Here is a 113,619-nt window from a genome sequence, read left to right on the forward strand (position 1 = left end):
CCGCCGGAGTGGTCTGGTCGCTGATCTTCGCCCCCGCCGCCCGCACCGGAGGACCGGTCGACGTCGAAGCCGCAGGCGGCACGGTCGTCATCACCCCGGGCGAGTCCCTGCCACCCCTGCTCGACTCACCGCCGCCTCCCCCGTCTTCCCCGAAGACCACCGCGGCGCCCACCCCGGCACATAAGCCCACGTCGGCCCGAAAGTCCACGCCCGAGCAGAAGCCCACACCCGGGCAGGCGTCCACGCCCGGGCAGAGCCCTCCGCCGCGGGCCGCCTCGGCGTCACCGGCCCCGCCGTTCGTGAGCGTCGCCGGCACCGTGGACGTGGGGTACGCCAGGCACGGCACGGCGTCGATCACCTCCACTTCGGGGACCGTCCGCTGGAGCGCGGCCGGGTCCGCCTACGTCACCGCCTCACCGTCCGGCGGCACCCTCCGCGACGGCGAGCGCGGCCGGTTCCGCCTCACCCTCGGCGGCCTGACGCCGGGCACGAGGTCGGACTGCGACCGGCCGCTGAGCACCTACCTCACCATCACCTGGTGGGGGCGGAACAAGGGCGCCGAGGGCTCCGGCAGCGCCACGGTGACCATCGCCTACAAAAAGCCCTGCCCCAAGGGTTCGTAGCCTGTCGTCGAGCGGGCGTTGAACGCTCCCGGTCAGACCATGCACGGCCGGCGACGGTGCCGGCCGAGCCGGCGCGGCGCCGGTCGCAGGCCGAGGCGGAGCCCGGCCGAAGTGGCGTCCAACATAATAGGGATAACCGGGAATTGCGAGGCGTTGACATCGATCGCATATCGCGGCGAAACTTCCTGGGGGGCAGGTGGTGACCCCGGTTGTTTCGAGGTTGTTCCGAGTAGCGTCAATCGATGTGTTGTCCCCTCACCGATGATGGGTAATGCGTAGAGCCTCGTGGCAGTAACCGCTCGTAGCAAAGTACCTGGACGTTGACGGTCCCTTTCGCCTGCCGGGTGTTCTCGCCTGTCCGGGGGCGGAGTTCCGCCGTTCATGCGTCGCCGTCTCGACTCGTTTCCGAAGGCAGGAGGGTGTCGCGGTCGTGGCTGCCGTGGTGCGTCCATAGCCAAATGTCGAGTCGGTCTCGTCTTTTCTCGATGAATCGGAGATTTGATGCGCGTAGCCCTGCTCACCACGACTCAGCATGGTCACCTGAACCCCTATATTCCGGTGGTCAATGCGCTCCAGGCCGCCGGCAGTGAGGTCGCGCTGCTGCTGTTGTCCGCGGACGGTGGTGCGCTCGACGAGCGGCGTCGCCAGGCCTTGGGCAAGGCACAGGTCCACGCGATCGGGCAGGTTCAGATGGCGCCGTGGAGCGGCGACCCGGCGAAGATCGGCCCGATGCTCGAGTCGTCGCCGGTGGCAGAGCAGACGGCCGACACCCTCGGTGCGACGGCGCCGGACTTCGTGCTCGTCGATTCGCTGCCGGTCACGGCGTCGGCGATGGTCGGCGCACAGGCGTCCGGCGTGCCGTACGGGATGATCTGGGCCAACCTGGGCGGAGTATGCCCGGCCAAGCATCGACAAGGCCGCTGGGCGTACGACGAGCAGGTCGGCGACTATCTGACCAGGCACGGGGTGGCGTGGTCGACCCTGACTCATTCGGCGCGTTCGCCGATCCTCAATCTGATGCCGACGATCCCCGCTCTCGTCGGGGAGGACGGGGTCACCGACGACGGTGTGCAGTTGGTCGGGTTGCCCGGTGCGGCGGGGACCCGCGGCGACGAGGTCGCCTTCTCGGGCCTGGATCAGATCGACCCCGGCCGCCCGGTGGTGTACGTCTCCTTCGGCACGATCTTCTACCGGCGGCCGGACCTTCTGCGCACGGTGATCATCGGGGCGGCGGCGACCGGCGCCCAGGTGATCGCCTCGGTAGGAGATCTCGCCGAGGAGCTCGCGCTGCCCGACGAGGTGCTCACCGCCCCGTATCTGCCGCAACGTGAGGTGCTCGAGCGCGCCGATGTGTTCATCACCCATGGCGGATACAACTCCGTGGCCGAGTCGATCAGGGCGGCCACACCGATGCTGGTGATTCCGCTGGCCGTCGATCAGCCCATCCAGGCGTACTTCGTGGCCAGCGCGGGCTTCGGGACGGCGTTGGAGCCGGCCGGCGTCACCGAGCAGACGGTCGCCGACGCCATCGCCGATCTGCTCGATCCAGCCCAGGGCTACCGGGCCCGGCTGCGCGCCGCGCAGCCGGAGTGCGGCGATTCCGCCGCGCGCACGACCGAGCTGGTCCTCAGCACGGTCGAGACGTTACAGCGAAAGGGGCAGCAGTGACGATCGAACTGCAGCGGCCGGTGGGCGACCCGATCGTGATCGATGATCTGGAGCGCCTCTCGTTCCAGGTTGATCGCCGCGCCTACACCGACGAGGACCTGGCCGCACAGGAGATGACCAGGATCTTCGATCGCTGCTGGTTGTACGTCGGACACGAATCGGAGGTGCCCGGGCCGGGCTCCTACGTGGCGCGCGACGTCGGCGGGCGCCCGGTGGTCATGGCGCGCGGGTCCGACGGGGTGGTCCGGGTGTTCGCCAACAGTTGCACGCACCGCGGGGCTCTGATCTGCTCGCAGCCGGCCGGGCAGACCCGATCGTTCCGGTGCCCGTACCACGACTGGACCTTCTCCAACCAGGGCGACCTGGTCGGGGTCCCGATCCCGGACGGGTACGGGCCGGGCTTCCGCAAGGCGGACTTCGGCCTGGCTCGGCACCGTAGTGACACCTACCGCGGTTTCGTGTTCCTCACCTTCGATCCGGAGCAGCCGCGCACCTTGACCGAGTACCTGGCGGGTGCGACGGAGTACCTCGATCTGATCGACGACCAGTCCGAGGTCGGGATGGAGGTGATCCAAGGCGCGCAACTCCACGGGGCTCGGGCCAACTGGAAGCTCATGATGGAGAACAGCGTCGACATCTACCACTTCCGGGCCCTGCACAAGCGCTACGTCGGCTACATGGAGTCGCTGGGGTCGGTGCCACCGCGACGGCGAGGCGGCTTCGGCCGCGCCCTCGGACTGGGACATGGTGCCAACGAGCTGCCACCGGCGGCGGCCCGCCCGCTCGCCTACTGGACGCCGATGTTCGGCGAGGAGGTCCGGCCGCGGATCGAGGCGACGGCCGCACGGTTCGTCGACCGGTTCGGCGCCGAACGCGCCGAACGGATCACCGGCACCAATCGCGCGGTGCTGATCTTCCCCAACCTGATGATCATCGACGCGATCGCGATCACGATTCGCAAGATCGACCCGGTCGGCGCCGGCCAGATGGCCATCACCTCGGTCGCCCTGGCCCCCAAGGACGAGGACCCGGACATCCGGGAACTGCGCAAGAGTCACTACCTGACCTTCCTCGGCCCCGCCGGCTTCGCCACTCCCGACGACATCGAGATCGTCGAGTCGTGCCAGCGGGGTTACCTCAACCGCACGGTCCGCTACTCGGACCTGTCACGCGGCATGAACAAGGAGGTCCCGGAGACGACCGACGAGCTTCCCGCCCGCGAGTTCTGGCGGCAGTGGGACCGGCTGATGCACGGCGACGACGGTCACCTCGAGGTCGCCCACCGGCCCGAGATGCGAGGGGCGCGATCACGATGACCACCGAGCTGACGGTCGACGAAACGGCCCAGGTGCGGCTGTGGCACCAGGTGAGCCGGTTCCTTTTCCGTGAGGCGCGGCTGCTCGACGAGTGGCGCCTGCGCGAGTGGTACGACGAGATGCTGACCGGCGACATCCGCTACTCGGTGCCGGCCACCGATGTCCGCGGCGAGAGGGCCGACGCGCTCGGGCTCATCGACGACGATGCCGCCCGGCTACGCCAGCGGATCGAACAACTCCTCAACGGCGAGGTGTGGTGCGAGAACCCTCGGTCGCGCACGAACCGCATGATCGGCAACGTGGAGATCCTGACCGACCGGGGCACGCACCTGGACGTGGCGGCGAATGTCGTCGTGTACCGGTTCGGGCACGGGCGCTCTGACACCTACGTCGGAAAATGCCGGTTCGAGCTCGTGATCGAGGGCGAGTCGTTCCGGATCAGGAGACGGGTCGTGGTGCTCGACCACGAGACGTTGTACGAGCACGGAAAGCTCAGCATCATCCTGTGAGCGGACGGTGACCGCGGCGGGCCCCGGCGGCGCCCCACCCGTTGCCACCGCCCGGCCGAGTCTCCCGCGCGAGGTCTACGTCCTCAGTGTCGTCGGTGGCTGCGTCATGCTGGGCCTGGGGCTGGTGGTCCCGGTGCTCCCGGTGTACGCGGCGACGTTCGGGGCCGGGCCCGCCCAGATCGGAGCGATCGTCGCTCTGTTCGCGTTCCTGCGGCTGGCCACCAGCCCGTTGTGCGGCCGGCTCGGAGTTCGTTTCGGCGAGCGGCGGGTGCTGGTCGCCGGCCTGCTGCTCAGCGCGCTTTCCTCGGCCCTGATGGCGTTCGCCGGGTCCTACGGACAACTACTGGTGTTCCGCGGTCTCGGCGGCGTCGGCTCGGTGCTGTTCTCGGTGTCCGCGCTGGCGACCCTGCTCGCGGTCGCGCCGCACGACCAGCGGGGCAGGGCCGGCGCCGTGTTCGAAACGGGCTTCGTGCTCGGCGGGATCTGCGGGCCGGCACTGGGCGGGCTCCTTGCCTCCGTCACCCTGTCCGCGCCGTTCATGGTCTACGCCGTGCTGTTGCTGGCCGCCGCGGCGCTGACCCTGACGGTGCTGCGCACCGGTGGAACCGCCGGCGCCGAGCACGGCCGTGAGGTGGTCGGGCTACCGGCGCTGCTGCGGGATCGGCGCTACGTGGTGGCCTGCCTCGCGGCGCTGGCGCAGGGATGGGTCCTGTTCGGCCTGCGCGGCGCACTCATCCCCGCGGTGGTCGTGGCGTGGGGGCATGACGTGACGTGGGTCGGGTGGGCGTTCACGATATCCACCGTCGTCCAGACGCTGCTGATCGTGCCGGCCGGCCGGGTCGTCGACCGCGCCGGCCGCCGGCCCGCCATGATCGCCGGCACGGGTGTGGCCGCGGCGGCGATCACGGCCCTGGTGTTCGTGGACGACTACGCCTGGCTGGTCGTCCTGCTCAGTGTGTACGCGGCGGGAACGGCGCTGCTCAACGCCGCACCGGCCGCGCTGATCGGCGACGTCGTCGCCGGCCGGGGCGGCAGTGGCGTCGCCGTCTTCTCGATGTGCATCGATGCCGGCGCCGTGGTCGGACCGGTCCTGGTCGGCCTCATCGCCGAGCGGGTGAGTGTTCCGGCCGCCTTCGGCAGCGGCGCCGCGTTGCTGGCCGTCGCCTTCGTGGCGTCGTGGACGTTGACAACTGTCGGCCAAAACCAAGGAGTTGATCGATGAACCAGCCCTCTGCCCGGCATGAGCAGGGTGAGGCCATGTTCAAGCAGGTCTTCGGCCGCGAGCCGCGTCCGGGTTCCTACCCGGAGTTCCTGCGGATCACCGTCGACCACCTGTTCGGTGAGATCTGGACCCGCCCGCACCTGAGCGTCCACGAGCGCGAACTGGTCGCGCTGACCGCGGTGGCGCTGGCTCGCACCGATTGGGAGCTGCGCGGCCACATCGGTGCCGCCCTGCACCTGGGGATGTCGCGGGAGAAGATCATCGAAGTCATCATCCAGCTCGCCTACTACGGTGGCTGGCCGGTCGCCAACAACGGGCTGCGCGTCGCCCAGGAGGTCTTCGCCGAGTTAGACGGCGACAGCGGGAAGGACGCCGACCATGACCACTGAACCTGCTGCGACCACTGAACCCTCTGCCCTCGACCCGGCCGAGAAGGTCGACCTGTGGCGCCAGCGGTTCTTCGAGGCCCAGGCCGCCGCGGAGGAGTTCGTCCTGGGAGAGCACGGCGAGGAAGGGCTGGCCGCGTGGATCCAGGCCAACTCCCGCATCACCGCCAAGCTCCTGCAGGCGCAACGGCCCGCCGGAGTCTCCGCCACCGATCACTTCATGACCCGGCTGCAGCGTCAGCTGATGCTGTACGACTCGGCGGTGACCAGTGAGCCCCGGCCCTCGGGCACCGTCCTGCGCAACGCCGACTGCGGGATCCTGCGGTACCGCAAACGGGCCGCCCGCGCCGGCGTCGTCCTGACGTTCTCCTCACCGTGCTCCTACTGCCAGGAACTCAACACCGCCATCGCCGCCCGCTACGTGGAACCGGAGGTCACGGTGTCGTGCGAGCAGGCGGGCGACGGGTGCACCTGGCGCGCGGAGCCCGCTCAGGCGGAAGGAGAGGACGCGGCCGGGTCACCGCAGCGCGGACGCGCCGGCGATTGAAGCACCGGCAGCGCCGTGCGGCCGTCGGCCGGCGACCGGCTGCCCTCGAGCGTCATGCCGAGTTGCCGGCCCACGGCCACACACATGTCGAGCGCCGCGGTGCGGGTCAGATCCTGATGACCGCTCTGGGTGAAGCACGCCGACGCGATGTTCTTGTTGCGCAGGCGCAGGAACCACGGGAACAACGATCCCAGTGCGGGCTCGGTCAGCATCGTGCGCGAATGCACGATGGTGCCCACCAGCAGGTTGCCGAACGGGCGGTGCGTGGCGTTCATGAAGCTCTTCAGGCGCTCCTGGAAGATCTTCAGCACGGAGGGCACGTTCCCGGCGTACACCGGCATGGCCAGCAGCATCCCCTGCGCGCCCTCGGCCAGATCGACGACGTGCTCGAAGTCGTCGTCGAGGGTGCATCGGCCCACCTCGGGATCAAGGCAGGTGTCCTCGCCTTCGCACATCGCGATGCGGTGGTCGATCAACCGGATGTGCTGGATCTGGGCGTCACCGACCTCCCGGACGACGCCGCTGATCGCCGCCTCGAGCAGGGCGTCGGTCAGCGACGGCAGACGCTTCTGCGTACAGGACAACGCGACGATCTTCACGTAAGGGCCTCCTCTGTCCGCCCAAGACGGGCACCTGACGAAGCCCCCGTGGCTGCGCACTGAGGCAGCCTCAAAATACCCACCTCGGGTGTGCCTGCGGAAGGGGGCCGGCGAAGGCCGGACCCCTTCCCAGGTCATGCCAGGCTGTCGAGCCAGGCCCGGTGCAGGTCGGCGTAACGGCCGGCTTCGCCGATGAGACGCTGCGGGGGGCCGTCCTCGACGACGCGGCCGGCCTCCATGACCAGCACCCGTTCGGCGATCTCCACCGTGGACAGGCGGTGGGCGATGATGAGGGCGGTGCGCCCGGCCAGGACGGTGCGCAGGGCGCGCTGGACCAGGCGCTCGCTGGGGACGTCCAGACTGGAGGTCGCCTCGTCCAGGATCAGCACGGCCGGGTCGGCCAGGAAGACCCTGGCGAAGGCCACCAGCTGCCGCTGACCGGCCGACATGCGGCCGCCGCGCTTGCCGACCTGGGTCTGGTACCCCTCCGGGAGCGCCGCGATGAACTCGTGCGCGCCGATCGCGCGGGCCGCCTGCTCGATGTCGGCCAGGGTGGCGTCCGGACGGCCGAACCTGATGTTGTCCGCCACCGTGCCGGTGAACAGGAAGTTCTCCTGCGTCACCATCACCACGGCCCGCCGCAGCGTGGCCTCCTCCAGGTCGCGCAGGTCGACCCCGTCGAGCAGGACGCGGCCGGCCGTCGGGTCGTAGAAGCGGGCGATCAGCTTGGCCACGGTGGTCTTGCCCGCGCCGGTCGCGCCGACCACCGCGACGATCTGCCCAGGAGGGATCGACAGGTCCAGCCGGGGCAGGACCGGCACGCCGTCGATGTAGGAGAACTCGGCGGCCTCGAACCGCACCTCGCCGAGCGGACGCTCCAGCGCGACCGGACGCCCGGGCTCGGCCACGGCGGGCCGCTCCTCCAGCACGCCGGACAGGTTGGACAGCGCCGCGCCGGCCGACTGCAGGGTGTTGTAGAACTGGGAGATCTCCTGCATCGGCTCGTAGAACTGCCGCAGGTACAGCAGGAACGCGGCCAGCACGCCGACGGTGACCGCGTGGTGCAGCGCGAGCCAGCCGCCGTACAGCAGGACCACCGCGACGGTGATGTTGCCGATCAGCTTGATGCCCGGCATGAACACCGCGACCAGGTGCATGCTGCCGGCGTTGGCGTCCCGGTAGCCGGTGTTGAGCTCCTGGAAGATCTCCTGGTTGCGCGGCTCCCTGCGGAACGCCTGGACCGCCCTGATGCCGGTCATCGACTCCACGAAGTGCACGATGACCAGCGCCACCGCCTCGCGGGTCCGGCGGTAGACGATGCTGGACTCGCGCCGGAACCACCGGGTGAACAGCAGAAGGACCGGCAGGGGCACCAGGGCGACCGCGCCGAGCGGCAGGTCGAGCACCAGCAGCAGACCCGCGGTGCCGAACAGGGTGAGCACGGCGGTGACGATGCTGTCGAAGCCCGACTGGAGCATCTCGGCGATCGCGTCGATGTCGGAGGTGAGCCGGGCGATGACCCGCCCGGAGGTGTAGCGCTCGTGGAAGGCCAGCGACAGCCGCTGGAAGTGGTCGAAGACGCGGCGGCGCAGCTCCAGCAGGATGTCCTGGCCGATCCGCCCGGAGATCTGCAGGAACGCCTGGCGGGTGAACGCCTGGGTCAGCGTCGCGGCCAGGATCGCCGCGACCGAGGCGACCAGCGTCCCGGCGCCCTGGTGCCGCAGCATCGGCGGGATGCCGGCGTCGATGCCCACCTTCACCAGGTACGGGATCGCCAGGCCGGCCGCGCTGGAGAGCACGATGACCGCGATCAGCGTGGCGATGGCCCTGCGGTGGGGGCGCAGCAGGTCGCCGAGCAGCCGCCGCGACCGCGCCCGCAGCAGCACCGACACCTTGTCGGGCAGGTCCTCCTTCTTCTCCGCGGCGACGCCGCGCCAGCGCCCGGGTTCGACCGGCGCGCCCGCCGGCGCGCCCGCGTTCACGGGGGTCATCGCAGCGCCTCCCGCTGGTCGAGGTCGGCGTCCTGCGCGAGCAGTTCCCGGTACTCCGGGACCGTCGACAGCAGTTCCTGGTGCCGGCCGACATGGGTGATGGTGCCCTCGCGCAGCAGAGCGACCTTGTCGGCGAGCAGCACGGTGGAGGCGCGATGCGCCACCACCAGGCCCGTCGCCTCCGCCAGCACCGCGCGCAGCGCCTGCTCGACCAGAGCCTCGGTCTCGACGTCGAGGGCCGACAGAGTGTCGTCCAGCACCAGGATCCTCGGCCGGCTGAGCACCGCGCGGGCCAGGGCGAGCCGTTGGCGCTGGCCGCCCGACAGGGACATGCCCTGCTCGCCGATGCGGGTGTCGAGCCCCCAGGGAAGGTCGTAGGCGAAGGTGGCCTGGGCGATCTCGAGCGCCTCGCGCAGTTCGTCGTCACTCGCCTCGCCCCGGCCGAGGGTGAGGTTCTCCCGCACGCTCATCGAGAACAGCGTCGGCTCCTCGAAGGCGGTGGCGACCACCGACCGCAGCGCCGGCAGTTCCAGGTCGCGGATGTCGCGGCCGTCGATGGTGACCCGGCCCGCGGTGACGTCGGCCAGCCTCGGCACCAGGGCGGTCAGCGTCGTCTTGCCCGAGCCGGTCGCCCCCACGATCGCGACCGTCTCGCCCGGGCGCACCTCCAGCCAGACGTCGCGCAGCACCGGCCGGTCGTCCCCGGCGAAGCGGAAGCCGACGCCCTCGAACCGCAGGTGCCCGCGCGGCCGCTCGATCACCTCCACGCCGCCGACGATCTCCGGCTCGGTGTCCAGGACCTCCATGACGCGGTCGGCGGAGGTCATCGCCTCCTGGGCCATGGCCAGGATGTAGCCCAGCGACGCGATCGGCCACACCAGCTGGAGCATCAGCGTGGTGAAGGCCACCAGCGTGCCGAGCGTGAGCGACCCGGCGCCGACGGCCAGCGCGCCCAGCAGGAGCACCATGGCCAGGGTGACGTTGGGGATCACCTCAAGGAAGGTGAAGAAACGCGACGCCAGGCGGACCTTGTCCATCGAGACCCGGTGAACCTTCCGCGCGGCGGCGTCGAACTCGGAGAACACATGCGGCCTGCGGCCGAACGCCTTGATCGTCCGGATCCCGAGCGCGGCCTCCTCCACGTAGGTGGCGATGTCGCCCTGCATGTCCTGCACGTCGCGGGAGATGCGGCGGTACTTCTTCTCGAACCGCAACGACACCGCGAAGATGGGCACCGCGGCGGCGACGATGAGCAGGCCGAGCGGCCAGTACATCCGCATGAGCAGCACGGTCACCGTGGCCAGTTGCAGGATGTTCATGACCAGGAACAGCAGGCCGAATCCGGAGAACCGCCTGATCGTCGACAGGTCGGTCGTCGCGCGCGACAGAAGCTGGCCCGACTGCCATTCGCCGTGGAAGCTCATCGGCAGCAGTTGCAGGTGCCGGTAGAGGTCGTCGCGGATGGCCGTCTCCAGGCCGAGCACGGCCTTGGTCTGCATCCACCGGCGTACGAAGGTCAAAAACGCCTCGGTGACGCCGAGGGCGAGGGCGAGCAGTCCGAGCGGGAGCAGGGCGTCGCCGTGGCCGTGGCCGACCGGGCCGTCGATGATGTCCTTGCCGACCAGAGGGATCGCGGTGCTGGTGGCGATGCCGGCGATGGTGGCGAGCCAGATGGTGACCAGTCGGGGGACGTAGGGGCGCAGGTAGGGCATGAGCCGCCGCAGTGAGCGGGATCTTGTTCCGCGGCGCTTGTCCGGGGAGTCGGGGGCAGGGCCTGGGTCTGTACCGTCGGAGGGCATGAGGAAGCGGCATTCCTTAGGGGTAGGCGCGATGGACAGGGCGGACGGGCGCTCGAGGGGTGTCGCGGCGGCTTCGGGGGCGCGCGTGGGCAGCCACGGCCGCGGGCGTCACCTTCACCCTCCAAGCCTTCTACTCCCCCGAGCAACCGATTTTCGACACGCGCGCGATTCCCGGCATCCCGGGCGGGTGGTCCGGTGTTGGCATACCCACTCGGCGGACCCGCCCCACTCCGGCGCATCGGCGCCGCCCTCGGGCCCGGCGCCGATGCCGGCGGCGCTCAGGCCGCCCGTTGACGCGGGCCGGTCAGGGATTGGCGGCCAGGAACAGGTAGGCGGCGCACAGGGCGAGGTGGACGGCGGCCTGCAGGAGGGTGGCGCGGCCGGGCATGACGGTGAGGATGCCGACGCCGGCGGTGAGGGTGAGCAGCACGATCTGGGTCGCGCCGAGCCCGAGCAGCAGCGGGCCGCCGAGCCAGATCGAGGCCACGGCGATGGCGGGGATGGTCAGGCCGATGCTGGCCATGGCGGAGCCGAGGGCGAGGTTGAGGCTGATCTGGACGCGGTCGCGGCGGGCGTTGCGGGCGGCGGCGAGGGTTTCGGGGAGCAGCACCAGCAGCGCGATGACGACGCCGACGACGGAGTGGGGCAGCCCGGCGGCGGCGACGGTGTGCTCGATGGTCCCCGACTCGACCTTGGCCAGGCCGACGACGGCGACGAGCGCGGCCATGAGCAGGGCGAGGCTGATCAGGGGGGCGCCGGCCGCCGAGACCGGGCCACCGGAGCCCTTGGGGCCTTCGGGGCCTTTGGAGCCCTGGGAGCCGGCGCCGGGGACGATGGGGGCGGCCGGCGGTTCCCCGGAGGGCCGTTCCCCGGGGGGGCGTTCTCCGGTGGGCGGTTCCCCCGTGGGACGGGCGCCCTCGGGCGCGCGGGCAGGGACCGGCGGGGCGGCGGCGGGAGCGGCCGGTGCGGGCGGGGCAGGGCGAGCGGCGGGCGGCGCCGGCGGGGCGGATGGAGCAGGTGCAGCAGATGGGGCGACGGCCGTGGTGGCGGTGAGGAAGGACTCGCGGTGGCGGACGTTCTGCACGAAAACGAACAACGAGTACAGAATCAGGGACGCCACGGCGGCGAAGGCCAGCTGCGGCGTGGAGAACTCCGGGCCGGGGGCGCTGGTGGTGAAGGCGGGCAGCACCAGGCAGAGGGTCGCCAGAGTGATGACGGTCGCCAGGGCCGCGCCGGTGCCCTCGGGGTTGAACCGCGCGGTGCGCGAGCGCAGGGTCACGATCAGCAGTGACAGCCCGACGATGCCGTTGCAGGTGATCATCACGGCGGCGAAGACGGTGTCGCGGGCCAGGGCGGCGGTGGCGGGGCCGCCGGAGATCATCAGGGTGATGATGAGTCCGACCTCGATGATGGTGACGGCGACCGCGAGGACCAGCGACCCGAAAGGCTCTCCGACACGGTGGGCGACCGCCTCGGCGTGATGGACCGCGGCCAGCACCGAGGCGGCCAGCAGCGCCACGACGACGACCTCCACGACGGCGGGCAGGTCGCGCCCCCACACCGCGCCGAGTGCGAGGACCGCCACGATCGGCACGATCGCGGCGGCCAGATCCAGCGGCGAGCGGGCGGTCGTGGCCGCGACCGGCGGAGTGTTCACCACGAGCCCCCGTCGATTGAGATGGCCGGTGCACTCCCCCGCCGGCGACCGTACCGCCTGCCATTCTAGGCGGCGTGGTCACCGGCGGCCCCCGCGCGCGTGCCCGTGGGCTGCGGCATCACACCGCCACGCCCGGTCCGCCGCGGCCATGACCAGCTCAGCGATGTCCTTTATGTGACGTCCATCTCGCCGCGCCGGCCTCCGTCGCCGCCGCGCGGCCGAGCGTGCGGTCGAAGACGGTCAGCAGGAGGTAGAGCACGCCGGCGGCGAGCAGCGCCTCGCGCGGCGCCGGATCGCCTGGCCGGTCGTCATGGGCCTGCGCCGGCCGGATGCCCGGTGGTGTAGTGCCGCAGCCGGGGGGCGGCCCAGGCGATCGCCGCCACGGTCGCGGTGGTGAGCAGGCCGCCGGCGCAGACCACCGTGCGGGGGCCGTACGCCGCGGCAGCCGCCCCGTGCACCAGGTTGGCGATCTGCGGCCCGCCGATGAGCACGACGGTGAGTGCTCCCTGGATTCGGCCGCGCATGGCGTCGTCGGTGTGCGCCTGGGTGATGGCGTTGCGGAAGGCGCTCAGCACGCAGTTGGCCGCGCCGCCGAGGACGAGCGCCGCCAGAGCCGCCCACAGATGCGGCGCCAGCCCGAGGACCACGACGGTCAGGCCCCACACGGCGGCGGCCGCCGCCATGAGGGCGCCCTGGCGGCGGGCGTAGGTGAAGGTGCCCGACAGCAGGCCGGCCGCGCAGACCCCGGCCGGGTAGGCGGCGTACAGCAGGCCCAGTTCCACGCCGCCTCCGGCAGGACCGCCGTAGGTGTGCCGGGCCAGTTCGGGGAACAGCGCCACCGGCATGCCGAAGACCATCGCCGCCAGATCCACCGCCAGCACCGCCACCAGCAACCGGCCCGCCGCCAGGTGGCCGAAGCCCGCCCACACCTGCCCGGCCACCGACCGGTTCCGGCGCCGCCCCGCGCCGTCGAGGGGAGGCGGCAGGGGCGGCAGCGCGGCGACGGCCCACACCACGGCCGTCAGGGCGACGGCGTCGAACAGGTACAACGGGCCGATCCCGACGAGCGGGATCAGCGCGCCGGCCAGCACCGGGCCGCAGATGGCCCCCGCATAGCGCACCAGCGTGCCGAGACTGTTCGCCGCCGGCAGCAACTCGGCCGGGACCAGGCGGGGCACCACGGCGCCCATCGTGGTCATGATCGCCCCGTAGGTCAGCCCCTGGCACGCCACCAGCACCAGCAGGACCGGGATCGAGGTCGCGCCCAGCGCCGCCTGGATCCACAGACCCGCGTACGTCAGCGCCAGCCCGCAATCGGCGGCCAGCAGCAGCCGGCGCCGGTCCATGACGTCGGCCAGGCAGCCGCCCCACAGCGCCGCCACGACCAGGGCGACGAACGAGACCCCGGCGGCCAGGCCCACGGCCGCCGACGAACCGGTCACCGTGAACAGCTGCGCGGGCACGGCGACCACGCTGAACGAGCCGCCGGCCGCGCAGACCACCGAGGCGGTCCACAGCCGCCGGTAGGACGCGATGGCCAGCGGGCGCCGGTCGACCGCGCGGAGGCCGAGCGACCGGACCGCCGCGGCGGTCACCGTCCGCTCCCGCCGTCACGGCCGGCCGCGACGGGGGTCTCCAGCCTGACCACGTCGGCGACCACGCAGGCGATGTTGTCGGGGGCGCCGGCCGCGTACGCCTCGGCGATCAGGGTGTCGAGCACCTGCTCGGGGCCGCCGGGGCCGTTCAGCGCCTCGCGCAGCGACGCGGGGGGCACGACGGTGGACAGCCCGTCCGAGCACAGCAGGTACCGGTCCGCGGCCAGGGCCTCGTGCAGCGACAGGTCCGGCTCGGCGGCGCCGGCGCCGGTGAGCGCCCGCACCAGCAGCGAGCGCTGCGGGTGTGAGACGGCCTCCTCGGCGGTGAGCCTGCCCTCCTCGACCAGCGAGCGCACGTAGGTGTGGTCCTGGGTGATCTGGAACAGCTCCCCGCCGCGCACCAGGTAGGCCCGGGTGTCGCCGATGTGCACCAGCGCCAGCCGGGACCCCGACCACAGCAACGCGGTCAGCGTGGTGACCGCCTGGCCCGAGGGCGTGGAGGCGGCGATGTCCTTGAGAGCGCGTTCGGCGTCCTCGATGGCGTCGGCGAGCGCGCCGAGCAGACCCTCCGCCGGCACGGCCAGGGTCTCCAGCGGCTTGAGCGCCTCGACGGCCGCCGCGCTCGCGCGGTCACCGCCCGGGCCGCGGACGCCGTCGGCCACCGCCAGCAGCCGGGCGCCGGCGTAGGCGGTGTCCTCGTTGCTCGTGCGCACCAGGCCCGACTCCGACCGGGCGGCGTAACGGATGCCCAGCATGGTCGCGGCGTCCTCCACGGCGCTACCCCTTCCCGACAGGTAGTCGACGAGGAAGGTGGCAAGGCGCCCACGGGCGGCGGTCTCGGCCCGCACCTGGTCCCAGTAGCGGGCGACCTCCTCGGCCGCCGCGGGCGCGGGCAGGTCGCACACCCGGCGGATGCGGGCCAGCGGCATGCCCACCCGGCGCAGCCAGGCGATCAGCCGGGCCCGCTCGAGCTGCGCCGGATCGTAGAACCGGTATCCCGACTCGCCGTCGACCGCGGCCGGCCGCAGCAGGCCGAGCTCGTCGTACAGGCGCAGCGCTTTCGGTGACAGCCGGGCGGCCCGGGCGAACGCCCCGATCGTCAGCAGCTCCCCCACCAGTCCTCCTCGTCCCGGCCACCGCGGCCGGTGCCGACGATGCTGTGGCTTCACCCAGGGGAAAGGTCAACACCGCGCCACCGTTCCGGCCGGCGCTCGCGCGGTCAGATGGGGCGGGCGCGCAGGTGGGCGCGTTCGCCCTGCGGGCCGAACAGGGCGAGCAGCTCGACGGCTTGGTCGTCGGCCGGGCCCATCCAGTGCGGGACATGGGTGTCGAACTCGGCCACCTCGCCCGGCTTGAGCACCAGATCGCGCTCGCCCAGCAGCAGCCGCAGGCGGCCGTCCAGGACGTAGAGCCACTCATACCCCTCGTGCGTCTGCGTGACGGGCTCGGCGGCGTCGCACCGTGGCGGAATGACCAGTTTGTGCGCCTGCACCCCGCCGACCCGGCGGGTCAGCGGCACGATCGTCATGCCGTGGCGGCGCACCGGGCGCAGATGCACCCGCGGGTCGCCGGTCTGCGGCGCGCCGACCAGCTCGTCGAGGGGAACCCCGTACGCGCGGGCGAGCGGGAGCAGCAGCTCCAGGTTCGGCCGCCGGGTGCCGCTCTCCAGCCGCGACAGGGTGCTCTCGGAGATGCCGGTGGTGCGTGACAGCTCCGCCAGCGTGAGGCCGCGCCCTTTGCGCAGCTCGCGCAGCTTCGGGCCGATCGCCGCCAGGACGTCCTTCAGCTCTCCCATGGCCCCACCTTGCCGAAACGGCACGACGAATTGCAACCGGCGCGGAGGCGAGGCCACCATCGAGCCCACGTCCGGCCCCCCGCTCGGGTCCCCATCTCGGCGTCCCGCGCCCCACCATCGAGAAAGGCGGCCTCATGCACCACGACACGCCCGGCGCCGGCCGCACCGGCGAGGCCGGAGACTTCTGGGAGAACCTCTACAGCGGCCGCGAGCAGGTGTGGAAGGGCGATCCCAACCCCCTGCTGGCCGAGACGGCGCGGAGCCTGGCGCCCGGCGCCGCGCTGGACCTGGGGTGCGGCGAGGGCGGGGATGCCGTCTGGCTGGCCGCCCACGGATGGCGGGTGACCGCCGTCGACATCTCGCCGACCGCTCTGCGCCGCACCACCGCCCACGCGGCCACCACCGGCGTCGCCGACCGCGTCACCACCGAGCGGCACGACTTGGCCCGCACCTTCCCCACCGGCGCGTTCGACCTCGTCAACGCCCAGTATCTGCAGACGCCGTTCGAGTTCCCCCGCCCATGGGTCCTCCGCCAGGCCGCGAACGCGCTGAGGCCCGGCGGGCTCCTGCTCATCGTCGACCACGGCTCGGCACGCCCCTGGGCCTGGGACCCCGATGTTGACGCCCACTTCCCGGCCCCCGGGGACATCGCCGGGGAGATCGGTCTGGACCCCGCCCGCTGGCGGCCCGAACGCCTCGACCGTCCCCAGCGCCAGGCCACCGGCCCGGACGTCCAGACGGCCACCGTTACCGACACCGTCATCACCATCCGCCGCCTGACCCCCTGACCCCCTGACCCCCTGACCCTGACCCCTCCCCCTGCCCCCGGACAGCCCTCCCTGACCTGCCTACTTCGCTGACCTCCCTGTTCCCCTGACCTCCTGATCTCGTGTGCCCCCGGATGGCTTGCCCCCTTCGTGCCTTCACCGGCTCGACGCTTCGACCCCTTGCCCGCCTGGCCTCCGGACTCCCTCGCCCCGCCCTTGTGATCCTCTGATTTCCCGGCCGCCCCACGGCCAGGCGGCCCCCGGGACCCGGTGGCGATCTTGCGAGGGTGACCGCCGGTCGCCCGCCCCCGTCGGAGGACGACCGGCGCACGCCTCGACCGCCGCCCGTCCCCCCCGGACGGACATGCGGCCGGCGCTCCTGCCACCGAACTCTCGCTGTGCCGGCTTTCGCACGGACCGGCGGCGAAGATCCCCTGGTGCGACCACCGCAGGGCGAGGAAGAGGCCCCCGCCCGTCAGGCGCCGCCCGTCCCCCGTGGATGACGTGCCTGCCGATCAAGGGTGCTCTTCCCGGCGTTCCTTCCTATGGGCGCGGGAGCGGAGCCCGTCCCGCCATAGGCGCAGGAGCAGAGCCCGTCCCGCCGGTCGCGCGCCCTGGGCGCCGTCAGCCGCCTTCCTGTACCTGGAAGATCTCGTCGGCGACCAGCCCGTGCGCCGCGCGGTGCACCGCGGCCGCCGCCTCGGCCGAGGGCGCCTCGACCAGGCAGAAGATCCTGCCCTGCCCCTCGTCGACCCAGTACCGCAGGTAGCTGACGTCGTGGCCCGCCTGCTGCTGCAGGTCGGCCTTGTGCGCCTGGGCGACGTCGGCCATCGCGACGCCCCCGGCGATGGTGTGCACATCCATGTAGAGCGGCATTCCGGCTCCTGTCTCGTGGTGAGTCCCGCCAACCGTAGGGACGGGGGCCGCGGGGCCGGATGGGGAGCGGTTCCCTATGTTGCGCCGCGTGCTCCCCAGATTTCCGCCGTGCCGCCACGCGCCCCCGCCGTGCCGCCACGCGGCCCCGGTGTCCGGGCCGATCCGCCGTGCCCGGCCGGCTCCTCCGCGGCGCCGCCGGCCGGTCCGGCCACCGTCCGGCCGGCCGGCCCCTGCCTGGTCCCACCGGCCGTCGCCGGGACCTTGACGTCGGCAAGGCCGAGACGGACGGCCTGGTCGGCGGCGGCGCCGCGGCTCGGGGCGCCGAGCTTGGCGAGGATCGCCGAGACGTGGTGGCCCGCGGTCTTGACCGAGATGAACAGCTTCGCGGCGATCTCGGCGTTGGTGTGCTGCGCGCAGACCAGGGCGAGCACCTCACGCTCGCGCCGGGTCAGCCCGGAGGGATGCTCCCGGGTGGCCGCCCGCGGCCCGGCCGGCAGCGACCGGACGCCGAGCCCGCGCAACTCCTGACGGACGATGCGGGCCGCGGGGAAGGCGCCCAGGCCGGTGAACACCGCCAGGGCCTCACGCAGCTCCGGCTCGCCGCCGGCGCCGGACAGGGCGAGCGCGGCGTCGTAGCGGCAGTCCAGCTCGGTCCAGGCCCGCGCCGCCGCGACGGGCTCCCCGCCGAGCTCCAGCCGGTACGGCTCGGGCACCTCCCCCTGCGGCGGACGCGGGGACCCGGTCCGCACCAGCCAGACGGCGACCGCGCCGCGGTCCCAGGGGTCGCAACCGGCCGAGACGTCGTGGGCCAGTTCGGCCTCGCGGCGCGCCTCCCCCGTCCTGCCCTCCAGCCAGCACGCCTCGGCGCGGCTCAGCCGGACGGGCACGATCTGCTGCGGCTCGCCGGTGCGGTCGGCCAGCACGGCCGCCTCCTCCAGGTGCTCCCACACCCCCGGCTCACCCCGGCGGGCCAGCACCGAGCCGATCCTGCGCACCGTGCACAGCCGGTTGGACGGGGACGCGCCCACCATGGCCAGGATGCCCGTGCTGATCGACAGCGACTCCTCCCAGCGCCCGTCGCGTTCCATGACGGTGGACCGCTCGCTGCGCAGGCACGTCCCGTAGGAGGCGAGGTCGTGCTCGTCGCAGTAGGCGATGCCCTCGGCCAGGTAGCGCTCGGCCTCGGCGAACCGCCGCCGGCCGTTGTGCAGGGCGGCCAGGTTGGCGTACGCCCTGCCCACCTGGTCCTGGTGCCGCCCGGCCAGCGCGATCTCCAGCGCGCGGCGCATCAGCCCCTCCCAGTCGCCGCCCCGGGCCCAGGCGCACGCGGCGCGGGTGTTCAGCGCGTCGCTGAGCACGTCGGTGGCGCCGAGCCGCTCGGCCAGCTCCTGGGCCCGCAGCGCCGCCCCCTCCGCAGCGTCCAGTTCGTAGCGCAGCATCCGCTGGTTGGCGTAGGTGGCGTACGCCCAGGCCAGCTCGACGCCCGGCCCGAGCGGCTCCAGGAGCGACACGGCGGTCTCGGCGGGGGCCCGTTCCCCGTGGCACATGTTCCACATGATGCGCGACAGCCGCCGCAGCGCGTCGCCCTCCCGTAGCCGGTCCCCCGCCTTGCGCCACTCCACCAGGGCGCGCTCGCACGCCTCGGCGGCCTCGTGCCACTGGTCGAGCAGCGCCGCCTCATCGGCCAGCCCCTCGCACAGCTCGGCGAGGGTCGTGGCGTCCGTACCGGCCGTGTCGGCCGCGAAGCGCAGTGCCCGCCGGAACTGCGCCGCGGCCTCGCGGTGGGAGGACAGCCACGCCGCGCGGCGGGCGGCGGCGGGCGCGTGACGCAGGACCGCGGCCGCCTCACCGGCCGCCTCGGCGTGGAAGGCCATCCGGGCGTCGTCGTCGCAGCCGAGGGATTCGAGCGCGGTGAGGACCCGGCCGTGGACGGTGCGGGCGCGGTGGGCGGGCACCGCCTCCTGCACCGCCAGCCGGGCGATCTCGTGACGGAACCGCAGCCACTCGCCGTCCCCGACGACCAGCCCGCACGCCAGCAGCTCGTCCACGGCCGGGCCCGGGAACGGGGTCACCGCCTCCAGCAGCCGTGACTCGACCCTGGTGCCGGTCAGCGCCGCGACGTCGAGCACCTGACGGGCCGGGCCGCTCAGCCGCGCCGCGCGCGCCAGCACCGCGTCCCGCGCCGAACCCGGGATCTGTGATGACCCGGGCGCGTGCATGCCGGCCCGCACGACCTCGGTCACGTAGAAGGGGTTGCCGCCGGTCAGCCGGTGCAGCGCGCAGGCGTCGGCGCCGCTGCCCGCGGCCAGCTCCCGTACCGCCTCCGCCGACAGCGGCGCCAGGCCGATGCGCCGGGTCGACCGCTGCGAGGCCAGACCGCCCAGCGTGACGCGCAGCGGATCGGACGGCGCCATGGCGTCGTCCCGGTAGGTCGCGATGAGCAGCAGCCCGGTGCCGCGCAGCCGCCGGCCGAGGAAGCTCAGCAGGTCCAAGGTGGCCTCGTCGGCCCAGTGGACGTCCTCCACGACGACGGCGTCCAGCGCGTGCGGGTCACCGACTTCGCGCAGCAGCCCCCGGAACAGCTCCTCGCGGCCGGCTCCGGCGCGGCACAGCTCCTGCAGGGGGCCGCCCAGCCGGTCGGCCAGGTCGAACAGCGGCCCGAGCGGGCGCGGGGTGAACAGCCCGTCGCACGACCACCGTGCCGACGGCAGGTCCCGCTGGAAGCGCTCGACCAGCGCCGACTTGCCCACCCCCGCCTCGCCGGCGACCAGGACCAGCCGCCCCTCACCCCGCGCGGCCTCGGCCGCGTACTCGGCCAGCGACGCAAGCGACGACTCCCGCTCCAGCAAGCGCATCCCCGTAGTATCCGCCACCGCCGCGCGGCCGGTACGGGATCGCCCCGGCCTCCGGCGGCACGAGCGGCCGCCGCTGGGCGCGAGGAGCGGGGAACGGGGTCTACCCGCCGGCGGTGAACCCGCCGGCGATGATCTCCAGCAGGGCGGCGTGCGTCGGCTGGTCGGCCGCCACGACCAGACCGCCCGCGCCGGTGTGCGCGGGCTCGCCGCGCAGACCGGTCACCACGCAGCCGGCGGCCCGGCACAGCGCGATGCCGGCCGCGAAGTGCACGCTGTCGCGCAGGTGGCCGTCGGTGAGGTACGCGGCCCGCCGGCCGGCGGCCACCCAGGTCACCGCCAGGGTGGTGGAGACCACGCGGGGCCGGAACCGCGCGGCGAAGCCGGGGTCGGCGAGCACGCGGACGGCGCGGAAGCCCGGCTGGTTCGGGAACGGCGGATCGAGGTTGAGGTCCACCAGCCGCGACTCCGCCGAGGGCGCCAGCGCCTGGTCCACGCCGTCGCGGCGGACGTAGGCGTGCTCGCCGCCGGTCCAGAACACCTCCCCGGAGAACGGGTCGGCGCAGGCGGCCACCGTGACCTCCGGCCCTTCGCGCAGGGCGACGTTCACCGCGACCAGCATGCCGCCCGTGGCGTAGTTCAGCGTGCCGCACAGGGGGTCGACCAGCCACACCCGCTCCGCGCCGGCGGAGCCCGTGCGCCCGCTCTCCTCGCCCACCACCGCGTCGTGCGGACGGGCGGCGCGGATGACCTCCACGATGGCCTTCTCCGCCTCGATGTCGGCGGCCGTGGCGAAGTCGTCCCCGGACTTGCGTACGCGCGTCATCGACGCGCCGTACATCGCGCGCACGACGTCGGCTCCCGCCTGCGCCGCCGTCCGGGCCAGTTCCTCATCGGTGATCGCCATGCGCGCAGCATAGAGGCCGCGGCGCGGGTGGCCGCCTCAGCCGTCCTGGACAGGGGCGGCGCGGCGGGCGGCGACGGCCAGGCGGGTCTCCTCCTGGACCAGGTCGGCGTTGATCGCCGCGGCCGCGCGCATCCCGGCCGCCGCCGCGGTGACGACCTGGCCCATCAGGTCGGTGACGTTGCCGGCCACCCACACTCCGGGCACACCGGTGGCGCCCATGGGATCGGCGTCGAGGCGGGTGCCCACGACGTGACCGCCCAAGGACTGCTCGACCGGCTCCAGGCCCAGGCCCGCGAGCGCTCCGGTGCGGGCCGACAGGTGCGACATCACCACCAGGGCGGTGCAGGGCACCACCCGGCCGTCGGCCAGCCTCACCCCGGTCAGCCGGTCGCCGCCGACCTCCAGCCCGGTCGCCTCGCCCTCGACCACGGCGATGTCGCGGGCGGCCAGCCGCTCACGGTCGCCCGCCGAGGGCTCGGGCGCGGTGTGCAGCAGCAGGGTCACCCGCGGGCTCCACTGCCGCCACAGCAGGGCCTGCTCGGCGGCCAGGGCGCTGGTCGCCAGCACGGCGATCGGCTGGTCGCGGACCTCCCACCCGTGGCAGTACGGGCAGTGCAGCACGTCGCGGCCCCACCGCTCGGCCAGTCCCGCCACCTTGGGCGGCTCGTCGGCCAGGCCGGTCGCCACCAGCAGCCGCCGCGCCCGGACCGGCGAACCGCCGGCCGGCACCACGCGGAAACGGCCGTCCTTGGTCCGTTCGACCGCGATCACCTCGCCGGAAAGGACGCTGCCGCCGTACCGGGCGACCTCCGCGCGGCCCTCTGCCAGCAGCCGCGCGGGCGGCGTCCCCTCGCGCCCCAGGTAGTTGTGCACCGCCGCGGCGGGGGCGTTGCGCGGACCGCCCGCGTCCACCACCAGCACCGAGCGGCGCGCCCGGGCCAGGGTCAGCGCCCCGCTCAGCCCGGCCGCCCCGCCGCCTACCACCACCACGTCGAAGTCCCGCTCCCGCTCGTCGGGAGCGGTCCGCGCCGTCTGTTCGTGCCTGTCGGTCATGTCCGGCACCTCCGTTCGCCGCAGATGCTCCGCCACCGTTCGCCGATCGGGCAAACCCTCTTGCCGATCTGGCAAGGTAAAAGTCCGCCAAAGCATGCGAGGGCCCGGCGCCGCCCGCGGCGCCGCTTCACGGGCCCGCACGGCGGGTCCGGCGCGGGCGGGCTCCGCGGCGACCGCCGCCCGCCCTTCGGATGTCACCTGCGCACCCGGGCGACGGCGTAATTTGAGATATGGACCGTGACCGGCCACTAGGGGCCTTCCTCCGGGCCCGCAGAGAGTTCACGACTCCTGAGCAGGCGGGAATCGCGCCCGGCCCGAACCGCCGCAGGACGCCGGGGCTGCGGCGTGAGGAGGTGGCGATGCTGGCCGGCGTCAGCATCGACTACTACATCCGGCTGGAGCAGGGCCGCGAGCGCCGTCCCTCGGAGCAGGTGCTGGACGCTCTGGCGCAGGTCCTGCGACTGGACGCCGAGGCCACCGAGCACCTGCACGAGCTGGCCCGCCCGCGCGTGCACCGGCGCGAGGTCCCCGGCCGCGCCGACACGGTCGACCCCAACGTGATACGCCTGATGAACGGCTGGGACCGCGTCGCCGCCTACGTGGTCAACCCCCGCCTGGACGTGCTGGCCAGGAACGCGGTGGCCAGTGCCCTGTACGAGGGCCTCGACCACAACGACAACCTGCTGCGGCTGGCCCTGCTCAATCCCCGGGCGCGGGAGTTCTATCTGGACTGGGAGATGGACACCCGCTACAAGGTGGCCCACCTGCGCGCCGCGTCCGGCGCCGACCAGGACGACCCGTACCTCAACGAGCTGGTGGAGGAGCTGTCACGGGCCAGCCGGGAGTTCCGCCGGCTGTGGGACCGCCACGACGTGCGCAGCCGCATCCGCGCTCCCGTGCGCTTCCATCACGCGGTGGTCGGCGAGGTGATCACCACCATGGAGGTGCTGAGCGTCGACAGCGCTCCGGGGCAGAAGCTCGTCGCCTTCCAGGCCGATCCGGGCAGTCCTTCCGAGTGCAAGCTGGCAGAGCTCGGCCGCATGGGACGGGAGGCGGCCGGCCGCCGCGGCGAGGGCCCGTCCGGACGCGAGCGGGGCGGGGCGTCCCGGCCCGCCGTCTCACCCGAGGCCGGCGACGCGGCGGGCCGGGTGCGGTGCCACCCGGACGCGCCCTCCGGCAAGCAGGGACGGTGACCCTCGCTGCGCGGCGCGGGGATCGCCGGGCGGCGCGGGCGGTGGCGGGTCAGCCGAAGGCCGCCGGCGCCCCGCGTTGACGAAGGCGTACTCCGGAATACAGCGCGCCTGCCGGGCCATCGTGCCGGGGATGCGTCGGAGGCACGCGGGAGGCGTTGTGCGGTGATCATGCGCCACCGGTCAGGTAGGTGCGGCCCGGCCTGGCGGAAGATCGGGTGTCCGGCGGGGGGCTTTCCATTCGGGTGCTCGTCATGCCCCGGACCCGCCAGGCGTAGCGTTGCCCAGGTGAGCCCGCCCGCCTGCGGCCTCGGACCGCGCGGCCGCGGGCCCTGGCCGTGACCGGCGAAGGGAGCATTCGATGACCGCCAAGACCTCCCACGTGACGGATGTGGCACGCGAGGCGCACCGGCTGATCGTGGACGTCGGGATGCCCTTCGAGGAGTTCAGGCTGAGATACGAGCGGGCGGTGCCCCCCTTCGACGCGCCGGTGTACGAGCGGCTCGTGGCGGAGGGGGCCGGCTGGCCCGCCGTGCGGGCCGCCGCCGACCGGAACGCGCCACACGGCTTCGTGATCTTCTGGAGCCTCGACAACGGGGCGCTCCTGCGGGGTTCGGGCGAGTGGTGGCGCAGCGTGCAGTACCTCATGGGCAACGCGGCCATCGCCGAGAGGATGTTCCGCCATGATCCGGCGGTGATGCTCTACGCGCCGCTGCGCACCACGATCTACGAGTACCCCGCCGGGGTGACCCGCTTCGCGATCGAGCAGCCGAGCGCGCAGTTCGCTCAGTTCGGGCATCCGGAGATCACCGCGGTCGGCGCCGAACTGGACGAAAAGCTCGCGCGTCTGCTCCGCCACCTCCGCGTCCCGGTGCCCGACCGTCTCCTGCACGACGCCCGCCCCTGACACCCAAGGCGCCCCTGCCCCTGCCGGTCGCCTGCTCCCGGCCGAGTGGCGGCGGGAGGGATAAGGCAGAAAGCGGGAAGCGGAGGCACAAATCTTCCGCTTACTCGTGAGTAATGTCAATTATCGACATTTGTCAGAAAGCTCCTTACTGTGCACCCGTTGGCACCCCCCACCGAGGAGCACGCATGAGACCCCCCGGACGCCGATCAGTCCCCGCCGCCAACCGCCTGCTGGCCGCCGCCCTGCTGGCCCTGGGTTCCCTGCTGGCGCTCACCGCCGCCCCGGCGAGCGCCGCCCCGCCGGGCGCCCCGGCCGAGCCCGCCCTGGCCGCCGCGTTCGCCCGCGCCGCCGCCGCCCACGACGTCCCCCGCGACCTGCTGGTCGCCCTGGCCTACGCCGAGACCCACCTGGACGGGCACGCGGGCAAGCCCAGCGCCAGCGGCGGCTACGGCGTGATGCACCTGGTCAGCAACCCCACCACCCACACCCTGGAGCGGGCCGCCGAGCTCACCGGCCGTCCGGCGGCCGCACTGCGCTCCGACACCGCCGCCAACATCGACGGCGCCGCCGCGCTGCTGCGCTCCTACGCCGAGGAGGCCGGCCTGGACGAGACGGCCCGCAAGGACGCCGGCCGCTGGTACCCCACCGTGGCCAGGTACGGCAACGCCACCACCCCTGAGGTGGCCCGGCTGTACGCCGACACGGTGTACGAACTGCTCGGCCGGGGACTCCGCGCGGCCGGGGTGAGCATCGCCCCGCGCGAGGTCACCGCCGACCGCGGCGCTTACGCCCGCACCCTGGACCTCAACGCCCAGGCCGCCGCCGCGCCCGACTACCCGAGCGGCACCTGGGTGGCGGCCAGTTCCAGCAACTACACCGCCTCCAGCCGCCCGTCGGCCTACGCCATCGACCGGGTGGTCATCCACATCACCCAGGGCTCCTACGCCGGCACGATCTCCTGGTTCCAGAACCCAAGCGCCCAGGTGTCGGCGCACTACGTCGTGCGCTCCTCCGACGGCGCGGTCACCCAGATGGTGCGCGAGAAGGACATCGCCTGGCACGCCGGCAACTGGAGCTACAACACCCGCTCGATCGGCATCGAGCACGAGGGCTACGTCACCGACGCCTCCTGGTACACCGACGCGATGTACCGGGGCTCGGCGGCGCTGACCCGCTCCATCTGCGACAAGTACGGCATCCCGAAGGACCGGGCGCACATCATCGGCCACTCGGAGGTGCCCGGAGCCACCCACACCGACCCCGGCCCGTACTGGGACTGGAACAAGTACATGGGATACGTCACCGGAGGCGCCACCACCTGGTCGGCCACCGTGGACAACGCCACCGCCGGCGCGTTCACCGCCAGCGCCAACTGGGGCGTGTCGACCTACTCCTCCCAGCGTTACGGCGCCGACTACCGCTACGCCGGCCCGCTGTCGGCCAGTGACCCGGCCTGGTACCAGGCGAGCATCCCCAGCGCCGGGACCTACCGGGTGGAGGTCTGGTATCCCGCGGACCCCGGTTACAACAGTTCCGCGCCATACATCGTCGCCGCCTCCGGCGGCAACCAGACGGTGTACGTCGACCAGCGCTCCGGCGGCGGCGGGTGGCGCTCGATCGGCACCTTCTCCCTCAACGCGGGCACCTACAACGTGGTCGCGGTGAGCCGCTGGACCGGCGGCACCGGCTACGTCGTCGCCGACGCGGTGCGCATCAGCCGCTGACCACCCGCGGTCCTGGACCGCCGCCGACGGCCGCGGCCTGTCGCGACTCCCCGGCAACGACCGCGACCGGCGACGACCCGCGACCGGCGACCGGCGACAACCGCGACTGCCCGGCACGTGCCTGCCCCTGCCCGCCCGGGCCCCGCCCGCTCCGCCGGTCCGGAGCGGGCGGCGGGTCATCACAGCTCGGCGCGGTAGGCCTCCAGCCGGTCGGCCAGTTCCTCCGGCCGGCTGAGGGCGATGCCGTGGCCGCCGTCGATCTCGTCGGGGACGATGCCGAGGCGCTCGCCGACGACCCGGCGCATGAACTCCGCCGGGAAGAAGCGGTCGTCGCGGCACAGCAGGAAACGGGTCGGCACCGCCGGCCACGCGCGCAGCGGCCAGGGTTCCAGGAACGGCGTGGCCGACTGCGCGCGGCGCCGGGCGAGCGCCCGCGCCGCCAGCTCGGGCGGCACGTCGTGCAGGAACAGGGCGATGTCGTCATCGGGCGCCCTGCCGTCGCGTTCGTCCTGTTCGCGCCTGGCCTGCTCCCAGCCGGTGGCGGCCCACCACCGCCCCGGCGTCTCCCCCGGCGCGGGGATCATCGCCGTCACCAGCACCAGCAGGTCGACCGGCACCCGCTCGCACACCAGGGCCGCGGTGAACCCGCCCAGGGACTGCGCGACCACTACCAGGCCGGTGCGTGCGCCGATGGCGTCGACCACCGTGTCGGCGTACTGGTCCAGTCCGGCCGAATCGTCGTCGCAGGGCAGGTCGGGGGCGATCACGTCGTGGCCGCGCGCACGCAGCTCCGCCGTCACCAGATGCCAGTACCAGGAGCCGGACCCGGCACCCGGGATCAGCACATACGTCGTCATACCGCCCCGTCCCTGTGACCGCCGTCCCTGTGACCGCCGTCCCTGTGACCGCCGTCCCTGTGACCGGTCGCGGCCCTCACCGCCGGCCCCGGCGCTCGGAGTCCCGCGTGCCGGTGCCAGCCGGCAGCCGGGTCTGGAAGTCCAGCACCCCGGCCCAGTTCTCGATCGTCATCCGTGCCCTCTCATCGTTGGCCGCGCGTGCCGCGACCGTCCGGTGTTGAGACGGCACGGCGCCCGCGAAGGAATCGCCCCCGGGTGACGGCGTGCAGGCCGCGGGGTGAGATGCACAGAACAGAGGGCTGCGGGTTCGGGAGCGGGATGCAGAGAGCAGAGGCGGGGGTCAGGGCAGCGTAGGTGGGAGATGGAAGGCAGGGAACAGGCGCGCCTCGAAGACGGTGATCTCGGCGATCATCCCGTCCTCGACCCGCAGCACGTTGAGCGCCTGAGCGCGGTACTCCCCGGCTCCCACCGGCCGGGCGTACACCGCCACCGCGGGCTGCCGGTTCGCCCGGGCCGGCAGGCCGCGCCACCGCGCCCCACGCAGCGGCGAGCCGAGCCCGAAGGCGTCGGCGGCGAAGCGGGCCACCGCCGCGCGGCCGTGGAACCAGAACGGCAGTGGAGGCATCGTCATCCGCACGTCCTCACTGAGCAGCCGCGCGAACGCTGCGCTGTCGCCGCGTTCGTGGGCGTCCATGAAGCGCCGCAGCAGCGCCCGCTCCTGCGCGGTCGCCGGCGCCGACGGCGCCCACTGCTCTCGCCGCCGGGGAAGGTGGGCCCGCACGACCGGCCGCGCCCGCTGCAGGGCGCTCTTCACCGAGGCGACGCTCGTCTCCAGCGCCGCGGCGGTCTCACCGGCCGGCCAGCCGAGCACGTCCCGCAGGATCAGCACCGCGCGCTGGCGGGGCGGCAGGTGCTGGATGGCGACCAGGAAGGCCAGCTCCACGCTCTCCCTGCCGAACGCGGCGGCCTCCGGGCCCGTCTCCCCGGAGGCCACCGGCTCCAGCAGCCGGTCCGGATAAGGCTGCAGCCAGCGGATCCCGGCCGGTGGCGTCCGGGGCGTCTCGCCGTCCTCCCCGTCCTCCCCGGTCTGCCCGGTCTGCCCGGCGGCTCGCGGGAGGGGACGGCGCGGGTGCCGCTCCAGGAAGTCCAGGCAGGCGTTGGTGGCGATGCGGTAGAGCCAGGCGCGGACGCTGGAGCGGCCCTGGAAGCCCTCGCGGGAGCGCCAGGCCCGCAGGAACGTCTCCTGCACCAGGTCTTCGGACTCCTCCAACGAGCCGAGCATGCGGTAGCAGTGCGCCTGCAGCTCGCGCCGGTGCCGCTCGGTCAGAGCGCCGAACGCCGCCTCGTCGCCCCCCTGGACCGCGTCGACGGCCGCCGCCCGCTCCGCCCGGCGCGCCGCCTCCGGCCCCTCCCCTTCGCCCCGCGGCCCGGCAGGGCCCGTGCGCGCGCCGGCGCCCGTCCCGGCCGGGGGATTCCCGCCGGCCGGCGGGACGGCGTCGGCGAGGTAGCGGTGCAGGGAGGTCTTGGGGATGCCCGTCTCGGCCGCGATCCGGGCCAGGGAGTCGCCCTGGGCCTTCAGCCGCCGGGCCTGCTCGATCTTGCCGGCCGGGTGGGCGACGGGCCGGCCGACGCGCCGCCCGGCCGATCCGGCGGCGGCGCGGGCGTGGGCGGCGCGCTCGGCGGCGAAGGTGCGGTCCATGTCGGCCAGCAGTGCGAGCAGCAGGCGGACGGTGCGGCCCTCGCCCTCGCCGGCGGTGTCGACGGGCAGCGGGCCGGCCAGCGTCCGCACCCCGATGCCGCGCTCGGACAGCTCCCCCACCAGGGTCAGCACCTCGCGCAGGTTGCGGCCGATGCGGTCCAGGGTGTGCACGACGATCGTGTCACCGGAGCGCGCCCCGGCCAGCAACCGCTCCAGACCGTCACGCGCCCCGGCGCCGCCGGTCCGCCCGCCGGTCCCGCCGTCGGTGTGGACGCGTTCGGCCGGGATGCCCGCGGCGCGCAGCGCCTGAAGCTGCCGCTCCAGGGATCGCCTGGTCGCGGACGCGCGCGCGTAGCCGTACTCGACCCGGCCCCCGGAGTGCGCGGCACCGCTTCCCATGAGGCGAGCGTACCGAAATCCATCCCCGCACGCCGTTCTGGAACAGGCATGCCGGAACGGACGTTCGACGGGAACGCCGACCGCTCGGCGGCCCCCGGCCGGCAGCGCCGGAGCGCCGCAGGTACGCTCGCCATCTCGTCACCTCTGCGTGGAATGGCCGCTGGTCGGGCGAGATCAGGTGGCGGGCTCGCCGAACCAGCGGGAGAGGTGATCGTCCAGGTCCCGCTGATCATCGCCGACCCAGGCGACATGGCCGTCGGGGCGTAGCAGGACGCACGGAGCATCCAGTGCCGCGGTCGGGTCGGCGAGGTGGTCGACCCGGTCCGACCAGCCGCCGACGCTCAGGCGCTCGGTGCGGTCCAGCAGCAGCCCGCGGCCGCGGTGCAGCAGATCGTAGAGGTGGCCCTGTTTCACCTCGATGTCGCGCAGGCGGCGGCCGAGCAGGTCGGGGCCCTCGCCGAAGTCGTAGCGGACGCCGATCGCGGTGATCTTCTCGATCAGGTGGCGGTTCACCTCGTCGAAGTCCATCAGCTCGGTGAGCAGCCTGCGCACGGCCTGCGCGCCCGGTTCGGTGGAATGCAGTTCCATCTGGGCGCGGGTGTTGTCCAGCACGTCCTCGGCGACCGGATGGCGTTCGGCGTGGTAGGTGTCCAGCAGTGTTTCCGGCGCCCAGCCGCGGATCTGTGCGGCCAGTTTCCAGCCGAGGTTGACCGCGTCCTGAACGCCCAGGTTGAGGCCTTGCCCGCCGGTGGGGGGATGGATGTGCGCCGCGTCACCGGCCAGCAGCACCCGCCCGACCCGATAACGTTCGGCCAGCCGGGTGGCATCCCCGAAGCGGGACAACCAGCGCGGAGAGTGCACGCCGAAATCGGTTCCGGCGATGGCGCGCAGCTGTCGCCTGAAATCCTCGAGAGTGGGCGGTTCCGTGCGATCGGCGACGCCCGCGGCGGGGACGACGACGCTGTAGAACCCTTCGCCGAAGGGCCTGAGCCAGAACCGCTGATGGGTCCGGCTGATCTCGGCCACCTTGGCGGTGATCTCCTCTGGCGGCACGCCCACTCGCATCTCGCCCATCAGCGTCTCGGTGCGCGAGGGCTCGCCGGGGAAGCCGACGCCGAGCCGCTTGCGCACCGTACTGCGCGCGCCGTCACAGCCGACGAGGTAGCGCGCACGCAGCTGTTCCCCGCCGGCCAGCTCGACGGTCACGCCCTGGTCGTCCTGCGCGAAATCGGCCACCGCACAGCCGCGCCGGACCTGCGCGCCCAGCTCGATCGCGTGTTCTTCGAGCAGGTGGTTGATGACCGGCTGCGGGATGCCCAGCAGGTAGGCGTGCGCGGAATCCAGGCCCTTGGGCGCGGGCTTGTTGATGGCGGCGAAGAATCCCGCGGCGGGACGCTGTCTGCTGTGCGGGCGAATGCGCTCCAGCAGTCCGCGCATCGCCATCAGCTCGATGCTGCGGATATGCAGACCGACGATGCGGACGAACGAGACCGGTTCGGTGTCCTTCTCCAGAACCAGGACCCGCACGTCGTGCAGCCGCAGTTCGGCGGCCAGCATCGCGCCGGTCGGCCCGCAGCCGGCGATGATCACGTCGAACATCAGGGGCGCGCGATCGGCGCCGGAGGCCGGTGACCAGGAAACCGCGGGGACCTCGCCCGTGGGCGAGCCGCGCTCGGCGCTGTGGTTCGACGGCGGTTCGGCGGTGGACTGAGAAGAGCTCATGGTGTTGCCTTTCGGGAGTGCCTTGTCGGCGAGGCGCTCCCGGCGACACCTACCTCGATCGCCCGGCCGTGACGGGAAGGGGGAGCACCCACATTGATACGGCGTTCATGGGGCTCACCTCCTTGGGCGGTGTCACGGTCGAGTGCAAGCTACAAGCCCGGGCGTCATCGCGTCCAATCGTTTTCCCGGCCCGGTGGTCACGGCGCCGAAAGGGGGGCCGCGCGGTCGCGTGGCAGAATCCGGGGTGGCGGCCCGGCCGGTACCGGCAACGGTCGACGGTTCGACTCTGACCGCCCCGGAGGCGGCCGGATCTTCGATGCCCGCCGCCGCCCGGCGTGGGCGAAGGCAAGACGGCTGCGGCTGCGGCTGCGGCTGCGGCTGCGAAGAAGTGGGCCGTCCGCGGCGGACGTCAATGAAGGAAAGGGGAGTGCCCGCACCTTTCCACTCTCAACGTATAGCGCACCGGGGGGCTTGCGGCAAGACCCCGGGCATGCCGCACAATGGCGGGCCGAAGCCGGAACCTGCGGAAACGGGGAGTCGCGTAGTGGGGGTGTCGTTGTCGACGCATGGGTTCGCCGGGGGGACGTCGAGCCGCCGGTGGCATTCGCGGCGCGGTCGCGGGAGTTGGGCGCGCGGGTGCGGGTGTGCGCGCCGCCGTGGAAGGACATGAGCCGGCGGCCGCCACGGGGCTCGGCGCCAGGCTGAGCGCCGTCCGCCATGGCCGCCCCTTGAGGTCACATCGGCCCGTACGCCGCGCCGCGCAATGGTCGCCCGGCGACCTTCAGATCGGAGCTTCACCGTGAACCCTTTGACCACCAGCGCGTTCGACCTTCCCGGCCACCTCGCGGCCAAGGCCGACCCGGCGCTGATCGCCCGCGACGAGCGGCACTTCGCGGACATCGCCCGCACCCTTGAGCAGTCGATCGCCGAGCTGTCCGAACGCCTCGACACCGAGCGCAGGTCCCCCGGCGGCCTCGGCCGGCAGGCGCTGGACCGCGACCTGGAGATTCACCGGCTGACCGCGCGCCTGCGCGCGCTGCGCCGCTTCGGCCTGGACCTGTGCCTTGGGCACATCGTCGGCGCCGACGACCCCGAGCCGGTGTACATCGGACGGCTCGGGCTCACCGACCGCGAGGGCCGCCGGCTGCTGCTGGACTGGCGCTCCCCCGCGGCCGAGCCGTTCTTCGGAGCGACCCACGCCAACCCCATGGGTCTGGCCAGCCGCCGACGATACCGCTGGACCCGCGGCCGCATCAGCGACTACTGGGACGAGGTGTTCACCTCCGAGGGGTTCGACGGGCACGCCGCGCTCGACGACCAGTCCGCCTTCATCGCCAGCCTGGGCGCCGACCGGTCGGCGCGCATGCGCGACGTGCTGGGCACCATCCAGGCCGACCAGGACGCCATCATCCGCGCCGGGTCCAGCGGCGCCCTGGTCGTCGACGGCGGCCCGGGAACCGGCAAGACCGTCGTCGCGCTGCACCGTTCGGCCTACCTGCTCTACTCCGACCCCCGCCTGGGTCACCGCCGGGGCGGGGTGCTGTTCGTCGGCCCGCACCAGCCCTACCTGGCCTACGTCGCCGACGTCCTGCCCAGCCTCGGCGAGGAGGGCGTGCAGACCTGCACCCTGCGCGACCTGGTCGCCGAGGGGGCCGCGGCGGCGGCCGAGACCGATCCGCAGGTGGCCCTGATGAAGTCGTCGGCGCGGCTGCTGCAGGCGATCGAGCCGGCCGTCAGGTTCTACGAGAACCCGCCCGCCACGGGGATGACGGTCACCACCCCATGGTCGGACATCTGGCTGAGCGCCGAGGATTGGGCCGAGGCGTTCGAGGCGCCCGACCCCGGCACCCCGCACAACCAGGCGCGCGACCAGATCTGGGAGCACCTGCTCACCATCCTGATCGACAAACACCAGGAGGAGGCCCCGGCCGATCTGCTCCGCAGATCCCTCACCCGCGACAGGGAGCTGCTGACGGCCTTCAACCGCGCCTGGCCGCTGATCGAAGCGGCCGACCTGGTCGGAGACCTGTGGACGGTGCCCGCCTACCTGCGCAAATGCGCTCCCTGGCTCAGCATCGAGGAGGTGCGGCGGCTCCAGCGCGACGACGCCCAGGCATGGACGGTGTCCGACCTTCCGCTCCTGGACGCGGCGCGGCAGCGGCTCGGCGACCCGGAGGCCTCACGGCGCAGGCGCCGGCATGAGGCCGCGGTCGCCGCCGAACGCGCGCGCATGGCGCAGGTCGTCGACAATCTGCTCGAAGCCGACGACGACGGCGAAGGCGCGGTGACGATGCTCCGCGGCCAGGACCTCCAAGACAGCCTGGTCGACCCGACGGCCCCGCCCGGCACCGACCCCGACCTGCTCGCCGGCCCGTTCGCGCACATCGTGGTGGACGAGGCGCAGGAACTCACCGACGCGGAGTGGCAGATGTTGCTGCTGCGCTGCCCTTCACGCAGCTTCACCATCGTCGGAGACCGCGCGCAGGCCAGGCACGGGTTCACCGAGTCCTGGCAGGAGCGGCTGCGGCGCATCGGCCTGGACCGGATCACCCTGGCCTCGCTGAGCGTGAACTACCGCACGCCGGAGGAGGTCATGGCGCAGGCCGAGCCGGTGATCCGGGCGGTGCTCCCGGACGCCAACGTGCCGGTCTCCATCCGCGGCAGTGGTGTCCCCGTCGTGCACGGGTCCGCCCGCGACCTGGAGTCCATCCTCGGTGCCTGGCTCGCCGCGCACGCCGAAGGCATCGCCTGCGTGATCGGCGATCCCACTTTCCAGGCCACGGGCCGCGTCCGCTCGCTGACCCCGGAACTGGCCAAGGGGCTGGAGTTCGACCTGGTCGTCCTCATCGATCCAGAGAACTTCGGCGATGGCGTCCAAGGGGCGGTCGACCGCTATGTCGCGATGACCCGCGCGACCCGGCAACTGGTCATCCTCACCCACCCCTGACGCCGGCCACACCTCGACCGCCGGTGCGGGACGCCGTCAGCGGGCGGACGGTCCGCGGCGCGGCGGTCGGCGCCCGCGGCGGGCCGCCTCGGCGGTGCCACCGGGCACCGCGGGCCTGCCGGGGCTGCCGGTCCTGGCGGCGCCTTCGGGGGCGGCGGTGGCCGGCCAGTGCGCGGGGCGGGCGAGCGGGGACGGCAGCCGGGTGGCGCCGTCACCCCTGGCGGCGTTGAGCTGGGGCCGGGTGAGGAACAGGCAGCCGGTCAGGTCGGCGCCGCCGAGATCGGCACCCCGCAGATCGGCGCCGATCAGGTCGGCCAGCCGCAGATCGGCCCCGCGCAGATCGGCGCCGATGAGGTAGGCCCCGCGCAGGTCGGCCGCCCGCAGGTCGGCCCCGCGCAAAGACGCGCCGATCAGGTCGGCCCCCCGGCGGTCCTTGCCGCGGCGGCCGGCGCTCGCGCGCACCAGTTCGCTCGCGCGGGCCAGCAGCGGGCGGATCTTCTGGCGCCGCTCCTCCACGTCCAGCTCCGCCAGGGTCTCGGCGGGCCGGGCCGTGAGCCTTTCGAGGTCGGCAAGGGCCAGGCGGACCTCGTCGTGCACGGGGACGGCCCGGGGATGTCCCAGCGCCTGGGTGAGGTACCACATCAGCTCGTGGAGCCGCTGCATGACCGGGAAGACCGCGAACATCCGCTCGGCGTCGCCCGGGTCGGCCCGCCAGTCACGTCCGGCGAAGGTGAGCTGGGAGACCTTCTGCCCGGCGCCGAAGCAGTCATAGGCGACGCAGCCCGGGTAGCCGCTGTCGGCGAGCCGGTCGTGGATGCCGCACCCGAAGTCCGGCCGCAGGTTGGCGCACGGCCGGCCCGCCTGCTTGCCGGCCGCGAAGTCCGCCGACGCCGAGAAGGGCAGCGCGACGCAGCACAGTCCGAAACAGCTGCCGCAGTCGCCCTGGAGCAGGGCGAGCGGGCCGCCGTCCAGCACTGGGCGGGGGGTGTGTTGCCGTCTGTCGGACACCGTGCGTGTTCTCCTCGTGCGCCGCCGTCGCCGCCTTCCGGTACGGCGCTCCCAGGGTACGTCGAACCCGTCCCCGCACCGTCGAGCGCGGTCCCCGCGCGGCCAATCCCGCGCGGCCGGTCAGTGCAGGGGCCGATGTGGTCAGTGGCCGGTGTGGTCAGTGGCCGGGGGTCAGGGCGGTCAGGTCCAGGCCGCTCAGGCGGTCGGGGTCGGCCAGGATGTCGATGGCGGCGATCCGCCCGCCGGAGACGGTGAAGCTCAGCACCGACGCCGGGCGTCCCTGGACGACGCTGACGACCCCGGCCGTGCCGTTGACCACGGCGGGCAGGATGGTGGCCGTGCCGCCCGACAGCCGGTGGAAGGTGAGCGCCTGCCCGGCGACCGCCTCGGCGCCGCGGACGACGCGCAGTCCGCCGGAGGCCGCGCCGGCGTCGGCGCGCAGCACCACGTCGGGGTCAAGGGTGGACAGCAGCGTGGCGAAGTCGCCCTCGTGCGCGGCCGCCAGGAATGCCTCCACCAGCTTGCGCCGGCGCACCGGGTCGTGGTCGGGGACGGGGGTGGCCCCCTGAACCCGGCGGCGGGCGCGGCTGGCAAGCTGCCGGGTGGCCGCCGGCGAGCGGCCCACGATCTCGGCGATCTCCTCGAACGGCACGGCGAACATGTCGTGCAACACGAACGCCAGCCGCTCGGCCGGTCCGAGCGATTCGAGCACCACCAGCAGGGCCAGCCCGACCGCGTCGGCCACCATGACCTGCTGCTCGGGGTCCATGCCATCGGCCGCCGGGGCGACCACCGGGTCGGGCAGGCGCTCCTCCAGCGGATCCTCACGCCGCGAGGTGCGCGAGCGCAGCATGTCCAGGCACACCCGGCCGACGACCGTGGTCAGCCAGCCGCCCAGGTTCTCCACCTCGTCGCCGCCCGAGCGGGCCAGCCGCAGCCAGGCCTCCTGCACCGCGTCGTCGGCCTCGCTCAGGGAGCCCAGCATCCGGTAGGCCACCGCCTTCAGGTGGGCGCGGTGCCCCTCGAACCTGCTCGCCAGCCACTGGTCCTGCTCCATCGGTCACATCCTCTGGTCACGTCCGTCATGGCTATGACGAACCGGACCGCCCGGGTGTGACGCACCAGCGCGAACCGGTGACCGGCCCGCGCGCGGTCCCGGCGAGGGGCGGCGGCCACGGTGAAGCGGCCGCCGCGAACGCCCGCACGGGCCCGGACCGGGGACGTCGGATGCCGGTCGATCGCTCCCGGTCGATCGCTCCCGGTCGATCGCTCCCGGTCGATCGCTCCTGGTCGATGGCTCTCGGTCGAGCGGATGGCGGTCAGTCGGTGCCGGACTCCATCGCGGCGTGGTCGAGCAGTTCCTCGTCGCTGGGCACCTCGCCGCGCGAGGCGATCGCCTCGGCGCCGCCCTCGGACATCGAGCCGATCAGCTCGGTCGGGGCCGCCTGCGTGGCGCCGATCAACGTCGGGTGCTGGCTGCCGACCATGCCCAACTGGGCGTACTGCTCGAGCTTGGCGCGCGAGTCGGCGATGTCGAGGTTGCGCATGGTCAGCTGCCCGATGCGGTCGACCGGCCCGAACGCGGAGTCCTCGACCCGCTCCATGGACAGCTTGTCGGGGTGGTAGCTGAACGCCGGCCCGGAGGTGTGCAGAATGGAGTAGTCCTCGCCGCGCCGCAGCCGCAGGGTGACCTGGCCGGTGACGGCCATTCCCACCCAGCGCTGCAGCGACTCGCGCAGCATCAGCGACTGCGGGTCCAGCCAGCGGCCCTCGTACAGCAGCCGCCCCAGCCGCCGGCCTTCGGTGTGGTAGCTGGCGAGGGTGTCCTCGTTGTGGATCGCGTTGACCAGCCGCTCGTAGGCCGCGTGCAGCAGCGCCATGCCCGGCGCCTCGTAGATGCCCCGGCTCTTGGCCTCGATCACCCGGTTCTCGATCTGGTCGGACATGCCCAGGCCGTGCCGGCCGCCGATGGCGTTGGCCTCCAGCACCAGGTCGACGGCGGAGGCGAACTCCTTGCCGTTGATCGTCACCGGCCGGCCCTGCTCGAAACCGATGGTGACGTCCTCGGCGGCGATGTCGACGGCGGGGTCCCAGAACCGCACGCCCATGATCGGGTCGACGATCTCGATGCCGGCGTCCAGGTGCTCCAGGGCCTTGGCCTCGTGGGTGGCGCCCCAGATGTTGGCGTCGGTGGAGTAGGCCTTCTCCGTGCTGTCCCGATAGGGCAGGCCACGGGCCAGCAGCCACTCCGACATCTCTTTGCGGCCGCCGAGCTCGCTGACGAAGTCGGCGTCCAGCCACGGCTTGTAGATGCGCAGTGAGGGGTTGGTGAGCAGGCCGTAGCGGTAGAACCGCTCGATGTCGTTGCCCTTGAACGTGGAGCCGTCGCCCCAGATCTGCACGTCGTCCTCGAGCATCGCGCGCACCAGCAGGGTGCCGGTGACGGCGCGCCCCAGCGGGGTGGTGTTGAAGTAAGTGCGGCCACCGGTGCGGACGTGGAAGGCCCCGCAGGACAGGGCGGCGAGCCCTTCCTCCACCAGGGCCGCCCGGCAGTCGACCAGGCGGGCGATCTCGGCGCCGAACGCCGTGGCGCGCCCGGGCACCGAGGCGATGTCGGGCTCGTCGTACTGGCCGATGTCAGCGGTGTAGGTGCAGGGAACCGCACCCTTCTCGCGCATCCACGCGACCGCTACGGAGGTGTCGAGGCCGCCGGAGAAGGCGATCCCGACACGTTCGCCGACAGGAAGGGAGGTGAGAACCTTGGACACGAGCAGAAGTATATACACACCAATGCATGAACATGCAAAGCCTTCGGCCCTCGGTTGGGTGTCGGGGCGGTCGAACTCCCGGCCGATGAGCTTCAGGCAGAGGAATGCACGCCTAGTTCGTCAGGGCAACTTGACGTCAGGGTGACTTGACGCGAGACTCGTGGGCATGTCGACTCCTGACGACCTTGAACGCCATTTCACGCTGCTGACCGCGGTCGCCCGCTATGAGGCGTTGAGGACGCGCGATGCCCTCGCGGCCGCGGATGACGACGACGGTGTGACCGACGCGGTGCCGCTGACAGGTGAGGAGGCCCTGGAGATGCTCGCGCTGAGCGAGGTGATCGCACGCAAGGCCGTCTACGGCCGCCAACTGTCGGTCCGCTCCGCACGCCGGGCCAGGGCATCGTGGGCACAGATCGGCGCCGCGCTGGGCACCAGCAAGCAGGCGGCCTGGGAGACCCATAACCGGTGGATCGATGAGCAGGCCAAGCGAGAAGACAGCCCGGGTCATTGGGGCTGGGACGACGACGACGTCGCGGCCGCACGAGCCCTGGCGGGTGAGCCGCACGAGAGGGACCAGGCATGACCGTTCACCGCCCGGCGTCCTCGGGATACCAGCGCAGCTCGACGGTGTCGCCGTCGGGGTCCCGCACGTAGATCGCCTGCGCGTCTCCGCGCGCGCCGAACCGGCCCCTCCAGCACGGTGAGAACCCCGGATTCGATCACCTGCCGCCAGTCCACCGGATCCACGACAAGGCAGATGTGGTCCACTGACCAGCGCCAGAGGCACGTCTTGGCCTTCATTCCCTGTTTCGCCCTTCACCGAGACGTCGCCGAGCCCACGGCTATGGCGAGGGCGTCCCGCTCACCGGCGGCGTCGAAGGGCGCACGTGCTCGGGGCCGGCTCTTTCCGCCCGGCACCGGCGACGGTGACCTCGACAGGGCCCTGCGGCACCGTGGCGGCCGCCGTGCACACGATCTGCTCCACGGCCAGGTGGGACAGTTCGCCGGCCGGAGTGGACAAGGTCACCACCAGGCGGCCGGCCGGTTCGGCGGTCACCGAGAACGGGCCGGCCTGCGGCGGGACGTCGCTGGTCAGTCCGTGCGCCTGTTCCCGCGCGGTCGGCCCGGCCGCCAGCAGCGCGAGGGTGTCGGCCTGGGACAGCGGGCCGCCGGGCCGCGTCACCGCGCTGACCCGGCCGTTCCTCACCAGGTAGAGGGTGACCGCCGTGATCGGTTCGACGGCTCCGCTCGGCGGGTCGCCGGCGGGGATGACGTCGCTGGGTTGCACGCCGCACCCGGCCACGGCGACCAGCGACACCAGGCCCGCGGCGAGCACGCGGCGCGTGGGCCCGGCCCTCACTCGGGGCCCCGGTGGGAGTCGGGCACCCGGTCGGAGTCGGGCGCCGGGTCGGGCGCCCGGCGTGGCAGACGCACCGTGAACACCGCGCCGCCGTCGGCGGCGTTGACCACGGTGAGGTCGCCCCGGTGCAGGCGCGCGTTCTCCCGCGCGATGGCAAGGCCCAGACCGCTGCCCTCAGACCTGGCCCTGGCCGCGCTGGCCTTGTAGAACCGGTCGAACACGTGCGGCAGCACCGCCTGGTCCAGCCCAGGCCCGTGGTCACGGACCTCCACGGCGATCCAGTGCGCATCGGCGGACAGCCGCAGAGACACCGGCGGCTCGCCGTGCCGCAGGGCGTTGCCGACCAGGTTGGCCAGGATGACGTCCACTCGGCGAGGGTCCAGCCGCGCCGTCACCCCGGACGGGAGCTCAGAGTGCACCGACTCCGACCAGCCCCGTACCCGCAGGGTGGCACGCACCAGCTCGGCCACGTCGACCTGGTTCAGCGCCAGGGCCGCCACACCGGAGTCGAACCTGCTGATCTCGATGAGGTCGTTGACCAGAGCGGTGAGGTTGAGCGTCTCCCGGCCGACCAGCCGGGCGGCCCTGCCCGCGGGCTCGGGCAGCCCGGCCGCCTCCTCCTCCAGAACGTCGGCGACCGCGGTGAGCGCGGCCAGCGGGGTGCGCAACTCATGCGACACATCGGCCACGAACCGGCGGGCGTCGGCCTCCATCTCGCGCAACTGCGTGACGTGCCGTTCCAACTCCGCGGCGGTGTCGTTGAACGTGCGCGCCACCTCGGCCAGCTCGTCGGAGCCGCGCACCGCGATCCTGGCCCGCAGCTCCCCCTCGCCCAGCAGGCGCGCCGCCCGGCCGAGCTCACGCACCGGGCGCAGCACGCCGCGGGTGGCCAGCAACGCCAGCACCACCGCGAACGCCAGGGTCGCCCCACCGGTGCGCCAAGCCCGCGCGGCGAGCTCGTCGATGCTGCGCTGTTCGGCGAGCAGGCTGCGCGCGGCGTAGACCTCGATGCCCGACGGCCGCGCCGGCCGGTCCGGCTCGACGATCAGCAACGGCGTGCCGATGAGCAGCACGGGCGCGCCCCGCCAGACCACGCGTTGCCAGGCGACGTCACCGCCGGCCACCGCCCGCCGCAGTGGTGGTGGAATCGCCCCCGGATCCAGGATCGGCGCGTTGCCCTCCGGCCTGCCCTCCGGCGGCGGGCCGGGCCGCGGCGCCCTCACCCCGGGGTCCGACAGCGGCGCGTCTCCCACCGGCCCCAGCCGCCCCGGCAGCGGCACGACCGGCGAGCGCACCTGGTGGTAGACGGCGACCGCGGAACTGTACTGGTCGGTCACCGCGCGGGCGATCTCGCCGAGCTCCGCCGGGCCGGGCGCCGGGTTCCGCAACGGGAACAGCGCCTGCAGGCGGCTCGTCATGACCTGCACCGCGGCATCCTGGGTCCGCTGGAGAATGTCGTTGCGGGCCTGGACGTAGATCCCGCCGGCCACCGCCGCCGCGGTCACCACACACAGCAGCGCGAAGGCGAACAGCAGCCGGGCACGCAGCCCCAGAGTCGGTCGAGGCGCCACCGGCGGCTCACACCGGCCCGAACCGGTACCCGAACCCACGCACCGTCTGCACGTAGACCGGCGCCGCCGAGTCATCCTCGATCTTCGCGCGCAACCGCTGCACGCACGCGTCCACCAGACGCGAGTCGCCGAAATACCCGTGCTCCCACACCGACTCCAGCAACTGCTGGCGGCTGTGCACCCGGCCCGGCGTGCCCGACAGCTCCAGCAGCAGGCGCAGTTCGGTCGGGGCGAGGCTGACCGGCACGCCGCGGCTGGTGACCACCAGCCCGGCCCGGTCGATGGTCAGCTCCCCGTGCCGCTCCAGCTCCGCCTGGTCGCGGCCCATCCGCCGCAGCACCGCGCGGATGCGCGCCTCCAGCACCCTGGGCTGCACCGGCTTGACCACATAGTCGTCCGCGCCCGCCTCCAGCCCCGCCACCACGTCCATATCGTCGCCGCGTGCGGTCAGCATGATGATCGGCACCTCCCCTGCGGCCCGGATGCGGCGGCAGACCTCGAACCCGTCCATGCCGGGCAGCATCAGATCGAGCACGACGGCGTCGGGAGGGTCGGTGCGCAGCCGGTCCAGCCCCTGCTCGCCGGACTCCACCGCCCGCACCCGGTGCCCGTGCCGGGTCAGGGCCAGTTCAAGGCCCTCCCGCACGGCCGGGTCATCCTCGATCAACAGCACTCGCGACACCCCGCCGAGTTTCACCGCACGCTCCGTAACTCGCCCGCCGGTCAACTCCATCCACTGTCGACCGGCCGTGTCCCCGCCTCGTCCGCGCCGTGTCATGGTCGTGTCACGGTCGCGCTGACGGCGGCCGCCGTCGACGAACCATGACATTCGGCGCACAACGCGGGCACATTCGGCGCCAATCGTAGTCGTCCATGAACCAACCACACACGATCCCCCCTCGGCCCCGGGACCGGCTGTTCGCCGTGGTCACGCTGGTGCTCGCCGCTCTGCTGCTGCCCGCGGCGTTCGCCCGCCGGCCCGGCCGCGCCCGCGAACTGGCCTGCCGCTGGGCGCTGAGAATGCGGTTCCCCGCCGAGGATCTCACCGGCCTCACCGACGGCGCCATGGCGGCGTTCACCGCGGCGCGCACCGAGGCGCTCTGGCGTCACGGCCAGATCATCGGCCTCACCTCCGGATACCGCGACCCCCTCGTCCAGCAACGGATGTTCGACGAACAGGTGCGCCGCTGCGGCTCCCACCCCTCGCCACGGACACTCGTGCTCCCACCGGCGCAATCCCCCCACGTCAAAGGCATCGCGCTGGACGTGCGCCCCCACGAAGGCGCGCGCTGGCTGGAGCGGCACGGCGCCCGCTACGACCTGTACCGCATCTACGACAACGAGTGGTGGCACTTCGAGCACCGCCCCGAACGCGGCGGCATTCCGCCCCGACGACGCCCCCACCCCGGCGCCGGCCCCGTCGACGACGACGAGCGGATATAGCCCCGGTGGCGCACCCTGAACCCGACGCCGGCGGCGTTCGAGGCCGCGGCCGAGCCGGTGCTACGCCACGCGGACGCGGTGCTGCTCATCGACGACTTCCAACGCATCCAGGACTCGGAGGGATGGCTGCGCTTGAGCGGTTTCTACCGCAGACGCCCATGAGAGCGCTGGTGGTGATCGCGGGGCGAACCCCGCCGGACATGCGATGGCGGCCGATCCGGGAGGGGCGCCCCGGCGCAGCCGATCATGGATGCTCCGGACCGTCCGGCCGGGAGGGCGCGGCGCGGTCGCCGGGGCTCACACCGCCGAGGGGGCCCGCGGAGTCGTCTCACGGGCGTGGCCGACCAGCGCCCTGGCGTACACGCGCGGCGGCGCCACAGGGCGCGCGGACGAAACGGGAGACGGCGCGGTCGCCGACCAGTCCCCCGGGCGGCCGTCAAGGTCGGGCCGGAAGGGATGCTCCAGCCGGGTGACCTCCAAAACGCGTTGCAGAATGCCCCGGACGCCCACCAGTCGCAGCGAACCACCCGCGCCTGCCGTCCGCTCGCTCGCCGCGATCATGGCCTCCAGTCCCGTCGAGTCACAGAAGCGCAGGTCAGTGACGTCCAGCGCCAGGTGCGCGTGTCCGCGGCCGATCAGATCCTTGGCGCTCGCGACCAGGATGTCCGCCGTGGCCAGGTCGAGTTCCCCCGCCAGCGCCAGGAGGACGACGGGTGGCCGGTAGGCGATGGACACCTCGAATTGTGCGGCCATCTGTGCCCTTTCATCCGATTCGGGATGTAGGTACGAACGCTACCCGTCCCAGGTCAACCGGCCGGTAACGTCGCCGACCCACCAACACCCCGGAATGGTCGAGAATCCCTCATCAACACCAGACCGCCGTCAAAAGTGCAAAGCCCACCAACTTGACAGCCCCACCTGCCCCACCCTTCAAGCGCCCTGGGCCCCCAGACCACCGCACCACCGCCCCGGACGCCCACCCGCACCGCACCACCGCCCCGGCCGCGCCACCCCGCAGACCACCCGGCACCCGGACCGCGCCATACCCCCCTACCCAGGGGCCCCGCACCGCGCGGCACCCCTGGGATCACGCGGCGCCCCGTCGCCGCACCACGGCCTCACCCAGCGGCCCGCACCGCCCCACCGTCCGGGTCACGCACCTCGCCACTCCGCGAATCACGCAGCACCCGCACCGCCAGCGCGGTCAACCACGCCATCCCGACCACCAGCGTCAGGCGCTGCAAGAGCCCGCCCACCGCCACCAGCCCGGGATCCTGCGCGAACGCCTTGGACGCCAGCACGAACCCCACCAAAAACACCACCGCCGACGCGGCACTGTAGACGGCGAACCACCGATGCCCCGACCTGGCGAACCGGTAACAGGCCACCAGAGCCGCCACCGGCAACCCCAGGAACACCGGAGTCCCGAACACACCGTGCAACGTCCCGTGGATCGTTGCCGCCGCCCCCTGCGGCACCGCCGGCGTCCCCGGCGGATATCCACTCCACGGATCGGTGGTGAACAGCGCCGAACCCACCAGACCTAACCCGGCCAGCGCGACCAGCAACGGCACCCATAGGCCGCCCCCGTAAAGCCGCATCGCCGGCCGCAGGGCGAACGCGAACACCAGCAACGACAGACCCACCATCAGGAAGTTCGCCACCTGGATCCACCCCAGTTCGCCGATGGCCAGCGAACTCACCGGATGCCGCAGCGCGCTGTATCCCGCAGGACGGAGCACCGACCCCTCCAGCAACCACACCGCCACGAACAGCGGCGGCCCGACCACTCCGAACGCCACCAGCTCCCGCCGCACCGCCCCACCGGAACGCCGCGCACTCGCACCGGACTCACCTAGAGCCATCCGTCGCTCCAATCGTCGGCCTGACCCGGAATTGCAACGTACGGCCAACGCGATCGAAGCGCCAGATGCTCGATCGACCTTCAACGGGAAAAGGGCGGTGGAACCGCCGGGGCGCGCGTTCAGGCGCTAGTGGAACTTCCCTTTTGCCCCGCCTCTGGCCTTCTCTCCAGCCTTGGCCGGTTTGCCAGAAATGGCGGAAATACCCGGAATACCAGGCCTATCGGGGTTGCGCGCGGAGCCCTTGCCTTTCGCGCCGCCGCCCTTTCCCCCCTCACCCTTCCCCTTACCGGCCCCCTTCCCCTTACCGGCCCCCTTCGCCTCACCGTGCCCCTTCGCCTCACCGTGCCCCTTCGCCTCACCGTGCTTCTTCGTCCGCCCGGCGCCGGACGGACCGTCCGGCCCCTTCTTGACCGACCGCACCCTCTCCGGCCGTCCCCCGCCCAAGAGGGACACCGCCTCCGGGCGCGCCGCCCCGCCCCGCGAGCCCGCACTCCCACGACCCCCCGGCGCACGACCGGCACCCTTCCCCGTCCGATCCGCAACCCGCTCGCCGCCGATGCCACGCTCCTCCGCGACAGGCTGGGACGGCGCCACCGTCACCCGCACCGCCTCCGGCGCCGCCATCCCCTGATCGACCGCAGGACGCAGATAGGCCAGCCCTCCGACGACCAGCCCGCCCAGCAACAACGTGGCACCCGCCGCGGCGAACAGGCGGCGCGGCGCCGGCAGGGAGACCACCTCCGGCGACAAGGCCCGGCCGGCCATCGCCATGGGCCGCGACAGACCCCCAGGACCGGACACCACACCCGTCCCCGACGTCGAGACCCGCACCGGACCCGCGCCCGCCTCCGGGATCGGCATCGGGGCCGACACGGCGGTCGGCACCCCCACCGGCTCCGTCGCACGACCGGACGCGACCTCGCCCAGCAGGCGGGCCACCTCAGGCGCCCGCATCCGGACCGCCGGGTCCTTCACCAGCAGCCCTTCGATCACCGGAGCCAGCTCCCCCGCGCTCTGGAACGGCGCCGCCTCCTGGTAGAGCACCGCGGCCAGCGTCGCCAGCATGTGCCCCCGCTGGAACGGCGATCTGCCCTCGACCGCGAAGTACAACGTCACACCGAGCGACCACAGGTCCGACGCCCGCTCGGCCCGCCCCCCGAGCGCGCGCTCCGGGGCGATGAACGCCGGCGTCCCCACCAGCGTCCCGGTCCTGGTCACCGGCGAGTCCTCCTCCAGCGTCGCGATGCCGAAGTCGGTCAGCACCGCGTTGCCGTCCGCCGTCACCAGCACGTTGTCCGGCTTGACGTCCCGATGCAGCACCCCCGCCTTGTGCGCGGCTGTCAGCGCCGCCAGCACCTGCAGGCCGATCTCGGCGACCCGCCGCGGCGGCAGCGCGCCGTCCTCACGGACGATCGCCCCGAGCGTCCGCGAGGGCACCAACTGCATCACGATCCACGGATGGCCGTCGTCCTCGAAGACGTCATAGACGGCCGCGACGCCCGGATGGCTCAGCCGCCCGGCCGCCCGCGCCTCGCGAAAGGTCCGCGTCGTGAAGATCTCCCGCTCCGGCTGGGTCAGCTCCGCCGAGCCGAGCAGCTCTTTGACCGCCACCTCGCGGAGCAGCAGCTCGTCCACGGCGCGCCACACGACTCCCATGCCCCCCTGCCCAAGGGGTTCCAGGAGCCGGTAACGTCCCGCGACCACACGTCCGGAGCTACAAGTATCGGCCATGAGCCCATCGCTACCCCAATAGGGCGCGCACACTCACCACAACATCACAACAGCCTCGCAACACTATTGATCACCGTGAACACCGCGACGCCCGCCCTCTCCCCGCAGGTCACGAATATTGATCGTTCCCGCTGGCCCAGGTGATTTTCCACCGCACAACACGCCGACGGGACGCACCTGTCGAGCGAATGCGCCGGCCCCGCCACCCAGGAGTCGGAAGGGTCGGTTCGTCGTTGTGGGTTGGTTGTTCTGGGGAATTCATAGGTGGTTGTAAATATCCAACGCCTTTACATTGTAGATCAACCGCCGCCGGGAAGTCGTGGCCCAGTTCCGAGAACGGCACGGGGGCCGATGGTCCGGCCACCGATCGGAGAACTCCATCAGCACCCCGGCCGACGGATGTCACTTCCCTGCAGTGCCGGGTTTCCCGCCGGTGGACTCCTGATAGATATCCGCGTAGGTGCGCGAGTCCTTGATCAGCTCGTCGCAGAAGGCGGCGACATCGTCGCCGATGAGCTCCAGGACTCCCCTGCCGGCCGCGACGCCCTCCTCGAAGAAATCGAGGATCCCTGAGAGCAGCGACCCGTCGGTCAAGCCGATCGGCCCGACCTTGAACAGGTACCTCTGGATCTCCTTGTAGACGATCTGGTAGTCCGGTGGGAGCGCCTTGACCCGCGCCATGTACGCCCGCCACCGCTTCTTGCCCTCGATGATGTCGTGGATGCCCACGTCAGCCTCCCAGCCGGCCCAGTTTCCTGGCGACGTTCCTGTTCAACTGCTCGCGCCACCGGTCGCGATAGCTCCGAGCCCCCTGCCCACCCGCCAGGGCCGCGCAGAAGCCCTTGATGTCCTCACCCAGCACCTCGTGGATGCTCTGCCCATCGGCCGCCGTCTCTTCGAGCAGCCCCAGTGCACCGTCGAGAATCGGCATCAGGTTTCGGCCGGTGAAGTCCCCATAGGGGAAAAGATGACCCTTGATCTGTTCCCACGCCGCCCGGTGGTCGGCCGGCAACGCCTCGGCCCGGGCTTCGAAGGCCTTCCATTCCCTGGTCAGATCGCTGCCCGTCATGGTCTCCCAGAGGTTCATCTCCCGCCCTCTCTGAGCTTGTCGATCCGCGATGTGATGTACTCCCACTTCGCCCAGAAGGTCGCGAGCTCTGCGCGCCCCGCGTCGTTGAGTGCGAAGAACTTGCGCGGCGGTCCCAGCTCGGACGGCCGTTTCGTCACCTCGACGAGCCCGTTCTTCTCCAGGCGCAACAGGATGGTGTAGACGGTCCCCTCGATGACGTCGGCGAAGCCGAGTTCGTTCAACCGGCGCGTGATGGCGTACCCGTAGGTCTCCTCGCTGTCGATGATCTCGAGCACGCAGCCTTCAAGCGTGCCCTTCAGCATCTCGGTCAGGTCGTCCACCGTGAGTCCTCTTCGGTATCCGGTACTCGGTAGTACCAAGTACCGCTACACCGTACCACAGAGTAGTGAACCGGCAAGGCCGGATCTCCGAGGCGTGCTCGCAGGCGGCCGTCGGCCGGGCCTGGCACTCCGGCGCGCGCACGCCACCCGACGGCGCTCCACCCGGCGGTGCCCCCCGGGCGCACGCCTGCGGGCGCCGCGCCCGCCATCGGACGCGACGCCCGCAAGGGGTCAGGTGGAGGTGGGGTCAGACCCTCTGCCACAGGGCCGGGACCTTCGGCGGTTCCCAGCCCACCAGTGCCGTGTGCGCCTGGAGGCAGCGATACCGCAGGCCGTCGTAGGTCACCTGGGCGCCCACCGCGTACGCGGTGCCGGCCGCCCACGTGCCGCCCGGCGCGGGAGTCGTCGGAGTCGGGGTGGGAGTGGGCGTCGGCGTGCGGGTCGGCGTGGGAGTGGGCGTCGGGGTCGGCTGCGGATTGCCGCCGCCGCCGCCGATCTGCAGGTCGACGCAGGAGTAGAACGCGTTCACCGTGTCGGCGATGTTCCAGATGGCCAGGACCTTCTGCCTGCCACTGAAGCCGGACAGGCTCACGGTGTGCGAGACGGTCGCCCCCGGCTGCCGGCCCCCGTCGTCGAACACCGCCACCCGGGTGTTGCCGATGTAGTACTCCCAGGTGCTGGTGGCGTGACGGGCGGTGAGCACCCAGTTGAAGGTGACCGTGGAGCCGACGGAGGTCGCCGGCCACGACTTGCCGTCGTCGCTGAGCTGGGCGAAGCGCGCGACCCCGCCGTGACAGTTGCGCTGCCCCTTCGGGCCTTCCACGCTCTGCGGCTCGTAGATGATGTCGCCGCAGCCGGTGACTCGTCCCTGGGCGCACATGGCCTGCCGGCTCGGCGGCGAGTTCACGTACCCGTGGGCCAGGGCGGGCGAGGCGGCGAACACCGTGATCCCGGCCGTCATCAACGCCGTGACCACCACCAAGATCGTTCTTCGCATGCCGGACTCCTTCGCTGGGGGTGCGGCAAACATAAAAGAAACTTTCTTAAGAGTAAAGGCCCAGGACGGTGACGGTGAGGGCGGATGTCAAGGCCCGCACGCGTTGCGCACCCCCTGAGCCCCGTGTTACCACTGGCACACCACGCCGTGCGCCGCCGGGCAGGGCCGTACGGGCGAAACTCCCCTCGCTCCCCCGTCGAGAGAGACCGGCCCATGCCCCTGCTTCCATTCCGCAGAGCGCGTCTCGCGCTGCCCGCCGTGCTCCTGCTGGCCGGCACCGCGCTCAACGTCGCCGGCGCCGCCCCCGCCCAGGCCGCCGGCGAGACCGTCAACGTCTGGCTCACCACCACCTCCGACGCCGCCGGCCGCACGGTCACCCGCGGCCTGCAACAGCAGGCGCCCATCGGCTTCACCGCCACCAGTCCCGGCGCCGCCCAGACCATCACCGTCGACGAGAACACCACCTACCAGCAGTTCGAAGGCGGCGGCGCCTCGGTCACCGACTCGGCCGCCTGGCTGCTGAACAGCAGCGGCGTGCTCAGCGCCGGCGCCCGCGACACGGTGATGCGCAGGCTGTTCGACCCCGTCCAGGGCATCGGCCTGGGCTTCCTGCGCAACCCGATGGGCTCCTCCGACCTCGCCCGCTCCAGCTACTCCTACGACGACACCTGCTGCGACCTGTCGGGCTTCTCCATCGCCCACGACCTGACCGACATCGTGCCGCTGACCAAGCAGGCCAAGGCGCTCAACCCCGCGCTGAAGGTCATGGCCTCGCCGTGGAGCGCGCCCGCCTGGATGAAGGACAACGACGCCTGGAGCCAGGGCTGGCTGGAGGCGCAGTACTACGGCTTGTACGGCGAGTACTTCGCCCGGTACATCCAGGCATACCAGGCCCAAGGCGTGCGCATCGACTACGTCACGCCGCAGAACGAGCCCACCTGCTGCGCCGGATACCCCTCGATGAACTGGAACACCTCCGGGCTGCAGTACTTCATCAAGAGCGCGCTGTGGCCGGCCTTCCGCACCGCGGGGATCACCACCAAGACCCTCGTGCACGACTGGAACTGGGACGGCTGGAACACCTGGGGCGCCCCTCTGCTGGCCGACACCGCGATCCGCGACGACCCGCTGTTCGGCGGCATCGCCTGGCACGGCTACGGCGGGGACGTCGGCACGCAGAGCACGGTGCACGACCGGTACCCGAACGTCAACGCGTACATGACCGAGCACTCAGGCGGCACCTGGATCGGCGACCAGCACCGCGAGGACATGAACAACCTGATCGACTACACCCGCAACTGGGACCGCAGCTGGATCAAGTGGGGGCTGGCCATGGACCAGGCCCACAACCCGCACAACGGCGGCTGCGACGTCTGCACCGGGCTGGTCACCGTGCACAACGGCGACGCGCGCCACGGCCAGGTCGACTACACCATCGAGTACTACACCATGGGTCACCTGACCAAGTTCGTCAGGCCCGGCGCCTACCGCATCGCCTCGACGGCCGGCTCGGCGGTGAAGAACGTCGCCTGGCGCAACCCCGACGGCTCCAAGGCGCTGATCGCCTACAACACCACCGGCAGCGCCCAGTCGGTGAAGGTCAACTGGGCCGGGCAGTCGTTCACCTACACCCTGCCCACCCGCACCTCGGCCACCTTCACCTGGCCGGGCACCGCCTTCGCCGGCGGCCGGCCCATCTCCGGCTACGGCGGCAAGTGCGTCGACGTCGCCGGGGCCTCCGGCGCCAACGGCACGCAGGTGCAGCTGTACACCTGCAACGGCAGCGCCGCCCAGCGGTGGGCCACCGGCGTCGAGGGCAGCCTGCAGGCGCTGGGCAAGTGCCTGGACGTGGCCGGGGCGAGCAGCGCCAACGGCACCAGGGTGCAGCTCTACGACTGCAACGGCACCGGCGCCCAGCAGTGGACGGCGGCCTCCGACGGCACACTGCGGGTGCTCGGCAAGTGCCTGGACGCCACCGGCCCGAGCTCGGCCGACGGCACGCCCCTGCAGATCTGGGACTGCACGGGCGCCGCCAACCAGAAGTGGTCTCCGTAGGAGTGAGGCCGGAATGCGAGCGAGACATGCAACGGCGATCCGCGCCGAGGTGAACCGGGAGGTGTTCGCCACCCGTCGCCGGCCGGATCGCTCCGGGGCGGCGCACGTCGCGGACGCCGACTCATGTCTCGTAGTCGAGCGCTTTTCGCAGATGGAAGTCCGCCACGTCGAGCATCCACTGCCGGTCCGGGGAGTCGCCCTCGGCGATGCGAAGCGGGCCGCCGACCAGGTCCAGGTGCATGACGTACTGGTAGTACCTCATGCGCCGCGGGTCGAGGCCGGGGTCGCGGAGCGCCTCGTAGTGCGGGCCGTGTCCGGCGGCGCGCCCCCGCAGAGTTCCGCCGCGGACGTCCTCCGCGACGGCGATGTCGCCCGGGTACAGATTCCTGCCGCGGTCGGCGAGCAACACCCGCGGCGAACGAGCTCCGACCGCTTCCAGCCGACGGGTGGCCCCCTCGAAGAAGGAGATACCGGAGGCGTGGGCGAACGGGTTCGACGGGTCGTCGTGGCCATCGGGGAGCAGCCCGTCCCAGTAGTCCTCGTCGGCGTTCCAGACATAGACGATCGTGCTCGTGGCGTCGTCCAGCGTGGCCCGGTAGACGCCCTTTTTGCTGCCGTTGAGCAACCGGTCGACGCCGGCGATGCGGCGGTCGGAACCGAAGACCTCCCGCATCACCGGGGTCAGGGATCCGGCGTCGGCGAATCTTCGTGCGGCGGTCATCTCTGGTCCTCCTCCGGAGCGCTCGTATTCCGGTCTCCCATAGTCCCTGACCTCGGCGGCAACGAGCCTCTTGACTCCAAGTGGCCGCAGGGCGTTGAATCCTCTCATTAAACAAGAAACCTTCCTAAGAGTTTCGGGGCTGCCCACCCGAAGCGCAAGGGAAGGACCGGCCCCGGGCGAGGTCCCCCTCGCCTCCATCCCCGCACGATCACAGGAACAGCACAGAACACGGCACCTCCCCCCACGCACGAAGGAAGCGACACCCCCCATGAATCCGGAACACTCCGGCCGTTTCCGCTCCCGCTCCCGACTCCGTTCCCGGGTGCTCACGGTGGCCGCCGCCGCGGCGCTGCCCCTGCTCGCCACCGGCCTGATCCCCGCCTCGGCGGCCACCGGCCAGATCACCGGCTACGGCGGCAAGTGCGTCGACGTCGCCGCGGCCTCCAGCGCCAACGGCACGCAGGTGCAGCTGTACACCTGCAACGGCACCACCGCGCAGCAGTGGACCACCGGCTCCGACGGCACCATCCGCGCCCTCGGCAAGTGCCTGGACGTGGCCGCCGCCAGCAGCGCCAACGGCACCAAGGTCCAGCTCTACGACTGCAACGGCAGCGCCGCCCAGGTCTGGACCGCCCAGAGCGACGGCACACTGCGCGCCCTCGGCAAGTGCCTGGACGCCACCGGCCCGAGCTCGGCCGACGGCACGCCCCTGCAGATCTGGGACTGCTTCGCCGGCGCCAACCAGCAGTGGACCCTCCCCGGAGGCGGCACCACCCCGCCGCCCACCCCCGGCAAGATGGCCGGCGCGCCCTACCTCTACATGGGCTGGGGCAGCCCGCCGAGCGCCACCTCGGTCATGAGCGCGACCGGGGTGAAGTCCTTCACCATGGCCTTCATCCTCTCCGGCGGCGGCTGCACGCCGATGTGGGACGGCTCGCGCCCGCTCACCGGCGGCGCCGACGCGCAGACGATCTCGGCCGTCAAGGGCGCGGGCGGCAGCGTCCAGGTGTCCTTCGGCGGCTGGTCGGGCAACAAGCTCGGCCCCAACTGCTCCTCCTCCAGCGCCTTCGCCGGAGCCGTCCAGCAGGTCATCAACGCCGTCGGCCCGGCCGTGGTCGACTTCGACATCGAGAACACCGACGAGTTCTCCAACTACACCGTCCAGGACCGCATCCTCGGCGGACTCAAGATCGTCAAGCAGAACAACCCGAACGTCAAGGTGGTCCTCACCTTCGGCACCGGCACCAGCGGCCCCAGCGGCGACGGCGTCCGCCTGATCAACCAGTCGCGGGCGCTGAACGTCCCCATCGACAACTACACCATCATGCCGTTCGACTTCGGCGGCGGCGCCAACATGTACCAGAGCACCGTCAACGCCTCCGAAGGCCTGAAGACCGCCCTCAAGAGCGCCTGGGGCTGGACCGACGCCCAGGCCTACGCGCACATGGGCATCTCCGGCATGAACGGCCTGTCCGACCAGCAGGAGGTGACCTCGACCGGGACCTGGACGCAGATCCGCGACTGGGCCAAGTCCAAGGGCCTCACCCGCCTGGCCTTCTGGTCGGTGAACCGCGACCGTCCCTGCCCGGGCGGCGGGGTGTCGGAGACCTGCAGCGGCGTCTCCCAGAACAACTGGGACTTCACCCGCATCACCGCCGGTTTCTGACCGGCCCGTCCGACCGCGGCCGCCGTCACGCACACCGATGGCGGCGGCCGCCCGGCCCGGCGGCACGCCACAAAGCGTCCCCGCCGGGCCTTTCCCGTCCCCGCGGGCCGTAGCGACGGGCTCATCGCGACCACGGCCCTGGCGCGGGGCGGCGGGACGGAGCGTCCGCGCACCACGCCAGGTAGAGGACCATGGAGAGCATGAACTTCGTCCTGACCGCCTGGCACGAACCCGAGCCGATCACCAGGGAACGCGCGAGGGAGGTCCACGCGGCCCTCGGCCGCGGCGACACCACGGCCGTCCGGCCCCACCCAGGAGTCGCGGCCTTCGCCGGGGGCCTGCCCGAGGCCGAGGCCGCCTCCCCCGCGCACGCCGTCGTCACCGTCGGCCTGGACAGGTCCGACGAGGTCGCGCGAACCGCGTTCGCCCTGGCCCGCGCGTGCGAGCTGGTCTGCTACGACCCCCAGCGCCACCTGGTGCACAACCTCGCGCCCACCGGCTCCTTCCGCGAGATGCAACTGCACACCGGCGACGGCCTGGTCATCACCGACCCCGATCTGGGGCTGGTGTCGGACGTCCTTGCCACCCTCTCGGCGCAGAACCCGTTCGCCGCCCTGGTCGTGTTCGGCCGGCACTTCCTCCAGGTCTCCCCCGAACCCGGCGGATACGAGCTGGAGTTCAAGGACAGCCCCCGCGACCTGCTCCTGCGCACCCACGTCACCGCCCTGAAGACCCTGCAGGAGTCCTTCACCGACTACGCCACCGGCGACCACACCTTCCTCGAACGCCACGACTGGCATCAGGCCTGATCATGGGTCCGCTCGTCGCCGCGGTTTTGATGGTGGTTTCTTCGTAGTGCGTCCGAGCGACCTCCTTTACAAAGTAAGTCAACGGTGAGCGCGGCAGCGGAGGGAACGGCACGGTGAACGAGGGCGACGGCGACGACGACCGCCAGAACGACACGGACCACGGGAACGCGGCGCGCACGGCCCCGCGCAAGCGGGCCGACGCCCGGCGCAACGAGGCGGCGCTGCTCGACGCCGCCGCGGCGGCCTTCGTGGCCTCGGGGGTCGAGGCGCCGGTGCGCGACATCGCGGCCAGGGCGGGGGTCGGCGTGGCCACGATCTACCGCCACTTCCCGACGCGGGCCGATCTGATCATCGCCGTCTACCGGCACCAGGTCGAGGCCTGCGCCGAGGCCGGTCCGGCCCTGCTGGCCGCCGGCCCGACCCCGCACGCCGCACTCGGGGCGTGGATCGACCGGTTCGTCGATTTCCTGGTCACCAAGCACGGGCTCGCAGCGGTGCTGCGCTCCGGCGACGCCGGGTTCGACGCGCTGCACGCCTACTTTCTCGACCGGCTCGTGCCGGTGTGCGCCGGCCTGCTCCACGCCGCGGCCGCCGCCGGCGAGATCCGCGCCGACGTGGACGCCTACGAGCTCATGCGCGGCGTCGGCAACCTGTGCATCGGCGCGGACATCGATCCCCGCTACGACGCGCGCCGGCTGACCGGCCTCCTCATCGCCGGCCTGCGCCTGCCGTGACGGCCGCTCCACAAAGCGGAACCGCCCGTCAGGGATGAAGAGGGGACCTTAGCCCCTAACCGGATCCCCCCTCGCTCGGGCAGGCTGTGACGCGTGAAGATCGATGCTGCCGGCCTGCAGGTGCTCTCCCGGGAAGAGTGCCTGGAACTGCTCGCCTCGACCCCGATAGGACGGATCGTCTACACCGACCGCGCCCTCCCGGCCGTCCAGCCTGTGAACTTCCACCTCGACGGCACGAGCATCGTGATCCGCACCGGGACGGGCTCCAAGCTCGCCGCCGCCGCGGGCAACGCGATCGTGGCGTTCGAGGCCGACGAGATAGACCCGCGGGCCCGCACCGGCTGGTCGGTGACCGCTGTGGGGCACGCGCGCGCCGTGAGCGACCCCGAGGAGATCGCCCGGCTGTCGGAGCTGCCGCTGACCCCATGGGCGCCGGGCGGCCGCGAGCACTTCATCGTCGTGTCCACCGAGCAGGTCTCCGGGCGGCGCATCCGGCGCTAGCCGAGCGGCACGCTCCAGGTCAGGCGGGTGCCCCCGCCCGCTGGCGCGTCCAGCTCGAACGTGCCGCCGAGGCCGGCCGCCCGCTCCTCCAGGTTGCGCAGCCCGCTGCGCCGTCCTCCCCCGGACAGGCCGACGCCGTTGTCCTCCACGATCAGGGTGAGCCGGTCGTCCTGCGTACGCGCCACGACCTCGGCGCGGGTGGCCTTGGCGTGGCGCACGACGTTGGACAGCGACTCGCTGAGCACCGCGAGCACCTGCTCGGCGAGCCGGGGCGGCACCTGGTTGTCGAGCTGGCCCTCCATGCTCAGCGCGGGCATGAACCCCAGGTGGCCGCGCGCGTTCTCCACCACCTCGACGATCTGCGCGCGCAGGCTCGGCCCCGCGGCCCCACGCGGCGTCTGCAGGGCGAAGATCGTGGAGCGGATCTGCCGGATGGTGTTGTCCAGCTCGTCGATGGCGCTCTGCAGCCGGGAGGACGCCTCCGGCCGCTCCACCAGGCGCACCGCGCTCATGAGCGTCATGGCGACGGCGAACAGGCGCTGGATGACGACGTCGTGCAGGTCCTTGGCGATGCGGTCGCGATCCTCCAGCAGGCCGAGCCGCTCGGCGTCCTTACGGGTCTCGGCCAGCTCCAAAGCGACGGCGGCCTGCCCGGCGAAGGCCGACAGGGTGCGCAGCTCCGAGTGGCTGAACGGGATGCGCCCGTGCCGTTTGCCCAGCGACAGCACCCCGCGCACCGCGCCGGCCGCGCCCAGCGGCACCGCGACCACCGGTCCGGGCATGGGGTGGTCATCCAGGCCGTCGAGGATCTCGCTCTCCCCCGCGTTGTTCAGCATCAGCGGCTCGCCCCGCACGAACGCCCTGCCCTCCAGGGACACCCCGACCGGCACCTCGTCGCCCGGCCGGCGGGCGCCCGGCTCGCCGTCCCGGATGACCACGCGCAGCGTCTTGCCGCCCTCGTCGCCGTCGTCGGGCAGCAGGATCGCCGAGACGTCGGCGTCGGCCATCTCGCGGGCCCGGCGCGCCATGAGACTCAGCACCTCCCCCGGGTCGGCTCCCGACAGCAGGCGGGTGGTGATCTCCGAGGATGCCTGCAGCCAGGTCTCGCGACGCCGGGTGTCCTCGTACAGGCGGGCGTTCTCGATGGCGACGCCGGCGGCGGTGGCCAGGGCGACCACGATGGCCTCGTCGTCCTCGTCGAACTCCCCTCCCCCGCGCTTCTCGGTGAGGTAGAGGTTGCCGAAGACCTCCTCGCGCACCCTGATCGGCACGCCGAGGAAGCTGCCCATGGGCGGGTGTCCAGGCGGGAAGCCGTAGGACTCCGGGTGCTGGGAGATGTGGGTGAGCCGCAGCGTCTGGGGCTCCTTGATCAGCAGGCCGAGCAGGCCCAGCCCGTGCGGCCAGTGCTCGATGCGGGTGATCTCCTCCTCGCTCAGCCCGACCGGGACGAACTGCACGAGCGTGTTCTCCTCGCCGATGACGCCCATGGCGCCGTAGGTCGCGTCCACCAGGGTGGTGGCCGTCTCGACGATGCGGTGCAGCACCGTCTCCAGCGCGAGGTCGCTGCCCACCGACACCACCGCGTCCAGCAGGGCGTGCACGCGGTCGCGGGTGGCCAGCACGGCCTCCAGCCGGACCCGCAGCTCCGACAGCAGGTCGTCCAGCCGCATGTTGGGGATGACTGAACGCGACTCGTTGTCCGTCATACGAGGAAGTGTCGCACCGACCGCGTCCGGTGTCGGACACAGGGCGATGCAGGGATCGCGGCGCGTCCTCCGGCCGCCGATGACCTCCGGCTCAGGGCTCGGGTCCGGCGCCCCGCCGGCGGCCCGGCGCCCGGTCACCGGCGGCGGGTTCGGAGGGCGGGGCCGGCTCCATGGGCGGGGGCAGGACGACGACGGGGCAGAGCGCCTGGTGCAGGAGGGCGTGGCTCACCGAGCCGAGCACCAGCCCGGTGAGGACGCCGCGCCCGCGCGAGCCGACGACCAGCATCTCGGCCCCCGCGGACGCCTCGGCCAGCACGTCCACCGCCTCCCCGCTCACGACCGGCTCGCTCACCTTCACCTCGGGGTGCAGCTCCCTCCATAGGTGGCGGACGGCGGGCGGCGGCCCCTGACCGCCTCCGCCGGGGCCGTTACCGAAATGCACGACGACGAGTTCGATCCGGCGCAGGGCCGCCTCGGCGAACGCGAACCGCAGCGCCTGCTCGCCGGAGCCGGGGCCGTCGACGCCGGTGACGATCTGCGGCCGCGCGCCCTGCGGCACGGGCCGCACGACGGCCACCGGGCACGGCGCGCGCCCGGCGACGCCGAGCGCGACCGACCCGAGCAGCAGTCCGCGCAGTCCGCCGAGGCCGTGGTTGCCGACCACGAGCAGCTCGGCGGCGCGCGCGGCCTCGATGAGAGCCGCACGGGGGTCGCCGGGCAGACGCGCGTGGCTCATCTCCGCGCCGGGGGCGACCCGGCGTGCCTGATCCAGCGCCTCGCGCAAGATCGCGTCGGCGCCGTCGCGCATCCATCGCGCCACCTCGGCGTAGGGCCCGGTCCCGGCCTCGGCGGCCCACGCCGGCATCGCGTGCGCCACCAGCAGCCCGGCGCCGCGCAGCGCCGCCTCTCCGGCGGCCCAGCGCGCGGCTTCGAGACCGGCCGGGGACCCGTCGACTCCCACCACGATCATGACGCCCCCGCCCTTTGCACCGTTCCATTCCATCGGCCGGCGCGCCGGGGAGAACAGAGCCCAAGGTCCCTTCCGCACATGCGCCCCAAGGCGGTTCGGGGTGGGGCGAACCACGCCGTTCATCGCGTCAGGCGGCGCTCGCCATCACGGCGGTGAACAGCGCCTCCTCGTCGGCGTAGGAGGTCAGCATCAGGCAGGCCAGCCCGGGCATGCGCAAGCGGACCTCCCCCGCGCGGGCGGACGGCGTCCGGGGTTCTAGGACCTGGTGATGCGGCGGCCGGTGATCTGGACCGGGTTGACGCGGACGTACAGCCGCCGCTCACCACCCGCCCACGGCTCCACGCCGGAGGCCCGCACGGCGGCGAGCTCGTCCTCGGCGGACACCCGATGGGCCGCGCCCTGGATCAGCACACTCCAGCCCACGCGGTCGTCGGCGTCGAAGTCGTCGACCTCGAAGGCGACCTTCAGCTCGACGCCCGCCACCCCGGTGCTCAGGTCCTCGTCGAGCGGGCCGCCCAAGGCCGTGCGGAACAGCACCGACTTCTCGTACATGGTGTAGGTCACCGGCAGGATCACCGGACCGGTGGCGGTCGTGAAACCCACCCGGCCGATGCCTCCCGGCGCGATGAGCCGCAGGCATTCCGCGAGATCGAGCTCTTCCAGCGACGGAGGGGCGACGCGGTCGTTCATCTGAGTCTCCAACTTCGGGGCCGGTGTCATTGCTCCATGGTCGCGCCGCCGCGGCGGGTGGCCACAGGGACGAAGTACCCTTCCACGCGGGACCCACGTCCCTTCGGTCCCTGCTTCCTCCCGGACCGACCCTCCCGGGACGGCCGCTCCCCCGGTTCCCCTGCCACCGCCTCGGACGCCAGGAGTAGCGTCGGAGATGGCAGGCGCGCTCGCGCGCGCACAAGGGGGTGCCGATGTCCTACGGAACGGCCTCACCCGGCGACCTTGGACGCCGCCTCGTCTACCACCGGCGAAGGCTCGGCCTGACGCGCCGCCAGGTCGCCGAACGCGCCGGGGTGGTGCCCGGCTACGTGCAGTATCTGGAGACCTATCCCTCCCCCCTCGACGAGGGCGTGCTGCTTCGGCTGGCCGCGGCTCTGGAGACCACGGCCCTGGAACTGCTGGGCGGGAACGCCGACCGGCCGCCCGGTCAGGGCGGGCCCGGCGGGCGGCCCGTCCTTCGCCCGCTCGGCCGCGACGAGTGCCTGCGCCTGATCGCACCGGGCGGCGTCGGGCGTGTCGCGTACGCGGGGCCCACCGGCCCGGCCGTCTTCCCGGTCAACTACGTCTTCCATGGCGGGGCGATCGTCTTTCGCACGCGGGCGGGCGGGCCGATGGACCGGGACCTGCGCGGCGGCGTCGCGGGCGTCGCCGTCAGGGCCGGCTTCGAGGTGGACCGCATCGACGAGGCCGAGCGCCGCGGCTGGAGCGTGCTGGTGCAGGGCCCCGCGCAGCACCTGGCCCCCGATGCGACGCCACCGCAGGCCGCCGTCCTCGACGTGCGGCCATGGGCCGGCGGCGAGCGCGACCAGTGCATCCGCATCATCGCGCAGGAGGTCTCCGGCCGCCGCATCGAGGGCATCTGACCGCATCTGACCGGGGCCGCGCTCATCCGCCGGGAGGACGCCTGGGCGGCAGCACCGGCTCCAGGCGGAACAGGCCCGCGACCACCTCGGTCGGCCCGGCCGCGCGCGCCGGCCGCCCGGCGACCGCCTGCAGCACGTCGGTGGAGGTGACCAGCCCCTCCAGGGTGCCGGCGGCGCCCACGACGGGCACGACGTCGACGCAGGAGTCCACCATCGTCGCGGCGACGCTCGCGAGCCCCGTCCCGGGGGCCACGTGGGGGCAGCGCCTGCCGCCCAGAAGCTGCCGCACCTGCTCGCTGGACTGCTCGGCCGGACCGCCCGACCAGTGGGAGGCGATGTCCTCGCGCCTGAGGACGCCGAGCACGTGGGAGCGGGCGTCCACCACGGGCAGGTGGTGGACGCCTCCGCGCCTCATCAGCTCCCAGGCCATCAGGGGCGACTCATCGGGCCTCACCGTGACGACGACCCGGCTCATCACGTCCGCCGCGGTCATGCTCGCGATGTCCATGGCGCCTCCTTGGGCGAGTGCGGCGGGGCCGTGACGGCTCGCCCGTCACCTCATCGAACAACGCGGCGCCGGGCGGGCGCAGGGGCCGAACGTCCCGCCCTGCCGGGACCTCCGGCTCCCAGCCGTCCTCACCCCCGCACGACGGCTCGCGCGCCGCCGGGCTGAGCGGTCCGCAGGGTCCGCGGAGCGGGGATCAGCGCGGCGGAACTCGCGGCCGAGGGCGGGCGCAGGTGGTCCAGGGCCGAGCGGAGCCGGGCGCGGACGGCCGCGTCGGTGATGCGGCCTTCGGCGTCGAAGTGCCCGAAGGCGGGGGAGATGGCGAGGTCGGCGCCCTGGACGTGCGCGCCCGCGGCGGCGAGGGCCCGCTGCAACCGGGTCTGGGTCCACATCGCCTCGTGGTGGCGCAGGCAGGAGGTCACCACCAGGGCCGGCTTGCCCAGCAGCACCGTGCCGCCGTGCTGGGAGGCGATCCAGTCGAGCGCGTGCGTCAGCTGTGGGGGCAGGACGCTGTGCGCGGGGGCGGTGATCAGTAAGCCGTCCGCCCGGGCGAGCTGGTCGCACAGGCGCGAGAGCGGGGACGGCAGCGGGCCTTCCTCGACCGGCGGCACCCGCTCCAGGCCGTCCCACACCGCGAGCTCCGCCCGAGCGGGGAGCTCCCGGCCCGCCGCCTCCAGCAACCTGCTGACGTAGGCGTTGGACAGGACGCTTCCCGCGATGCCGACGATTCTCATGCTCTCCCATCTCTGCCGCGTCCCCGCGACGCTCCAAGGGAGGGCGGGCCGCAGGCATGGCCACCGCCCCTGGACCGCCCCCCGCTGTCCACCGGATGCCGCTGCCCCAGGAATCGCGGGACGAACATCGGCGGGGGGCTTTGAGTCCTCTTCGGATCTCCGGCGGGCCCGGAAAGGCGGCGGCCGCACCACGACCCCCGCGACAAGATTTCCTACGGCATGTGGTCGACTGCCTATAGGGGGATTTGGCATGGGTCCGGGGCACCAATGGCCGGTGAAACGCCGTCTGACGCTGTACGCCGGCGTGGTGGCGGCGGTGCTGTGCGCCCTGCTGGCCGCCGTGATCCTGGTAGCCGTGCACATGACCACCACGGCCTACCTGACCAAGGAGATCATGGGCACTGCGGGGCGGGTGGGCACCGAGGTGGACCGCGGCAACATCCTGGACCCGATCCCGCACGGCCTCATCTACGACATCCAGGTGATCGACCCGATGGGCAAGGTCGTGGCGGCGTCCAAGGAGATGGAGGACAAGCCGCCGATGGCGGACCTGCACCTGCGGGAGGGCCGGAGCGGGGTCACCACGACGGTGTGCGACGGCCCGGCCTTCGCACGCGATCAGTGCTCCATCGTGGTCGGGCAGCAGGTGTTCCTCGCGGGGCGGGTCTGGACGATCTACACCGCCGCCCCGGTGGTCCCTCCGCTGACCCACCCGCTGGTGGCCGCCTCCGTGATCGGCGGCGCGCTGCTGCTGACCGCGGGGATCGCCTACGGCACCCACCGCGCGGTGTCGGCGTCGCTGTCCTCGGTGGAGGCCATCCGGACGGAGCTGGACGAGATCAACGCCGACTGCCCGGGACGGCGGGTGCCGACCCCGGACAGTGAGGACGAGCTGCGCGACCTGGCCGAGAGCGTCAACCTCACGCTGGGGCGGTTGCAGTCGGCGATGGAGCAGCAGCGCCGCCTGGCCTCCGACGCCTCCCACGACCTGCGCACGCCGATCGCCGCCATACGCGCCGAGGTCGAGGACGCCCTGATGGACACCGATGACCACGACTGGCAGGCGACCAGCCGGGCCGTCCTCAGCGGGCTCGACCGGCTCCAGGCGATCGTGAGCGACCTGCTGACGCTGGCCCGCCTGGACGCCGGCACCCCCGGCGCCAGCGACCGGGTCGACCTGGCGGAGCTGGTGATGAGCGAGATGGGGAGCCGGCACATGTCCAAGCGGCTGGAGCTGGTGCTGGGCGAGGGAGCGGAGGTGGTGGCCGACCGGGTGCGGCTCGCCCGGCTGGTGACCAACCTGGTGGACAACGCCGCGCGGCACGCCGAGACCACGGTCACGGTGAAGGTGCACCGGGGCCCCAGGCCCGGCGGCCCCGGCCACGCCTTCGGCACCGCGGTGCTGGAGGTACTGGACGACGGGGGCGGCATCGCGCCCGACAAGCGCGAAGTGGTCTTCCAGCGCTTCACCCGCCTGGACGCCGCGCGCAGCAGGGACACCGGCGGCACCGGTCTCGGGCTTCCCATCGCCCGGCAGATCGCCGAGATGGCCGGGGGCACGCTGACCATCGAGGACAGCGCGCGCGGCGCGCGGTTCGTCCTGTGCCTGCCCCGGGCGCCCTCGCCGGGCGAGGAGCGCCCGCCGCCGACGCCCGCCCCGGTGACCGGCACGCAGGATCAGGCCGGCCCGCTCGCGGAGGGGTCGCCGCCGGCCGGGTAGGGGGTCACGCCGCCGAGCTCGCCGGGCAGGCGGGCGAGCGAGGCGCGGACGGAGCGCTCGGCCGCCGCGAGGTCGTCGCCGGCGCCGACCATCAGGCCGGTGAGCTGGGCCTCGAACACCACGTCCGCATTGCAGGGGTCGATGAGGTACTGGCCCAGCTCCAGCGTGACCAGCCCATGGACGGCGGTCCACAGCAGATGGGCCGCCAGCTCGGCGTCGCCGGCGCGGAAGCGGCCCGCCTCGATGCACCGGGTGGCGCAGCCGACCACCGTGCCCAGGGTGTAGCGGCCGTGCTGGCGGTCCTCGTCGGTGAGCGAGAACCCGGCCGGCCGCGCGCCGCCGAACATGACGGCGTACAGGTGAGGGTTGGTCACGGCGTTGCGCCGGTAGGCGCGGCCGAGCAGCGCCATGTCCGCCACGGGGTCGTCAGTGGCTTTGACGTGCGAGAAGTAGGCCTCCAGCCGGGCGAACCCCTCGAGCACCATCTCGCGGACCAGGCCGCTCATGCCGCCGAAGTTGGTGTAGACGGTCATCGTCGAGCTGCCCGCCTCCGCGGCGACGCGGCGGGCCGACAGCGCCTGGGGGCCCTCGCCGGCGAGCAGGCCGGCGGCGATGTCGACGAGGGCGGTGCGCGTCTGGGGGTCGGTTCGGCGTGGACTCATCTTGACAGTATGGCATAACGGCGTTATTTTTTTCATAACGCTGTTATGCCAGCCGTCTTCCCGGAGGTTCCGATATGACCGTCGCCGAGCACAGCGCCGCCGTCGCGGCGTCCGGTCGCGGGCCGCACGACGCGTCGCTGACCGTCGACGGGGCCCTTCCCTCCGGCCTGGAGGGCGCCCTGGTGTGCACCTCCGCCCACCCGGCGGGCGGCGCCGCCCCCGCCTCCCGCTCGCCGCTGGTGTACGGCGTGCGACTGTCCGGCGGCGGCGCCCGCCGGCTGACCCTCCCCTCCCCCGTCCGGGGGGCCGGTACCGCCGTCCCCGGCGCGGGGGCCCCCGCTCCGGGGGCGCAGGTCGCCGCCCCGGTCCGCGACCACGCCGGCGGCGCGTGGCACACCGTGGCCGTGCGCCCCGGGTCCGACATCGCCGAGCACCTGGTCCTCGGGCCGGAGGGCGGCGTGCGCGACGTGCGGCCGTTCGCGCTCCCCGGCGCGCCGCTCGTGCACGCCGTGGCGGTCACCGAGCGGTTCGTCGTGGTGTTCGACCTTCCGGTCACCCACCACCGCGCCGCCGCGATGATGGGCTCCGGCTCGCCCTACCGCTGGCGGCCGGGCCGCCCGGCCCGCATCGGCCTGCTGCGGCGGGACGCCTGGGACCCCTCCGGGCCGATCTGGTTCCCGATCGACCCTTGCTACGTGTTCGAGGCCGTGAACGCCTACGACGACCGAGGGCGGGGAGTGGTGGTGGACGTCGTCCGTCACGAGCGCGCCTTCGACACCCCCTGGTGGGACCGCGACCGCGACGCCGGGCCCGCGTCGGTGCACCGCTGGACGCTGGACCTCGCCACCGGCACGGCCTCAGGGCGTACGTTGATCGCCTCGGCGGCGGAGGCGTCGGCCGACCCGCGGCGCGCCGGGCTGCGGCACCAGCTGGTGTTCGCCCGCGCGGCGGGCGGGCAGGCGGTCATCGGGCTGGACCTGGCGGCCGGCGCCACCCAGGTGCGCGAGCTCGGCCCGGGCCGGCGCGCCGGGCGGCCGGTCTTCGTGCCGCGTCCCGGCGCCCTGGAAGGGGACGGCTGGGTCATGGTGCTCGCCCGCGACCTGGCCCGCCGCCGCGGCGAGCTGCTGGTGCTCGACGCCCACAACCTGACCGGCCCTCCCCAGGCGGTGGTCCACCTGCCGGACGCCCCGCCCGACGCCGGCCACATAGCCTGGGCCGGCGAAGGGCGCTGACCGGCCACGCCGGACGCGCGCCCGGCGCCCAGACCGAGGATCCCCCCCTTCGGCAAGGCGCACCGCGGCATTCCAGCGGCCGCCCGGCGAGCGGCCATCACCGACAACTAGAGTCATATTGACAAATTAAACTTTCGGTGGCATCGTGATGCTCCGAGCGGCCGCCATCGCCTGACGACCCGCTCGCTCACCGACACACCAGACGGCGCGCCCGTGGGCGCCGAGGACGAGGAGCTCCCGATGCCGCACGAGTTCGAGCTGCGCAAGCAGGTGACGCTGCAGGCGACCCCCGAGCAGGTGTGGGAGGCGATCGCCACCGGCCCCGGCGCCGACTCCTGGTTCATGGGACGCAACGAGATCGAGCCGCGTGTCGGCGGATACGCCCGGCAGTACTTCGGCGACTTCCCGCCCTCGGAGGCCACCGTCACCGCGTGGGAGCCGGCCCAGCGCTTCGCCGTCCGCAGCCCCGAGAGCCCCGAAGGGCTCTTCATGGCCTTCGAGTACCTCATCGAGGGGCGCGGGCAGGGCACCACCGTCCTGCGCCTGGTGCAGAGCGGCGTCCTCGGCGACGACTGGGAGAGCGAGTACGACGCCCTCCAGCGCGGCTGGGACCTGTACCTGCACAGCCTCGGCCAGTACCTCGCCCACTTCCCCGGCCGCACGGCCACGGTCGTCTTCGGGGCGCGCCCGTCCGCGGGCGGCGCCGAACCCGCATGGGAGATCCTCGAGCGCGGCCTCGGGCTGGCCGGCCCGGTCTCCGCGGGCGACCGCGTGCGGCTGACTCCCGAGGGGCTGCCGCCGGTCGAAGGGGTCGCCGACTACGCCGCCCCCGGCTTCCTCGGCGTGCGCACCGGCGACGCGCTCTACCGCTTCATCCTCGGCATGCACGACACGCTCGTCATCGGCCACCACCTGTTCGCGCCGGCGGACGCCGAAGAGAGCGAGCACGCCTGGCAGGCCTGGCTCGGCAAGCTGGCCTGAACGCCGGCCCGAACGCCTGGGCTCCGCCGGCAGGCGAGGGCCGCCCGGCGCGCGACGCGGCCGGGCGGGGCGGAGCCCGGCCGCCGGGCGGGACGTGACCGCCACGTCCCGTCCGGCGGACTCCACGCCCCGGCGCCGGCCGTCCCCCCGGCCGGGTGCGAGACCGGCTGACGGCGGGCGCTCAGGCGAACGCCCGGGCCAGCCAGGACTTCCACGCCTGCTCGGTCGCCCCGGCGTCGGCGCCCTCGGTGAAGCCGTGCTGCTCCACCACGACCGTGTCGCGGTAGCCGTGCATGAACGTGTAGAGCGCGTCGCCGGTGCAGACGCTGGGGATGCTCGGGTACTCGGTGCTCTCGACCACCCCGTCCGCGGGCGGCAGCCCCGGCACCGTCAGGCGCACCGGCGTGCCCGCGGCGACCTCGCCCGCCACGCCCAGCGCGCTCTTGAACGCCGCCCACACCTGCTCGTGCCCGGACACCTGCGGACCGGGGACCAGCAGGGTGAAGGTCGCGGTGCGCCCGGGGAAGTGCTTGAGATAGGCGGCGAGCTTGCGCATGTACATGCCGTCGCCCTTCTTCAGCGCGTCGTACTGGGCCTCCCAGTCGTCGCCGAGGAAGCCGCTGTGCACCAGCCGCAGCACGGTGCTGCCCCGCTCGCGGCCCTCGATGAGGTAGTCGAAGGCCATGAACGTGCCGTCGGGGTTCTGCTCGCTCTGGTAGGTGAACCGCTTGCCGGGCTCCCACGCGGTGACCGTGGCGTTCGTGGTGTGCCCCATCAGGCTGTGGCGCACGGTGTTGCCCACGCCCGGCTCGACCTCGTTGCGCCCCATGAACCAGGAGTCGATGCCCGGCCCGGTGGCGATGGCCTCCCAGACCTCCTCGGGCGTCGCGTCGAGCGCGATCTCCTCGCGCACCTCGAATTCGTGCCGCATGCCGCTCACTGCTCCTTGGTCGCGTCCTTGGTCGCGGTCGGGGTGGCGCCGGTCTCGCCGGGGTCGCCTGTCTCGCCGGGGTCACGGGTGATGCTCGGGTGGACGGCCACGATGACGCGGTGGTCGCGCCCGCCCGCGGCCCCCTCGTCGTGGTACTTGCCCACCAGCGTGGTGACCGCCTCGGCCAGTTCGCGGGCGAACGCGGCGCGGTCGGCGGCCGAGGCGAAGCGGATCTCGCCGTCGATGGCGAAGGTGGCGACCTTCTGGCGCGCCTTGGCCGCCCCGGTGATCAGCTGCCCGACATCGCGCACCAGCCGGGAGGCCACCGCCAGCAGCCACCGCGCCGACAGCTGGTCGGGCGCGCGGGAGGGATCGGGCTGCACCGCGGCGAGCGCGACCGGCGAGATGACGTAGGAGGCGGCGGTGGCGCGCATCACGCGCTCGGTCACGTTGCCCTTGCGCCGCTCTTCGACCAGCTCGACCAGCCCGTACCGCTCAAGGGTCTTGAGGTGGTAGTTCACCTTCTGCCGCGGCAGGCCGACCTTGGCCGCCAGCATGGTGGCCGACCCGGGGACGGCCAGCTCGGCCAGCAGACGGACCCGCACCGGATCGAGCGAGACCTCGGCCGCCGCCGGATCCTCGATGACCGCCACATCCAACATGCCGCAACACTCCCAGCGACCATATTCGCCCGTCAAGGCGGCCCCGCCCCGTCCCGGAGCGGCGTGCCGTCCCCATGGGACCGTCCCCAGAAGCGTAGTCCCGCCCCCGCCGCGAAGGCCCGCCGGGACGAGCCCGCGACGCCATGATCACCTCGCGCCGGCCGGCGCGGGGGGCTCTGCTAGGTTCTTGCCGTGGACCGGGGCATCGTCAGGCGCGCCCGCGTGGCCATCGCCGTGACGTTCGCGGTGCACGGCGCGGTGTCCGGTGGTTTCGCCACCCGCATCCCCTGGTTGCAGGAGCGTCTGGGCGCCGGTCCCGGAGAGCTCGGGCTCGCCCTTCTCGCCCCGGCCGTCGGCTCGCTGGTCACGATGCCCATGGTGGGGCGGTTCGCCCACCGCGTCGGGGTCCGGCCCGCCACCCGCCTGCTGATCGCCCTGTGGTGCGTCATGCTCGCCCTGCCGGCGCTCGCGCCGGGTCTGGCCGTGCTGTGGGTCACCCTGCTGGTGTACGGCGCGGTCGCGGGCATGTGCGACGTGGTGATGAACGCGCAGGGCATCGAGGTCGAGCAGCGGCTGGGCCGTTCGATCATGCCCGGCCTGCACGGGATGTGGAGCGTCGGCGGGCTCGCGGGCGGCGCGGTGGGGGTGGCGGCGGCGCACGCCGGAGTGGACGCCCGCGTCCACCTCGCCGCGATGGCCGCGGTGCTGCTGATCGTGAGCGCGGCGGCCGGGCCATGGCTGCTGGACGTGCGCGCCCCGGCGGGTCAGGACGCTCCGGCGCGGTTCGTGCTGCCGTCCCGGCCCCTGCTCGTGCTGGGGGCGGTCGGCTTCTGCGCGGTCTTCGGAGAGGCCGCGGCCCAGGACTGGTGCGCGGTCTACCTTCGGCAGGTCACCGGCACCTCCCCCGGCGTCGCGGCGTTCGCCTACACCGGGTTCGCCTTCACCATGGCCGCGGGGCGACTGGGCGGGGACCTGGTGGTACGCCGCGTCGGCCCCGTCATCTCGGTGCGCCTCAGCGGGCTGCTCGCCACGGCGGGCGGGGTGCTGGTCGTGGCGGCGCGCACCCCGCCGCCCGCCATCGCCGGGTTCATGCTGATCGGGCTCGGGGTGGCCGTGGTGGTGCCGCTGGTGTTCGCGGCGGCCGGCAACGCCGGGCGCACGCCCAGCGAAGGCGTCGCCGGGGTCGCCACGATCAGCTACAGCTCGGGCTTCGTCGCGCCGAGCATGATCGGCGGGGTGGCGGCCGTCACCAGCCTGCCGATCTCCTTCGTCCTGGTGACCGTGGCGATGGCCGCGGTGCTCCTGGGCGCCGGCTCGCTGGCTCGGCGCCCGCCCGCCGAGAACACCGACCGCGCCGCCGCCTGAGCGGATCCGCGCGCCGGGCGCCACCGGCGGGGGCGCCACCGGCGGGGGCGGGACGCGGTGGGGCGGTCAGCCGGCGGGGTGCTCCTCGATGGCGACGCGGTCGGGATAGAAGGCGAGGTGGCCCTCGATCCCGGCGACGGCCGGGTAGGGGGTCTCGTAGGTCCAGATGGCGTTGATGCCCTTCTCACCGCCTTCGGCGAGGCTGTAGTAGGAGGCGTCGCCCTTGTAGGGACAGTAGGTGGCGTGGTCGGTGCGCTCGAGCCGCCCCATGTCGACGTCTTCGCGCGGGATGTACTGCACCGGCGGGTAGTCCGCCTCGCGCAGGGTCAGGGCGTCACGGGTGTCGGCCAGCACGCGCCCGCCCGCCGACACCACGACGCGGCCGGGAGTGCGCTCGACGGTGATGGGGTGGTCGGGGCCTGGTGTCAGCACCGGCTTGTCGGCCATGGTCGTCTCTTCTCCGTTGAGCCGTGCCGGCGACCGGCCGTCGGGCCGCTCGGGGAAGCCGGGCGCGAAGGGCGGTGACCGGCCCCGTCTCCGGTCGTCCGTCCCATTCTCACCGCTCCGGCCGACACCGTGTACCACCGGCCGTCCCCGCCGGGGACCGGTGCGCCGTGCCGGCGCCGCCAGGCCGGAGCCGGGCGGCAGCGGCCGGATCCGCCGGTTCCGCCAGATCGTCCGGCGCCGGGCCGCACGGCGGGCTCAGGAGCCGCCAACGGAACCGGGCCGGACGGGCGGACCAGGCGTCGCCGCGGCGAAGGTGGACAGGAACTCGTGGAGCGCGCGGCCGAACTCGGCGGGCGCCTCCAGGTTCGGCATGTGCGCGGCGCCCTCGATCACCGCCAGCGTCGAGCGCGGGATGCGGCGGTGCATGAACTCGGCGTCGGCGACCGGGGTGAACTCGTCGTGGCGTCCCACCACGACCAGCGCGGGCACCGCGACGGCGGCGAGCGTGGCGCTGTAGTCGGGACGCTCGGCCCGGCCGCGCAGCGCCGCGGCCGCGCCCTCGGCGGGCGCGTCGCGCATCATCCGCAGCACGTGGGCGGCGACCTCGGGCTTCGTCGCGATCGTGGAAGGGGCCACCATCTTGGGCAGCACCTCCTCGGCGTAGGGGCGCATGCCTTCGGTGAGGAGGCGGTCGGCCATGGCGTTGCGCGTCCTCCTGCCCTCCTCGGTCTCCCCCTGGGCGAAGGTGTCGGCCAGGACGAGCCCGCGCACGCGGCCGGGGAACAGCCGGTGGAACTCCAGCACGATCTGGCCGCCCATGGACAGCCCGCCGATGACGGCCTCGTCCACCCCCAGGTGGTCCAGCAGGGCGGCGATGTCCCGGGCGAAGACCGCGAGCGGCGTGACGCCGGGGACGACGGTGCTGTCGCCGTAGCCGCGCAGGTCGGGGACGATGACCCGCCATGCCGGGCCGGCGAGGCCGGCGACCTGCGGCGCCCACATCGACCGGTCGAACGGGTGTCCGTGGACCAGCACCAGTGGCGCCCCTTCGCCCTCGTCGTCGTAGGCGATGGTGATCCCGTTGACCTCGGCCGTCGTCCCCACCGCTGCTCCCCTCCCACGGTGCCCGTGCCGTCCGGGCCTGGCCGCGATGCTAGGCGGGACACGGCGATCGGTGCAATAGGATGATTGCCCTCGGTGCAATGTTGACTTCGTATCGATAGGGGTCCGATGGAGGACTACCGGGTGATCGCCGACGCCGTGGCCGCCGACATCGCCGCCGGCCGGCTGCGGCCGGGCGACCGGCTGCCGCCCCAGCGGCTGTTCGCGCGGCGGCGCGGCATCGCCGCCTCCACCGCCGGCCGGGTGTACCAGGAGCTCGCCAAGCGAGGCCTCGTCGCCGGCGAGGTGGGCCGCGGGACGTTCGTGCGCGCCCCGGGACGCTCCCCCGGCAGCGCCCTGGTCGAGCCGGGCGGGTTACGCGTGGACCTGGAGCTCAACTATCCCGTGGTGCCCGGGCAGCCGGCCCTGCTGGCCGGGAGCCTGGGCGGCATGCTGCGCCCGGACGTGCTCGGCGCGGCGCTGCGCCCGATGCCCGCGCAGGGAACGGCCGCGGCCCGGGACGCGGCCGCCTGGTTGCTGGCGCGGGGCGGCTGGCGGCCCGACCCCGCCCGCGTGCTGTTCGCCGCCGGCGGGCGGCAGGCGATCGCCGCGGCGATCGCCGCGCTGGTGCCGCCGGGGGCGCGACTCGGCGTCGAGGCCCTCACCTACCCGATGGTCAAGACGATCGCCGCCCGGCTCGGCGTCACCCTGGTCCCGCTGGCCTGCGACGAGAAGGGGCTGGTCCCGGAGGCGCTGGCCGCCGCCCACCGCGGCACCCCGCTGCGCGCGGTGTACCTCCAGCCGACCCTGCACAACCCGTTGTCGTCGACCATGCCCGCCCACCGGCGCCAGGAACTGGCCGAGACGCTCGGCGACCTCGGACTGCACGCCATCGAGGACGCCGTCTGGGCGTTCCTGCACGCCGGCGACCAGCCTCCCCTCGCGGCGCTGGCCCCCGAGCGCACGATCCTGCTCGACAGCCTGTCCAAGCGGCTGGCCCCGGGGCTGACGGCCGGCTTCGCGGTCACCCCCGCCGGCCTGGCGGCGCCGATGGCCGCCGCCCTGCGGTCGGGGGCCTGGACGGCGACGGGCTTCGCGCTAGAGGCCGCCGCCCGCTGGACCGCCGACGGCACCGTTGACGCCGTCGTGCGGGCCAAGCGCGAGGACGCCGCGGCCCGCCAGCGCCTGGCCGCCGGCGCCCTCGCGGGGTTCGCCGTGCGCGCCGACCCCCACGGCTACTACTGCTGGTGGGAGCTGCCGCGGCCCTGGCACGCCGAGACCTTCGTCGCCGCCGCCGCGCGCCGGGGCATCGCGGTCACCCCGGCCGCGTCCTTCGCCGCGGGGCCGCACGGCGCGCCGCCCGCCGTCCGCATCGGTCTGGCCTCACCACCGCCGGAGGTACTGGCAGGGGCCCTGGAGGAACTGGCGGCCCTTGGGCGGAGCTCCCCCGAGGACGCCCTCACCGACTGAGCCGCCGGGGGCTTTACCGTCCTTTGACACGGGCTTCCCGGCTGGCTAGCGTGAACGATCGGCCACGGACGACAGCGGCTTCGAGCAGGCGTCCGCGTGCAGGGCGCCGGCGGTCCCGGCGCCCACCCGGTGGGCAGACCGCCCGAAAGGAACGCGATGTCCTCCGCTCCCCTCCACGCCGCCGAGGTGCACCACAGCCACAGGGACGTGACCGGCGGCTGGCTGCGGCCGGCGGTGTTCGGCGTCATGGACGGGCTGGTGTCCAACGCCTCGCTCATCGCCGGGGTCGTGGGCGGCGGCGCCGGGGCGCACACCGTCACGATCGCCGGCCTCGCGGGCCTGGTCTCCGGCGCCTTCTCCATGGCCACCGGCGAGTACACCTCCGTTCGTTCGCAGACCGAGATGACGCTCGCGGAGATCGACGTCGAGCGCCGGGAGATCGCCGGGAACCCCGAAGCCGAGGAGCGCGAGCTCGCGGCGCTGTACGAGTCCCGCGGACTCTCCCCTGACCTGGCCCGCGAGGTGGCCCGCCAGCTGCACCGGCACGACGAGGTCGCCTGGCGGGTGCACGCCCGCGAGGAGCTCGGCGTCGACCCCGATGACCTTCCCTCGCCGTGGAAGGCGGCCGGGTCCTCCTTCCTGGCCTTCGCGCTCGGCGCGCTGGTGCCGTTGCTGCCGTTCCTGTTCGGCGTCGGCTCGGTGGCCGTGGCGGTGGCGCTCACCGCGGTGGCGCTGTTCGCCACCGGAGCGCTGGTCGCGCGGCTCACCAGCCGCTCGCCGCTGTTCGGTGGCGCCAGGCAGCTCGCGCTCGGCGCGGCGGCGGCCGCGGTCACCTTCGGCGTCGGCCATCTCGTCGGCACGGTGGTGTCCTGAGCGGTGGCCGTGACCAGGCAGCCGCCGCTCGGGAAGGTGGCGCATGCCGGAATCGCGGGGACTCCGGGGTGGCCCCGGTAGCACTCTGGGGTGACTCGCACCCCCTATGACCGGCCAATCTTTCGTCATCACCCCCGATTCCCGTCTATTGTTTCGACGTGCCGATGAACGAAAACGACCCGCGAAGCGCCCTGCCGGCTCTCCGGCCCGACCGCTCGGTCCTCGTCCTCGCCCCTCCCGGGGATGAGCCCGGCCACTGGGTCGGGGCCCCGAGCTCCGTCCACAGCGATGGCGTCTTCTACCTCGCCTACCGCCTCCGGCGGCCGATCGGCGAGGGACGCGGCTACGCGGTCCGCGTCGCGCGCTCCCTGGACGGCGAGCGGTTCGAGCCGATCTACACCATCACCCGCGAGGAGGCCGACACCGAGTCCCTGGAGCGTCCCGCGCTGGTGCGCACGCCCGAGGGCCGGTGGCGGCTCTACATCAGCTGCGCCACCCACGGCACCAAGCACTGGCGCGTCGAGGTGATGGAGGCCGCCGACCCGTCGGCGTTCGACGCCGCCCAGCGCAAGGTCGTGCTGCCGGGCGACCCCAAGACCGCGGTCAAGGACCCGGTGATCCTCCACCGCGACGGCCAGTGGCACCTGTGGGCCTCCTGCCATCCCCTGTCGGACCCCGGTGAGGAGGACCAGATGGTCACCGACTACGCCACCAGCGCCGACGGCCTGGAGTGGACCTGGGAGGGCACGGCGCTCAGCGGCCGTCCGGGCTGCTGGGACGCGCGGGGCGCCCGCGTGACCTCGGTGCTGCACGCCGGCGGCACCGTCCTGGCCACCTACGACGGACGGGCCACTGCGGCGGAGAACTACGAGGAGCGCACGGGGCTGGCCATCGGCGCCTACTCCACGCTGGCCCCGGTGGGCACCGAGCCCATCGCGGAGTCCCCCTACGGCGGGCTGCGCTACCTGGACATCCTGCCGCTGCCCGACGGCCGGCGGCGCGTGTACTACGAGATCACCAGGGAAGACGGCTCGCACGAGCTGCGCACCGAGCTGCACTGACCTCATCGCACCGACCTCGCGGCGGGGCCGCACCGGCCCCGCACCGCCCGCGGGGCCCGCACGGCGGCCGGTCACGGCGTCAGGGGACGCACGCGCCGGCCGGTGGCGGCGTCCCGCCGCAGGCGCGGGCTCAGTGCACGCGCGGGCGTCCGTTGCGCGCCTGACCCTGGCCCGGGGGCCGGTCGCCCATCAGCCCGCCCGAGCGGTCACGGGGCCGCAGCCAGTCGCCGAACTCCTCCCCCGTGACCTCCTCCAGCAGCGCGATGTCGTCCCGGAACCCGGGGATGAGCGCCTGGCGCTGCTCCCAGCTCAACGGGCGGCGCGGACGGCCGCTGTCCTGCAGCGTCTTCTCCAGCGGCTCGGTCAGCCGGGCCGCCAGCGAGCCCGGCAGATGGCGTCCCAGGGTCGCGCCGGCGCGCATCAGCCGCGACAGCGCCCGGTGGCGCAGCGTCGGATCGGGATGGGCGGTCACGTTCTCGCGGGGCACCTCGGCGACCAGCCCTGGCTCGACGCCGAGGAACAGGCAGATGCGGTCGAGGGTCGCCGCCGGCTCGTCCACCAGGTCGCGGTAGCGGAACAGCAGGACGTTCTCCCGGGGGAACAGGCCGAACAGGTGCTCGAGCTGCTCGCCGTACCGGCCGAGCGCCACGTAGTGCCAGAACGCCGACCATCCGGCCGCGATGCGGCGCTCCTCCTCGGCGCAGGCGCGCACGACGTCGCCGACCGGCTCCAGGCCGGCCGACCACAGGTGGGTCCAGTTGGAGTGGGCGCGCTCGACGGGATCGCGCAGCACGACGATCAGCCGGGCCTCGGGGAGCAGCGCGTGGATGCGCCGCTGCGCCTGCCGGTCGTACAGGTAGAAGGGGGTGGACTCCCCCTTGAGCGCGCCCGGCGGGGCCGGGTCGAACAGCGCCTCGTAGTCCGTCCTGCGCCAGACGTGCTCTTTGAAGGTCTGGGCGTCTCCGGGCCCGCCCCGATCCGGCGGCGGCCCGTCGGTGAGGAAGAACTTGGGCTCTTTGACGGCGGACATGAAGATCTCCGGATGCCGCGCGAGCGCGGCGTGCAGAGCCGTGGTGCCCGACTTGGGGGCTCCGATCACCAGGAAGTCAGGTAGGGCCACGCGATCTCCTTGGTCAGATCACACCGTCGAGCATCATACCCCCTTTAAGACTAGGGAATAGGGATTTAAACGTCGCATGCCCGATACCTGCCCGATGATCTCCCGGACGGGCGGCCGATCTCCCTTGCGCGGGCTGGGGAAGGCGGTGACACGGCCCGCACGGGCGGAGGGCGACAGTCCAGGTCGAGGACGAAATGCTAGGTTGCGGCCCGGCCGGCGAGCGGCCCCAGGCCGCCACGCGCGGGCCCGGATCACGCCGCCCATGGGACGGCGCGAAAGCGGGTCAGTCCAGGCGGCGGCCCAGGTAGGCGGCCAGGCGGTCGGCAGGGGTCGCGCCGTCGGGCACCGGGCGCTCGGGGGCGAACGAGCCGCCGGGCGTGCGGGGCAGGCCGCCGTAGATCTCCCGCACCGACGGCATGAGCGCCTCGGCGACGTCGGGGACCAGGTCGGCCGGGCGGCCGATCGCCCTTGCCAGGTCCCAGCCGTGCACGGTCATCTCGATGAGGACCTGCTCCACCAGCCGCCAGCCCGGCGCGGGCCCGAACCGCTCGGCGAGCATGCCCGGCCGGCGGAAGGCGGCCATCGTGGCCTCGGCGGCGGCCCGGAAGGCGGCGACGTGGTCGCGGCCGAGGTGGTCGGCGGCGAAGTCGGAGCGGGGGGCGCCTTCGGCGAGGCCGGCCCACAGCAGGTTCTCCCAGACCAGGTGGTCCAGCAGCGCCCGCACGTCCCACCCCTCGCACGGAGTCGGGTCGGCCAGCCTCCCGGGCGGCACGGCGGCGACCAGCTCCCCCACCTCGGCCAGCACACGGGCGCAGTCGCCGACGATCCCCTCCGGACCGGCGTCGCCCACCGTCCCCGCGGCCGTTTCTGGGCGGTCGCCGGTGATGCCGGGCGCCGCGTCCTCACCACCGGACGCGGGGGCCCGCCCCTCTTGCCGGAGGAGGGCGGCGATACGGGCCTCACGGGCGCCGGGCTCGGGATTGGTGCGCAGCGCGGTCGTCAGCCACCGGCCCGCGGCCGCGATGCTCGGCCGCACCGGCAGGCCGTTGATGACGCACATCAGCTGCCAGTACCGCTCCAGGCGAGGGTCGGCGGCGTTCTCCAACTGGTCCAGCAGCACGCGGCGCGCCTCGGCGCCGTCCTGCTCCGGACCGCCGGGAACGCGGACCTGGGTGGGGAGCCAGGCGGCGACGACGGCGGCCACCACCGGCTCGGCCGCCGGCGAGTCGGCGGCCGAGCCCGCCTCCATGGCGGCGCTCACCTGCCCCACCCACAGATCGGTGACCCGCTCCACCTCCCGCAGGTCCCGCTCGTCGTGCTCGCGAAGCGCGTACCGCGCGGCGTACTCGGCCATGCGCCGCATGCCGGCGGCCAGCGCCGGGTCCTCCAGAAGCTCGCCCAGCTCCAGCCAGGCGTCGATCTGCTCTTGGGTGGGCTCGGGCGGCAGCTCGGGCAGGGCCGCGAGCAGCCCTTCACGATAGCCGGGGGCGTCGGCCTCCCCCACGGCGTCCGCCACGAACTCGCGGACGACGGCGTTGCGCTCGGCGGCGGACAGTCGTGCCAGCCTGGTCATGAGAGTGAGCCTTTCGGTGGCCGTTCTACCGGAGGTGATCGATCGCAGCACCGCCTGCTGCGACCTCAGCGTGCGGATCCGGACCTCCAGCGCGTCCGCGTGGACCGCCGCCACCTCGGTCAGATCGCGCTCGCGGGCGACGACGTCCCTGATCGCGGCCATGCCCAGCCCGAGATCGCGCAGCGCGCGCGCCAGTTCGAGCCGGGCGACCGCGTCGGGGGCATAGAGCCGGTACCGGGCCGCCGTGCGGTCCGCCGGCGGTACCACACCGATGTCGGACCAGTGGCGGATCAGCTTCACCGGCATCCCGGTGCGCTCCGCCAGCTCTCCGATGCTCAGCAACCTCTCGTCATCGCCACGCACTGGACCACCTTCGGGTCTCCCACAGTGGGAGAGTCAAGCCTCAGGCCGTGGTCGTCTCGCGGTGCCGGTTCAGCCGCTCGTGGTAGTCGGCGTCGCGCGGGCCGTGGGGGTCGGCGTGGACGGTCGCCGCGCGAAGGCGCGCCACCTGGTGGATGAGCCGGTGCTCGGCCTCGACGGCGACCGCATGCGACTCCACGAGCGACAGGTCGTGATCCACCTGGATCTCCACCTCGGCCCGCATCGTGTGACCGATCCACCGCAGCCGGACGGCGCCGACCCCGCGCACACCCGGGGTCTGCGACAGGACGCGTTCGGCCTGGTCGAGCAGGGCGGGATCGACGGCGTCCATGAGACGGTGGTAGATCTCCCGGGCCGCGTTCCGCAGCACCAGGGCGATCGCCAGGGTGATCAGCAGGCCGATGATCGGGTCGGCGATGGGGTAGCCGAGCGCCGCGCCGCCCGCGCCCAGCAGCACGGCCAGGGAGGTGAAGCCGTCGGTGCGCGCGTGCAGGCCGTCGGCGACCAGGGCGGCCGAGCCGATCTCGCGGCCCACCCGGATGCGGTAGCGGGCCACCCACTCGTTGCCCAGGAAGCCGACCAGCCCCGCGCCCGCGACCCAGCCGAGCTGGCGGACCTCCTGCGGGTCGAACAGGCGCTGGATCGCCTCGTATCCGGCCAGCACCGCCGAGGCGGCGATGATGACGACGATCACCAGGCCGGCGAGGTCCTCGGCCTTGCCGTAGCCGTAGGTGAACCTGCGGGTCGCCGCGCGCCGTCCGAGCCAGAACGCGATGCCGAGCGGGACGGCGGTCAGGGCGTCGGCGAAGTTGTGCAGGGTGTCGCCGAGCAGCGCCACCGAGCCGGAGAAGGCGACGATCACCGCCTGTACGACGGCCGTGGCCGCCAGGATCGCGAAGGACAGCCCGAGCACGCGGATGCCCCGGCTGCTGGACTCCAGCGCGGTGTCGGTCTTGTCGGCGCTGTCATGGCTGTGCGGAGTGACCAGATGAGCCCCGAAAGCCACCAGCCGCCCGAGGAGCCCCTGCCTTTCCCCGCCATGTCCATGCCCGTGCCCGTGCCCATGTCCGTGCCCATGCCCGGGCTCATCCTGCTCCGCGTTCCCGTGCTCCTCCGCGTGCCCGTGCTCCTGGCCGTGCTCATGGCCGTGTCCGTGCCCGTGGCCGTGCTCCTGGTCGGTCACGGGGGCAGGTGCCGGCTCCCCGGACCCCGCAAGGCCGTGCTGTTCTCCATCGCCATGGCCCTGCCCGCGTTCGCGTCCGTCCGCGGGCAGGTGCCGGTGTCCATGCTGGTGTTCGGGGTCATGCCGGTCGAGTCCGCCGGGGGATGAAGGGCCGGACTGCTGGTCAGACATGGCTGCCTCGCTTGCGGACGGGGATTCTTGCGTGGAGTATATGTAGTCATGTACGCACGCGACAACGAATCAGGTGCACATCCATTGCACCAGCAACCCACTTCCTCTCAGGTCGACACGGCCGTCGAGGCGTTTCGCATGCTCAGCGACGGCACACGCCTTCGGCTGATGTGGCTTCTGGTCTCCGGCGAGTACGACGTCTCCTCGCTGGCCGAGCTCATCGGCGTCGCGCGTCCCTCGGTCTCCCAGCACCTGGCCAAGCTGCGCCTGGCCGGGCTGGTCGACACGCGGCGGCACGGGCGTCGCGTCCTGTACCGCGCCCGCGACGCGCACGTCCGCGGGCTGATCTCCGAGGCCCTGTTCCACGCCGACCACGAGGTCTCGGGCATCCCCCGCCACGAGACCTGACGACGCCCGCCCGGCCCGCGGCACCCACGAACAGGCGGCGTCCGTAACCGGACCGGACGGCGCCCTGGTCGTCCCGAATCGGACGGCACCCTGGTCGTCTGGATCGGACGGCGCCCTGGTCGTCGGCGGAGCAACCGCCGTGCTCAGCCGAAGGCGCCGGCGAGCGCCTGGGCCTGGGCGTAGGAGGGCAGCCCGGCCGCCGTCACCTCCTCGTGGGCGGCCGCCCACGCCAGTTCCACCGCGTTGTGCAGCGCCGCCCGGAACAGCAGGGAACCGCAGCTCACCCGGCGGACCCCGAGCTCGCCCAGGCGCGCCACGGACGGGCCGCCCGGCGTGAACAGGATGTTGAGCGGAGCGTCCACCCCTGCCGCGAGCGCGGCGATGGAAGGCTCGTCACCCGCACCCGGGACGAAGACGCCGTCGGCCCCGGCGTCGCGGTACGCGCGCACCCGCTCCAGGGCCACCGCCAGAGGTCCCCGCCGCGCACCCTCCGGGTCACCGGACCAGTCGTGCTCGGTCGCCGCGAACCAGAAGACGTCGGTCCGCGCGTTGACGAACAACCCGGGGACGGCGTCCTTGATCGCCGCGATGAGGGCGCACTGGCGGTCCCGCCCGGCCAGGGTGCCGCCTGGGCGGCCGTCCTCGATGTTCAGCCCGGCCACGCCCGCCTCGGCCAGTTCGGCGGCCAGCGCGGCGACCTCACCCGGGTCCTCGCTGAACCCCCCTTCCACGTCCACGCTGATCAGCGCCGGTAGCCGGCCCAGGCTCGCCGCCAGACGCATGGTGTCCTCGCGGGTGACGCCGGCGGCATCGGGCTTGCCCGCGGCGGCCGCCACGCCCAGGCTGGTGGTGCCGAGCGCGGTGAACCCGCGGGCCACCAGCGCCGCCGCCGAGGCGTGGTCCCAGGCGTTGGGCAGGAACAGGGGTCGCTCCCCGTGGTGCAGGGCGCGGAACTCCTCGAAACGGTCGATCTTCGCGTTCAACGGACGTGACCTCCGATCACAGCGGGAACAGAACGCGCCGGAGGGGATCCCGCGCCCGCACGGGCGATCACGCACGGGCGGGAGCCGCCTCCGCGGCGGAGACGATCAGCCCTCACCGGACCCGCACCTCCAGCCGCAGCGGGACGCGTAGATTCGCGGAGGGTCCGTGGACCGTGCCGCCTCCGGCCCGCTCGCAGCGGGGCAGCAGCACCTCCAGCACGCCGCACGCCAGCGCGAGGCCGTGGTCGGATCCCGGGCACGACCGCGGACCGTGGCCGAAGGCGAGGTGTGCGGGCGTCCGCCGCGCGGGGTCGAAGCGGCCGGGATCGGGGAACACCCGCGGGTCGCGCTCGGCGGCGGCGAGGTCCAGGAGCACCACCGTGCCCGGTGGGACGCCGCGTCCCGCGATCTCGGCTCCGGCGGTGGCCACGCGCCGGGTGGAGCGCACCGGCGGGTCATGGCGCGCCGTCTCGGCGACGAGCCACTCGACCGGCCACCCACCCCGGCCTCCACCGCCCCCGGACTCCACCGACCGCTCCCCCACCCGGCTACCGGCCTGCGCCGCTACCGGCCCCTCTCCCGGTCCTCCGTCGCCCTTCGTCCCGACCGGCCGGTCAGCGGACCTGTCACCGGCTCCCCGCTCCCCTGGCGGCCGCTTGGGCACGGGCGGTGGAGGCAGGGCCGCGTCGAGGGTGTTGCCGATCAGGCCGGCGGTCGCGTCGCACGCCTGGACCAGCAGACCTATGCGCGCGGCGACCGCCTCGGAGTCGCCGGGGCCGAGCAGGGCGACCAGAGCGGACACCGCCGCGTCGGCTTCGCCGTTGTCCGCGGCGCCGCCCCCCGTACCCGGGTGGTAGGCCGCCGCGACCGCCGAGACGGCGCGGACGAAGTCCCCTACGCCGTCCGGACGCGCCGGATCGAGCCCGGCCACGCCGAGCGCACCGCCGAGCACGCCGATCGGGACCGTGCGCGCGATCGACGCCATGACGTCGAACGGCTCATCCCCGGCATCCTCGACCACGGCGGCCGTCCAGTCCCGGGCCGCCGCGCGCAGGACCGAGGGTTCCATGCGGCGCAGGTCGGCGGCGACCATGGCCCGCCGGCGCCGGTGCCGGGGTCCGTTGCTGAACCGTGCCACGCCGGCCCGCAGCCAGGCGACCGTCCCGGGGGCACCGTCGTGCGCCGGGGCGGGCGGGACGACGAAGCGCGGGTCGGCCAGCACGGCGCACACCTCGGCATGACCGCTGACCGTCACCTCGGCATGGCCGGTGACCGTCACCTCGGCATGGCCGGTGACCGTCACCTCGGCATGGCCGGTGACCGTCACCTCGGCATGGCCGCTGACCGTGACGGCCGAACCGTCCGCCGGCCGGCCGTGACCGGGCGCCGGGGGCACGGGCTTTCCACCCATGGCGACGGCCCGTCCGGGCGGGCCGTCCACCTGCGAGAACTCCATGCCCCGACGCTAGGGCCGCGTCGTTTCACCCGGCGTCGAAACGTCCCGCCGGGGCCGGAGGACGTAGGGCACCGGGCGCCGGCGTATCCCGCCGCCCATCGGGACCCGGACGAGTCGGACGGCGGGGCCGGGCCTCTAAGGCCAGGTGTAGTTGAGCTCGCGCTCGAACTCGACGTAGCCGGCGCGGCGGAAGGCCCTGGCCATGGGCACGTTGCCGAGGTCGGTGGAGGCGCGGACGCGCGGCACGCCCTCGGCGGCCAGGATGCGGGTGCCCTCGGCGAGCAGGTCGTCGATGTGGCCCTTCCCCCGGTGCGCCGAAAGCACCCCGATGTAGGCGATGATCGGGTTGTAGGAGTTGTGCGCCGGGATGACGAAGCCCACGGGCTCACCGCCGGGCGTCGTGGCGACGCGCCACCACTCGCGCGGGCTCTGGTAGCGCTCCAGCTCCTCCTCGTACTGCTGGACGGCCGCCTCCCGGGGGGTCATCCGGGTCAGCTCGTCCCGGCTGTGGGCGTCCAGCGTGCCCTCGAGCACCTCGGTCATCAGCTCCACGAGCTCCTCGCGGCCCGCCACCGGCCGGAACGCCAGGCGCCCGCTGGGCTCGGCGATGGGGGTTCCCGGCCGCCAGTTCAGCCGCAGCCGCTCCACGAACAGCCGGGCGCCGGTGAGCTCCAGCGCGGCGACCCTGGCCTCGACAACCCGGCTCGCCACCGGATCGTCACGCCAGCCCGGCGGGACGTACCGGATGTACTCCGGCGGGCGGGCGCCTTCGGGGAGCACGTGCTCCATGGCGGTGCGCAGCAGCCGCACGCCGTCGTCACCGCTGGTCGCGACGGCGCCGCGGCCCGTGCCGGCCGGTTGCGCGGTCGCGTCCGGGGCGGCGGTGTCCGCGGCCACGTCGAATATGTCGAGCAGGAAGGGAGCGGGGTCGCCGGGACGGCTCCACCAGGCGAGCCGGGCGGTCGGCCGGTCGCCCCGGAGGGCGACCCACATCCAGCCGGGCCGGCGCCTGCCGGTCCGCAGGTCGTCGGCCAGCTCGCGGTCGAGCATGTAGGGCAGGCGGGTGAAAAGGTCGAGTTCTTCCGGCCCGGTGATCGGGCGCATGGTCAGGTCTTGCGGTACAGCGGTCACAACACTCTCCTGTGGAGGCGCGCCCGCACGGTTTCCGATGGTCAGCGCCGGTGCGCGACCTCGGAGGACACGAGCGCGGTGATCTTGGTGGTCATCGCCTCTTCCCTCCTCTCGTCTCAACGGGCCCGCCGACGTCCGGCCCGGCCCCGGCCGCAATTCCTACCGGTACGCGCGCCCACCGCGCAACGGCTTTTCGGGTGCCGGGCGGGTCAGTGCCCGGTGAGGGTGCGCGGGGCGGCGTGGTCGCCGGTTCCCGCGGTGAGCCGCAGATAGGCCTCCTCCAGGGAGGCGCCGCGAGGGGACATCTCGTGGACGGCGATGCCGTGGCGCGCGGCCAGGTCGCCGATGGCGGCCACCTCCATCCCGGTCACCGACAGGCCGCCGCCCGGGTCGTCCGCGACGACGCCGCCCGCCTCGGTGAGCACCGCGGCCAGCTCGGCCGCGCGGGGCGAGCGCACCAGCACCCCCTGCCCGTAGCGGCCGGCGAGCTCGGGCACGGAGGTGTCGGCGATCAGCCGGCCGCGCCCGACGATGACCAGCCGGTCGGCGGTCAGCTCCATCTCGCTCATCAGGTGACTGGACAGCAGGATGGTGCGCCCCTCGGCCGCCAGACCGCGCATCAGCTCCCGGATCCAGCGCACCCCATCGGGGTCCAGGCCGTTGACCGGCTCGTCGAACAGCAGGACCTCCGGGTCGCCGAGCAGCGCCGCGGCGATGCCCAGCCGCTGCTTCATCCCCAGGGAGAAACCGCCGGCCCGCCGCCGGGCGACGCCGGCCAGCCCTACCTGTTCGAGCACCTGCGCTACGCGGGCCTGGCCGATGCCGTTCCCCCGGGCGAGCCATCTGAGGTGGTCCAGGGCGCTGCGCCCGGGGTGCAGCGCCGCCGCGTCGAGCAACGCGCCGACCTTGCTCATCGGGCGCCGCAGGGAGGCGTACGGGCGGCCGCCGACGAGCGCCGCGCCGGAGGTGGGGGCGGCCAGGCCGAGGACCAGGCGCATGGTGGTGGACTTGCCGGCGCCGTTCGGCCCGAGGAAGCCGGTCACCTGCCCGGGCCGCACCTCGAAGGACAGCCGGTCGACGGCGAGGGCGCGGCCGTACCGCTTGGTCAGTTCTCTCACTTCGATCACCGTGCCAGGCTGCCGCGAGGACACCGGGCGGCGCATCGTCCCTGGGCCGCGATCCGGCGGCCCCGCCGCAGGCGTAGCGCGCGGCCCGCGGGGGGCCGGCGTCCGCCCGGGGGATGACATCCCCCGGCAGGAGGTGCCGGGCCGGCCGGCACCGGTAGCCTGCGGAGGTGGACGACGCGGAGACCCAGGCCGAGAAGGCGGACCTGTGGCCGTCTCCCGGCCCGGCAGGCTCCGGCGCGGCCTGGTCGCCGCCCGCACGGGGCCGGCTGGTCAGGCTGGACGCGTTCGCCGCGGCCGGGTACACCTTGCTCCTGCTGGGCATCGTCCTGGCGCGGCACGCGGCGCCCGGCGCCGCTGTGCCGGTGGTGCAGTGCCTGATCGTCGCCGGCATGGGAATTCCCCTGGCGGTGCGGCGGCTGTGGCCGGTGCCGGTCTTCTGGGTGGTGCTGACCGCGACCGTGTCGTCGCTGTTCGCCGGGATGGTCAACGATGCCTTCGCCGCGGCCGCCTTCGCGCTCTACATGGTCGCGCTCACCCGTCCGGGGCTGCGCTGGGTGCCCACGCGGACGATCGGCGCGCTGAGCGCCGTCGTGATCGCCGGCTCCACGATGGCCGGTCCGGTCGGCTGGGGGACCGACGGTTTTCCGTTCACCTCCGTGCTGGTGGGCCTGCCCATCATGGGCGGGGCCTGGACCGTCGGCCGCGCGGTGCGGGAGCGCCGGCTGTACGTGCGGCGCTCGGCGAACGAACTCGCACGCCGGGCGGTCACCGAGGAGCGGCTGCGCATCGCCCGCGAACTGCACGACGTCGTGGCGCACAGCATGACGCTGATCACCGTGAAGGCCGGCGTGGCCGACCACGTCGCCGAGGTGCGGCCGCAGGAGGCCCGCAAGGCGCTGCGCGAGATCGAGTCGGTGAGCCGGGGCGCGCTCGTCGAGATGCGGCACATGCTGGGCGTGCTGCGCTCGGAGGGCGACGGGGAGCCGGCCGACCTGCTCCCGGCGCCGGGCCTTTCCGGGCTGCCCGAGCTGGCCGAGCGGGCGGCGCAGGCCGGCGTGCGGGTCGAGCTGGACGTGGCGGAGGCCGACGGCCTGCCCGAGGGGGTGGAACTGTCGGTCTACCGCATCGTCCAGGAGGCGCTGACCAACGTCGTGCGGCACGCCGCGCCCGCGCACTGCCGGGTGCGGGTACGCGGCGGCCGGGGTGAGGTGCGGGTGGAGGTCGTCGACGACGGGCCTGGAGCCCGGGTGCTGCCCGCCACGGGCGGGGCCGGCGGCGGCCACGGCCTGGTGGGCATGCGGGAGCGGGTCGTGATGTACGGAGGGTCCTTCGACGCCGGCCCGCGGCCCGCGGGCGGCTTCGCGGTCACCGCCACCCTCCCCTACGGACCGCCGCCGGCGGGAGCGGTCGGCGCGGCGGAGGGGCCGGCTCCGGAGCCGGCGGACGGAGTGGCGTGGTGAGCGGGAAGGCGGACGAGCGAGTGGGCGAGAGCGCGGCGGAGATGACGCGGGGCGGTCCGGGCGCGGCCGGCGGCGGGGACATCCGCGTCCTGGTCGCCGATGACCAGGCGCTGCTGCGCGGCGGCTTCCGGCTCCTGATCGACACCGCGCCGGGCCTCACGGTCGTCGGCGAGGCCGGCACCGGCGCCGAGGCGGTCGAGCTGGCCAGGTCAGAGCGTCCCGACGTCGTGCTGATGGACGTGCGGATGCCCGAGATGGACGGCATCGAGGCGACCCGCCGCATCTGCTCGGACCCGCGGATCTCAGGGGTGCGGGTGCTCATCCTGACCACGTTCGACCTGGACGCCTACATCTACGCGGCGCTGCGGGCGGGGGCCAGCGGCTTCCTGCTGAAGGACACCCGGCCGGCCGACCTGCTGGCCGCCGTGCACGTGATCGCCTCGGGGGAGGCTCTGCTCGCGCCCACCGTGACGCGGCGGCTGATCGCCGAGTTCACCCGCAGGCCCGAGCCGGCCCGTACGCTGCCGCGCCGGCTCGACGGCGTCACCGAGCGAGAGCGCGAGGTGCTCACCCACATCGCCCGCGGGCTGTCCAACAGCGAGATCGCCGAGCACCTGCACCTCAGCCAGGCGACGGTGAAGAGCCACGTGGGGCGCCTGCTGGCCAAGCTCCACGCCCGTGACCGCGCCCAGCTCGTCGTGGTCGCCTACGACAGCGGCCTGGTCACCGCTCCGCCCGCCGGTTAGAGCGATCGCCGGGCGACATCGCCCCGGCCGCGCGCCGTGCGGCGAGATACGGGCAGGTAATCTGCGTGCACGGTACGCCGTACTCTGTACGGAGCGGGGTTGGTGGGAAGATGGCCGTGTGCCGCCCACGATCGACCGCAGCGGCGCCGGAGATCCGGTGCGCACCCTCGAGCTGCTCTGGAGGCGGCCGGGGGCCCGTCCGTCGCAGCGCGGGCCCCGCCAGGGCCTCACCGTCGACGAGGTGGTGCGGGCGGCCGTGCGGCTGGCCGACGCCGAGGGCCTCACCGCCCTGACCATGCGCCGCGTCGCCCAGGAGCTGGGCGTGGGCGCCATGTCGCTCTATACCTACGTCCCCGGCAAGGCGGAACTGCTCGACCTCATGCTCGACATGGTGTTCGGCGAGATGCCCCGGCCCGACCTGTCCGGCCTGGCCTGGCGCGAGCGGCTGGAGGCCGTGGCGCGCGACAACCGCGACCTCTACGAGCGCCACCCCTGGGTGACCGCCGTGTCCACCAGCCGCCCGCCGCTCGGCCCCGGCCTGCTCGCCAAGTACGAGCACGAGCTGCGCGCCTTCGAGGGCCTCGGCCTGGACGATGTGGAGATGGACGACGCCCTGTCCTACCTGCTGGGGTTCGTGCACTCCTCCGCCCGGTCGGCGGCCGACGCGCGCGCCTTCGAGCACGAGGGGGCGCTGACCGACCAGCAGTGGTGGGCGGCGAGCGCCCCCGTGCTCGCCCGGGTGTTCGACGCCGAGCGCTATCCGACGGCCTCCCGGGTGGGCGCCGCCGCGGGCGAGGCGCACAACGCCGCCTACGACCCCGGCCACGCCTACGAGTTCGGCCTGCGCCGCGTCCTGGACGGCCTCGGCGTCCTGATCGACCAGCGCCAGGGCCGCGGACCGGCGGACTCCTGACCAGGGCATCCGCCATATCCACCATCCACCGCGTGCGCCGCGTCAGCCACGTGCGGCACGTCGGCCACCGCGCCACGTCGACCACGTTCGCCACCTGACCCCACCTGCGCCGACGACGGCGTCCCCGTGTCGGCGTCCCGCATGTCGGCGTCCGCCGTGTGGGCGTTCTCGCGTGGTCGTCCCCCGTGTCGGCGCCTTCTGCGTGGACCTCCACGGTGTGTGCGTCACGATGGTCGGCGTCGTCATGGTGATGGCGGCCGGCTCGCGCTTCGGGTCCGCCGGCTCGCCGCACCGGGACGGGGCTGTCAGGCGGCGGGCACCTTGTCGAGGAAGCCGTGAACGTCGCGCAGCCGGCCCTCCTCGGTCAGCACCGCCACGTCGAAGCCGTCCACCACCGACTCGACCTCGCCGGCCGGCCCCAGGTGCCAGCCGAACCGGACCAGGTTGTGGTGGGCGTCCACCGGCCCCGACAGGCGGAACTCGAATCCCGGGAACCGCCGCTGCACCGCGGCGATGGTCGCGTCGATCGCCTCGCGCCCCGCGACGGATGCCAGCGGGTCCACGTAGGTGCCGTCCTCGACCCACAGCCCGTCGACGGCCGCACGGCGGGCGGCGGGGTCGGTCTGGTTCCACGCCGCGATGTACCGGCTGATCAGTTCGTGCGCGTCACTCATCACTGCACTCCTTATATCTGGCTATGGGTTGATACTTCGGCGGATGTCGGCGAACAATCCGATGTCCCCAACCATGGCGGGCCGGCGCCGGGAAATCGATTACGTCACGGGTAACCGCGCACGGCCCTCACCAGCGTCGTCATCCCCCACCTGGCCGCACGACCGGTCCTTCACCCGGGCGACGGGCAGGCGCGCCGGTGGTAGGTGCGCGGGCCCGGACGACGGACGGCGTGTCGGGCAGCGTCCAGACGACGGGCGGCGCGCCCGGGTGCGTGCGGGCGGCAGCGGGTGGCAGCGTTATGGCAGCGGCGTGGCAGCGGCGCCGTGCACGGTGGTCCCGTCACCGCCACATCCGACGGGACCACCTCCACCACCTGGGACGGACAGCCATGAACCACACCCCCGTGCTGATCGCCGGAGCCGGGCCCACCGGGCTCACCCTCGCCGTCGACCTCGCGCGCCGCGGCGTCGCCTTCCGCCTGGTCGACGCCTCTCCCGAGGCGCGTCCCAACGGCTCGCGCGGCAAGGGCCTGCAACCTCGCACGCTGGAGGTCTTCGACGACCTCGGCGTGATCGAGCCGACGCTGACCACCGCCGCGCCCTACCCGCCGATGCATGCCTACGCCGGCGACACGGTCGTGTGGCAGGGGCGCCTGCACGAGCCGGCCGAACCCACCCCGGCCGTGCCGTACCCGATGGTCCTCATGCAGCCCCAGTGGCGCACCGAGGCGATCCTGCGCGAGCGGCTCGCCGGGCTAGGCGGGCGGGTGGAGCAGGGCGTCGCGCTCGCCGGCCTGGAACAGGACGCCGGCGGGGTGACCGTCACGCTCGAGGGTCCCGCAGGCGCCCGCGAACGCCTCACGGCCGACTACGTGGTGGGAGCCGACGGCGGCGGGAGCACGGTGCGCAAACTGCTGGGCGTGGGGTTCGCCGGCACCACCCACGAGAGCGAGCGGATGCTGATCGGGGACGTCACCACCGCCGACCTGGACCGCGACCACTGGCATGTGTGGGGCGACCTCGCCACGCAGAAGCTCGCCGTCGGGCTGTGCCCGCTGCCGGGCACCGACGTCTTCCAGTTCACCGCCGCACTCGGCCAGGACGAGACCCCCGACCGCACGCTGGCCGGGTACCAGGAGCGGCTGGACGCCGCCCGCGGAGACGCGCGCGTCCGCCTGACCGCTTTGAGGTGGACCTCGGTCTACCGGGTCAACATCCGGATGGCCGACCGGTTCCGCGTCGGGCGGGTGTTCCTGGCCGGGGACGCCGCCCACGTGCACTCCCCCGCGGGCGGCCAGGGGCTCAACACCGGCGTCCAGGACGCCTACAACCTGGGATGGAAACTGGCCCGGGTGATCGGCGGCGCTCCCGCCGCCCTGCTGGACACCTACGAGGAGGAGCGCCTGCCCGTCGCGGCGGACGTGCTCGGCATCAGCACCGCCCTGCACGAGAAGGCCAGGCGGGGTGACGCCGACGCGGCGTACCGGGGCGAGGACACCCAGCAGTTGCTGCTGTCCTACCGCGGCGGCTCGCTCGCCGCCGTCGGCGCCCGCGCCGGCGACCGGGCGCCCGACGCGCCCTGCCACACCGCCGCCGGGGAGGCGGCCCGCCTGTTCGACGTCCTGCGCGGCCCGCACACCACGCTGCTCCTCCTCGGCTCCGCCGCCGGCGCCGCTCCAGCCGTCGAGGGCGTGGCCCGAGACGGCGGCGGAACCGGGTCCGCCGGCCTCGGGGCCCGCGGCCTTGGGTCCGCCGGCCTCGGGTTCGACGCGGATGCGGGGGTGCGCGTCTACCGGGTCGGCGCGGACCTCGCCGACTCCGGCGGGCACATCCGCGCCGCGTACGGCGACCGGGGATACGTGGTGATACGTCCGGACGGGTACATCGGCGCGGTGACCGAGGACCTCGCCCAGCTAGAGGACTACCTGGCCCTGCTCGGCCACCGCCCCGCCACCCCGGCTGCCACCGGCTGACCGGGAACCCCCGCCTCACCGCGGTCGGCGCTCCCGAGGGCGGGTCAGCCGTGGGCGTGAGCCGGCAGTGGGGACGGCCCGGCGGTGGGACCGGCCCGGTGGTGGGTGCGGGTCAGCGGTCCAGCGTGCGGTACCGGCGGACCGAGAGCGGGAAGAAGACCGCGATGAGCAGCAGCGGCCAGGCGAGCGCCAGCAACGGCGCCTGCTGGGCGGCCCAGGAACCGCCGCCCCAGCCGGGGTTGCCGAACAGCTCCCGGGTCGCCGCGACCGTCGCCGACATGGGGTTCCATTCGACGGCCGCGCCGAGCCATCCCGGCATCGTGGCCGGCGAGGCGAAGGTGTTGGACAGGAACCCCAGTGGCCACACCAGGATCTGCACGGCCATGACCGCCTCGGGGTTGCGGATGGCCAGCCCGAGGTAGACGCCCGTCCACAGCAGGGCGAACCGCAGCAGGAGGAGCAGCCCGACGGCCGCCAGGGCGGGTCCGAGGCCGTGGTGCCACCGCCAGCCGACCGCCAGCCCGCAGGCGATCATGACGGCCAGCCCGAGCACGGAGTTGAGCATGTCGGCGGCGCAGCGGCCGGTCACCACCGCCGAGGGGGCCATGGGCATCGAGCGGAACCGGTCGGTGACGCCCTTGGCCGCGTCGGCGCTGACCGCGGTGAAGGTGGCCTCGATCCCGAAGACCATCGTCATGGCGAACATTCCCGGCATGAGGAACTCGCGGTAGTCCCCTCCTCCGGGGATGGCCATGCCGCCGCCGAACAGGTAGGCGAACATCAGCACGATCATGACGGGGAAGAGCAGCTCCACGACGACCTGGCCGGGCCGCCGGGCCCGGTGCGCCAGGTCGCGGTGGGTGATGGTCCAGCCGTCGGCCAGCGCCCACCGCAGCCGCGCGGCGGCCGTGCGGGGCGGCGCGGGCACCGCCGCCACCGAATTCATGACGGTCATGCCGCCACCTCCCACCCGTGCCGCGCCGCCGCGTCCCCGCGTCCACCAGGCCCGCCGAGCGCTCCGGGCATCACCAGCACCCTCCCCATGTCGCCGTCCCCCTCCTTCCGCGCCACACCTCCAGGCTCCCCGTGTCCACCGGGTCCGATGGGGGTACTCGTGGTCGTCCTCATGCCGCCGCCTTCTTCGTCGGGTGGGGTGTCGCCGCTTGGTGGCCGGTGAGGTGGAGGAACACTTCGTCCAGGGTGGGACGGCGCAGGAGGATGTCCTCGACCGGCACCCCCTCCTCCGAGAGCGCGCGGGTCACGGCGGTCAGCGCGGCCACCCGGTCGCGCACCGGGACGCTCACGCGTCTCCGGTCGGTGTCGCGGTCGGCGCGCGCGCCCGCCACCCGTTCGGCGACCGCCGCGGCGGCGCCCATGTCGGCGGGCTCGCGCACCACGAGTTCGACGCGGTCGCCGCCGATGAGGGACTTCAGCTCCTCTGGGGTGCCCTGGGCGATCGTCCGGCCGGCCGAAAGGACGCAGATGTCGGTGGCCAGCCGGTCGGCCTCCTCCAGGTACTGGGTGGTGAGCAGAACGGTGGTGCCGCCGGCGACGAGCGAGGCGACGGCCTGCCAGACCTCTCCGCGTCCGCGCGGGTCCAGCCCGGTGGTGGGCTCGTCCAGGAACAGGACCGGCGGGGTGAGGATGAGGCCGGCGGCCAGGTCGAGCCGGCGGCGCATGCCTCCGGAGTACAGCTTGACCGGCTTGTCCCCGGTGTCGGCCAGCCCGAACCGTTCGAGCAGTTCGTCGGCGCGGCGGCGCGCTCCCGCCGTGCCGAGGTGGTAGAGCCGGCCGAACATCACCAGGTTCTGCCGGCCGCTCAGCACCTCGTCCAGGGCGGCGTTCTGCCCCACCAGCCCGATGCGGCAGCGCGCCCGCGCGGCGTCGCGGACCACGTCGAGGCCGGCCACCTCGGCCCGGCCCGCGTCCGGCCGCAGCAGCGTGGTGAGAATGCGCACCGCCGTGGTCTTGCCCGCGCCGTTGGGCCCGAGCAGCCCGCACACCGTGCCCGCCGGCACCGCCAGGTCGAACCCGGCCAGGGCCTCGGTGCGGCCGTACCGCTTGCGCAGTCCCTCAGCGAGGATCGCGTGTCCTGTGGACCCCACTCCCGCCTCCCTCCCATTAACTCCGTACGTTGTACCGTACAGCATACGGGACATCGTACGGAATAACCGGGGTGCGACGGGGACCTTGGGCGGGCGAGCGTTCGGCGGCCGGGTTCCGCACGAGGGCGGCGCGGGAAGCGGCGCGGCGATGGCGGCGGCGATGACCGTGCGCAGTGAAAGTTTCACGGTCGGTTGACGCAGGGCCGCGTCAACTCCCAGGATCATGGGTGCTTCCCGGTCGGGAGGCATGAGATGTCCATGGCGAGGGGTCCGATGCCGAAAGCTCTGTTAGCGCTAACATCCGCCGTCGTGCTGACGCTGGCCGGCCTGAACGTGCCCGCCGCGCACGCCGACGAGCCCGCCGCGGTCGCGGTGACCGTCAACGCCCGCGCGGCCCTCGCCACCGTCCCCGCGACCGGCATCGGCGCCAACCACGCGATCTGGGACGCCAACCTGGGCACCGACGCGACCGCCGACCTGCTGAAGGACGCCGGCGTGAAGGTGCTGCGCTATCCCGGCGGCTCCTACTCCGACATCTACCACTGGGCCGACCACACCGCGCCCGGCGGGTACGTGGCGCCCGGCACCGACTTCGACACCTTCATGCGCGGCGTGCGGCGCACCGGCGCCCAGCCGATGGTGACCGCCAACTACGGCACCGGCACCGCCGCGGAGGCCGCCGCCTGGGTCCACCAGGCCAACGTCGTCAAGGGCTACGGCGTGAAGTACTGGGAGATCGGCAACGAGAACTACGGCAACGGCCGCTACGGCAGCGCCTGGGAGGCCGACGACCACGCCGACAAGAGCCCGGCCGAGTACGCGCGTAACGTCGTCGCCTACGCCGACGCGATGAAGGCGGCCGACCCCTCCATCAAGATCGGCGCGGTGCTGACCACGCCCGCCAACTGGCCCGACGGGCTGGTCGCCGCCGGCGACGACGGCACCTGGAACAAGGTCGTCCTGTCGGCCGCCGGACCGAAGATCGACTACGTGATCGTGCACTGGTACCCCGGCGCGCTCGACAGAGCCGGCCAGATCCCCGACATGATCGACCTCACCCGGCGGCAGATCGCCGCGTACGCGGGCCCGCAGGCCGAGCGCATCGGCATCGCGATGACCGAATTCAACACCGGCACCAGCAGCGCCGGCGCCACCACCCAGCCCGGCGCGCTGGCCGCAGCCGACGCCTACGCGACGCTGCTGGCGAACGGGGTGTTCACCGTCGACTGGTGGAACACCCACAACGGCATCGGCCCCGTCACCCAGGTGGCCGGGCAGACCGACTACGGCGACTTCGGCCTGCTGTCGAGCGGGGCCTGCACCTCCGGCGGCGAGGTGTGCGAGCCGGCGCTGAACACGCCCTTTGCGCCGTACTTCGCGCTGCAGATGATGAGCAGGTTCGCCCGTCCCGGCGACCGGTTCCTCCGGGCCGCCACCGACCAGCCCAAGGTGGTCGCGCACGCCGTCCGGCGCCCGGACGGCGACCTCGCGGTGCTGCTGCTCAACACCTCGGCCGACACCTCCTACCCCGTCACCATCGGGTACGCCGGCTTCGCCCCGGCCGGCGCGGCGCCGACCGTGCTCACCCACACCAACGGCGCCACGAGCATCACCACCGCCACCGCCGGCAGCGCGACCGCCCAGACGCTGCCGCCCCTGTCGATGACGACGATCGTCGTGCGTCCCTCCTCCTCCCAGACCGGTCTGCCGGGAACGCCCGGCCAGCCCACGGCCACGGGGGTGACCGACCGGGGAGCCACCATCTCCTGGCCCGCCGCCTCCGCCGGCGCACGCCCGATCGTCAAGTACGAGATCCACCGCCAGAACGGGGTCGTCAGCGAGCAGCTCGGCGAGACGGCGGGCACCTCCTTCACCGTCGGCAACCTCAACCCCGGCACGCGCTACACGGTGAACGTGCTCGCCCGGGACAGCGGAGGCGGCCTGTCACCGGCGTCCCCGCCGCTGACCTTCACCACCGGCACGCCCGCGTCCAGTTCCTGCACGGTCCGGCTGAGCGACCAGAACGACTGGGGCAGCGGGTACGTCGGCGCCATCGACGTCACCAACAACGGCGCGCCGATCGACGGCTGGACGCTGAACTTCGGCTGGCCGCGTTCCTGGCAGAGCCTCGGCAGCGGCTGGGGTGGCGTCTGGACGCAGGACGGCTCGCAGGTCAAGGTCGTCAACGAGGCCGGGCACGGCTCGCTGCCCACGGGGGCGACGGTCAGCGTCGGCTTCGTCGGCAACTACAGCGGCCCGAACGTCCTGCCCACGGTCTTCACCCTCAACGGGACACTCTGCTCGGCCGCGTAGCCTCCGTCCTCCTGCGGCGTCCCGCGGCCGTCCTCCTCTGAGGGCCGCGGGCGCCGTGGATGCGGGTCCGGTGTGGTCCCGGGCGGCGGCCGTAGGATCGGGACCACGATGACCACGGAGTACACCGGCGGGGGCGACCCCGCGCGCAGCCTCGCCCTGCTGTGGCGCACCCGCGAGAAGTCCGGGCGCAAGGGCGGGCCCGACCTCAGCGTCGACCGCGTCGTCCGCGCCGCCGTCGAACTCGCCGACGCCGACGGCCTGGCGGCGCTGTCCATGCGGCGCGTCGCCCAGCGCCTCGGCGTGGGCACCATGTCGCTGTACACCTACGTGCCGGGCAAGGCCGAGCTGCTCGACCTCATGCTCGACACGGTGTGCGGCGAGCCCGCCCGGCCGGCCGAGGTGCCCGGGGGGTGGCGCGGCAGGCTGGAGTTCGTGGCCCGGGAGAAGTGGGCGCTCTACCAGCGCCACCCGTGGATGCTCTACGTCGCCACCAGCCGTCCCCCGCTCGGCCCCAACGTGGCCGGCGCCTATGAGTACGAGCTGGCCGCCGTCGAGGGCATCGGACTGACCGACCTGGAGATGGACTCCGTCGTCACCCTGGTCGGGGGCTTCGTGCACGGCGCCGCGCGCGGCGCGGTCGAGGCCGCCCAGGTCGCACAGCGCACCGGCGTGTCGGACGAGCAGTGGTGGTGGGCCCACGCCCCGTACCTGGCCAAGGTGATGGACCCGTCCCGCTACCCGCTGTCCGCGCGGGTGGGCACGGCCGCCGGGGAGGAGTACGGCGCGGCCTCCGCCCCGCAGCAGGCCTTCGAGTTCGGCCTCCAGCGGGTCCTGGACGGCGTCGAAGCCCTGGTGACCCGTCGTACGGCCGCCTCCCAGGACGGCACCACCCCCCAGGACGGCACCACCTCGCAGGGGGGCACCACCTCCCAGGGCGGCCCCGTCTCCTAGGACGCGCCCGCCTCCTTGGAGGCGTTGTGGAAGTAATGGCCTTTGTCCAGGTCGTCGATGAGTCCGGGCTGGGTCGGCCGCCACCCCAGCAGCTCGCGGGTCAGCGCGCTCGAGGCCGGGCTGTCGGCGGCGAGAAAGCCCACCAGCCAGCCGAAGTGCGCGCCCGCGTCCTCGGGGGCGACGGCGGCCACCGGCAGGCCGAGATGCCGGCCGATCACCTCGGCGACGTCGCGCATGGGCACGCCCTCGTCCGAGACCGCGTGCAGGACCGATCCCGCCGGCGCCTTCTCCAGCGCCAGGCGGAACAGGTGGGCGGCGTCGAGCCGGTGCCCGGCGGGCCAGCGATCGGACCCCTCGCCGATGTACCCGGAGACGCCCTTGCCTCGGGCGATGCCGACCAGCATCGCCATGAACCCGGGATCCCCCTCCCCGTGCACGGTCGGAGGCAGCCGCACCACCGACGAGCGGACGCCGCGCGAGGCCAGGGACAGCGTCATCCGGGCGGTCGCCGGCCGATCCCGCGGCCCGCCGCCCGCGTGGGCCGCATCCGGGCCGGACTCGCGCCCGTCCTGCTCGGTGGCCACCCGCCCGGGAGCGAGCCCGAGGGTCCCTGAGGCGATGACCAGCGGCCGACCAGAGCCCGCGAGCGCCTCGCCGAAGGCCTCGACGGCGCGCCGATCGGCCTCCGTGGCCTCCGCGAAGCCACCGGAGAAGGCGATGTCGTGCTTGAACGCCAGGTGGATCACCCCGTCGGAGGCGGCGGCCGCGTCGCGCAGGCCGTCGAGATCGTCGATGGTGCCGCGACGCACCTGTGCGCCGGCCGCGGTGAGCGCGGCGGCGGAGGCGTCCGAGCGCGCCAGCCCGACGACCTGGTGACCCGCGCCGACCAGTTCGGGGACGACGGCGGAACCGATCCATCCGGAGGCGCCGGTGACGAATACGCGCATGAGAAGTACTCCAAAAGTCGATCGTCCGGGGCATCCAGGCCCCAGACCGATGTCAGTGACTGTCATCAACGTAGCACTGATGTCAGCCACTGTCATCAAGGTAGGATTCCGGCATGGGACGATGGGAGCCGAACGCGCGCGGCCGGCTGGAGCAGGCGGCGCTGGAGCTCTACATCGAGCGCGGGTACGAGCAGACCACGGTGGCCGAGATCGCCGGCCGGGCCGGGCTGACCGAGCGCACGTTCTTCCGGCACTTCGCCGACAAGCGCGAGGTGCTGTTCTGGGGCTCGGGCCCGCTGCGCGAGCACATGGTGGCCGCCGTCGAGGACGCGCCCGACGCGGCGGCCCCGATCGAGATGGTGGCACGCGCCGTCCAAGCCGTGGGCGAACTGATCGGGGAGCGCCGCGAGAGCGCCCGGCGGCGCCGGTCGGTCATCGCCGCGAACCCCGAGCTGCAGGAACGCGAGCTGATCAAGCTCGCGACCTTGTCCGCGGCGCTCGCCGGCACGTTGCGCCGGCGCGGCGTCACCGATCCGGCGGCGAGCCTGGCCGCCGAGGTCGGCCTCGCCGTCTTCAAGGTCGCGTTCGAGCGCTGGGCCGGCGACGACCCCGGGCAGCCCGGCCTGTCCGAGCTCATCCGGGAGTCCTTCGACGAACTGAAGGCCGTGACCGCGGGCGGGTGACGACCCGGACGGCGCGTCCGCCGGGCCCGGCTCCCCGGCCGGACGGCGGTCACCGTCCAGCCCGCGAAGCGACGGCGGTCACCGTCCAGCCCGCGAAGCGACGGCGGTTACCGGCCGCCGGCCGTTCGGTGAACGAAGGGCGGTGGAGGGCCGAGCGGCCGCGTGCGGCGAGGTCGTCTGAGATGATCGCGACTGGAGATCATCGGTTCAACGAACAGATAGTCAGGGGCGCCCCGCTGGCCATGCTGGCCAGCGCGCCGGCCGGGTACCTGCTGCCGCCGGCGCAGGTCACCGTGGCGGCGTTGTGGCTGATCTACGTGATCAACTGCCGCAAGCGGCTCCGCGAGGACCTCGAGGCGGCCGGCGGCCACCTCGGGCGGACCGGGGCCCTGTCGGAGGTGGCCGAGAGGCTGGGGAGGGACCGCTCCGCGCCGGGCCGGCCCCCGACGGTGACCATCTGACACGACGGCCCCGTCGAGGACGGCCCTCCGCATGCCGCGCGGCCCCCAGGAGGGTCAGAGGTTCTCGGCCAGGACGATGACGTTGTCGTCGGCGCCGAAGGTCAGCGGCGCGGTCTTCGGCGGGTTGAGCGTCACCCCGAAGGAGGGGGTGTGGTCGCTGTGCCGCTTGACCCGGTAGCCGATGGCGGTCTGCCCTCGCCGCTTGGCCACCTCCACGACGGTCGCGAAGTTCGCCTCCACGCCAGGGACGAGGTAGTCCGAGGCGGGCAGCAGGTGGATCTCCGGGCCGGTGGGGTCGAAGAGCTGGGAGAACACGCCGTGCAGATGCCGGTTCTCCGCGAGCTGGGTCAGCAGCAGGCTGATGAGCTTGGTGCTGATGATGAAGTCGTCGGCCTTGGTGACCTGGAAGATCTCCCGGTTGGCGTCGTCGTTGATCTCGGTCACGATGGTGTAGGGGTCCCCGAGGCTCACCTTGATGTCGCGCAGGTGCAGCAGCGTCACCAGCGTCCGGTCGTCGGCGTGCTCGGGGTCGACCTCGTCGTCGGCCAGCACGACCAGGTGCCGGTAGCCGCCGAGGTCGAGGTTCTCCAGCGACCGCCGGCTCGTCGGCCGGCAGTACTTGTAGCCGACGGTCAGGTTCTCCCGCCCGGTCTCAAGGACGTCCACCGGCCGGCCAGGGGCGGCGATGTCCACCACCGACCCCGGCTCGACCAGGCGGTCCAGCAGGTCGATCAGCTTCAGAGCGCGCGAGTTCCACCCGATGAGCAGGGTGCGGTCGGGCGTCTGCGCCCGGTCGGGGGCCGCCGCGACGGCCTGGGGGACGATCGCGGGAGCCGAGCCGGCGAGCTGGATGAGCAGGTCGTCCTCGGCCAGGACGATCACCTGGTCCCTGGCGTCGATCACGGTCTCCTGCGCGGGGTTGAGCAGGACCCGCCCGTCCATCCTGCGCAGCCCGACCGGGATGCCGAGGTCGTAGGCGCTGAGCGCCTCGCCGTAGGTGCGGCCGGTGAGCGCGGGCTCGGGGCGGATGTACAGCTCGTTGCCGTCGAAGTCCAGCAGGTCGGTGCAGACCGTGGACAGCCCCGACTGGCGGTGCGACTGGGCCACCAGCCGCACGGTGATGTCGTCGGCGTCGATCACGATGGCCGACTCGCCTCCGGCGAGGCGCGCGGCGGCGAGGTTCTCCGACTCCTGCACGGCGGCGACCACGTGCGGCCGCACGCCCCGCCAGGCGCGGTTGTTCAGCAACAGCAACGCCTTGATCACATCGACGTCGGCGTCCTTGTCCGGTGAGGGCAGCACCATGATCGCTTTGGCGGTGTCCGGGTTGACGAGCTCCAGGTCCACCCGCTTGAGCGGGCTTCCCGACCGGCAGATGACCCTGGTGCGGCCGGTCTCCCCCACCCGGGCGCGGATCTGGTCGTCCATGTCGACCTTGTCGCGGTCCGCCAGGATCACCACACAGGACCGCCGTTGCCCCTCGTTGGCCTTGACGAGCTCCTCGATCACGGTGAACACCTGCTCCGACCAGCCGAGCACGATCGTGTGACCGCTCTCGATCAACCGGGACCGGCCCTTGCGCAGCTCGCTGATCCGGTTCTCCAGACCGGTGGTCAGCACACCGATGAGCGAGCTGACGATGAAGATGCCCCCGATGGTGATGGTCAGCATCAGCGCCAGGAAGACCGGGCTCCCGCTGTCGCCGCCCATGGTGCCGGGGTCGATGGCGCGCATCAGGCTCATCCACCCGACGGTTCCCCAGCCGCCGTTCTCCTCGGTATCGGTGAAGGCGACCACCGCTGCCGTGACCAGCACGATGAGCACGACGGACGCCAGCGCCAGCCAGCCGATCAGCGCCGGCGTGCCGCGATCCATCGTGCCGTCGAACCAGTACCGCAGACGCTCTCGCAGTCTCCGCATCGTTGCCCCCGCCCATCGCAGCCGTGAAAAGCCGGCGTCATCAGCCGCCGGCCATCGATCATTGAAGCAGCAACCCAGGGCGAACCGTGCACGTATCAGGACATCGCCCCGGCTCCCCGGCGGAGACAACGCCGTTCCGGCCCAGCTCAGAGGGCTCCTCGCCGCCGGGCGCCGTCCGCAGGGGTCATGAGAGGATTCCCGCCACCGACAGGGTGAGACGGGCACGTGCTCGCCGAGGTGAGGCGGGGTCGCGGGCGGCGGAGCGGTACTCCGCGGTTCGCCGCGGCGGCCCTCAGAGGCCGGACAGCAGGGCCGCGGCGTCCGGGGCGGGTGAGGAGGCGCCCGCGCGCCATGCCGCGGCGAAAGCGGCCTCACCCAGCGCGTCCCGGCATCGGGCGACCAGCGCGGCCACCTCGCGGTCGGCGCTGTCGGGCACGCCCCGCAGCCGGGACGCCGCCGCCAGCGCGGCGGCGGCCCGTCCGGGCTCGCCCGCCCCCACGAGCCACTCGGCCGCCCCCTCCAGGACAGTGGCGCGCGCGGTGTCGTCCGGGGTCGCCGCCACCGCCTCCAGAGCCTCCCGCAGACGCCGCCCGCCCGCGGCGAGGTCGCCCGCCAGGGTCTCCACCCGGGACGCCTCCAGCCACACGAACGCCACCAGCTGCGCCGGGATCATCCGCGACCGCGACCCCGTGCCGCCGCCGGCGGACCGCTCGGCCGGCAGCAGGTCCATCGCCCGGCGCAGGCGCGTGCGCGCCCCCGCGTGGTCTCCCGCGCGGCGCGCCGTCTCGCCCAGGGCGTGCCAGGTGCGGGCCTGCGCCAGCGCGTCCCCCGCCCGCTCGGCCGCCACCCGCGCCTGCTGGAGCACCGCCTCCGCGCCCGCGAGGTCGCCGGTGCGGGCCCGTAACTGGCCCAGCCGCACCGGCAGCATCGCCGGGCCGGGCAGCGCGTCGACGCCGCCGATCTCCGCCGCCCGCGCCGCCGACTCCTCCAGCAGGGCCAGCGCCTCCGCCGGCTCGCCGCGGTTCTCCGCCACCAGCGACAGCCAGAACAGCGCCAGCGCCATCCCCCAGCGCTCGCCGAGCCCGTGGAAGGCCCGCGAGGCCGAGCGCACCAGCACCTCGGCGCGTGGCGCGCCGCCGGGGACGAACTCGAACTCCACGATGCCCTCGATGAGCAGCGTCGTGGCCCGCGCCCACGCGTCCGGGTGGCGGCCGAAGTGCTCGACCGCGGCGGCGGCGCGGCGCCGGATGTCGGCGACGCCGCCCGCGTACGCGCCCACGATCGCCCACGAGCCGAGCACCGCCGGCCGATCGGACCGGTACATGCGGTCCAGCAGCTCACCGGGCCGCATGCCGGCGACGCCCGCGCCGCCGCCTTCGCCGCCGGTGTCCTCGGATCCGGCCAGGAGCAGGCACATCGCGTGCTCGGCGGCCAGCCCGGGCGGCGGCGCGCCGCCGGTGGCGCGGGCCACCGCCGCCGCCCAGCCGGCCGCCTCCCGCCGCCTGCCCCGCATCACCCACGACCACAGCCGCGCCGTGTACAGCCGGACCGCCGTCTCGGCCCATCCGCACTCGATCGCGTGGCCGAGGGCCGCGTCAAGGTCGCCCTGATGGCCGTCCAGCAGGCGCAGCGCGGCGGCCTGCTCCGGGCCGCGCAGGGACGGCTCGCAGCGCTCGGCCAGCTCGAGGAAGTACGCGGCATGCGCCGCCCGCACCCGCCGTTCCTCCGCCCCCACCCCGGTGCCGTCCGTGCACTGGGTGCTTTCGGTGCCGTCCGGGGTCTCCGGGGTCTCCGGGGTCTCCGGGGTCTGGGCGAGCTTCTCGGACGCGTAGTGGCGCACCGTCTCCAGCAGGCGGTAGCGCACCCCGCCGCCGTCCCCGGCGAGGGGCGCGGCCGGCCGGGAGTCATCAGCGGCCTGGACCAGCAGGGACCGGTCGACCAGCGACGTCAGCACGTCCAGGCCGGCTCCGCACACGCGCGCCGCGGCCTCGGCCGACGCCCCGCCGCCCGCGAACACCGACAGGCGCCGCAACGCCGCCCGCTCGGGCTCGGTGAGCAGCTCCCAGCTCCAGTCGATCGTCGCCCGCAACGTACGGTGCCGCCGCTCCACCGCGCGGCTGCCGCGCCCCAGCACCTCCAGGCGGTCGCCGATCATGCCGGCGAGCTGGGCGAGGGTCAGGGAGCGCAGCCGGGCGGCGGCCAGCTCGATCGCCAGCGGCATGCCGTCCAGCTCCCGGCACAGCCGCACGACGTCGGCGAGGTTGCCCTCGTCGACGGCGAAACCCGGGCGGACGGCCGCGGCGCGCTCGGCGAACAGCGCGACCGCGGCGAACGACGGCGCCGACAGCGGCGTGACGTCCTCGCCGGGCACCGCGAGCGGCGGCAGGGGATGCAGGGCCTCTCCGGTGACGCCGAGCGGTTCCCTGCCGGTGGCCAGCACCCGCACGCCCGGCGCGGCGGCGAGCACGCGCTGGACCAGCTCGGCGGCCTCCTCCACCACGTGCTCGCAGTTGTCCAGCACCAGCAGGGCACGGCGCCCGGCCAGTGACGCGCACAGCCGCTCGGCCGGCCCGGCTCCCGCGGCGCCGCCGAGGCCGGCGAGCAGGCCGGTGCCGGCCAGGGCCGCGTGGACGGCCGCAGCGACGCCGGACGGACGGGGCAAGTGGCCCAGGACGCCGGACGGACGGGTCACGTGGGCCAGTTCGACCAGCCATACCCCGTCCGGCGCCCGTTCGCGCCGCGCCGCCTCCACGGCCAGCCGGGTCTTGCCCGCCCCTCCCGGCCCGGTCACGGTGACCAAGCGCGCCTCCCCCAGCAGGCGGCCGACCCTGGCCAGGTCGTCGCGCCTTCCCACCAGGCGGGTCAGCGGCGCCGGCAGGTTGCCCCCGGCCGCCGTGGTCTGGACGGCCGGAGAGGCGTCGGCGCGGAGGGCGTGCAGGTGGGCGGCGCGGAGTTCGGCGCCCGGGTCAACGCCGAGCCCGTCCGCCAGCGCCGCGCGCACGCGCTCGTACACCTCCAGCGCGTCCGCCCGCCGGCCGTCGGCGCACAGCGCCCGCATGAGCCGGGCCTGGAACGGCTCCCTGGTGGGATGCGCGGCCGCCAGCTCCTCCAGCTCGGCGACCAGCCCGGGAACCGCGCACGCCAGGTCGGCGTCGATGCGGGCCTCGAGCGTGGCCAGCCGCAGCTCCTCCAGCCGCGCGGCGGGCGCGGCGGCGAAGGGGAACCGGGAGGCGTCCACCAGCGCGGGCCCGCGCCACAGCTCCAGCGCCTCGCGCAAAGGCCCGCCCGCGCCGGACGGGTCGCCGGCGCGCAGCAGGGCCGCGCCCCGGGCGGCCCGCGCGTCGAAGACCCACGCGTCCACGGCCGGCCCCTCCGCGCCCAGCCGATACCCCGACGGGTGGGAGGCGACCGCCTCCCGTCCGCCGAGCTCACGGCGAAGGCGCGCCACAAGGGACTGCAGCGCCGCCGCCGGGTTGGCGGGCGGCTCTCCCGGCCACAGGTCGTCGACCAGACGCTCGACGGTGACGACCCGCCCGGGGTCGAGGGCGAGCCGTACGAGCAGCGCCCGCAGCCGCGCGCCCGCGACCTCGACCGGGTTCCCGCCCGCGTCCTGGACCCGGAGCGGCCCGAGGATCCCGACGCGCACGGCATCCCGCCCTTCCCTCGATCACGACGGTCTCATTCTCGTGGACCCGCGCCGGCCGCGTGATTGATCCCTGCACTTACCTCGACCGGAACGCATGGAGTGCCGTATCCCTGTTATCGCCAGGCTCACGGGGTAACAGGTGAAATCTCCGGTACCGGGATGCGGCGCGCCGATTCGTCCTCACCGTACGGTTGTGCGGACGCCGCACCGCCGGGGGTGGGAGAGTGGCCGGTGCGTGACCCAGGACGTCCAGGCGTTATGGTCAAGCCCGTGGCGGAGTTCTGACAGGTGGACGACTGGCGGCGTGGCAGGAGGGTGCCGGTGGATCGCAGGGGGCATGCGTCCGCGCAGTGGCCGATCACCGATGATCTCAGCACCTTGCGGGGGCAGGTGCGCGGGTACGCCGCTCTGGCGGGTCTTTCCGGCGTGCGCCTGCAAGACCTGGTGCTGGCGGTGAACGAGGCCGCCGCCAACGTGCTCGACCACGCCCACGGCGAGGGGCACGTCCAGGCCTGGCACGACGAGCGCTCGGTCACCGTCGAGGTGCACGACCGTCTCGGGCAGCTCGTGCCCGCACACGCCACCGCCGGCGACCCCGGGGTGACCACGCTGCGCGGCCGGGGCCTTTGGCTCATGCAACAGCTGTGCGACGAGGTGCGCATCACCAGGGACGCCCAGGGGTCGGCGGTGCTGCTGCGCCAGGAGATCAACGGCCTGCCGAAGGCCTGACCCCGACCGGGTCCCCTCACTTACCGATCAAGCATGGCTCTATCTGTGGGCAGGCGTGGCCGCTTCGCATATCGTCACCGATGTGGAGCATCAGCTAGTCGCCATGCGGGCCGGTCCCGGTGCGCGCACCCGGTCACCCGCCCGCGGCCCTGTCCGCCGTCCCCGCCGATCCAATGCTCGCTCCGTGAATAGGTCGCCCATGAACTTCACCGTGCAGGTCGAAGGCGGCTCCGCCGACGGCCAGTCCTCCCCGGTGCGCACGCTGGTCCTGACGGGGGAACTGGACCACGGCAGCGTCCCGCACCTGCAGAAGGTGCTCGACAAGGCCTACGCCGACCAGTGCCGGCACCTGATCATCGACGTCACCGGCCTGGCCTTCTGCGACTCCACCGGCATCAGCGTGTTCCTGGGCGCCCGCCGCGCGCTGGCCGCCCGCGAGGGGAGCGTCGCGCTCGCCGGCCTGAACGCGCGCGTCCAGCGCACCTTCCGCCTGACCGGGGTGGCCGACGCCTTCTCGACCTACCCCACCGCCGACGAGGCCCGCGCCGCCCTGTCCGCGTCCTGACCGGGGCACCCGCACCGCCCTCTCCCGGCCGGGCATCTTGACCGGGGCCATGACCGCGCGCCCGCACCGGCGCCGCCGCCGAGCGGCGCCGGCCTGCATGTCCTCCATGCCGGGAGTAAGGGGATCGTTGACCGGCCCCGGGAGAGAAGTTACGTTACGTCGGCGGGGCGGGGGTTTCCGGTGTTCGGAAGGGAGAACCGTCCTCATGCTCCGACGAATGCTCTTCTCCGCCGCTGCGGCGGCACTGCTGCTGCTCGGCGGCGTCCCGCCGGCCGCGCTGGCGGCGGACGCGACCCGCACGCCCGCCACCGCCGTCTACACGGTCACGCTGGCCAGTAACGCCTCGGGCGGCACCTGGACCGGCCATCAGAGCGTCAGCTTCGGCAACCCGTCCGCCGACCCGCTCACCGAGGTCTACCTGCGGCTTTGGGACAACTACCACGGCAGCTGCCCCTCCACCCCGATCACGGTCACCAACGTGACGGGGGGCACGCCCGCGCCGCTGTCGGTGAACTGCACCGCTCTGAAGATCACGCTGCCGTCACCGCTGAACCAGGGCCAGAGCACCTCGATCGGATTCGACCTGAGCATCGTGGTGCCGAGCGGCGCCGACCGGTTCGGCCGTGACGGGTCCTACAACTTCATCGGCAACGCCCTGCCGGTGCTGGCCGTCCGGGACGGCAACGGCTGGCACCTGGACCCCTACACCAACAACGGCGAGGCGTTCTACCAGCTGGTCAGCGACTACACCGTCACCCTCGACCATCCGACCTCGCTGCTGGTGCCCGCCACCGGCACTTCGGTGGACACGCCCGGCGCCTCCGGCCGGACGGTGACCACGGCCACGGCGAGCAAGGTGCGCGAGTTCGCCTGGGCGGCGGGGCCGTTCGTCAAGACGACGAGCACGACCACCACCGGCGTCACGGTGAACGTCTACCGGGTGAGCTCGATCAGCTCCAGCAGCGCCGCGTCCATGATGACGACCGCCAAGAACGCGCTGGTGGCGCACGCGGGGCGTTTCGGCGCCTTCCCCTACGGCGAGGTCGACGCGGTGCTGGACAACAACTTCTGGTTCGGCGGCATGGAGTATCCCGGCTTCGTCCTGGACGTGATCAGCTCCACGGCGCTGGCGCATGAGCTGGCCCACCAGTGGTGGTACGGCATCGTCGGCGACGACGAGTACAACAGCCCGTGGCTGGACGAGTCCTTCGCCGACTACGCGACCGACCTGTACAACGGCATCTCGGGCACCAACTGCTGGAACAGCGTCTCCTGGCAGTCCTCCGCCGAGAAGATCAGCAATTCGATGGCCTACTGGGACGCCCATTCCGGCCGGTACGGCACGGTCGTCTACGGCTACGGCAAGTGCGCGCTGCACGACCTGCGCCGCGCCATCGGCACGACCGCGATGCAGAACCTGCTGAAGGACTACGCCGCCTCCCACTGGCTCGGCGTCTCCACCACCGCCGACTTCAAGGTCGCCGCCCAGGCCGCGACCTCGGTGAACCTGTCCTCCTTCTGGACCGCGCACCGCATCGACGGCTGACCGCCCCGGCCGGACCTGAACAATTGTTCAGGTCCGGCTAGCCTTGGCGGCATGACACGAGTCTCCTGGCGGGCCGCGCAACTGACGGTCGGCGAACTGTCCGAGCGCAGCGGCGTGCCCGCCTCGGCCCTGCGGTTCTACGAGCGTCAGGGCCTGATCCACAGCCGGCGGACGGCCGGCAACCAGCGGCGCTACACCCGCGACACCCTGCGCCGGGTGGCCTTCATCCGGGCGTCCCAGCGCGTCGGCATCCCGCTGGCCACGATCAGGGACGTGCTCGCGCTGCTGCCCGAGGGGCGCACGCCCACGCGCGCCGACTGGGCCCGGGTGTCCCAGTGCTGGCGCGAGGACCTCAACGCGCGCATCGAGCAACTGGAGCGACTGCGCGACCGCCTCGCCGACTGCATCGGCTGCGGCTGCCTGTCCATCGACATCTGCGCCCTGGCCAATCCGCAGGACGCTCTCGGCGAGCGGGGTCCTGGCGCGCATCGCTTGATGAAGATGTGAGGTGTCCAGAGCTGACGCCTTTACAAAGTAGATCAAGTCGGCCACTACGACCGGTTCGAGATCACCGTGCGTCGGCGCCGCCGATCGGCGGCCGCCGTGGAGGGGGTGAGCAATGCCACACCCAGAGTGATGAATTGTGTGTGTATTGTGACATTTAGTGAGCATTTTTCCCGAGCTTTGGCGGCTCGTCACCTGTCTCACGCGATGATCGATGGGGAGGAGGTCCCCGTGACGCACAACACGAGTCGACCACGCATCGTCGTGGGCGTGAGCCACTCCCCCGCGGCGACGGCCGCCCTGCGCTGGGCGCTCGGCGAGGCCCGGCTCCGGGACGCGATGATCCAGCCGGTGCACGCCTGGCAGTGGTCGGGGCAGCACCGCGCGTCGTACGCGCCCATGGGCACCTGGCGCTCCCACGACGAGGAGTACGCCGCTGCCAGGGAGCAGACCCGCCGTGTCGTCGCCCAGGTCGCGCCCTCCCTCACGCCCATCGTGGCGCACGGGCCGCCCGCGCAGGTGCTGCTCACGCACTGCGAGGGCGCCGAGATGCTGGTGCTGGGCATCCGCAACCCCGAGCCCGGCACGCCGGTCGCCGCGACACCCGTGCTCGCGGCGCTGATCATGAGCGCCCCCTGCCCGGTGGTGGTCGTCTCGCCCAAGTCCGTCCCCCGGCCGGCCTTCCCCTCCTACGAGGTCACCCTCAGCGTGGCGCCGACCGGATGACCCCGCCGGGGTCGTCGCGGCCCGCCGTGTCGCCGTACATGGCGGCCAGGCGCGTCACGGTGTCGGCCATCATCTCGCGCAGCTCCGGCGGCCCGAGGACCTCCAGGTTCGCGCCCAGGCGCAGCAGCTGCCAGCAGGCGTGCCTCACCGACTCGACCGGCAGCCGCAGCACCGTCCAGCCATCCTCGCCCGGCGGCCCGGCCTCGGCCAGCGCGGCGTCGACCGGGCGCGCGCCGAGGGTGTGGCTCAGCAGCCCCTCCATCCCCGGCGCCAGCCGCACGGTGGCCTCGGCGGTGTACATGCGCTCACGGAACTCGGCCGTGTAGGTCTGCCAGAACTCCCCGAGGTCGAAGCCCTCCGGGCGGGCGAAGCGCTCGGGCAGCACCTCCAGCGACACGATGCGCGAGACGCGGTAGGTGCGCGCGGCCGACTCCTCCGGCGCCGCGACCATGTACCAGGATCCACCCTTGAGGACCAGACCGTACGGGCGGACCTCCCGCACCACCTCGGCGGGCCCCCAGCGGCGGTAGACCATGCGCAGCCTGCGCCCCTCCCACACCGCGTCGGCGACCTGCCCCAGGTGGGGGGCGTCGTCGGCGTCGCGGTACCAGCCGGGGACGTCCAGCAGGAACCGCTCGCGCATGCGTGAGGCCTGGGAACGCGGCTCGGGCGGCAGGGCGGCCAGCAGCTTGAGCTCGGCGGCGGCGGCCACCTCGGCCAGGCCGAGCTCGGCGGCCGGGCCGGGCAGCCCGGCAAGGAACAGCGAGGACGCCTCCTCGGCGGTCAGGCCGTTGAGCCGGGTGCGATAGCCGTCCAGCAACCGGTAGCCGCCCGCCGGGCCCCGATCGGCGTAGACGGGGACGCCGGCGGACGACAACGCCTCCACGTCGCGGTAGACGGTGCGCACGGACACCTCGAGCTCCTCCGACAGCTCGGCGGCCGTCATCCGGCCGCGCGCCTGCAGGACCAGCAGTAGGGAGATCAACCGGCTCGCGCGCACGCCCCCAGTCTCCACGATTTGCCAAACAAACACCAAAGATGTTCATATGAACACATGGATCGATTGCGGGCGATCATGGACGCCCTGATGACCGCGGACAGCGTGTCGGTCGCCGAGCTCGCGGCCCGGCACGGCGTCTCGGAGATGACCATCCGCCGCGACCTGGACGAGCTCGCCCAGCAGGGCGTGGTCCGCCGGGTGCGCGGCGGGGCCCAGAGCCTGCTGCTGCGCGGCGAGGAGCCGCCGTTCGGCGTGCGCGAGCACGAGGCGCCGGAGGCCAAGCTCCGCATCGCCGCCGAGGTCGCCGGCCTGCTCGCCGACGGAGAGGCGGTCGTGCTGGACGGCGGCACCACCGCTCTGGCGGTCGCCAGGGAGATCCGCGACCGCCGGCTCACCGTCCTCCCGCTGTCGGTGCAGGGCATCCAGGCTCTCAGCGACGCCCCCCGCGTACGGCTGGTCCTGCCCGGCGGCGAGGTGCGTCACGGCGAGCTCAACATCGGCGGCCCCCTGACCGTGAACACCATCGCCTCCCTGCGCTTCGACACCGCCGTCATCGGCTGCTGCGGACTGTCTGCCGAGCACGGGGTCACCGCGCACGCGCTGGACGACGTCGCGGTCAAGCAGGCCGCCATCGCCTCCGCCCGCCGGGTGGTCGTCGCCGCCGACTCGGCGAAGTTCCGCCAGACGGCCTTCGCCGCCGTCTGCCCGCCCGCCGCGGTCGACGTGCTGGTCACCGACGAGGGCATCCCCCGCGACCAGCGGGAGGCGTTCACCGCCGCCGGCGTCACCGTGCGCGTCGCCGCATGACGCTCACGCTCCACCGCGACGCCGGCCTGCGCGGCGCCCGCCTCGCGGTGTGCCTCGCGTTCCTGATCCCCGGGATGGCCATCGGCGTGTGGACCTCCCGCATCCCCGCGCTCAAGGAGGCGCTGGCGCTCGGCGACGGGCAGCTCAGCGTCGCCCTGCTCGCCATCGCGGCGGGCGCGCTCGCCGGGATGCAGCTCGTCGGGCGGCTGGTCGACCGGCTGGGCAGCGCCCGGGTCACCGTGCCGCTGGCCTTCGCCCAGGCCGCCGTCCTCCCTCTGCCCGCCCTCATGCCTTCCCTGGTCTCGCTCGCCGCCTCGCTGGCCGTGTTCGGCGCCGTCCACGGCATGCTCGACGTGGCGATGAACGCGCGCGCCGTCGAGGTGGAGCGGGCCTGGGGAGGGCCGCTGATGTCGTCCTTCCACGCCGTGTTCAGCATCGGGGGCTTCCTCGGCGCCGCGCTCGGCGGGCTGTCGGCGCACGCGGGCGTCGGCCCCCTGCCCGCCTTCGCCGCCGTCGGCGTCCTGCTCGCCGTGCTCGCCGCCCTGACCGCGCGCCGCCTGGCCGGCGGAACACGCGGCGGACGGGACCGGACGCCGGACGCCGCGCCCGAGCCGCTCCCCGGACGCGGGCGCGGGCTCGGGGGACGGCTCGGCGGGGTGCTGCTGCTCGGCCTGCTCGGGTTCTGCTGCATGGTCGGCGAAGGCGCCTCGGCCGACTGGGGCTCGGTCTACCTGCGCGAGCACCTCGGCAGCTCACCCGGCTTCGCCGCCGCCGCCTACGCCGCCTTCTCGATCGCGATGACCGCCGGCCGCCTGACCGGCGACCGCCTCGCGGCCCGCTTCGGCCCGGTGGCGCTCGTCCGCTGCTGCGGGACGCTGGCCGGCGTCGGCCTGGCCTCGGCGCTGCTGATCGGCGACCCGCTGGCCGGGGTGATCGGGTTCGGCTGCTTCGGCGCCGGTCTGTCGTGCATCGTCCCGCAGGTGTTCTCCGCGGCCGGCAACCGCGACCCGGCCCGCGCCGGGCAGGCGCTCGCCCGGGTGGCGAGCCTTGGATACCTGGGCTTCCTGACCGGGCCGGTACTGATCGGCGCCGCCGCCGAACTGCTGGACCTGCCGCGCGCCCTGGCCATCCCCGCCCTGCTCGCCCTCTTCGTCGCCCTGGCCGCCCCCGCCGTCCGTCCTCCTCGTCACTGACGACCCTCAGATGGGGTCGCCCTCGTCGCCGGGCAGGCTCGGGCCGGGTGAGACGGTGCCGCTGTCCCCCGGAGAGGGAACCGGTGACGGCTTGAGGGTGTCGTTGGGCGAGGGCAGCGGCGGCGGCGTCGGCACGAACATCGTCGGCGGCAGCGGCCGGGACGGCGGCGCGGTGTCGTCGTCGCGGCCCAGCAGCAGCCACGCGATCGCCCCGGTCAGCACCACCAGCACCACCAGGGCCGACAGCGCGGCCAGCACCGCGCGGCGGGTCTCGGTCAGGGGCGGCGCGGGCGGCGGCGGCTCCGGGACCGCCGGGGCGCGGTCGCCGAGCCAGTAGGGGACGAAGTCGGGCCCGTGGGTCTCCCCGATCAGCGTGCCGCTGACCAGCACCGACCGCAGGAACCACGCCGCGCCGACCCCGCCGGACGCGTACGGCACCGCCACCCAGGGCGCCGCGCCGTCGTCCATGGCGATGATCTGCGGCGCGCCGGCCGGCCCGCGGCCGCGGGCCCGCGCCATCCACCCGCGCACGCCGCCGCGCGCGGGCGCCGCCTGGCGGGCCGCCGCCAGGAACCGCTCGCGGGCCGCCGCGTCCAGCGCGGCGCCGCGGGTCAGCAGCGCGATGGACACCGCGCGCCCCTCGGCGTCCTGCGCCAGGTACACGAACCCGGTGGCGAGCGACTGCAGCCGCGCCTGCACGACGTAGGGACCCAGCCTGGGCGGGTCACCGTACTGGAGCGGAGTGGCCACGCAGCCATGAAAGCACACCACGACACCCGGCTCACCGCGACGGTGCCGTGCACCTTTGCGCCGTGTTTGATGGAATGGCCGCATGACCGTTGCCGAAGAGCGCAGTGACGGGTCCGGGCCGGACGACGGCGCCGACGCGGACCTCCGTCTCCTACAGCAGTCCCTCGCCGAGGTCCGCCGGGTGATCGTCGGCCAGGACCACATGATCGAACGGCTGCTGGTGGCGTTGCTGGCACGCGGTCACTGCCTGCTGGAGGGCGTGCCCGGCGTGGCCAAGACGCTGGCCGCCTCCACCCTGGCGACCGTGGTGGGCGGCACCTTCGCCCGCATCCAGTTCACTCCCGACCTGGTGCCCAGCGACATCGTCGGCACCCGGGTGTACCACCCCTCCAGTGAGAGCTTCGACGTCGAGCTCGGCCCGGTGTTCGTCAACTTCCTGCTCGCCGACGAGGTCAACCGGGCCCCGGCCAAGGTGCAGTCGGCGCTGCTGGAGGTCATGGCCGAGCGGCAGGTCACCCTCGCGGGGCGCACCCATCCGCTGCCGCGGCCGTTCATCGTGCTGGCCACCCAGAACCCCATCGAGTCCGAAGGGGTCTACCCGCTGCCGGAGGTGCAGCGCGACCGGTTCCTGTTCAAGGTCAGCGTCGCCCACCCGACCGCCGGCGAGGAGCTGGAGATCCTGCACCGCATGAGCGTCTCCCCGCCGCTGCCCTCCCAGGTGCTGGACCCGGCGCGGCTGATGGCGCTGCAGAAGCTCGCCGACCAGGTGTCGGTGCACCAGCTCGTCGCCGACTACGTCGTCCGCCTGGTCATGGCCACCCGCTCCCCCGCCGAGTACGGGCTGCGCGAGCTGGAGGAGGCCGTCGAGATCGGGGTGAGCCCGCGGGCCACGCTCGGCCTGGTGGCGGCCGGGCGCGGGCTGGCGCTGCTGCGCGGACGCGACTACCTGCTGCCCGACGACGTGCGCGACGTCGCCGTGGACGTCATGGGCCACCGCCTGATGCTGACCTTCGACGCACTGGCCGACGGCGTCGAGCCGGAGGACGTGGTGCGCCAGATCCTGGCCGCCGTGCCCCCTCCGCTCGTCGTGTGGAACCAGGCGCAGCGATGAGTCTCGCAACTGCCGACGACAGGATGGTGCACCAGTGAGCGGCGCGCACGCCCCCGCCACCGGGCGGGCGGCCGGCCCCGAGCACGCCCTGCGGCGCCTGGAGCTCACCGTGGTCCGCCGCCTGGACGGCCTGCTGCACGGGCAGCACCAGGGGCTGCTGCCGGGCCCGGGCAGCGAGCCCGGCGACAGCCGGGTGTACGTACCCGGCGAGGACGACGTGCGCCGCATGGACTGGTCGGTCACCGCCCGCACGACCGTCCCGCACGTCCGAGACCTGGTCGCCGACCGCGAGCTGGAGACGTGGGTGCTGGCCGACCTGTCCCCGAGCATGGACTTCGGCACCGCCGCGATGGAGAAGCGCGACCTGGTCGTCGCCACGGTGGGCGCCATCGGCTTTCTCACCAGCCGCATCGGCGACCGGTTCGGCGCCTATGTGATCCACGGCGACCAGGTGCACCGCCTGCAAGCCCGCACCGGCCGCCCGGCCATGTACGCGCTGCTGCAGACGCTGCTCGACGCCCCGCGCGGCGCCGCGGTCTCCGGCCCCACCCGCCTGGCCGAGGCCATCGACCTGATGGGAAAGGCGCGGCGCAAGCGGGGCCTGCGGGTGGTCGTCTCCGACTTCCTGGACCTCGGCAGGGACGGCGACCTTTCGACCGAGCGCGACTGGGAGCGGCCGATGCGCCGCCTGGCCGCCCGCCACCAGGTGCTGGCCGTGGAGGTGGTCGACCCGCGCGAGCTGGAGCTGCCCGACGTGGGCCTGGTCGCCCTGACCGACCCCGAGACCGGGCGCACCCGGGAGATCCACCTCACCCCGAAGGTCCGCCGCGCCTACGCCGAGGCCGCGGCGGCGCAGCGGGCGGCCAACCGGGTGGCGCTGCGCCGGTGCGGGGTGGGCCACCTGGTGCTGCGCACCGACCGCGACTGGGTGTACGACATCGTCCAGTACACCCTCAGGCACCGTCGCACCGCCCACCTGGCCGGTCGGCACCCCACCAGGAGGGCGGGCGCGTGACCTTTCTGTCTCCGGGATGGCTGTGGCTGTTCGCGGCGCTCGCGCTGATCGTGGCGGCCTACGTCTACACCCAGTTCGCCCGCCGCCGGTACGCGATGCGCTTCACCAACCTGGCGCTGCTCAGCCTGGTCGCGCCCGAGCGGCCCGGGTGGCGGCGCCACGTGCCCGCCGCGCTGTTCCTGCTGATGATGGCCCTGCTGATCACCGCCGCGGCCCGGCCGGCCGACGCGACGCGGGTGCCCAGGGACCGGGCGACGATCATCATCGCGGTGGACATCTCGCTGTCGATGGAGGCCGCCGACGTCTCCCCCACCCGGCTGGTCGCGGCCCAGCAGGCGGCCCAGCAGTTCGTCAAGGACCTTCCCGAGCGGTTCAACGTGGGCCTGGTCTCCTTCGCCCGCTCGGCCGCGGTGGTCATCTCGCCGACCACCGACCACCTGGCGGTGATCACCGCCATCGGCAACCTGTCCACCCGTCCGGGCACCGCGATCGGCGAGGCGGTGTTCAACTCGCTGGACTCGGTGCGCTCGTTCGACCAGCGCGCGGTGACCGACCCGCCGCCCTCGGCGATCGTGCTGCTGTCCGACGGCGACAACACCTCCGGCCGCTCGGTCAACGAGGCCATCCAGGCGGCGTCGGGCCTGCACGTGCCGGTCTCCACCATCGCCTACGGCACGCCGGACGGCACGGTGAGCATCGACGGGCGCGACGTGCAGGTGCCGGTCAACAAGACCACCCTGCAGTCGCTGGCGGACGGCACCAGCGGGCGGGCCTACACCGCCGAGTCGGGCGACGAGCTGCGCGAGGTCTACAGCCAGATCGGCAGCTCGCTGGGCTACCGCATCGTGCACCAGGAGGTCGGCCAGTGGTTCACCGTGGCCGGCGTCCTGGCCGGCCTGCTGGTGGCCGGGGCCGCCATGCTCCTCGGCGCCCGCCTCCCCTGACGGCGCCGGCGCCGGGCATAGCGGGGACCAGGTGACGGGCGTAGCCGGACCCGCGTAGCGGGAAGATCTGCGAACGACCCGCCATCGGCGCTCCAGGCGGGGACGGCGGAGCAGCGCCGTAGCACGGGCACCGCCGTGTGGTTGGTAACGTCTCTGCACGTGACGTCCAAGGGGGCACATTACTTCGACGAGCGGCCTGGCGCGGCCGCCCGGCCGGGCACGGTCGACGTCGTGCTGCCCGACCTGCACCTGCGCCTGGCCACCGACAGCGGCGTCTTCTCGCCCGGCCGGCTCGACCCGGGCACCCGGGTGCTGCTGGAGAGCGTGCCCGCGCCGCCGCGGGAGGGCGACCTGCTCGACCTCGGCTGCGGCTACGGGCCGGTGGCCCTCACCATGGCCTCCCGGGCGCCCGAGGCGACGGTGTGGGCGGTGGACGTCAACCGGCGCGCGCTGGAGCTGTGCGAGCGGAACGCCCAGAGCGCGGGCCTTTACAAAGTAAGAGCGGCCCATGTGGACGAGGTGCCGCGGCACGTGCGGTTCTCGGCGATCTGGTCGAACCCGGCCATCCGCATCGGCAAGCCCGCGCTGCACGCCATGCTCACCCGCTGGCTCGACCGGCTCACCGCCGACGGCACGGCCTACCTGGTGGTGCAGAAGCACCTCGGCTCGGACTCCCTGCAGCGGTGGCTCGGCGAACAGGGCTGGGAGGCGACGCGCGCGGCCTCCCGGTCGGCCTACCGCGTGCTGCGGGTCGCCCGGGGCGGCCGCACATCCCCAGGCGACGACGAGGAGCGATGAACGCCCAGATGAGCACAGGCACCCGCAGGCAGCTGCGCCCGACCGACGTCAAGCGGCTCAACCGCTCCTGGCGCCGGGGCACCGAGAACCGGCTGTCGCTGATCCTGGAGTCGGTGACGGGCCCGTTCAACGTCGGCTCGATCTTCCGCACCGCCGCCGCGTTCGGCGCCGACCAGCTCTGGCTGGCCGGAAACGCCATCCCGCCCACCAACCCCAAGGTGCAGAAGACCGCCCTCGGCACCGACCGGCTGGTGACCTGGCACGACCCCGTCCCCGCGCTGGAGGCGGTACGCGAGGCCAAGGACCACGGCTACACGGTGATCGCCGTCGAGCTGACCGGCGACGCGGTGCCGCTGCACCGGGCGAGACTCGGCCGCGACGTGTGCCTGGTGCTGGGCAGCGAGGACCACGGCTGCTCCCCCGCCGTGCTGGAGGCCGCCGACGAGGTGATCTACATCCCGCAGGTCGGCCGGGTCGGCTCGTTCAACGTGGGCGTCGCCGCCGCGATCGTGCTGGCCGAGGCCCGCCGCCAGGAGTGGGCCGCGGCCGACGCCTCCGGCGCCGCGCCCGACGGCGACATCGATTCCGATTCCGGCACCGAGGGCGACGGCGAGGACGCCGGCGGCACCTGACGGCCGCCCGCGGACCCGCCTCCCGCCGGCCCGCCGCCGGCACGTGACCGGCCATGGCGGAGACCCGTCGGCGGCACCTGACGGCCGCCGCGCGAGCCCGCCGCAAGCACCCGGCGGCCCGCGCGGGCCCGTCCCGATCGGGTGATCGACTCCTCTCCGCGCCGGGAGAAGTGGCTTCGTGACCCGAATGTTCATCCAGGTAGGCTGACGTGACAGCCTTACACAGGGGATACTCCTCGTCGTGCAACGCCGCTACCCGTTCCTGGACCATCCCGGACCGCTCGCCTTCGCCCACCGTGGCGGGGCCGCCGAAGGCCGGGAGAACACCATGGCCGCCTTCTCCCGGGCCGTCGAGATGGGGTACTCCTACCTGGAGACCGACGCCCACGCGACCGCCGACGGGGTGCTGCTGGCCTTCCACGACCACACCCTCGACCGGGTGACCGACCGCCACGGCAGGGTGGCCGAGCTGCCCTACCGCGAGGTGCGCCGGGCGCTCATCGGCGGCGTCGAGCAGATCCCGCTGCTGGAGGAGGTCCTCGGCACCTGGCCGGACGTGCGGGTCAACATCGACGTCAAGGAGGCCCCGGCGATCGGCCCGCTGGCCGAGGCGATCCGCCGCACCGCCTCCTACGACCGGGTGTGCCTGACCTCCTTCTCCGACATGCGCCTGGCCAGGGCCCGCATGGCGGTCGGCCGTCCGATCTGCT

The 113,619-nt window shown here is 73.5% G+C and carries 102 protein-coding genes and 1 pseudogene (1 of these 103 only partly in view); 50 read left to right on the forward strand and 53 right to left on the reverse strand.

The window, feature by feature from the left end; genetic code table 11:
* The 7 genes and pseudogenes from ACWEN6_RS30480 to ACWEN6_RS30510 all read left to right on the forward strand — a co-directional run.
* Positions 1 to 623, forward strand: a pseudogene (locus tag ACWEN6_RS30480) (hypothetical protein); the annotation flags it as partial.
* Between the two features lie 501 nt (positions 624 to 1,124).
* Complete coding sequence (locus ACWEN6_RS30485) at positions 1,125 to 2,291, forward strand: glycosyltransferase (protein ID WP_452575007.1); 1,167 nt, start codon at positions 1,125 to 1,127, stop codon at positions 2,289 to 2,291.
* Positions 2,288 to 3,607 carry an aromatic ring-hydroxylating oxygenase subunit alpha gene (locus tag ACWEN6_RS30490; protein WP_452575009.1) on the forward strand — a complete coding sequence of 440 codons (1,320 nt, stop codon included), beginning with the start codon at positions 2,288 to 2,290 and terminating at the stop codon, positions 3,605 to 3,607. Before ACWEN6_RS30485 ends, ACWEN6_RS30490 begins: the two co-directional genes overlap by 4 nt.
* Positions 3,604 to 4,116, forward strand: coding sequence for an aromatic-ring-hydroxylating dioxygenase subunit beta (locus ACWEN6_RS30495; RefSeq protein WP_452575011.1), 513 nt, complete (start codon positions 3,604 to 3,606; stop codon positions 4,114 to 4,116). The genes ACWEN6_RS30490 and ACWEN6_RS30495 overlap by 4 nt, the downstream gene beginning before the upstream one ends.
* Positions 4,117 to 4,123: 7 nt before the next feature.
* Positions 4,124 to 5,338: an MFS transporter gene (locus ACWEN6_RS30500; protein ID WP_452575013.1), complete on the forward strand. Its 1,215-nt coding sequence runs from the start codon at positions 4,124 to 4,126 to the stop codon at positions 5,336 to 5,338.
* Positions 5,335 to 5,727, forward strand: a complete 393-nt coding sequence (locus ACWEN6_RS30505) for a carboxymuconolactone decarboxylase family protein (RefSeq protein ID WP_354852562.1) — start codon at positions 5,335 to 5,337, stop codon at positions 5,725 to 5,727. Before ACWEN6_RS30500 ends, ACWEN6_RS30505 begins: the two co-directional genes overlap by 4 nt.
* Positions 5,717 to 6,271: a hypothetical protein gene (locus ACWEN6_RS30510; protein WP_452575015.1), complete on the forward strand. Its 555-nt coding sequence runs from the start codon at positions 5,717 to 5,719 to the stop codon at positions 6,269 to 6,271. The genes ACWEN6_RS30505 and ACWEN6_RS30510 overlap by 11 nt, the downstream gene beginning before the upstream one ends.
* On the opposite strand, the gene ACWEN6_RS30515 is transcribed toward ACWEN6_RS30510, so the two are convergent.
* The 7 genes from ACWEN6_RS30515 to ACWEN6_RS30545 all read right to left on the reverse strand — a co-directional run bounded on the left by ACWEN6_RS30515 (position 6,214) and on the right by ACWEN6_RS30545 (position 15,707).
* Positions 6,214 to 6,870, reverse strand: coding sequence for a flavodoxin family protein (locus ACWEN6_RS30515; protein WP_452575017.1), 657 nt, complete (start codon positions 6,868 to 6,870; stop codon positions 6,214 to 6,216). The two genes, ACWEN6_RS30510 and ACWEN6_RS30515, sit on opposite strands and share 58 nt — an antisense overlap.
* Positions 6,871 to 7,004: 134 nt before the next feature.
* On the reverse strand, positions 7,005 to 8,861 hold the full coding sequence (locus ACWEN6_RS30520) for an ABC transporter ATP-binding protein (protein ID WP_452575019.1): 1,857 nt from the start codon (positions 8,859 to 8,861) through the stop codon (positions 7,005 to 7,007).
* Positions 8,858 to 10,573 carry an ABC transporter ATP-binding protein gene (locus ACWEN6_RS30525; RefSeq protein WP_452575021.1) on the reverse strand — a complete coding sequence of 572 codons (1,716 nt, stop codon included), beginning with the start codon at positions 10,571 to 10,573 and terminating at the stop codon, positions 8,858 to 8,860. The genes ACWEN6_RS30520 and ACWEN6_RS30525 overlap by 4 nt, the downstream gene beginning before the upstream one ends.
* A gap of 391 nt (positions 10,574 to 10,964) precedes the next feature.
* Positions 10,965 to 12,317, reverse strand: a complete 1,353-nt coding sequence (locus ACWEN6_RS30530) for a calcium:proton antiporter (protein WP_452575023.1) — start codon at positions 12,315 to 12,317, stop codon at positions 10,965 to 10,967.
* 308 nt (positions 12,318 to 12,625) lie between these two features.
* Positions 12,626 to 13,912, reverse strand: a complete 1,287-nt coding sequence (locus ACWEN6_RS30535; RefSeq protein ID WP_452575025.1) for an MFS transporter — start codon at positions 13,910 to 13,912, stop codon at positions 12,626 to 12,628.
* Complete coding sequence (locus ACWEN6_RS30540) at positions 13,909 to 15,027, reverse strand: MerR family transcriptional regulator (protein ID WP_452575027.1); 1,119 nt, start codon at positions 15,025 to 15,027, stop codon at positions 13,909 to 13,911. The genes ACWEN6_RS30535 and ACWEN6_RS30540 overlap by 4 nt, the downstream gene beginning before the upstream one ends.
* A 104-nt stretch (positions 15,028 to 15,131) precedes the next feature.
* On the reverse strand, positions 15,132 to 15,707 hold the full coding sequence (locus ACWEN6_RS30545) for a helix-turn-helix domain-containing protein (RefSeq protein ID WP_452575029.1): 576 nt from the start codon (positions 15,705 to 15,707) through the stop codon (positions 15,132 to 15,134).
* Positions 15,708 to 15,841: 134 nt separating this feature from the next.
* Here ACWEN6_RS30545 and ACWEN6_RS30550 point away from each other — a divergent pair, with 134 nt between their 5' ends.
* Positions 15,842 to 16,495 (forward strand): SAM-dependent methyltransferase, encoded by a 654-nt coding sequence (locus tag ACWEN6_RS30550; protein ID WP_452575031.1) that lies wholly within the window; start codon positions 15,842 to 15,844, stop codon positions 16,493 to 16,495.
* A gap of 603 nt (positions 16,496 to 17,098) precedes the next feature.
* On the opposite strand, the gene ACWEN6_RS30555 is transcribed toward ACWEN6_RS30550, so the two are convergent.
* The 4 genes from ACWEN6_RS30555 to ACWEN6_RS30570 form a co-directional block, all read right to left on the reverse strand.
* A complete protein-coding gene (locus ACWEN6_RS30555) occupies positions 17,099 to 17,350 on the reverse strand; it encodes a DUF4242 domain-containing protein (protein ID WP_452575033.1) in 252 nt (83 codons plus the stop codon).
* 74 nt (positions 17,351 to 17,424) lie between these two features.
* Positions 17,425 to 20,205 (reverse strand): ATP-binding protein, encoded by a 2,781-nt coding sequence (locus ACWEN6_RS30560; RefSeq protein ID WP_452575035.1) that lies wholly within the window; start codon positions 20,203 to 20,205, stop codon positions 17,425 to 17,427.
* A 100-nt stretch (positions 20,206 to 20,305) separates the two neighbouring features.
* On the reverse strand, positions 20,306 to 21,109 hold the full coding sequence (locus ACWEN6_RS30565; RefSeq protein WP_452575036.1) for an inositol monophosphatase family protein: 804 nt from the start codon (positions 21,107 to 21,109) through the stop codon (positions 20,306 to 20,308).
* A gap of 36 nt (positions 21,110 to 21,145) precedes the next feature.
* On the reverse strand, positions 21,146 to 22,162 hold the full coding sequence (locus tag ACWEN6_RS30570) for an NAD(P)/FAD-dependent oxidoreductase (RefSeq protein WP_452575038.1): 1,017 nt from the start codon (positions 22,160 to 22,162) through the stop codon (positions 21,146 to 21,148).
* 230 nt (positions 22,163 to 22,392) lie between these two features.
* Between ACWEN6_RS30570 and ACWEN6_RS30575 the strand changes: the two genes are divergently transcribed.
* The 3 genes from ACWEN6_RS30575 to ACWEN6_RS30585 all read left to right on the forward strand — a co-directional run bounded on the left by ACWEN6_RS30575 (position 22,393) and on the right by ACWEN6_RS30585 (position 25,983).
* Positions 22,393 to 23,355 carry a helix-turn-helix transcriptional regulator gene (locus ACWEN6_RS30575; RefSeq protein ID WP_452575040.1) on the forward strand — a complete coding sequence of 321 codons (963 nt, stop codon included), beginning with the start codon at positions 22,393 to 22,395 and terminating at the stop codon, positions 23,353 to 23,355.
* A gap of 358 nt (positions 23,356 to 23,713) precedes the next feature.
* Positions 23,714 to 24,259 (forward strand): DUF302 domain-containing protein, encoded by a 546-nt coding sequence (locus ACWEN6_RS30580; RefSeq protein WP_452575042.1) that lies wholly within the window; start codon positions 23,714 to 23,716, stop codon positions 24,257 to 24,259.
* A gap of 185 nt (positions 24,260 to 24,444) precedes the next feature.
* Complete coding sequence (locus ACWEN6_RS30585) at positions 24,445 to 25,983, forward strand: golvesin C-terminal-like domain-containing protein (RefSeq protein ID WP_452575044.1); 1,539 nt, start codon at positions 24,445 to 24,447, stop codon at positions 25,981 to 25,983.
* A gap of 179 nt (positions 25,984 to 26,162) precedes the next feature.
* Here ACWEN6_RS30585 and ACWEN6_RS30590 read toward each other — a convergent pair whose 3' ends face one another.
* From ACWEN6_RS30590 to rox, 3 genes are all read right to left on the reverse strand, one after another.
* Positions 26,163 to 26,840 (reverse strand): alpha/beta hydrolase, encoded by a 678-nt coding sequence (locus ACWEN6_RS30590; RefSeq protein WP_452575046.1) that lies wholly within the window; start codon positions 26,838 to 26,840, stop codon positions 26,163 to 26,165.
* A gap of 340 nt (positions 26,841 to 27,180) precedes the next feature.
* On the reverse strand, positions 27,181 to 28,938 hold the full coding sequence (locus tag ACWEN6_RS30595; RefSeq protein ID WP_452575048.1) for an RNA polymerase subunit sigma-70: 1,758 nt from the start codon (positions 28,936 to 28,938) through the stop codon (positions 27,181 to 27,183).
* Positions 28,939 to 29,112: 174 nt separating this feature from the next.
* Positions 29,113 to 30,537: a rifampin monooxygenase gene (gene rox, locus ACWEN6_RS30600; protein WP_452575050.1), complete on the reverse strand. Its 1,425-nt coding sequence runs from the start codon at positions 30,535 to 30,537 to the stop codon at positions 29,113 to 29,115.
* 922 nt (positions 30,538 to 31,459) lie between these two features.
* On the opposite strand from rox, the gene helR reads away from it, so the two are divergent.
* Positions 31,460 to 33,607, forward strand: coding sequence for an RNA polymerase recycling motor ATPase HelR (gene helR / locus ACWEN6_RS30605; protein WP_452575051.1), 2,148 nt, complete (start codon positions 31,460 to 31,462; stop codon positions 33,605 to 33,607).
* Between the two features lie 36 nt (positions 33,608 to 33,643).
* Here helR and ACWEN6_RS30610 read toward each other — a convergent pair whose 3' ends face one another.
* The 3 genes from ACWEN6_RS30610 to argG all read right to left on the reverse strand — a co-directional run bounded on the left by ACWEN6_RS30610 (position 33,644) and on the right by argG (position 37,383).
* Positions 33,644 to 34,615 (reverse strand): pentapeptide repeat-containing protein, encoded by a 972-nt coding sequence (locus ACWEN6_RS30610; RefSeq protein ID WP_452575053.1) that lies wholly within the window; start codon positions 34,613 to 34,615, stop codon positions 33,644 to 33,646.
* 157 nt (positions 34,616 to 34,772) lie between these two features.
* On the reverse strand, positions 34,773 to 35,672 hold the full coding sequence (gene sigJ / locus ACWEN6_RS30615; RefSeq protein WP_452575055.1) for an RNA polymerase sigma factor SigJ: 900 nt from the start codon (positions 35,670 to 35,672) through the stop codon (positions 34,773 to 34,775).
* 262 nt (positions 35,673 to 35,934) lie between these two features.
* Positions 35,935 to 37,383: an argininosuccinate synthase gene (gene argG, locus ACWEN6_RS30620; protein WP_452575057.1), complete on the reverse strand. Its 1,449-nt coding sequence runs from the start codon at positions 37,381 to 37,383 to the stop codon at positions 35,935 to 35,937.
* 166 nt (positions 37,384 to 37,549) lie between these two features.
* Here argG and ACWEN6_RS30625 point away from each other — a divergent pair, with 166 nt between their 5' ends.
* Positions 37,550 to 37,969: a hypothetical protein gene (locus tag ACWEN6_RS30625; RefSeq protein ID WP_452575059.1), complete on the forward strand. Its 420-nt coding sequence runs from the start codon at positions 37,550 to 37,552 to the stop codon at positions 37,967 to 37,969.
* Positions 37,970 to 38,248: 279 nt separating this feature from the next.
* On the opposite strand, the gene ACWEN6_RS30630 is transcribed toward ACWEN6_RS30625, so the two are convergent.
* From ACWEN6_RS30630 to ACWEN6_RS30640, 3 genes are read right to left on the reverse strand one after another with little or no spacing between them, the layout of a single operon-like run.
* A complete protein-coding gene (locus tag ACWEN6_RS30630; protein ID WP_452575061.1) occupies positions 38,249 to 38,746 on the reverse strand; it encodes a hypothetical protein in 498 nt (165 codons plus the stop codon).
* Complete coding sequence (locus ACWEN6_RS30635) at positions 38,743 to 40,317, reverse strand: ATP-binding protein (protein WP_452575063.1); 1,575 nt, start codon at positions 40,315 to 40,317, stop codon at positions 38,743 to 38,745. The genes ACWEN6_RS30630 and ACWEN6_RS30635 overlap by 4 nt, the downstream gene beginning before the upstream one ends.
* Before the next feature lie 7 nt (positions 40,318 to 40,324).
* Positions 40,325 to 40,999, reverse strand: coding sequence for a response regulator (locus ACWEN6_RS30640; RefSeq protein WP_452575064.1), 675 nt, complete (start codon positions 40,997 to 40,999; stop codon positions 40,325 to 40,327).
* 191 nt (positions 41,000 to 41,190) lie between these two features.
* Between ACWEN6_RS30640 and vanY-N the strand changes: the two genes are divergently transcribed.
* On the forward strand, positions 41,191 to 41,760 hold the full coding sequence (vanY-N, locus tag ACWEN6_RS30645) for a D,D-peptidase/D,D-carboxypeptidase VanY-N (RefSeq protein WP_452575066.1): 570 nt from the start codon (positions 41,191 to 41,193) through the stop codon (positions 41,758 to 41,760).
* Between the two features lie 297 nt (positions 41,761 to 42,057).
* On the opposite strand, the gene ACWEN6_RS30650 is transcribed toward vanY-N, so the two are convergent.
* The 7 genes from ACWEN6_RS30650 to ACWEN6_RS30680 all read right to left on the reverse strand — a co-directional run bounded on the left by ACWEN6_RS30650 (position 42,058) and on the right by ACWEN6_RS30680 (position 47,763).
* The gene (locus ACWEN6_RS30650; RefSeq protein ID WP_452575068.1) at positions 42,058 to 42,513 is read right to left on the reverse strand and encodes an STAS domain-containing protein; all 456 of its coding nucleotides are present in this window, start codon (positions 42,511 to 42,513) and stop codon (positions 42,058 to 42,060) included.
* Between the two features lie 365 nt (positions 42,514 to 42,878).
* Positions 42,879 to 43,577 carry a DUF998 domain-containing protein gene (locus ACWEN6_RS30655; protein WP_452575070.1) on the reverse strand — a complete coding sequence of 233 codons (699 nt, stop codon included), beginning with the start codon at positions 43,575 to 43,577 and terminating at the stop codon, positions 42,879 to 42,881.
* A 174-nt stretch (positions 43,578 to 43,751) separates the two neighbouring features.
* Positions 43,752 to 45,356, reverse strand: a complete 1,605-nt coding sequence (locus ACWEN6_RS30660) for a serine/threonine-protein kinase (protein ID WP_452575072.1) — start codon at positions 45,354 to 45,356, stop codon at positions 43,752 to 43,754.
* A 402-nt stretch (positions 45,357 to 45,758) separates the two neighbouring features.
* On the reverse strand, positions 45,759 to 46,085 hold the full coding sequence (locus ACWEN6_RS30665; RefSeq protein WP_452575074.1) for a DUF1048 domain-containing protein: 327 nt from the start codon (positions 46,083 to 46,085) through the stop codon (positions 45,759 to 45,761).
* Position 46,086: 1 nt separating this feature from the next.
* On the reverse strand, positions 46,087 to 46,443 hold the full coding sequence (locus ACWEN6_RS30670) for a DUF1048 domain-containing protein (RefSeq protein WP_452575076.1): 357 nt from the start codon (positions 46,441 to 46,443) through the stop codon (positions 46,087 to 46,089).
* A complete protein-coding gene (locus ACWEN6_RS30675; RefSeq protein ID WP_452575078.1) occupies positions 46,440 to 46,766 on the reverse strand; it encodes a PadR family transcriptional regulator in 327 nt (108 codons plus the stop codon). Before ACWEN6_RS30675 ends, ACWEN6_RS30670 begins: the two co-directional genes overlap by 4 nt.
* 247 nt (positions 46,767 to 47,013) lie before the next feature.
* The gene (locus ACWEN6_RS30680; RefSeq protein ID WP_452575080.1) at positions 47,014 to 47,763 is read right to left on the reverse strand and encodes a lytic polysaccharide monooxygenase; all 750 of its coding nucleotides are present in this window, start codon (positions 47,761 to 47,763) and stop codon (positions 47,014 to 47,016) included.
* A gap of 213 nt (positions 47,764 to 47,976) precedes the next feature.
* Here ACWEN6_RS30680 and ACWEN6_RS30685 point away from each other — a divergent pair, with 213 nt between their 5' ends.
* Complete coding sequence (locus tag ACWEN6_RS30685; protein WP_452575081.1) at positions 47,977 to 49,818, forward strand: ricin-type beta-trefoil lectin domain protein; 1,842 nt, start codon at positions 47,977 to 47,979, stop codon at positions 49,816 to 49,818.
* A 121-nt stretch (positions 49,819 to 49,939) separates the two neighbouring features.
* On the opposite strand, the gene ACWEN6_RS30690 is transcribed toward ACWEN6_RS30685, so the two are convergent.
* Positions 49,940 to 50,539, reverse strand: coding sequence for a hypothetical protein (locus ACWEN6_RS30690; RefSeq protein WP_452575083.1), 600 nt, complete (start codon positions 50,537 to 50,539; stop codon positions 49,940 to 49,942).
* Positions 50,540 to 50,807: 268 nt separating this feature from the next.
* Here ACWEN6_RS30690 and ACWEN6_RS30695 point away from each other — a divergent pair, with 268 nt between their 5' ends.
* From ACWEN6_RS30695 to ACWEN6_RS30710, 4 genes are all read left to right on the forward strand, one after another.
* Positions 50,808 to 52,205: a ricin-type beta-trefoil lectin domain protein gene (locus ACWEN6_RS30695; protein ID WP_452575085.1), complete on the forward strand. Its 1,398-nt coding sequence runs from the start codon at positions 50,808 to 50,810 to the stop codon at positions 52,203 to 52,205.
* A 200-nt stretch (positions 52,206 to 52,405) separates the two neighbouring features.
* Positions 52,406 to 53,014: a hypothetical protein gene (locus ACWEN6_RS30700; protein WP_452575087.1), complete on the forward strand. Its 609-nt coding sequence runs from the start codon at positions 52,406 to 52,408 to the stop codon at positions 53,012 to 53,014.
* A gap of 221 nt (positions 53,015 to 53,235) precedes the next feature.
* Positions 53,236 to 53,748, forward strand: coding sequence for a TetR/AcrR family transcriptional regulator (locus ACWEN6_RS30705; protein WP_452575202.1), 513 nt, complete (start codon positions 53,236 to 53,238; stop codon positions 53,746 to 53,748).
* A 93-nt stretch (positions 53,749 to 53,841) separates the two neighbouring features.
* A complete protein-coding gene (locus tag ACWEN6_RS30710) occupies positions 53,842 to 54,249 on the forward strand; it encodes a pyridoxamine 5'-phosphate oxidase family protein (protein WP_354852650.1) in 408 nt (135 codons plus the stop codon).
* Here the strand turns inward: ACWEN6_RS30710 and ACWEN6_RS30715 are convergent.
* From ACWEN6_RS30715 to ACWEN6_RS30725, 3 genes are all read right to left on the reverse strand, one after another.
* The gene (locus ACWEN6_RS30715; protein WP_452575089.1) at positions 54,246 to 55,955 is read right to left on the reverse strand and encodes a GAF domain-containing protein; all 1,710 of its coding nucleotides are present in this window, start codon (positions 55,953 to 55,955) and stop codon (positions 54,246 to 54,248) included. The genes ACWEN6_RS30710 and ACWEN6_RS30715 overlap by 4 nt on opposite strands.
* A gap of 91 nt (positions 55,956 to 56,046) precedes the next feature.
* Positions 56,047 to 56,925 (reverse strand): universal stress protein, encoded by an 879-nt coding sequence (locus ACWEN6_RS30720; protein ID WP_452575091.1) that lies wholly within the window; start codon positions 56,923 to 56,925, stop codon positions 56,047 to 56,049.
* Positions 56,926 to 57,180: 255 nt separating this feature from the next.
* On the reverse strand, positions 57,181 to 57,615 hold the full coding sequence (locus tag ACWEN6_RS30725; protein WP_452575093.1) for a pyridoxamine 5'-phosphate oxidase family protein: 435 nt from the start codon (positions 57,613 to 57,615) through the stop codon (positions 57,181 to 57,183).
* Positions 57,616 to 57,848: 233 nt separating this feature from the next.
* On the opposite strand from ACWEN6_RS30725, the gene ACWEN6_RS30730 reads away from it, so the two are divergent.
* Positions 57,849 to 58,520, forward strand: coding sequence for a pyridoxamine 5'-phosphate oxidase family protein (locus ACWEN6_RS30730; protein WP_452575095.1), 672 nt, complete (start codon positions 57,849 to 57,851; stop codon positions 58,518 to 58,520).
* Positions 58,521 to 58,542: 22 nt separating this feature from the next.
* On the opposite strand, the gene ACWEN6_RS30735 is transcribed toward ACWEN6_RS30730, so the two are convergent.
* A complete protein-coding gene (locus ACWEN6_RS30735) occupies positions 58,543 to 59,028 on the reverse strand; it encodes a CBS domain-containing protein (protein ID WP_354852658.1) in 486 nt (161 codons plus the stop codon).
* Between the two features lie 128 nt (positions 59,029 to 59,156).
* A complete protein-coding gene (locus ACWEN6_RS30740; protein WP_452575097.1) occupies positions 59,157 to 59,759 on the reverse strand; it encodes an NADPH-dependent FMN reductase in 603 nt (200 codons plus the stop codon).
* A gap of 274 nt (positions 59,760 to 60,033) precedes the next feature.
* On the opposite strand from ACWEN6_RS30740, the gene ACWEN6_RS30745 reads away from it, so the two are divergent.
* A complete protein-coding gene (locus ACWEN6_RS30745) occupies positions 60,034 to 61,479 on the forward strand; it encodes a sensor histidine kinase (protein ID WP_452575099.1) in 1,446 nt (481 codons plus the stop codon).
* On the opposite strand, the gene ACWEN6_RS30750 is transcribed toward ACWEN6_RS30745, so the two are convergent.
* The gene (locus ACWEN6_RS30750) at positions 61,437 to 62,141 is read right to left on the reverse strand and encodes a TetR/AcrR family transcriptional regulator (protein WP_452575101.1); all 705 of its coding nucleotides are present in this window, start codon (positions 62,139 to 62,141) and stop codon (positions 61,437 to 61,439) included. The genes ACWEN6_RS30745 and ACWEN6_RS30750 overlap by 43 nt on opposite strands.
* A gap of 74 nt (positions 62,142 to 62,215) precedes the next feature.
* Between ACWEN6_RS30750 and ACWEN6_RS30755 the strand changes: the two genes are divergently transcribed.
* Positions 62,216 to 63,373, forward strand: a complete 1,158-nt coding sequence (locus ACWEN6_RS30755; protein WP_452575103.1) for a carotenoid oxygenase family protein — start codon at positions 62,216 to 62,218, stop codon at positions 63,371 to 63,373.
* 240 nt (positions 63,374 to 63,613) lie between these two features.
* Positions 63,614 to 64,354: an SRPBCC family protein gene (locus ACWEN6_RS30760; protein ID WP_452575105.1), complete on the forward strand. Its 741-nt coding sequence runs from the start codon at positions 63,614 to 63,616 to the stop codon at positions 64,352 to 64,354.
* Positions 64,355 to 64,535: 181 nt separating this feature from the next.
* Here ACWEN6_RS30760 and ACWEN6_RS30765 read toward each other — a convergent pair whose 3' ends face one another.
* Together ACWEN6_RS30765 and ACWEN6_RS30770 are read right to left on the reverse strand one after the other, a co-directional pair.
* Positions 64,536 to 65,285 (reverse strand): SRPBCC family protein, encoded by a 750-nt coding sequence (locus ACWEN6_RS30765; RefSeq protein ID WP_452575106.1) that lies wholly within the window; start codon positions 65,283 to 65,285, stop codon positions 64,536 to 64,538.
* Between the two features lie 5 nt (positions 65,286 to 65,290).
* Positions 65,291 to 65,947 carry an ArsR/SmtB family transcription factor gene (locus tag ACWEN6_RS30770; RefSeq protein WP_452575108.1) on the reverse strand — a complete coding sequence of 219 codons (657 nt, stop codon included), beginning with the start codon at positions 65,945 to 65,947 and terminating at the stop codon, positions 65,291 to 65,293.
* A gap of 192 nt (positions 65,948 to 66,139) precedes the next feature.
* Between ACWEN6_RS30770 and ACWEN6_RS30775 the strand changes: the two genes are divergently transcribed.
* Complete coding sequence (locus tag ACWEN6_RS30775; RefSeq protein WP_452575110.1) at positions 66,140 to 67,312, forward strand: MFS transporter; 1,173 nt, start codon at positions 66,140 to 66,142, stop codon at positions 67,310 to 67,312.
* Positions 67,313 to 67,378: 66 nt separating this feature from the next.
* Here ACWEN6_RS30775 and ACWEN6_RS30780 read toward each other — a convergent pair whose 3' ends face one another.
* Together ACWEN6_RS30780 and ACWEN6_RS30785 are read right to left on the reverse strand one after the other, a co-directional pair.
* Complete coding sequence (locus ACWEN6_RS30780) at positions 67,379 to 67,759, reverse strand: DUF427 domain-containing protein (protein ID WP_452575112.1); 381 nt, start codon at positions 67,757 to 67,759, stop codon at positions 67,379 to 67,381.
* Between the two features lie 255 nt (positions 67,760 to 68,014).
* Positions 68,015 to 68,863: an alpha/beta fold hydrolase gene (locus ACWEN6_RS30785; RefSeq protein ID WP_452575114.1), complete on the reverse strand. Its 849-nt coding sequence runs from the start codon at positions 68,861 to 68,863 to the stop codon at positions 68,015 to 68,017.
* A gap of 126 nt (positions 68,864 to 68,989) precedes the next feature.
* Between ACWEN6_RS30785 and ACWEN6_RS30790 the strand changes: the two genes are divergently transcribed.
* From ACWEN6_RS30790 to ACWEN6_RS30800, 3 genes are all read left to right on the forward strand, one after another.
* On the forward strand, positions 68,990 to 70,330 hold the full coding sequence (locus ACWEN6_RS30790) for an aminotransferase-like domain-containing protein (RefSeq protein ID WP_452575116.1): 1,341 nt from the start codon (positions 68,990 to 68,992) through the stop codon (positions 70,328 to 70,330).
* Positions 70,331 to 70,486: 156 nt separating this feature from the next.
* A complete protein-coding gene (locus tag ACWEN6_RS30795) occupies positions 70,487 to 71,203 on the forward strand; it encodes a VIT1/CCC1 transporter family protein (RefSeq protein ID WP_452575118.1) in 717 nt (238 codons plus the stop codon).
* A gap of 164 nt (positions 71,204 to 71,367) precedes the next feature.
* Positions 71,368 to 72,264: a hypothetical protein gene (locus tag ACWEN6_RS30800; protein ID WP_452575204.1), complete on the forward strand. Its 897-nt coding sequence runs from the start codon at positions 71,368 to 71,370 to the stop codon at positions 72,262 to 72,264.
* A gap of 130 nt (positions 72,265 to 72,394) precedes the next feature.
* Here ACWEN6_RS30800 and ACWEN6_RS30805 read toward each other — a convergent pair whose 3' ends face one another.
* The 3 genes from ACWEN6_RS30805 to ACWEN6_RS30815 all read right to left on the reverse strand — a co-directional run bounded on the left by ACWEN6_RS30805 (position 72,395) and on the right by ACWEN6_RS30815 (position 76,344).
* Entirely contained in the window at positions 72,395 to 73,384 is a 990-nt protein-coding gene (locus ACWEN6_RS30805) for a sulfotransferase family protein (protein WP_452575121.1), read from the reverse strand.
* Between the two features lie 283 nt (positions 73,385 to 73,667).
* A complete protein-coding gene (locus tag ACWEN6_RS30810) occupies positions 73,668 to 75,320 on the reverse strand; it encodes a TIGR03086 family metal-binding protein (protein WP_452575123.1) in 1,653 nt (550 codons plus the stop codon).
* Positions 75,321 to 75,360: 40 nt separating this feature from the next.
* The gene (locus ACWEN6_RS30815) at positions 75,361 to 76,344 is read right to left on the reverse strand and encodes a cation diffusion facilitator family transporter (protein WP_452575125.1); all 984 of its coding nucleotides are present in this window, start codon (positions 76,342 to 76,344) and stop codon (positions 75,361 to 75,363) included.
* Here ACWEN6_RS30815 and ACWEN6_RS30820 point away from each other — a divergent pair.
* Positions 76,327 to 76,668, forward strand: coding sequence for a hypothetical protein (locus ACWEN6_RS30820; RefSeq protein ID WP_452575127.1), 342 nt, complete (start codon positions 76,327 to 76,329; stop codon positions 76,666 to 76,668). The two genes, ACWEN6_RS30815 and ACWEN6_RS30820, sit on opposite strands and share 18 nt — an antisense overlap.
* 72 nt (positions 76,669 to 76,740) lie before the next feature.
* Positions 76,741 to 77,100: an ArsR/SmtB family transcription factor gene (locus ACWEN6_RS30825; RefSeq protein WP_452575129.1), complete on the forward strand. Its 360-nt coding sequence runs from the start codon at positions 76,741 to 76,743 to the stop codon at positions 77,098 to 77,100.
* Between the two features lie 143 nt (positions 77,101 to 77,243).
* On the opposite strand, the gene ACWEN6_RS30830 is transcribed toward ACWEN6_RS30825, so the two are convergent.
* The 4 genes from ACWEN6_RS30830 to ACWEN6_RS30845 all read right to left on the reverse strand — a co-directional run bounded on the left by ACWEN6_RS30830 (position 77,244) and on the right by ACWEN6_RS30845 (position 81,797).
* On the reverse strand, positions 77,244 to 78,083 hold the full coding sequence (locus ACWEN6_RS30830) for an isocitrate lyase/PEP mutase family protein (RefSeq protein WP_452575131.1): 840 nt from the start codon (positions 78,081 to 78,083) through the stop codon (positions 77,244 to 77,246).
* Between the two features lie 112 nt (positions 78,084 to 78,195).
* Positions 78,196 to 79,539: a cytochrome P450 gene (locus ACWEN6_RS30835; protein ID WP_452575133.1), complete on the reverse strand. Its 1,344-nt coding sequence runs from the start codon at positions 79,537 to 79,539 to the stop codon at positions 78,196 to 78,198.
* 135 nt (positions 79,540 to 79,674) lie between these two features.
* Positions 79,675 to 80,670 carry an N-acetyltransferase family protein gene (locus ACWEN6_RS30840; RefSeq protein ID WP_452575135.1) on the reverse strand — a complete coding sequence of 332 codons (996 nt, stop codon included), beginning with the start codon at positions 80,668 to 80,670 and terminating at the stop codon, positions 79,675 to 79,677.
* Positions 80,671 to 80,879: 209 nt separating this feature from the next.
* Positions 80,880 to 81,797 carry an ABC transporter ATP-binding protein gene (locus ACWEN6_RS30845; RefSeq protein WP_452575137.1) on the reverse strand — a complete coding sequence of 306 codons (918 nt, stop codon included), beginning with the start codon at positions 81,795 to 81,797 and terminating at the stop codon, positions 80,880 to 80,882.
* Positions 81,798 to 81,964: 167 nt separating this feature from the next.
* Here ACWEN6_RS30845 and ACWEN6_RS30850 point away from each other — a divergent pair, with 167 nt between their 5' ends.
* The 3 genes from ACWEN6_RS30850 to ACWEN6_RS30860 all read left to right on the forward strand — a co-directional run bounded on the left by ACWEN6_RS30850 (position 81,965) and on the right by ACWEN6_RS30860 (position 84,916).
* A complete protein-coding gene (locus ACWEN6_RS30850) occupies positions 81,965 to 83,257 on the forward strand; it encodes a sensor histidine kinase (RefSeq protein WP_452575139.1) in 1,293 nt (430 codons plus the stop codon).
* A gap of 41 nt (positions 83,258 to 83,298) precedes the next feature.
* Positions 83,299 to 84,003, forward strand: a complete 705-nt coding sequence (locus ACWEN6_RS30855; RefSeq protein WP_452575206.1) for a response regulator — start codon at positions 83,299 to 83,301, stop codon at positions 84,001 to 84,003.
* Positions 84,004 to 84,121: 118 nt separating this feature from the next.
* Positions 84,122 to 84,916 carry a TetR/AcrR family transcriptional regulator gene (locus ACWEN6_RS30860; RefSeq protein WP_452575141.1) on the forward strand — a complete coding sequence of 265 codons (795 nt, stop codon included), beginning with the start codon at positions 84,122 to 84,124 and terminating at the stop codon, positions 84,914 to 84,916.
* 305 nt (positions 84,917 to 85,221) lie between these two features.
* On the opposite strand, the gene ACWEN6_RS30865 is transcribed toward ACWEN6_RS30860, so the two are convergent.
* Positions 85,222 to 85,590: a nuclear transport factor 2 family protein gene (locus ACWEN6_RS30865; protein ID WP_452575143.1), complete on the reverse strand. Its 369-nt coding sequence runs from the start codon at positions 85,588 to 85,590 to the stop codon at positions 85,222 to 85,224.
* A gap of 389 nt (positions 85,591 to 85,979) precedes the next feature.
* Here ACWEN6_RS30865 and ACWEN6_RS30870 point away from each other — a divergent pair, with 389 nt between their 5' ends.
* Entirely contained in the window at positions 85,980 to 87,563 is a 1,584-nt protein-coding gene (locus ACWEN6_RS30870) for an FAD-dependent monooxygenase (protein WP_452575145.1), read from the forward strand.
* A 112-nt stretch (positions 87,564 to 87,675) separates the two neighbouring features.
* Here ACWEN6_RS30870 and ACWEN6_RS30875 read toward each other — a convergent pair whose 3' ends face one another.
* Both ACWEN6_RS30875 and ACWEN6_RS30880 read right to left on the reverse strand, forming a co-directional pair.
* Positions 87,676 to 88,518, reverse strand: coding sequence for an ABC transporter permease (locus ACWEN6_RS30875; RefSeq protein WP_452575147.1), 843 nt, complete (start codon positions 88,516 to 88,518; stop codon positions 87,676 to 87,678).
* Between the two features lie 169 nt (positions 88,519 to 88,687).
* Positions 88,688 to 89,668 (reverse strand): ATP-binding cassette domain-containing protein, encoded by a 981-nt coding sequence (locus ACWEN6_RS30880; RefSeq protein ID WP_452575149.1) that lies wholly within the window; start codon positions 89,666 to 89,668, stop codon positions 88,688 to 88,690.
* Between the two features lie 309 nt (positions 89,669 to 89,977).
* On the opposite strand from ACWEN6_RS30880, the gene ACWEN6_RS30885 reads away from it, so the two are divergent.
* A complete protein-coding gene (locus ACWEN6_RS30885; RefSeq protein ID WP_452575151.1) occupies positions 89,978 to 91,981 on the forward strand; it encodes a cellulose binding domain-containing protein in 2,004 nt (667 codons plus the stop codon).
* A gap of 108 nt (positions 91,982 to 92,089) precedes the next feature.
* Positions 92,090 to 92,932 (forward strand): TetR/AcrR family transcriptional regulator, encoded by an 843-nt coding sequence (locus ACWEN6_RS30890; protein WP_452575153.1) that lies wholly within the window; start codon positions 92,090 to 92,092, stop codon positions 92,930 to 92,932.
* On the opposite strand, the gene ACWEN6_RS30895 is transcribed toward ACWEN6_RS30890, so the two are convergent.
* Positions 92,929 to 93,879 carry an SDR family oxidoreductase gene (locus ACWEN6_RS30895; protein ID WP_452575155.1) on the reverse strand — a complete coding sequence of 317 codons (951 nt, stop codon included), beginning with the start codon at positions 93,877 to 93,879 and terminating at the stop codon, positions 92,929 to 92,931. The genes ACWEN6_RS30890 and ACWEN6_RS30895 overlap by 4 nt on opposite strands.
* Positions 93,880 to 93,992: 113 nt before the next feature.
* On the opposite strand from ACWEN6_RS30895, the gene ACWEN6_RS30900 reads away from it, so the two are divergent.
* Both ACWEN6_RS30900 and ACWEN6_RS30905 read left to right on the forward strand, forming a co-directional pair.
* Positions 93,993 to 94,562, forward strand: a complete 570-nt coding sequence (locus tag ACWEN6_RS30900; RefSeq protein WP_452575157.1) for a TetR/AcrR family transcriptional regulator — start codon at positions 93,993 to 93,995, stop codon at positions 94,560 to 94,562.
* A gap of 182 nt (positions 94,563 to 94,744) precedes the next feature.
* Positions 94,745 to 95,023, forward strand: a complete 279-nt coding sequence (locus ACWEN6_RS30905) for a hypothetical protein (RefSeq protein WP_452575159.1) — start codon at positions 94,745 to 94,747, stop codon at positions 95,021 to 95,023.
* A gap of 54 nt (positions 95,024 to 95,077) precedes the next feature.
* Here ACWEN6_RS30905 and ACWEN6_RS30910 read toward each other — a convergent pair whose 3' ends face one another.
* Positions 95,078 to 96,943, reverse strand: a complete 1,866-nt coding sequence (locus ACWEN6_RS30910) for a CASTOR/POLLUX-related putative ion channel (protein WP_452575161.1) — start codon at positions 96,941 to 96,943, stop codon at positions 95,078 to 95,080.
* 292 nt (positions 96,944 to 97,235) lie between these two features.
* Positions 97,236 to 100,589: a BTAD domain-containing putative transcriptional regulator gene (locus ACWEN6_RS30915; protein ID WP_452575163.1), complete on the reverse strand. Its 3,354-nt coding sequence runs from the start codon at positions 100,587 to 100,589 to the stop codon at positions 97,236 to 97,238.
* Between the two features lie 321 nt (positions 100,590 to 100,910).
* Here ACWEN6_RS30915 and ACWEN6_RS30920 point away from each other — a divergent pair, with 321 nt between their 5' ends.
* From ACWEN6_RS30920 to ACWEN6_RS30940, 5 genes are all read left to right on the forward strand, one after another.
* Entirely contained in the window at positions 100,911 to 101,318 is a 408-nt protein-coding gene (locus ACWEN6_RS30920; protein ID WP_354853338.1) for an ATP-binding protein, read from the forward strand.
* A 184-nt stretch (positions 101,319 to 101,502) separates the two neighbouring features.
* Positions 101,503 to 101,883, forward strand: coding sequence for an STAS domain-containing protein (locus tag ACWEN6_RS30925; RefSeq protein ID WP_452575165.1), 381 nt, complete (start codon positions 101,503 to 101,505; stop codon positions 101,881 to 101,883).
* 205 nt (positions 101,884 to 102,088) lie between these two features.
* Entirely contained in the window at positions 102,089 to 103,429 is a 1,341-nt protein-coding gene (locus tag ACWEN6_RS30930; RefSeq protein ID WP_452575167.1) for a M1 family metallopeptidase, read from the forward strand.
* A gap of 51 nt (positions 103,430 to 103,480) precedes the next feature.
* Positions 103,481 to 103,936, forward strand: coding sequence for a redox-sensitive transcriptional activator SoxR (soxR, locus tag ACWEN6_RS30935; RefSeq protein ID WP_452575169.1), 456 nt, complete (start codon positions 103,481 to 103,483; stop codon positions 103,934 to 103,936).
* Positions 103,937 to 104,164: 228 nt separating this feature from the next.
* Complete coding sequence (locus tag ACWEN6_RS30940; protein ID WP_354853328.1) at positions 104,165 to 104,659, forward strand: universal stress protein; 495 nt, start codon at positions 104,165 to 104,167, stop codon at positions 104,657 to 104,659.
* Here the strand turns inward: ACWEN6_RS30940 and ACWEN6_RS30945 are convergent.
* The gene (locus tag ACWEN6_RS30945; RefSeq protein ID WP_452575171.1) at positions 104,637 to 105,659 is read right to left on the reverse strand and encodes a helix-turn-helix transcriptional regulator; all 1,023 of its coding nucleotides are present in this window, start codon (positions 105,657 to 105,659) and stop codon (positions 104,637 to 104,639) included. The two genes, ACWEN6_RS30940 and ACWEN6_RS30945, sit on opposite strands and share 23 nt — an antisense overlap.
* Positions 105,660 to 105,713: 54 nt before the next feature.
* Between ACWEN6_RS30945 and ACWEN6_RS30950 the strand changes: the two genes are divergently transcribed.
* Complete coding sequence (locus ACWEN6_RS30950; protein ID WP_452575173.1) at positions 105,714 to 106,466, forward strand: DeoR/GlpR family DNA-binding transcription regulator; 753 nt, start codon at positions 105,714 to 105,716, stop codon at positions 106,464 to 106,466.
* On the forward strand, positions 106,463 to 107,659 hold the full coding sequence (locus ACWEN6_RS30955; protein ID WP_452575175.1) for an MFS transporter: 1,197 nt from the start codon (positions 106,463 to 106,465) through the stop codon (positions 107,657 to 107,659). Before ACWEN6_RS30950 ends, ACWEN6_RS30955 begins: the two co-directional genes overlap by 4 nt.
* Before the next feature lie 6 nt (positions 107,660 to 107,665).
* On the opposite strand, the gene ACWEN6_RS30960 is transcribed toward ACWEN6_RS30955, so the two are convergent.
* Positions 107,666 to 108,409 (reverse strand): hypothetical protein, encoded by a 744-nt coding sequence (locus tag ACWEN6_RS30960; protein WP_452575177.1) that lies wholly within the window; start codon positions 108,407 to 108,409, stop codon positions 107,666 to 107,668.
* Positions 108,410 to 108,491: 82 nt separating this feature from the next.
* On the opposite strand from ACWEN6_RS30960, the gene ACWEN6_RS30965 reads away from it, so the two are divergent.
* The 6 genes from ACWEN6_RS30965 to ACWEN6_RS30990 form a co-directional block, all read left to right on the forward strand.
* On the forward strand, positions 108,492 to 109,520 hold the full coding sequence (locus ACWEN6_RS30965) for an AAA family ATPase (RefSeq protein ID WP_452575179.1): 1,029 nt from the start codon (positions 108,492 to 108,494) through the stop codon (positions 109,518 to 109,520).
* 34 nt (positions 109,521 to 109,554) lie between these two features.
* Complete coding sequence (locus ACWEN6_RS30970; protein ID WP_452575181.1) at positions 109,555 to 110,535, forward strand: DUF58 domain-containing protein; 981 nt, start codon at positions 109,555 to 109,557, stop codon at positions 110,533 to 110,535.
* A complete protein-coding gene (locus ACWEN6_RS30975; RefSeq protein WP_380828221.1) occupies positions 110,532 to 111,479 on the forward strand; it encodes a VWA domain-containing protein in 948 nt (315 codons plus the stop codon). The genes ACWEN6_RS30970 and ACWEN6_RS30975 overlap by 4 nt, the downstream gene beginning before the upstream one ends.
* A 159-nt stretch (positions 111,480 to 111,638) precedes the next feature.
* Positions 111,639 to 112,277 carry a class I SAM-dependent methyltransferase gene (locus tag ACWEN6_RS30980; RefSeq protein WP_452575183.1) on the forward strand — a complete coding sequence of 213 codons (639 nt, stop codon included), beginning with the start codon at positions 111,639 to 111,641 and terminating at the stop codon, positions 112,275 to 112,277.
* Between the two features lie 8 nt (positions 112,278 to 112,285).
* The gene (locus ACWEN6_RS30985) at positions 112,286 to 112,909 is read left to right on the forward strand and encodes an RNA methyltransferase (RefSeq protein ID WP_452575185.1); all 624 of its coding nucleotides are present in this window, start codon (positions 112,286 to 112,288) and stop codon (positions 112,907 to 112,909) included.
* Positions 112,910 to 113,150: 241 nt separating this feature from the next.
* On the forward strand, positions 113,151 to 113,619 hold the 5' portion of the coding sequence (locus ACWEN6_RS30990; RefSeq protein WP_354853308.1) for a glycerophosphodiester phosphodiesterase. Its footprint extends 335 nt past the window's final position; the window shows 469 of its 804 coding nt (coding positions 1–469); the start codon lies at positions 113,151 to 113,153; its stop codon lies off the right edge, out of view.

Source organism: Sphaerisporangium sp. NPDC004334 (assembly GCF_053602655.1).

Bases quoted from the DNA above. Each gene is read 5' to 3' on its own strand.
- ACWEN6_RS30485 (WP_452575007.1), top strand. From the start codon at position 1,125: ATGCGCGTAGCCCTGCTCACCACGACTCAGCATGGTCACCTGAACCCC.
- ACWEN6_RS30495 (WP_452575011.1), top strand. From the start codon at position 3,604: ATGACCACCGAGCTGACGGTCGACGAAACGGCCCAGGTGCGGCTGTGG.
- ACWEN6_RS30505 (WP_354852562.1), top strand. From the start codon at position 5,335: ATGAACCAGCCCTCTGCCCGGCATGAGCAGGGTGAGGCCATGTTCAAG.
- ACWEN6_RS30510 (WP_452575015.1), top strand. From the start codon at position 5,717: ATGACCACTGAACCTGCTGCGACCACTGAACCCTCTGCCCTCGACCCG.
- ACWEN6_RS30520 (WP_452575019.1), bottom strand. From the start codon at position 8,861: ATGACCCCCGTGAACGCGGGCGCGCCGGCGGGCGCGCCGGTCGAACCC.
- ACWEN6_RS30525 (WP_452575021.1), bottom strand. From the start codon at position 10,573: ATGCCCTACCTGCGCCCCTACGTCCCCCGACTGGTCACCATCTGGCTC.
- ACWEN6_RS30545 (WP_452575029.1), bottom strand. From the start codon at position 15,707: ATGGGAGAGCTGAAGGACGTCCTGGCGGCGATCGGCCCGAAGCTGCGC.
- ACWEN6_RS30550 (WP_452575031.1), top strand. From the start codon at position 15,842: ATGCACCACGACACGCCCGGCGCCGGCCGCACCGGCGAGGCCGGAGAC.
- ACWEN6_RS30555 (WP_452575033.1), bottom strand. From the start codon at position 17,350: ATGCCGCTCTACATGGATGTGCACACCATCGCCGGGGGCGTCGCGATG.
- ACWEN6_RS30560 (WP_452575035.1), bottom strand. From the start codon at position 20,205: ATGCGCTTGCTGGAGCGGGAGTCGTCGCTTGCGTCGCTGGCCGAGTAC.
- ACWEN6_RS30565 (WP_452575036.1), bottom strand. From the start codon at position 21,109: ATGGCGATCACCGATGAGGAACTGGCCCGGACGGCGGCGCAGGCGGGA.
- ACWEN6_RS30570 (WP_452575038.1), bottom strand. From the start codon at position 22,162: ATGACCGACAGGCACGAACAGACGGCGCGGACCGCTCCCGACGAGCGG.
- ACWEN6_RS30575 (WP_452575040.1), top strand. From the start codon at position 22,393: ATGGACCGTGACCGGCCACTAGGGGCCTTCCTCCGGGCCCGCAGAGAG.
- ACWEN6_RS30580 (WP_452575042.1), top strand. From the start codon at position 23,714: ATGACCGCCAAGACCTCCCACGTGACGGATGTGGCACGCGAGGCGCAC.
- ACWEN6_RS30585 (WP_452575044.1), top strand. From the start codon at position 24,445: ATGAGACCCCCCGGACGCCGATCAGTCCCCGCCGCCAACCGCCTGCTG.
- ACWEN6_RS30590 (WP_452575046.1), bottom strand. From the start codon at position 26,840: ATGACGACGTATGTGCTGATCCCGGGTGCCGGGTCCGGCTCCTGGTAC.
- ACWEN6_RS30595 (WP_452575048.1), bottom strand. From the start codon at position 28,938: ATGGGAAGCGGTGCCGCGCACTCCGGGGGCCGGGTCGAGTACGGCTAC.
- rox (WP_452575050.1), bottom strand. From the start codon at position 30,537: ATGTTCGACGTGATCATCGCCGGCTGCGGGCCGACCGGCGCGATGCTG.
- sigJ (WP_452575055.1), bottom strand. From the start codon at position 35,672: ATGGAGCAGGACCAGTGGCTGGCGAGCAGGTTCGAGGGGCACCGCGCC.
- ACWEN6_RS30625 (WP_452575059.1), top strand. From the start codon at position 37,550: ATGTCGACTCCTGACGACCTTGAACGCCATTTCACGCTGCTGACCGCG.
- vanY-N (WP_452575066.1), top strand. From the start codon at position 41,191: ATGAACCAACCACACACGATCCCCCCTCGGCCCCGGGACCGGCTGTTC.
- ACWEN6_RS30650 (WP_452575068.1), bottom strand. From the start codon at position 42,513: ATGGCCGCACAATTCGAGGTGTCCATCGCCTACCGGCCACCCGTCGTC.
- ACWEN6_RS30660 (WP_452575072.1), bottom strand. From the start codon at position 45,356: ATGGCCGATACTTGTAGCTCCGGACGTGTGGTCGCGGGACGTTACCGG.
- ACWEN6_RS30670 (WP_452575076.1), bottom strand. From the start codon at position 46,443: ATGAACCTCTGGGAGACCATGACGGGCAGCGATCTGACCAGGGAATGG.
- ACWEN6_RS30680 (WP_452575080.1), bottom strand. From the start codon at position 47,763: ATGCGAAGAACGATCTTGGTGGTGGTCACGGCGTTGATGACGGCCGGG.
- ACWEN6_RS30685 (WP_452575081.1), top strand. From the start codon at position 47,977: ATGCCCCTGCTTCCATTCCGCAGAGCGCGTCTCGCGCTGCCCGCCGTG.
- ACWEN6_RS30690 (WP_452575083.1), bottom strand. From the start codon at position 50,539: ATGACCGCCGCACGAAGATTCGCCGACGCCGGATCCCTGACCCCGGTG.
- ACWEN6_RS30695 (WP_452575085.1), top strand. From the start codon at position 50,808: ATGAATCCGGAACACTCCGGCCGTTTCCGCTCCCGCTCCCGACTCCGT.
- ACWEN6_RS30700 (WP_452575087.1), top strand. From the start codon at position 52,406: ATGAACTTCGTCCTGACCGCCTGGCACGAACCCGAGCCGATCACCAGG.
- ACWEN6_RS30715 (WP_452575089.1), bottom strand. From the start codon at position 55,955: ATGACGGACAACGAGTCGCGTTCAGTCATCCCCAACATGCGGCTGGAC.
- ACWEN6_RS30720 (WP_452575091.1), bottom strand. From the start codon at position 56,925: ATGATCGTGGTGGGAGTCGACGGGTCCCCGGCCGGTCTCGAAGCCGCG.
- ACWEN6_RS30725 (WP_452575093.1), bottom strand. From the start codon at position 57,615: ATGAACGACCGCGTCGCCCCTCCGTCGCTGGAAGAGCTCGATCTCGCG.
- ACWEN6_RS30730 (WP_452575095.1), top strand. From the start codon at position 57,849: ATGTCCTACGGAACGGCCTCACCCGGCGACCTTGGACGCCGCCTCGTC.
- ACWEN6_RS30735 (WP_354852658.1), bottom strand. From the start codon at position 59,028: ATGGACATCGCGAGCATGACCGCGGCGGACGTGATGAGCCGGGTCGTC.
- ACWEN6_RS30740 (WP_452575097.1), bottom strand. From the start codon at position 59,759: ATGAGAATCGTCGGCATCGCGGGAAGCGTCCTGTCCAACGCCTACGTC.
- ACWEN6_RS30750 (WP_452575101.1), bottom strand. From the start codon at position 62,141: ATGAGTCCACGCCGAACCGACCCCCAGACGCGCACCGCCCTCGTCGAC.
- ACWEN6_RS30755 (WP_452575103.1), top strand. From the start codon at position 62,216: ATGACCGTCGCCGAGCACAGCGCCGCCGTCGCGGCGTCCGGTCGCGGG.
- ACWEN6_RS30760 (WP_452575105.1), top strand. From the start codon at position 63,614: ATGCCGCACGAGTTCGAGCTGCGCAAGCAGGTGACGCTGCAGGCGACC.
- ACWEN6_RS30765 (WP_452575106.1), bottom strand. From the start codon at position 65,285: ATGCGGCACGAATTCGAGGTGCGCGAGGAGATCGCGCTCGACGCGACG.
- ACWEN6_RS30770 (WP_452575108.1), bottom strand. From the start codon at position 65,947: ATGTTGGATGTGGCGGTCATCGAGGATCCGGCGGCGGCCGAGGTCTCG.
- ACWEN6_RS30780 (WP_452575112.1), bottom strand. From the start codon at position 67,759: ATGGCCGACAAGCCGGTGCTGACACCAGGCCCCGACCACCCCATCACC.
- ACWEN6_RS30790 (WP_452575116.1), top strand. From the start codon at position 68,990: ATGGAGGACTACCGGGTGATCGCCGACGCCGTGGCCGCCGACATCGCC.
- ACWEN6_RS30795 (WP_452575118.1), top strand. From the start codon at position 70,487: ATGTCCTCCGCTCCCCTCCACGCCGCCGAGGTGCACCACAGCCACAGG.
- ACWEN6_RS30800 (WP_452575204.1), top strand. From the start codon at position 71,368: ATGAACGAAAACGACCCGCGAAGCGCCCTGCCGGCTCTCCGGCCCGAC.
- ACWEN6_RS30820 (WP_452575127.1), top strand. From the start codon at position 76,327: ATGAGCCCCGAAAGCCACCAGCCGCCCGAGGAGCCCCTGCCTTTCCCC.
- ACWEN6_RS30825 (WP_452575129.1), top strand. From the start codon at position 76,741: ATGTACGCACGCGACAACGAATCAGGTGCACATCCATTGCACCAGCAA.
- ACWEN6_RS30835 (WP_452575133.1), bottom strand. From the start codon at position 79,539: ATGGAGTTCTCGCAGGTGGACGGCCCGCCCGGACGGGCCGTCGCCATG.
- ACWEN6_RS30855 (WP_452575206.1), top strand. From the start codon at position 83,299: ATGACGCGGGGCGGTCCGGGCGCGGCCGGCGGCGGGGACATCCGCGTC.
- ACWEN6_RS30865 (WP_452575143.1), bottom strand. From the start codon at position 85,590: ATGAGTGACGCGCACGAACTGATCAGCCGGTACATCGCGGCGTGGAAC.
- ACWEN6_RS30870 (WP_452575145.1), top strand. From the start codon at position 85,980: ATGAACCACACCCCCGTGCTGATCGCCGGAGCCGGGCCCACCGGGCTC.
- ACWEN6_RS30875 (WP_452575147.1), bottom strand. From the start codon at position 88,518: ATGACCGTCATGAATTCGGTGGCGGCGGTGCCCGCGCCGCCCCGCACG.
- ACWEN6_RS30890 (WP_452575153.1), top strand. From the start codon at position 92,090: ATGACCACGGAGTACACCGGCGGGGGCGACCCCGCGCGCAGCCTCGCC.
- ACWEN6_RS30895 (WP_452575155.1), bottom strand. From the start codon at position 93,879: ATGCGCGTATTCGTCACCGGCGCCTCCGGATGGATCGGTTCCGCCGTC.
- ACWEN6_RS30900 (WP_452575157.1), top strand. From the start codon at position 93,993: ATGGGACGATGGGAGCCGAACGCGCGCGGCCGGCTGGAGCAGGCGGCG.
- ACWEN6_RS30905 (WP_452575159.1), top strand. From the start codon at position 94,745: ATGATCGCGACTGGAGATCATCGGTTCAACGAACAGATAGTCAGGGGC.
- ACWEN6_RS30910 (WP_452575161.1), bottom strand. From the start codon at position 96,943: ATGCGGAGACTGCGAGAGCGTCTGCGGTACTGGTTCGACGGCACGATG.
- ACWEN6_RS30930 (WP_452575167.1), top strand. From the start codon at position 102,089: ATGCTCCGACGAATGCTCTTCTCCGCCGCTGCGGCGGCACTGCTGCTG.
- soxR (WP_452575169.1), top strand. From the start codon at position 103,481: ATGACACGAGTCTCCTGGCGGGCCGCGCAACTGACGGTCGGCGAACTG.
- ACWEN6_RS30950 (WP_452575173.1), top strand. From the start codon at position 105,714: ATGGATCGATTGCGGGCGATCATGGACGCCCTGATGACCGCGGACAGC.
- ACWEN6_RS30955 (WP_452575175.1), top strand. From the start codon at position 106,463: ATGACGCTCACGCTCCACCGCGACGCCGGCCTGCGCGGCGCCCGCCTC.
- ACWEN6_RS30965 (WP_452575179.1), top strand. From the start codon at position 108,492: ATGACCGTTGCCGAAGAGCGCAGTGACGGGTCCGGGCCGGACGACGGC.
- ACWEN6_RS30985 (WP_452575185.1), top strand. From the start codon at position 112,286: ATGAGCACAGGCACCCGCAGGCAGCTGCGCCCGACCGACGTCAAGCGG.